Source organism: Streptomyces sp. NPDC111507 (genome assembly GCF_055638955.1).
Window position 1 is genome coordinate 57,672 of sequence record NZ_JBVKBU010000019.1, and the last position, 112,701, is coordinate 170,372.

Sequence of the window (112,701 nt, forward strand, 5' to 3'; positions counted from 1 at the left end):
ACCTGGCGCCGGCAGATGGTGGCGCTCGCGGACGCGGGCTTCCGGGCCGTGGCCATGGATCTGCGTGGCGTCGGCGGCAGCGACCGCACGCCGCGCGGTTACGACCCCGCCAACCTCGCGCTCGACATCACCGGGGTCGTACGGTCCCTGGGTGAGCCCGACGCCGCGCTGGTCGGACACGACCTGGGCGGCTATCTGGCGTGGACGGCGGCCGTGATGCGCCCCAAGCTCGTCCGCCGGCTCGCCGTGTCGTCCATGCCGCACCCGCGGCGCTGGCGCTCGGCCATGCTCTCCGACGTCAAGCAGTCGGCGGCGGGTTCGTACATCTGGGGGTTCCAGCGGCCCTGGATCCCGGAGCGCCAACTCGTCGCCGACGACGGCGCCCTGGTGGGTCGTCTGGTACGGGACTGGTCGGGGCCGCGACAGCCTGACGACGAGGCCGTGGAGACGTACCGCCGCGCCATGTGCATCCCGTCGACGGCGCATTGTTCGATCGAGCCCTATCGGTGGATGGTCCGTTCGATGGCGCGACCGGACGGGATCCAGTTCAACCGGCGCATGAAGCGGCCGGTCCGGGTGCCGACGCTGCATCTGCACGGATCGCTCGATCCGGTGATGCGGACACGGAGTGCGGCGGGTTCCGGGGAGTACGTCGAAGCACCGTACCGTTGGCGGCTGTTCGACGGTCTCGGGCACTTCCCCCACGAAGAGGACCCGGTGGCGTTTTCGACCGAATTGGTCAACTGGCTGAAGGATCCCGAGCCTGACCGGTGACCCGTCGGTGACTGTCCGATTGCGGCCCGTGGCCCGCCCGGTATGCGGACACGAACGCGTGTCCTACGAACAGCCAAATGCCTCGCGCATAGGCCAATTGGGGGGCTCGGGCGAGGTTATCGACCTTGGGGCAGGGGCAGACGTCGAGGTATGGGCTGGACGCACGACTACAGTGACGCACCACGCAACCGCCGCTCGGCGACGGGCCTGAGCTCCCATCAGAGGGGCACCCCGCAGTTGCCGGGCGCGGACCCCCAAGTGGGGATCCCGCGCATTTTGCGCCGCCGGGCCCGCTGGGTTTCGGTACGGCTGCGTCACCCACGAGGCTGAGGCCCCGCACGCCGCCGCCCGTCACCCTTCGCTCCCGGAGCGGCCCCTCACCCTTCGCTCTCAGAGCGCGCAGCTGTCGCTGTCCACCTGCTGATCGGCCGTACGGCCCTTGGTGGCGTCCGGCTGGACCTCGTCCGCGGTGAGCGCGTACCCGGTGTTGGCGTCGTCGAGGGACTTCGCGAAGACCACTCCGTACACCTTGCCGTCGGGCGTGAGCAGCGGGCCGCCCGAGTTGCCCTGGCGCACGGTCGCGTAGAGCGAGTAGACGTCGCGGCGCACGGTTCCGCGGTGGTAGATGTCCGGGCCGTTGGCCGTGATGCGGCCGCGCACGCGCGCGGGCTGGACGTTGTACGCGCCGTTCTGCGGGAAGCCCGCGACGATCGCGTTGTTGCCGCTCGCCGCGTCCTTGGCGGTGAACTGGAGCGCGGGCGCGTTCAGGTTCGGTACGTCGAGTACGGCGATGTCGCGCTCCCAGTCGTACAGGACGACCTTGGCGTCGTACTTCCTGCCCTCGCCGCCGATCTGGACGGTGGGCTCGTCGACCCCGCCGACCACGTGCGCGTTGGTCATCACGCGGCGGTTGCCGAAGACGAAGCCGCTGCCCTCGAGGACCTTGCCGCAGCTCTGCGCGGTGCCCATCACCTTGACGATGGACTTCTGGGCGCGGAGGGCGACGGGGCTGTTCGCGAGCGCCGGGTCGGGGGGCCGGACGTCGGTGATGGGTTCGTTGGCGAACGGGCTGAAGACCTGCGGGAAGCCGTTCTGCGCGAGGACCGAGGAGAAGTCGGCGAACCAGGTGTCGGCCTGGGAGGGCAGGGCACCGGAGACGCCGTGGAGCACCCTGGAGCCGCGGACCTCCTTGCCGAGCGTCGGCAGCGTCGTGCCCGCGAGGGCCGAACCGATCAGCCAGGCGACCAGGAGCATCGCGACGACGTTGACGAGGGCGCCGCCGGTCGCGTCCAGGGCGCGGGCCGGGGACCAGGTGATGTACCGGCGCAGCTTGTTGCCCAGGTGGGTGGTGAGGGCCTGGCCGACGGAGGCGCAGACGATCACGACGATCACCGCGACCACGGCGGCGGTCGTACTCACCTTGGAGTCGTCTGTCAGGGCACCCCAGATGACGGGGAGCAGATAGACGGCGACGAGGCCGCCGCCCAGGAAGCCGATCACCGACAGGATGCCGACGACGAAGCCCTGGCGGTAGCCCACGATCGCGAACCACACGGCGGCGACCAGCAACAGGATGTCCAGCACGTTCACGGGGGCCACCCTGTCATGCGCGCCAGTCGAGCGGGACCTGCTTCTCGCGGTCCCAGGGCAGCTCCCAGCCCGCGTAGTGCAGCAGGCGGTCGATGATCCCCGCGGTGAAGCCCCAGACCAGGGCCGATTCGACCAGAAATGCCGGACCTCGGTGACCGCTGGGGTGCACGGTCGTCGCACGGTGGACGGGGTTCGTGAGATCCGCCACGGGGACCGTGAAGACCCGGGCCGTCTCGGCCGGATCGACCACGCCGACCGGGGTCGGCTCGCGCCACCAGCCCAGGACCGGGGTGACCACGAAGCCGCTCACCGGGATGTAGAGCTTCGGCAGCACGCCGAAGAGCTGGACGCCGCTCGGGTCGAGCCCGGTCTCCTCCTCGGCCTCCCGCAGCGCGGCCCGCAGCGGCCCGTCGGCCTTCGGGTCACCGTCCTGCGGGTCGAGGGCGCCGCCGGGGAACGAGGGCTGCCCCGCGTGCGAGCGCAGGGAGCTGGCACGCTCCATCAGCAGCAGCTCCGGGCCGCGGGCGCCCTCGCCGAAGAGGATGAGCACGGCGGACTGGCGCCCCGCGCCGTTGGCCGGCGGCAGGAAGCGGCTCAGCTGGAGCGGTTCCACGGTCTCCACGGCGTGCACCACCGGGTCGAGCCAGGCGGGCAGACCGTCCTTGGTCACCACGACCCGGCCGTTGTGCGAGGCGGGGCCTTCGTGGGTGCGGTGGTGTGCGCCGGGTCCGTCGTATGTGCGGTGAGAGCCCGTCTCGTTCTGCGTGCCGTGCGTCCCCGTCTCGTTCTGCGTGCGGTGTGTGTCCGGCTCGTCGTGCCTGTTGTGCGTGTTGCTCGCGTGCGTCATCGCCACCCCCGTTCTGCTCTCCCCAACGCCGGGCGGCGCCGTGTTCGTTCCGTCATCCGGCGCCCAGTGGGGGTGCCGGGATGCCGCCTGCGTCCAGGTAGGACTGCGGCGGGTTGAGGCGTTGGCCGGGGAAGCCGCCCTTCTCGTACTTCAGGAGCTTGCGCGCCTTCTCCGGGTCCGTCTCGCCCTCCCCGTAGGCGGGGCAGAGCGGGGCGATGGGGCAGGCGCCGCACGCGGGCTTACGGGCGTGGCAGATGCGGCGGCCGTGGAAGATCACGTGGTGCGAGAGCATCGTCCACTCGCTCTTCGGGAAGAGCGCGCCGACGGCGGCCTCGACCTTGTCCGGGTCGGTCTCGTCGGTCCACTGCCAGCGGCGCACGAGCCGGCCGAAGTGGGTGTCCACGGTGATGCCGGGGCGCCCGAAAGCGTTGCCCAGGACGACGAAGGCGGTCTTGCGGCCTACGCCGGGGAGCTTGACGAGGTCTTCGAGGCGGCCGGGGACCTCGCCCCCGAAGTCCTCCAGCAGGGCCTTGGAGAGGCCTATCACCGACTTGGTCTTGGCCCGGAAGAAACCGGTCGGCCGAAGAATCTCCTCGACCTCCTCCGGATTCGCCGCGGCGAGGTCCTCAGGCGTGGGGTACTTGGCGAAGAGCCCCGGCGTCGTCTGGTTCACCCGCAGGTCGGTCGTCTGGGCCGACAGGACCGTGGCGATCACCAACTGGAAGGGGTTCTCGAAGTCCAGCTCCGGGTGGGCGTACGGGTACACCTCGGCGAGCTCGCGGTTGATGCGGCGGGCGCGGCGCACGAGAGCGGCGTGGGACTCGACGGTCGCCTTCTTGGGGGCGGCTTGGGCCGGGGCAGCCTTCTTGGCCACGCTCTTGGCAGGCGCCGCCTTCTTGGCGGCCGTCTTGGCAAGCGCCGCCTTCTTGGCCGCCGTCTTGGCAAGCGCCGCCTTCTTGGCCGCCGTCTTGGCAGGCGCCGCCTTCTTGGCCGCCGTCTTGGCAGGCGCCGCCTTCTTGGCCGGTGCCTCCTTCTTGGAAGCAGCCGCCGCCTTCGTGATCGTGGCCGTCGCCTTCTTGGTCACGCCTGTCGTCTTCCCGGTCGTGGCTGTCGCCTTTTTGGCAGCCTTCTTCGCGGCCTTCTTCGCGACCGGCTTCACCGGCGTCGATTTTGTCGCTTTTGTCGTTTTCATACTTTCGGCGGAACTCTGTTCGCCCACAGCGGAATCGCGACGTACAACCACCCGCCCAGCCCCCTTGGCCTGTGCTCTCACCGGCGATTTGGACACCCGGCCAGCCTAAAGCCCCCCACCGACATCCGCTCCGGACCCAGAAGATCAGCCCCCAATTGGCCCCCTGCCGCACTGCCCGGCACGCCAGTGCGGCAGACTTGTGACTGATCACACTGTTTGGACCGTCCAGCAAGATGGGGAACACGCTCCCCTGGTATCACGGGGGAGCAAGATCCCCTGAGCAGGTCGACAAGGAGAGAACTCGTGGACGACGTTCTGCGGCGCGCCCCGCTCTTCGCGGCGCTCGATGATGAGCAGGCCGCGGAGCTCCGCGCCTCCATGAGTGAGGTGACCCTCGCACGCGGCGACGCTCTCTTCCACGAGGGCGACCCCGGTGACCGCCTTTACGTGGTCACCGAGGGCAAGGTGAAGCTCCACCGCACCTCACCCGACGGCCGCGAGAACATGCTGGCCGTCCTGGGCCCCGGTGAGCTCATCGGCGAACTGTCGCTGTTCGACCCGGGCCCGCGCACGGCGACCGCCACCGCGCTGACCGAGGTCAAGCTGCTCGGCCTCGGCCACGGCGACCTCCAGCCCTGGCTGAACGCGCGGCCCGAGGTGGCCGCCGCGCTGCTGCGCGCCGTCGCCCGGCGCCTGCGCAAGACCAACGACCAGATGTCCGACCTGGTCTTCTCGGACGTGCCCGGCCGCGTGGCCCGCGCGCTCCTCGACCTCTCCCGCCGCTTCGGCGTGCAGTCGGAGGAGGGCATCCACGTCGTGCACGACCTCACGCAGGAAGAGCTGGCCCAGCTGGTCGGCGCGTCCCGCGAGACGGTCAACAAGGCGCTCGCCGACTTCGCGGGCCGCGGCTGGCTCCGGCTGGAGGCCCGCGCGGTCATCCTGCTGGACGTGGAGCGCCTCGCGAAGCGCTCGCGCTGACCGCACCGCGCGCCGGCTTTCGACGCACCTGAAGGGCCTCGCCGCACAGCGGGGCCCTTCTCGTATCCCTGGTGTCGCACGGGCCCCCACCGGCCGCCCGGACGCTCCCTGGCGCCTAGATGAGGCCGTGTTCCCGGAGGTAGTCCATCTGCGCCCGGACCGACAGCTCCGCCGCCGGCCACAGCGAGCGGTCCACGTCCGCGTACACGTGCGCGACGACCTCGGCCGGCGACCGGTAGCCGCTCTCGACCGCCGTCTCGACCTGGGCCAGGCGGTGAGCGCGGTGGGCGAGGTAGAACTCGACCGCGCCCTGGGCGTCCTCCAGGACGGGCCCGTGCCCCGGCAGCACGGTGTGCACGCCGTCGTCCACAGTCAGGGACCTGAGGCGCCGCAGCGAGTCCAGATAGTCGCCCAGACGGCCGTCGGGGTGGGCCACGACGGTCGTACCGCGGCCGAGGATGGTGTCACCCGTCAGAACCGCCCGATCGGCCGGGAGATGGAAGCACAGCGAGTCGGCGGTGTGGCCCGGGGTCGGTACGACACGCAGTTCGAGCCCGCCCACGGCGATGACGTCCCCGTGCGCCAGCCCCTCGTCCCCGAGCCGCAGCGCCGGATCCAGCGCCCGCACCTTCGTGTCCGTCAGTTCCGCGAACCGCCCGGCGCCCTCGGCGTGATCGGGGTGCCCGTGGGTCAGCAGGGTCAGCGCCACCCGCTTGCCCGCCTTCTCGGCCGTGTCCACGACATTGCGCAGATGTACGTCGTCCAGGGGCCCTGGGTCGATCACCACCGCGAGGTCGGAGTCCGGCTCGGAGACGATCCAGGTGTTGGTGCCGTCCAGGGTCATCGCGGACGCGTTGGGCGCGAGCACGTTGACGGCGCGCGGGGTGGCGGAGCCGGAGAGGACCCCGCCTCGCGGCTGGCCTGGGAGGGCTGCGGCGTCGGTCATGCGGGGGCTCCACCGGTCGGGATGTGCTTGGTGAACTCGTCGTGGCCCGGCCAGGCGAGGACGACTTCGCCGTTCTCCAGGCGGGCCTTGGCCAGGACGGGGGTCAGATCACGGGCGGGCGCGGCGGCGAGGACGTCGGCGGCGCTGTCGTACGGGATGAGCTGGCGCAGGGTCGCGACGGTGGGCGGCATCATCAGGAGCTCGCCCTTGTCGTACCCGTCCGCCGCGTCCGCGGGGCGGATCCAGACCGCGCGGTCGGCCTCCGTGGAGGCGTTGCGGGTGCGCTGGCCCTCCGGGAGGGCTGCCACGAAGAACCAGGTGTCGTAGCGGCGGCTTTCGAACTCCGGGGTGATCCAGCGGGTCCAGACGCCCAGGAGGTCGGACCTGAGCACGAGTCCGCGGCGGTCGAGGAACTCGGCGAAGGAGAGGTCACGGGCGACCAGGGCCGCGCGGTCCGCCTCCCAGTCCTCGCCGGTGGTGTCGCCGACCACGGTGTCCGGGGTGGGCCCGGCCAGCAGGACACCGGCCTCCTCGTACGTCTCGCGGACCGCCGCGCAGACGACGGCCTGGGCGGATGTCTCGTCGGTGCCGAGCCTGTTCGCCCACCACGCGCGCGTGGGGCCCGCCCAGCGGATCTGGTGCTCGTCGTCGCGTGGGTCCACGCCGCCGCCCGGATACGCGTACGCGCCTCCGGCGAAGGCCATGGAGGCGCGTCTGCGCAGCATGTGCACCACGGGGGTGGTGGGGGTGTCCTTGAGCAGCATGACGGTGGCCGCGCGCTTGGGGGGTACCGGGATCAGGGCGCCCTCCGCGAGCGCGCGGATCCGCTCGGGCCACTCCGGTGGATACCACTGCCCATTCGCCATGGCCGGAGGCTATCCCGAGCCGGGCGAATGTTCGAGGGGCTCAGGGGATCCCCGGGCCGGGGGTGGGGGCGGCGGGGGCGAGGAAAACCGCCGCCGGTCCCGACCGCCTACGCCTCCGTCAGCTCCACCTGGATCTCGACCTCGACCGGGGCGTCCAGCGGGAGGACGGCCACGCCGACCGCGCTGCGGGCGTGGACGCCCTTGTCGCCCAGGGCCGCGCCCAGGAGCTCGCTCGCGCCGTTCAGGACACCCGGCTGGCCGGTGAAGTCCGAGGCCGAGGCCACGAAGCCGACGACCTTCACGACACGCGCGATGCGGTCGAGGTCGCCCGCGACGGACTTGACCGCGGCCAGCGCGTTCAGCGCGCAGATGCGGGCCAGGTCCTTGGCCTCCTCGGCCGTGACCTCCGCACCCACCTTGCCGGTGAGCGGAAGCTTGCCGTCCACCATCGGCAGCTGCCCCGCGGTGAAGACGTACACGCCGGACTGCACGGCGGGCTGATAGGCGGCCAGCGGCGGAACGACGCCCGGCAGCGTCAGACCGAGCTCCGCGAGCTTCGCCTCGACGGCGCCGCTCATGCCGACTTCTCGCGCTTCAGGTAGGCCACCAGCTGCTCGGGGTTGTTCGGCCCGGGCACGACCTGGACGAGCTCCCAGCCGTCCTCGCCCCAGGTGTCCAGAATCTGCTTCGTGGCATGGACGAGCAGCGGCACGGTTGCGTATTCCCACTTGGTCATGTCGCCGACTGTAGTCGTTGCCGCGGGGGGCCTCGCGCGCACGTTGTCCACAGCCTCCTGCGTAGTACGGCGGCGGACTGGTTAGGCTCGAAGACGTGAGCAGGCTCCAGGTCGTCAGCGGCAAGGGCGGTACCGGCAAGACCACGGTAGCCGCGGCCCTCGCGCTCGCCCTCGCGACCGAGGGCAAGCGCACCCTCCTCGTCGAGGTCGAGGGCAGACAGGGCATCGCGCAGCTCTTCGAAACAGAAGCGCTGCCCTACGAGGAGCGGAAGATCGCCGTCGCTCCGGGGGGCGGGGAGGTGTACGCCCTCGCCATCGACCCCGAACTGGCCCTTCTGGACTACCTCCAGATGTTCTACAAACTGGGCGGCGCCGGCCGGGCCCTGAAGAAGCTCGGCGCCATCGACTTCGCGACCACCATCGCGCCCGGTCTCAGGGACGTGCTCCTCACGGGGAAGGCGTGCGAGGCCGTCCGCAGGAAGGACAAGAGCGGGCGGTTCGCGTACGACTACGTCGTCATGGACGCGCCACCCACAGGCCGCATCACCCGCTTCCTGAACGTCAACGACGAGGTCGCGGGGCTCGCCAAGATCGGGCCGATACACAATCAGGCGCAGGCCGTGATGCGCGTCCTGAAGTCGCCGGAGACCGCGGTGCACATGGTGACGCTGCTGGAGGAGATGCCCGTCCAGGAGACCGCGGACGGCATCGCCGAGCTGCGGGCCGCGAAGCTGCCGGTGGGACGGATCATCGTGAACATGGTGCGGCCCGCGCTCCTGGACGACGTCGACCTGGAGCTCACGGGCGCCGTCGCGCGCAGCGCCGTCGCCAAGTCGCTCTCGGCGGCGGGGCTCGGCGGCGCCCGCCGCGGCGGGAACGCCGAGCGGCTCGTCGGGCCCCTCCTGGAGCAGGCCGAGGAGTACGCCGAACGGCACACCCTGGAGCACGAGCAGCGGGCCGTCCTGACCGAGCAGGACCTCCCGCTGCACGAACTCCCCCTGCTCGCCGAGGGAATGGACCTGGCGGGCCTGTACGAGCTCGCTACGGAACTGCGCACTCAAGGGATCTCATGAGTCTGGACCCGGCCCGCGTACTCGACCTCGACCCACTGCTCGACGACCCCGACACCCGCATCGTGGTGTGCTGCGGCTCGGGCGGTGTCGGCAAGACGACCACGGCGGCGGCCCTGGGGCTGCGCGCCGCCGAGCGGGGCCGCAAGGTGGTCGTTCTCACCATCGACCCGGCGCGCCGCCTCGCCCAGTCGATGGGCATCGACTCTCTCGACAACGTCCCACGCCGGGTGAAGGGCATCGACGACTCCGCGGGCGGCGAGCTGCACGCCATGATGCTCGACATGAAGCGCACGTTCGACGAGATCGTCGAGGCGCACGCGGACGGCGAGCGGGCGGCCGTGATCCTGAACAACCCGTTCTACCAGTCGCTTTCGGCGGGCTTCGCGGGCACGCAGGAGTACATGGCGATGGAGAAACTGGGGCAGCTGCGGGCCCGGGACGAGTGGGACCTGATCGTCGTCGACACGCCACCGTCCCGCTCGGCGCTCGACTTCCTGGACGCGCCCAAGCGGCTCGGGTCGTTCCTCGACGGACGGCTGATCCGGCTCCTGACGGCGCCGGCGAAGCTGGGCGGGCGTGCGGGGATGAAGTTCCTGAACGTCGGGATGTCGATGATGACCGGCACCCTGGGGAAGCTGCTGGGGGGACAACTCCTGAAGGACGTGCAGACGTTCGTGGCGGCGATGGACACGACGTTCGGGGGCTTTCGCACGCGCGCGGACGCCACGTACAAGCTGCTCCAGGCGCCCGGGACGGCGTTCCTGGTGGTGGCGGCCCCGGAGCGGGACGCGCTGCGCGAGGCCGCGTACTTCGTGGAGCGGCTGGCGGCCGAGGACATGCCGTTCGCCGGTCTCGTACTCAACCGGGTGCACGGCAGCGGTGCCGCCCACCTCTCCGCCGAGCGGGCGCTGGCCGCCGCCGAGAACCTCGATGCCGAGGCTGCGGAAGATCTTGAATCCACAGCTGTAGAAAATCTTGACGACGCCCGCATTGTGGATCAGGAGGGCGGGAAAGCTGGACTTCGTAACTCTCCCGACACGTACGGCAGTTCAGAATCTCCCGCTTCCGAGACATCAGCTCCCGACGGCTCCGAAGGTCCAGCCGGCTCCGACGGTTCCGATGAAGGCTCCCCCGCCGCCACGGACAGCACAGACGCCACGGACAGGACCGACGCACCGATCGACACGCCGCCGCACGCGCACCGGACCGTCGAACAATTCACCGCAGGCCTGCTGAGGCTGCACGCCGAGCGCATGCAGCTGCTCTCCCGCGAGCAGCGCACGCGTGACCGCTTCGCCGCGCTCCACCCGGAGGTGGCGGTTGCCGAAGTGGCCGCGCTGCCCGGCGACGTACACGATCTCGCGGGACTGCGGGACATCGGAGACCGGCTCGCGGCCAACCGGCCGGAGCTGCCTGAAACCGACGCCTGAGTGGCGCCGTCCACGGACCCGGGGCCAGGTTTGAGCAGAGCTCGTGGTCATGAGTTCATGTCATGAGCTCGTGACCGACCCGAGGTGGCCTGAGGCGGCAAGCCCGAGATGGCCTGACGCAAGTTGGGTCCGAGGCGGTGAGTGGGTCTGAGGCGGCGGGTGGGTCCGGCGCGGGCCGAGGTGGCCCCGCGGGACGCCCTCCGTGGCGCCCTCAGCCCACCGCCGCGTAGCGCTCGTACACCTCTTCCTCGTCGAGGGGCAGCAGGCCCGCGCCGCGCTCGTACTCCGTACGCGCGGTCTCCAGCAGGCGACGCCACGAGGTGACGGTGGGACGCCTGCGCAGCAATGCGCGACGCTCCCGCTCCGTCATGCCACCCCACACGCCGAATTCGACGCGGTTGTCGAGCGCATCGGCGAGGCACTCCGTGCGTACCGGACATCCGGTGCACACTGCCTTCGCCCTGTTCTGCGCTGCTCCTTGAACGAACAGTTCATCCGGATCGGTAGTGCGGCAGGCCGCCTGCGCACTCCAGTCGGTTACCCAGCCCATACCGGCGCCGTCCTCTCCCGAATCGAGGCTCCCCCACGGCGGCAGCGGCATATTCACCGCCGCCAGTTGAGGACGTTACGGAAGGCAGGCACAGCGCAACACCCCCTGCGGGCCCAATCTTGAATGGCCCGAACGGACTATGCGTAAGCGGCAGATCACCCGGGGGAGTGAGCGGCGGACATACGTGAGTATCCCGGCAAAGCGGGACAGTTCAGTTGAGTCACAACGGACGCCAGGTGACGCATGAGGCTGATTCGGACACGACCTCCCCAAAAAAGTTGGGGAACCTCCGGAACGATTCGGGGTCGCCGGACGTATTGATACGTGGCCATACTGCTGTGACAGTTGAGAGCAGCTTAGGCCAAGGCATATACGCGTGTCCGGCGAATGAGAACGTAGGCTGCCCCTATGCCAAAGAAGCGCTCGGGCGGTGGTCTGTCGCCAACGCAGCAGGCCGCCAAGTTCCTCGGTGTCAGCGTGCTCGCTGGAGCAGTCATGGCCGGAATCGCGCTGCCCGCAGCGGGCGCGCTCGGTCTCGCGGCCAAGGGTTCCGTCCAGGGGTTCGACGAGATTCCCGACAACCTGAAGAGTCCCGCGCTGAGTCAGCGCACCACCATCCTGGACAGCAAGGGCGGTCAGATCGCGACGGTCTACTCGCGCGACCGCACGGTGGTCGACCTCAAGGACATCTCGCCGTACATGCAGAAGGCGATCGTCGCGATCGAGGACTCCCGCTTCTACCAGCACGGCGCGATCGACCTGAAGGGCGTCCTGCGCGCCCTGAACCAGAACGCGCAGAACGGCGGGGTCGCCCAGGGCGCTTCCACGCTCACCCAGCAGCTGGTGAAGAACTACTTCGTGGAGGAGGCCGGCGACGACCCGACGAAGGTCGCCCAGGCCACCCAGCAGACCCTCGGCCGCAAGGTCCGCGAGCTCAAGTACGCGATCCAGCTGGAAGAGAAGCTCGGCAAGAAGAAGATCCTCGAGAACTACCTGAACATCACGTTCTTCGGCGAGCAGGCCTACGGCATCGAGGCCGCCGCCCAGCGTTACTTCTCCAAGCCCGCCAAGGACCTGAACCTCCAGGAGTCCGCGCTGCTCGCGGGCATCGTCCAGTCGCCCAGCCGGTACGACCCGGTGAACGACGAGGCGGAGGCCACCAAGCGCCGCAACACCGTGCTGCAGCGCATGGCCGAGGTGCACGACATCTCCCAGCAGGAGGCCGACAAGGCCAAGGAGGCGAAGCTCGGCCTGAAGGTCAGCCAGCCGAAGAACGGCTGCATCACGGCGGTCAAGGGCGCGAGCTTCTTCTGCAAGTACGTGGAGAACGTGTTCCTCACCGACCCGGTCTTCGGCAAGACCAAGGAGGCCCGGGCGAAGCTCTGGAACCAGGGCGGCCTGACCATCCGTACGACGCTCGACCCGCAGGCGCAGCAGTCGGTGCAGTCCTCGATCAAGTCCCACGTCAACAAGTCGGACTCGGTCGCCACGGCGGCCACCCTGGTCGAGCCGGGCACCGGGAAGATCGTCGGCATGGGCCAGTCGAGGCCGTACGGCTACGGGAAGAACGAGACGGAGTACAACTACTCGGTCGACCGTGACATGGGCGGTTCGAACTACGGCTTCCCGACCGGTTCGACCTTCAAGCCGTTCGTGGCCGCGGCCGCGCTGGAGGAGGGCCGGCCGGCGACCCAGCAGTACCCGTCGCCGTACGAGATGGCCTACCCCAGCCCCGTACAGACGTGCAGCAGCAAGCCCTGGACCAACCTGACCGGCGAGAAGCTGTCGAACGAGAGCACCGAGGAGAAGGGCCCGTACGCACTGAAGACGGCGATGGCCAAGTCGGTCAACACCTACTTCGTGCAGATGATCTCGGACATCGGCATCTGCCCCGTGGTGAAGCTGACCGACAAGCTGCACGTCGTGCAGGGCAACGGCGACAAGCTGCCCGAGGTGCCCGCCATCACCCTCGGCTCCAAGGGCATCTCCCCGCTGACCATGGCGAGCGCCTACGCCACCTTCGCCTCTCGGGGCATGTACTGCACGCCGATCGCCATCGAGTCGATCACCCAGAAGGCCGACGGCAGGGAGAAGTCGCTCGAGGTCCCGAAGTCGACCTGCTCGCGGGCCATGTCCGAGAAGACCGCGGACACCGTCAACACGCTGCTCCAGGGCGTGATCGACTCCGGTACGGGTCAGCAGGCCGGCCTCTCCGACCGCGACAACGCCGGTAAGACGGGTACGACGGACGAGCGCAAGAACGCCTGGTTCGTCGGGTACACGCCGAACCTGTCGGGCGCGGTCTGGGTCGGCAGCCCCAAGCAGAACGTCAAGATGACGGGCATCCGCATCGGAGGCGTCTACCACGAACTCGTCTACGGCGGTCAGGTGCCGGGCCCCATCTGGAAGGACGCCATGACCGGCGCCCTCTCGGGCAAGGACTCCCCGTCCTTCAACCTCGTCGACATTCCCGACGAGAAGCCCAAGGACGACGGCCATGGCCCGACCGACGGGAACAACGGCAGCAATAACGGCAACAACGGCAACAACAACGGTGGGAACACCATCAACGGGAACACCATCAGCGGCAACACCATCAGTGGTGCCAACGGCAGCACAGGTGACACGAACGGTGGCGGGTTCCCGACGCCCACGTTCTCGATCCCCTCGGGCTTCATTCAGGGTCAGAACGGCAACGGGGGTCGTCACGGGTAACCCACCCCGTCACGGCCGCTGACAGAGAACGGCACCAGCACAGCCGTCGGCCTCGGCGCTCCCCCTATCGGGAGCGCCGAGGCCGACGGCTTTTGGTGAGCGGGGTGGTGTGGGTGCGAGTGCGAGTGCGGGTGCCCGTGCGGGTGCAGGTACTCGTACAGGTACAGGTCCCGTCGTACAGGTACGGGTCCCGGTTCTACGTCCGCTACTGGTTCCGGTCCCTCTCGGACTCAGCCCGCGAGCAGCTTCTTGACCACGGCGGCGACACGACCGCCCTCGGCCTGCCCCGCGACCTTCGGGTTCACGATCTTCATGACCTGGCCCATGGCGCGCGGCCCCTCGGCACCCGCCGCCCTGGCCTCCTCGACGGCCTGCCCGACGATCTGCTGGAGCTCCTCGTCGGACAGCTGCTTGGGCAGGTACGCGGCGAGGACCTCCCCCTCCGCCTTCTCCCGCTCGGCCGACTCGGGACGCCCGCCCTGCGCGAAGGCGTCCGCGGCCTCGCGGCGCTTCTTCGCCTCGCGGGTGATCACCTTCTGTACTTCGTCGTCGGAGAGCTCGCGCTTCGTCTTGCCCGCGACCTCCTCCTTGGTGATCGCGGTGAGGGTCAGCCGGAGCGTCGCGGAGCGGAGCTCGTCGCGCTCCTTGATGGCGGCGTTGAGGTCTTCCTGCAGCTTCGACTTGAGCGTGGTCATGCCGTTGATTGTCGCAGGTGTGGTGCGGCGGTCGCCTGCTGATTTCAGTGCCGTGCCCCGGGACGCGCCGTCGATGGGCGCGAGGCTGTCCACAGATTCGGGGTTGTCCACAGGGCGGCAAGCGGGGCTGTCGGGGTCTGACACGATGGACGTATGCGCGCGCGATACGGAGTACCCCTGGGAATCACGGCGGTGGGCGCCGCCGGAGTGTTGTATGCGGCGGGTTTCGAGGCCCGCTCGTTCCGCCTCCGACGGGTGACGGTCCCGGTCCTGCCACCAGGCATGCGGCCGCTCCGCGTCCTCCAGGTCTCCGACATCCACATGGTGAGCGGTCAGCGTAAGAAGCAGCGCTGGCTGCGCTCCCTGGCCGGGCTGCGCCCCGACTTCGTCATCAACACCGGGGACAACCTCTCCGACCAGGAGGGCGTCCCCGAAGTCCTGGACGCCCTCGGCCCGTTGATGGAGTTCCCGGGTGCGTACGTCTTCGGTTCGAACGACTACTACGGCCCCAGACTCCGCAACCCCGCTTTGTACTTGCTGGAGAAGTCCCAGGGCCGGCACGGTCTGAACGGCAACAAGCCGGCCGTGGGCGTCATCCACAACCCGTGGGAGGACCTGCGCGACGGCTTCGACTCGGCGGGCTGGCTGAACCTGACGAACACCCGGGGGACGCTCAAGATAGAAGGCGCCGAGATCGAGCTGACCGGCCTCGACGACCCGCACATCAAGCGGGACCGGTACGCGCGCGTCGCCGGCGGCCCGTCGGAGTCGGCCGACTTCTCGATGGGCGTGGTCCACGCCCCGTACCTGCGTACGCTCGACGCGTTCACGGCGGACGGCTACCCCCTGATCCTGGCCGGTCACACCCACGGCGGTCAGCTGTGCCTCCCCTTCTACGGCGCCTTCGTCACCAACTGCGACCTGGACGCGGACCGCGTGAAGGGCCTGTCCAGGCACACGGCGGAGGGGCAGACGTCGTACATGCACGTCTCGGCGGGCTGCGGTACCAACCGCTACACGCCGGTACGGTTCGCGTGCCCGCCGGAGGCGTCACTGCTGACGCTGGTCGCTCGGGAGTAGGTCACTCGGCAGCAGGTCGGACGGCGGTGGACCGGACGGATGCGGTCGGCCGGAGTGTGGTGGTCGAGCGAGGGCGCGAGCGGAAGCGGCGCCCGGGGCGACGGCGCCGTACAGGTCGATCGGGTCGTTGGTGTCGTCGGGGTCGTCTGGGTCGCCGGGGGGCGTTGGGGCCGATCGCGCCGGGCAGGTCGATCGGGTCGATCAGAGCGTTGCTGTCGATGTTGATGTCGATGCTGGTGGGGAGCGGGTCCGCGTTCGGCCGTCACCCACCCGGGTGACCCATATCGCCCGATTCGCCCCACACGCTTAGCGTGAGGGCATGATCGCCCCGATCCCCAGGGACATACCCGACCTGCCCGCGATACCGGGCATCCCCCCGCCGAACCCCTTCATCGTCCCGGCGACGGCAGTGGTGGCCCCCGTGCGCCGCCCCGTGGTGGCCGTCTTCCGTCTCCTGGTCGCCCTCGTCGCGACCGTGGGCGTGGCCATCGAGATGCGCCTGGGCAGTCCGCTCCACGTGCTCAGCTACTTCACCATCCAGGCCAACCTGCTGGTGGCGGTGGTCTTCGTCGCCTCGGCCCGGCGGGCACGGGCGGCGCGTCGCCCGCTGCCCGCGGTCCTCATGGGCGGCACGCTGCTCTACATCTCGATCACGGGCCTGGTCTACCACCTGATCCTGGCGGACCCGTCCAGCGGCTTCTCCATGATCGGGGGTATCGCCCGGCACGCAGGCTTGCAGGCGATGTCGAACCAGATCCTGCACACGGTGATCCCCATCGCCGCGGTGATCGACTGGCTCCTGCTGACCCGCCCGGCCCCGTTCGCTGTCCGGCATGCGACGACGTGGCTTGTCTACCCTCTCGCCTACCTGGCCTTTTCCCTCGTCCGCGGAGAGATGCTGCCGCCGGGCACCCCGGCGCGCTACCTCTACCCCTTCGTGGACGTCGACCGGCACGGCTACGTGGGCATCCTCGGCAACACCGCGATCCTTGGCGTCGCCTTCTACGCCCTCGCTCTCCTCGTCATCGCCCTGGACCACGTCCGCCCCGACCCGTTCCGCCGCCGCGGCCGACGCCCCAGAAACCGGATTTCGTCTCCGGCCACCGGTGGGCTAAAGTAAACGACGTCGCCGCGAGAGCAGTGACAATCGGGGTGTAGCGCAGCTTGGCAGCGCGCTTCGTTCGGGACGAAGAGGTCGTGGGTTCAAATCCCGCCACCCCGACATCTGAAACACCAGGTCAGGGCCGGTCTTCCTTCACGGGAGGCCGGCCCTGATTCGTTCCTTGGGGCCTCTGGGGAGTGAACGGGGAGTGGATCAAGGAAATCCACTCCCCGAGTAAGCAGCTCGGACGATGCGAGAGGGCCCGTACCAAGGTGCGGGCCCTCTCGCAGTGCTCTTGAGAACCGACGCTGCACGAGCGGCAGAACCTTCCCTACTTCCATCAAGCACCCGTCGTTGCTTCGCTCCTCCGGGCGGGCGCACGTTCCACACTCTCTTGCTGTTACCAGCCCTTATGGCGCACTCGGGCGCTGAACTGCGTCAACGGCCGGAGCGCCGCCCCGTCGGGTTCTGCTGCTTTCGTCGCTGTTGTACCAGCCGCGACCGATCGCTCACCTGGGGTCGTTCCCGGCGCGGTGACAGTGTTTGTTGCGTTTGACGGTGGTGGAGTTGGTGGCGGTGTGGGTGGTGGTGTCACCGCCTCCCGTGACGGTGGCCTTGTTCTTGATCTTGTGGTGTGTGTCGCAGCCGCAGGGGACGTTGACCTTGAGGGTGATGGGTGGGTAGCTGCTGCCTGGTGTCAGGACGTCGCTGCGGGTGCAGGTGAGGGTGGTCCGGTGGCAGTTCCATCCGGTGCCGGTGATGCTGCGGGCGGTGAGTCCTCGCGGAAGGGTGTCGTGCACGGTGACTGTGCTGCCGTCGGTGACGCCCGGCCCGCTGTTGCCGACCTTGATGGTGTAGGTCCCCTGCTTGCCCTGGACGAACTTCCCGGTGTGGGTCTTGGTGATGGTCAAGGAAGGGGTGACCACCGTGTAGGAGATGATCACCTGACCGCTCTTGTTCGCCGTCCCGATCGCCGAGGCCGTATAGGCCGTCCCGGTGCCCGTCGGAGTGGCGAAGCTGCTGCCTCCGCCGCCACCGCCACCACCCGCGCGGCCGAGACCGCTGGTTCCGGGGGTGGCGGCGCCGCCACCCCCGCCGGCGAAGTATCCTCCGCCTCCGCCTCCGCCGGCCCCGGCGGCCACGCAGTTGCCGCCGGTGTTGTTGCCGCCGGTGCCGCCGGTGCCGACCGTGGTGCCGGTGAAGCTGCTTCCTGGGTCGCCTGCGGTCGGCGTACAGCCTCCAGTGGGGGAGGCCGGCGCACCGCCGGTGCCGCCGGTCATGGTGCTGGTGCTGCCGCCTTGCCCGCCGGATCCCGGCGAACCACCGCTATCGGATGCTCCGGTGGTGCCGGCGGTGGCGTCCGGTGTGCCGCCGTTGCCCCCGTTGCCCCCCGCGACTGTGCCGGCGAAGGGGGCGCCGCCGTCGGCACCGCCGCCGCCGGCGACGACGAGGAGGCTGGTGCCGGTGCTGACGCTGGACGCCCCGCCTCCTCCGGAACCTCTCCGGAACTGGCCCGTGGGGTTGCTCGAGGTGCCGCCCGGGGCGCCGCCGTTGTAGCCGCCGGCGCCGCTCGCGTTGCAGCCGGCGCCGCCGGTGCCGCCGACGTTGACGGTGTAGGTCGTCGGAGCGGTGGTCACCGGCAGCGTGGTGACGACGCGTGCCCCCGTCCCCCCGGACCCGGTGAACCCGCAGACGGTGCCGGTGTTGTCGGCGCCGCCGGCGCCGTCCGCGGTGATGGTGACGACCGCGTTCGCGGGGACGGCGAAGGTCTGCGGAGCCCCGGTGAAGCTGAAGGTGGACGACGGGTCGGTTCCTCGTACCGTCGCTGGGGTGGTGGCCGGCCCGGCGACGGCCGGTGCGGCGGTCGCGGGCGTCAGCGCGGTGCCGGCCAATGCCGCGCACAGTCCCGCCACGGCTCCTGCCCGCCGCCACTGCTCACGAGTACCGATGCCGGCGCGGGCTCGGCTTCGCTCTGCCTCCACTCCGGTGAGGGGGTGTTGTGGAGCGTGATGACTGGTCACTGATGTCTCCCGACGTGCTGGCTTGGGGTGAGGCGGCCTTCCGCCAGTGGGGCAGGTCACCTCACCATCAATCACTTATTGTGATTACCTATGCGCGAAAAGTGATGGAAGGGGGGTTCGGGCCTGGTGACGTGTCATCGGGGTCTGGCGTTCGAGCTGCGCTCGGGCTCCGCCGAACGGTTGACGCCAGGTCGGGGCAGCCCCGGTGGCCCCGAAAACCAGGTGCCCCGGCCGCCGCCCCTCCTTACGCGCTGCCGCGTCTGTACGGCGGCAGGATCGCCGAGGAGAACCGCTTGCGCTCGCCGGTCGCCTCGTCGATGCGCTTGTCGTTCACCCCCGGGGCCTTCACCTCGACCACCCCGGCCACGGTCGTGACATCCCTCGGCTGGTGATAGCCGTTGAGGACCACCAGGCGGCGCCCGCGCTCGTCGCGCTCATCGGCCAACTCGGCTATGTAGGCGTTGACTTCAGCTTCCAAGGCGGCGGCCGGCATCCGCCTCGCACCATCGCGGATGATGCCGTCGATCACGGAGCCGGTCTCGGTCGTTCCATCAGCATTCACTACGCTCAGCACGTCGCTGACTGTGCTGCTCAACGGCCTTGTGGTGGTAGCCCTGTCGTGGGTCAGATGAGCTGTCACCTCTGACAGTCCAGGGGGCCAAACGGGGGGCCAAACGTCGCAGCGCGCCCCGGATGACCGTGGACAGCCACGTACGGAACCAGGGGCGTCGGAACAAGTCATTCGCCGCCCTCACCAGGTCAACAACCCCCGAAATCGCGTTCGGGACGAAGAGGTCGTGGGTTCAAATCCCGCCACCCCGACAGCTAAATAGCAGTTCAGAGGGCCTTTACCGGATCGGTAAGGGCCCTCTGGCGTTGCTGCGGGTCTCTCTTGGATCTCTTCCAGCGGACGCCGCGGTCGGAGAGCAGGGACACGAAGCTGTGCCCGAGCTCCCGAAGCGTCCGCTCGTCGGCGCTGATCCCGTCGACATCCTTGAGCGCCTGATGGACGGCACGAAGGAGGTTGGTCGCGTCGAGCGGCTTGCCCACGGCCGAGGACTTGCCCACGGCCGAGGAGAAGACGCGCCCGTGTTCGTCCCACTTATCGCCAGGGGTGAGCCGTTCCCCGCCCTGATCTTGCTCATTCCCGCTCCGCCTGCGTGTGGGTCGACGGCGGACGGGATGGGAGGTTGGGTGAGTGGTGGGAGAACCGGGCCGGTGACGGGGGCAGGGCCGCGAGGGGGATGATCCGCTCATGCGCATACGACGAGAGGTCCGCTGGGTCTTGTGGGGGCTGTGGCTTGCGTGTCTGGTGTTCTGCATCTGGTTCTTCGCGGAGGTGATCACGCTGTTCCTGCAGGCCGAGTCCTGGTGACGCGGGCGGGGTGGTAGACGGTTCGGGCGCGGCCGGTGTCAGGATCAGACTCGCAGCTCAGCGTCTTGTCAGGTCAGATCCAGCGCGGTGACGCGATCTTCCGAACTGGTGCCGTGTCCCGCCCACGGCAGGGACGCGGTCACAGTCCGGCGTGCCAGTCCCGCTCCAGATCGCCCGTGTCGCATACGCTGCGCAGACGTCCAGCCTGGCGTCCCCGACAACACGTACGCACAAGGGAATGCCGTCCGGTGGCGGCTCTTCACGTCGGTTCGGATGGCGCGGCTGCCGGATTGCGGAAGGGGTGTGGCATGAGGTCCCCAGGTGTGCACCTACGGGAGATCACCGACGCAAACCGGGATGCAGTACGCGCCCTCCGGGTCCGACGTGACCAAAAGCAGTTCGTCGCCTCCGTGTCCAAGTCGCTCAAGGACGCGGCAAGGAAACCGGAGGCCAATCCCTGGTATCGCGCCGTGTACCGAGGCGACGAGCCGGTCGGCTTCGTGATGCTGTCGTGGAAGCCGCCGTCCGGTCTTTTCGAAGGGCGGCACTTCCTCTGGCGCCTCCTCGTCGACAAGCGGTACCAGCGACGAGGGATCGGCCGAGAGGCACTCACGGAGATCGCCGCCCTCGTTCGCGCGGACGGCGCCACCGAGCTGCTGACCAGCTACGAGCCCGGCGACGGCGAACCGTGGCCCTTCTACCAGAAGTTCGGGTTCGAGCCCACCGGGGAGATGGACGACGGTGAGATCGTTCTGCGGCTCGCCTTCCCCGCTCAGTGAGCTCACACGGGAAACCGCGGAAAGGCACCCATTTCCGAGAGCCGGCCTCGGTCTCGTCGGGTCCGGCTCCCCGCGGCTCTCTGCTCGGTCGGCTCAGGCGTTGGGACGCTTGCCGTGATTGGCCTTCTTCTTCTTGCGGGCGCGTCGCTTGTTCCCTCGCTTAGCCATGGTTCATATCTCCCTAATCCAGTACTTTCTACGCCCTTGCCAGTCTAGATTTGGACCGGGATGTCCGCATCAGCGGTGCCGCGGGCAGCGAACCCCCAGGTCAGAGCCCTCGACCATACGGGTTTCCGTCCGGAGCCAGCCGTCGGGCAAGAGGGGCACTCCAACCGCGTGACAACGGCGACGCACAGCGGCGGACAACCACGGATACCTGCGGACCGTCCCCGTCCCTTCGTGGGCTTTCGGCCGACGCGGCAATCCAAAAGGGCGCCGTCAACGTACTGATAAGAGAGCCGCAGCCCGGGGATACGCCCCGGTCGGCTGGTTCCCGTGCAGAGGGGATCTTGGCTGCAAGACGTGCTCCCGTCAGTACGAGGCGACGTCTGCGACCGTGCCGCTCCTCCCTTTCGGCTGCGGCTGTCCATCTCGTGCCGCTGAGAGCTGCGCGAGACGATGGAGGAAGGTGCATCCCTCATGCGAGTACGACGTGCGAGGCGTCTCGCCGCGGTGTCCGCGGTCGGCATTCTGATGGCCGGCGGCGCTGCGATCGGCACAGCAGGCACGGCCGCGGCAGCAGCCCCTGCCGTGCACACTCAGGTGACCACCAACTGGTGCGGGGGCCAGGATGACTGGGGCGGGCGCTGCTTCGACCACCGCTTCGGCGACCACGGGTTCCGCTTCGACAACCGCTTCGACAACCACCACCGCTTCTTCAACGACGGAGGGTTCGTGATCATCCTGCCCTGACACTCCCTTGTCGCTTCAGTACCTGCTCAATGCTCAATTTCGCCCAGCCCGGGTGAAGATCACGCCAACAACCGCCGCTGTCCATTCCCGTCGTACGACTGGCCTGACATGCTCTCTGCGCTGCTGGAGCGAGTCGCAGAGCCGGCGTGGTGAGGGATGGGTTTTCGGACATGGACACCTTTGAATGGGCAGCGGCGATCCTGGCCCTGACGATCTGCTTCGGCCCCGGCCTGGCTGCCGTGACAACGGCCTGGCTGTTCCCCTGGCTCAGAGGCTCGATTGCACGGCCACGCCTCTGGGGCTGGGGCCAGCTGATGCTCGGCCTCTTCTTCGCCATGCAGCTCATGGACCAAACGATCATTTTCACCCCGCACAGCGGCGACGTGCTCTTCTACGGAGGATTGGCATTCGGCATCGGCGGCCTGTATCTGATGATGCTCGCCCGCAGTCCGGGCACGGCTCCTGAGGTGCCGGTGCAGCCGTACGGCAGCGAAGCGCGGCTACCTCCCAGACCGTAGCCCGCGTCCAGCGTCCAACCAACCCCGGACCCACCTCTGCGGCAGGAAGCTTCAGTCGGGCTCAGGAGCAGAGCTTCACGTGACGGACGGCCAGGACGTGGCCCGCCGCGTCGATGAGGCGGCTGCGGGAGAGGTGCCCGCTGCTCACCGCATTGGTGATCGCCGTGGCGATCGAGGACGTCTGGGAGCTGACGTTGCCCCCCAGGTCGAACATGACCATGTCGGCGCCCGAGCGCAGGGCCTGGACGGCGGCGGCGGGGACGCTGAAGCCGGCGGCGGAGATCGCCTTGGCGCTGAGCGAGTCGGTGACCACCAGCCCCTTGAATCCCATCTTGCCGCGCAGCTCGGAGCTGATGGCCGTGGGTGACAGGCTCGCAGGATTGGTGCCCAGGCCCGGCACGATGTTGTTGGAGACCATGATGGCCGGGGCACCGGCCTTGATGGCCGCTGTGAACGGCGGGATGCCCACCTTCTGCAGAGTGGACCACGGCAGGGTGCGGGCGGGGCCGAAGTCGGAGTTGTAAGTGGAGCCGCCGAGGCCCGGGAAGTGCTTGACGACGGGTATCACGCCTCCGGCGCGCAACCCGTTCATGTACGCGACACCGGCCTTGGAGACCACCGAGGTGTTGCCGCTGAAGGACCGCCACCCGTCGGGATTGGTCTTGCTGGGGGCCACGTTCCTGCCGTCGACGTCGACCACCGGCGCGAGGTCCATGTTCACCTGGGCGGCCGCCATCTTTTTGGCGACCTTAGTGACGTTCTGCTGGATCTGGGCCGGGGTCCAGTGCGCGCCCATGTACGCGGGCCAGGGCAGGGACCCGACGAGGTTCGACATGCGCTGGATACCGCCGCCCTCCTCGTCGGTCATCACCAACAGGCCCAGATGGCCGGGCACATGAGACTTCAGAGTGGTCAGCCGGGAGCCGAGGTCGGACGGCGCCTTGCTGCCGAACAGCAGCACACCGCCCACACCGGCGCTCACCTCGGACGTGACGCCGGACACCGAGGTCTCCGACACCGGGACGGCGATGGTCAGCATGGCCAGCCGACGGTTCGACCACCCGGCCAGCTTCGTGGTGTTGGTACACGCGGTGGCGGCGGAGGTGAGGCCCGGAGCGAAGGTCGAAGAGGAGGCGGAACGCGCGGCGGACGGGGCGAGAGACACGCCGGGACCACTGGAGTGCGGGGACGCCTTGGGGGTGCCCGAGTCACAGCCCACCAGGAGCATCGCCGCCACGGCGGCGGCAGCGCTCAGTCGTCGTGTGTTCCTGGCCCGGCCGGGGAGCCGCGGCGGTGCTGTCGCTCTTCTGTGGTCACGGTACGGCGGGAGATTCATCGCCCGGCCTCCTTCGGGAAGGCGCGACGCTACCCGCCGCGCTGAGGGCCGTATGACCATGAAGTGGGCTTTTACGACGCGTGAGAGGCGCACCAGCCCGCCTTTGTTCGCTGGTCCACGGTCGGAGTACCAGGATCTCGCGCCTCGGAGCCGGACGAAAGTCCAGCGGCCGTGAGTCAGGGCTTGTCTGGGAAATCCGGCTTCTGAGGGGATCGGGAGACAGTGGCGCATACGTGGAGACAGTGGCGTCCTGCGGCTCGTGTCCCAGCGCGGTCAGGGTGTCCGGCAGCGCGTCACTGTTGCTGACGGCGACGTCCGAGTCGCTCCGCGCGACACCGAGCCCGGCGTCGATCAGAAGGCACCGGCAGAGTGGATCAGTGGTGCGCGGTCGGCGCTGGCAGGTTGCCTCCTGGCCATCGACGAAGCCCGACCGTCGGTTGGGTCCCGGACGGATCTCCGGGCCGCCCCCAGACAGGCCGGGGATGCAACCATTCCCTTCAGAGCTGGAACCCCCGGAAGCCGACCGCGCGTGAGAGACCATAACCGCGGGCACTGACAACGGACCTCGCGACGGATCGTCAACTATCGTCTGCGGCTGTAGACGTACGTTCGACAAGGAGAGCCGATCCGTTGAACCGAGCCTCGGCCGGCAGGTCTCGTACGGTGGCGATCGGTGCCGCCGCGTCGCGGCCCTGCACGCTGGTCGTCTGCCGTGGGTGTTGTTGCGGCGATCCGCGGAAGTATCCCGACGACGATCACACCTGGCAGCTGGAGCGGTTGCGGGCCGGGGCCGAGGCGTCCGGGGGGCGGTTCGTGGTGCGGACCGTGGACTGTCTCGGACCCTGCGACCAGGCCAATGTCGTGGTCGTGCAGCCTTCGGGGGACGCGCGGCGCCGGGGTGCTCGGGCAACCTGGATCGGGTTCGCGATGGGGGACGACTGCACCGAGGAGCTGATGAGTTGGGCGTCGGCCGGAGGGCCGGGGGTCGCCGAACCTCCGGTCGCGCTGGAGTTGCAGTTCGTTCGGCCGCCGCGCGAGGCACGGGCCCGTACGCGTCGCTGAGGCGAGCCGGTTCGACGGCCGCCCTCTGGAACCACACCTCCCAGTGCGGCACTCTTCTCCCTCGTGGGGACCCTTCCGTATCAAAGCCCGTCGACCGACACGACCGCGCACATGGTGGTGGCCGGTGACGACGCCCTGGCACACCGGCTGGCCGCCGAGCTGCGGGGTGTCTACGGCGAACGGGTGACCCTCGTCGTGCCGCCCACCCAGCGCAGTGTGCGGCCGCCGGTGGTCGGGCGGGCGCGGGCCTCGACTCTGTTCGACCGGATGTCCGCGGCGGTGAACCGGGCCGCGGGCAACGGGGAGGGGCCGCCCCACCGGACGGCCGAACCCGCCGGTTCAGAGCGGGTGTTGGAGGCCACCGAACTCACCGAGTCCGTACTCGCCGAGGCGGGTGTCGAACGGGCCGCCGCCCTCGCGCTCGTCCATGACGACGACGAGACCAACATCCGGGCCGCACTCACCGCGCGCCGCCTCAATCCCCGGCTGCGGCTCGTCATACGGCTCTACAACCGGCGCCTCGGGCAGCACATCGAGGAACTCCTCGATCAGGCTTCGGCGTTGGCCATGGCCGTGGCCGATGGTGAAGGAGACGGTGGCGGCGGGAGCGGGGGGCTCGGGTTCGATGCCTCCACCACCGTGTTGTCCGATGCCGACACCGCCGCGCCCGCGCTCGCCGCGACCGCCGTCGCCGGGACCAGCAAGGTCGTCCAGACCGATGGGTTGATGCTGCGGGCGGTGGAGCGGCCGCCGCCGGGGCCCGGCGAGGTCGCCGATCCCGGGCTGTGCACGCTCGCGTTGCTGTCCGCGACCACCAACGACCCTGCCGGGGCCGACGGTTCGGAGAGCAGCGGGTCGCACGGGCCTCGGCTGCTGCCCGACGAGCGGGCCGTGGCGGCGGCCACCGGGCGCGGGACCGTCGTCCTGGAGACGGTGTCGTACGCCGCGTCCGCGCCGTCCGCCGGGCGCAGTGTCGTGCCCTTCGGCTCGCTGCTGTCGCGGCGGCTGCGCTGGTCGTTCGCCGGGCTGGTGGGGTGTGTGGTCGGGCTGGCGGTCGCGTCGATGGTCGTCACCGGGGAGCCCCCGCTGCAGGCGACCTATCTGACGCTGCTCGATCTCTTCGCCATCAACAATCCCGCCATCGGTGAGCCCATCGGGCGGCAGATTCTTCAGCTCTTCTCCGGGCTCGTCGGGCTGTTGCTGCTGCCCGTGCTGCTCGCCGCCGTGCTGGAGGCGCTCGGTACGTTCCGCGGCGGGTCCGCGTTGCGCAAGCCGCCGCGGGGGCTGTCCGGGCATGTGGTGCTGCTCGGGGTCGGGAAGATCGGGACGCGGGTGCTGACGCGGCTGCGGGAGCTGAACATTCCGGTGGTGTGCGTCGAGGCCGATCCGGAGGCGCGGGGGCTGGCGCTGGCGCGGCGGTTGCGGGTGCCGGTGGTGTTGGGGGATGTGACTCAGGAGGGTGTGCTCGAAGCCGCGAAGATTCATCGGGCGCATGCGCTGCTCGCGTTGACCAGTGCGGACACGACGAATCTGGAGGCCGCGTTGTACGCCCGTAGCCTGCGGCCCGATCTTCGGGTCGTGCTGCGGTTGTACGACGACGACTTCGCCACCGCCGTGTACCGGACCCTGCGGGCCGCGCATCCGCAGGCGCTGACCCGGAGTCGTAGCGTGTCGCATCTGGCGGCGCCCGCGTTCGCCGGGGCCATGATGGGGCGGCAGATCCTCGGGGCGATTCCGGTGGAGCGGCGGGTGTTGCTGTTCGCGGCCATCGTGGTGGGTGGGCATCCGCAGTTGGAGGGGCGGACTGTGGGGGAGGCGTTTCGGGCGGGGGCGTGGCGGGTGCTTGCGTTGGATACGGCTGCGTCGGGGGGACGGCGGGGTGGTGAACTGGTGTCCGCCGCGGGGAGTGGTGGGGGCGAGCGGGGCGGTTCCGGGCTGGTCTGGGATCTTCCCTCTACGTATGTACTTCGGGCGGAGGATCGGGTGGTGTTGGCTGCGACTCGGAGGGGGCTGGCGGAGTTGTTGGGGCGGCGGCGACGGGAATCGGCGGGTACGTAGTTTTTGTCTCGGGGGTGTCTGGTGCCGGTGCCGGTGCCGGTGCCGGCGGTCGTGCTGGTGCCGGTTCTGGTTCGGGCGCGGGAAGTGGGGTGGAGGGAGGAGGGAGGGGGTTTTCTTCGCCCCCGCCGCCCCTACCCGTCCCATCCCTGGGGCTCCGCCCCAGACCCCGCCGGTGGCTCCGCCCGACATACTCGCGGGGCTCCGCCCCTGCACCCCGATAAAAGACGCCGCCCCAGAACCCGCCGAAGGACGCCCCTCGGACTCCCTCGGGGCTGCGCCCCAGCCCTCGCCGAACGACACCGCCTCCGGACCCCCTCAAGGTTCCGCCCCGGACACCCCCGCGGGGCTCCGCCGCTGGGACCCGTCAAACGATGTCGTCCTCAGAGCTCCTCGGTGTTGTGCCCCAGAGACCGCGTACGCCCCCGTGGGGCTCCGTCCCTGGAGGCCGTCGAAGGGGGCAGCCCCCGGAGCTCCGCGGGCTGCGTCCGTGCCTCCCCTGCCCCCCGGGGGCTTTGCCTCTGTCGCTGTCGGGGGCGGGTTACTGGGGGAGGTGTCTGGTGGCGAAGTCGAGTTCGAGCTTTACCTGTTTGATGCGTTCGTCGACGACCAGGGAGCCGTGGCCCGCGTCGTAGCGGTAGACCTCGTGGATGGCGCTGCGGGCGGTGAGGCGGGCTACGTAGTTGTCGATCTGGCGGATGGGGCAGCGGGGGTCGTTGACACCGGCCGAGATGTAGACGGGGGCCTTGACCGCGTCGACGTAGGTGAGGGGGGAGGACGCCTCGAAACGTTCGGGGACGTCCTCGGGGGTGCCGCCGAGGAGGGTGCGGTCCATCGCCTTCAGGGCTTCCATCTCGTCGTGGTACGCCGTCACATAGTCGGCGACGGGGACGGCGGCGATGCCGAGGGTCCACGCGTCCGGCTGCGTACCGAGGCCCAGGAGGGTGAGGTAGCCGCCCCAGGAGCCGCCGGTGAGGATCAGGCGGGCGGGGTCGGCCAGGCCCGACGTCACCGCCCATTCCCGGACCGCCGCGATGTCTTCGAGTTCGATCAGGCCGACTCGGTGCTTGAGGGCGTCCGTCCACTCGCGGCCGTAGCCCGTGGAGCCTCGGTAGTTGATCCGGACCACCGCGTACCCGTGGTCCACCCAAGCCGCCGGGCCCGCCGCGAAGGAGTCGCTGTCGTGCCAGGTCGGGCCGCCGTGGATGTCGAAGACGGTGGGCAGGGGGCCCGTCGTGCCCGCCGGCTTCTGGATGAGCGCGTGGACACGGCCGCCGGGGCCCTCCACCCACACGTCCTCCACGGGGACCGAGCCCGGGGACTTCAGGCCGGGGGGATCGAGGACGATCTCGCCCGTCGTCGAGCGGACCACGGACGGCTCGGCCGCCGAGGACCACAGGTACTCCACGGTTCCGTCGGGGCGGGCCGTCGCCCCGGAGACGGTGCCCTGCGGGGTGGGCACCTGGACCAGCTCGCGGGACGCCAGGTCGTAGCGCCACAGGTCGCTGCGGGCCTCGAAGCTGTGGGCGATGAGAAGAGCCGAACCATCGGGGTACCACTCCGCCGCCACGTCGCCCGGGAGGTCCAGGGCCAGGTCCGTCTCCTCCCCCGTCGCCACGTCCCACACCAGCGGCTCCCAACGGCCGCGCCGCTGATGGCCGATGAGGAGGCGGGTGTCGCCATCGACGGGAGCGAAGCCGAGCACTTCCAGGCCCAGCTCGACCGTGCCGCCCTTGGTGTCGTCCAGCTCGGTGACCGTCGAGCCGTCCGGGCGCAGCACCCGAAGCGCCGAGTGCATCGCGTCGCCGTGCTCGGTGTGCTCGACGGCGATCAGGGAGCCGTCGTGCGAGAGGTCGCCGACGCCCGCCGACTCCCGGTGGCGGTAGATCTCCACCGGCTCCTCGCCGAGGCGGACCACGTGGATCGTCGAGCCGTCCTCGTCCGTCGAGCGGCCCACGACCGACGTCCGGCCGTCCCTGCCGATGGCCAGGCCCCCCGGGTAGGAGGGCTCCAGGCCCGGAGCGGCGGGGGCGTCGGCCTCAGCAACACCGTCACCGGCACCGGCACCGGCACCGGCACCGGCATCGGGGCCGCCTTCGCCGTCGACGGTGTCCGTGCCCTTGGGAGCGGTGAAGCGTTGGCGGCGCCAGATGCCGAACTCGTCCCCGTCCTTGTCGTCGAACCACCAGATCCACTCGCCGTCCGGGGAGAGCACCCCGTCCGTCGTGCCGTTCGCCCGGTTCGTGACCTGGCGCTGCTCCCCGGTCCCGCGGTCCCACGCGTACAGCTCGTACGTCCCCGTCGCGTTGGAGACGAACAGCGCGCGATGCGGGGCGTCCTCCGCCCAGTCGGGCAGCGACACCCGCGGCGCCCGGAAGCGCTTCTCCCAATCGGGCATGGCTGCCTGCTGCTGCTCGATGGACCCGTTGCTCTCAGTCATGGCCCCATAGTGCCTGGCCCGACCGACCCCGCGCTGGCGAGGTCCCCAGCCTGTGGATAAGTTCGCCGATCGCGTCGAACGAACTTCGAAAGAGCACCGGCAGGAGGGGCCCCGAAGCCTCGGCGTCGTGCGCGGCACCGTACCTTTGAGGTCGTGTACCGGTTCCTGCTGACGCCCCGCTGGTGGGGGATCAACGTCTTCGTGCTGTTGGCCATCCCCTTCTGCATCTTCATGGGTTCGTGGCAGTTGAGCCGGTTCGAGGCTCGGGTACAGGATCACCGCGCGGCCGGTGAGCAGGCCGCCGCGGCCAAGACGGAGGCGGCCCGTCCGCTCGCCCGGCTGCTGCCCGTGAGCACGGAGACCTCCGGGAAGCAGGCCACCGCGACCGGCCGGTACGGCAAGCAGCTCCTCGTGCCGGGGCGCGAGCTCGACGGCGAGCGCGGGGTCTACGTGCTGACGCTGCTGCGCGTCGACGGCGGCAAGGCCCTGCCCGTCGTGCGGGGCTGGCTGCCCGGAACCGCCGACCCGGCGAAGGCACCCGCCGCCCCGACCGGTGAGGTCACCGTCACGGGTGCGCTCCAGGCCTCCGAGAGCCCGGGGGCGAACGGCGTCACCGCCGCCGGGGGGCTGCCCGTGGGACAGACCGGCGCGATCAGCTCGGCGTCACTGGTGAACCTGGTGCCGTACGAGGTGTACGACGCCTGGATCACCCTCGCGAAGGCCGACAGCGGGATGCGTGCGGTGCCCGCGACCGAGCCTCAGGGCACCGGCCTGGATCTGAAGGCGTTCCAGAACCTCGGTTACACCGGTGAGTGGTTCGTCTTCGCGGGCTTCGTGGTCTTCATGTGGTTCCGGCTGCTGCGCCGCGAAGCGGAGTTCGCCCGGGACGCGGAGCTGGGGCTCGTCCCGGACCATGACGAAGAAGACGCCACGGTCACCGAAGCCACCGCCCGAGCCGAAGCCACCGCCCGAGCCGATGCCGCCGACGCCCCTCAGGACGCCGACAACATCCCCGTCCGGTAGATCGTCCCGGCGCACGCGTTGGGCACGGTCGTCGTGGCCGTCGCCGCGCCCGTCTCCGCCGTGTACGACACGGTGACGCTGCCGTCGGCCAGTCCGCCGTCCTCCGTCACCAGCTGGGTCGAGGTGCCGGTGCCACCGGTGTCCGTGGCGGTGCCGCCCGTGCTGGTGGCGCCGTCCGTGGTGGTGGTCGGGGTCGGCGAGGGCTGACCGCCGCCGGTGGTCGGACAGGTCTCCGAGGGCACCCAGGCGAACTTCACGACGTACGAGGCGCTCGGCTTCAGCACCACCGAGGCGACCTCCGTGGTGGGGTCGGGCAGCCCGGTGGCCGCGTCGCCCGCCACATGCGTCACCACACTGATCTTGGCCGAGTCCGCGGCGCCCTGCGCGAGGGTGCCGAGCGTGCCCGCGCCGCTGACGGTGCAACTGGTGGCGGAGACGTTCGAGAGGGTGAAGGAGCCGTAGACCGCGCCGGTGGCGTCCGGAGTGCCGACGGTACTGGTGGCTCCGCCGAGCTGCGCCGGTGTGCACGCGGGTGAGATCGCGGCCGAGGTCGAGGGATCGGGGCCGCCCGTGGCCGACCCGGTGTTCGTCCCCTTGCCCTTGTCGGGCGTGCCGGTCTGGCTGCCGCCCTTGCCCTTGTCCTTGGAGGTGCCTGAGCTGCCGCCCACGGAGCTCTCGCCGCCGTCGGGGCCCTTGCCCTGGCTGGTGCCGCCCTGGGCCTGTGAGCTGTTGCCCGCTATGGACGGATCGGCGTTCGACCCGGAGGCGTTCGAGACGTGCACGAGGGCGGGGACGGCGGTGCCGATGAAGAGCGCGGCGGCGGCCACGCCGACGATGGCCTGACGCTTGCGGGCCCGTCGTGCGGGGACCGCGCGGCGCAGGTGCTCCAGCGTGCCGTCCGTGGGTTCGATCTCCTGGACGGCCTGGTGCAGCAGCCGGCGCAGCGCCAGCTCGTCCGAACCGAACCCGTCGGGGCCCAGCTCGTCCGAACCGGACCCGTCCGGGCCCTGTGTGTCGGGGCCCGGTGCGTGCGGGCCCTGTGCGTCCAGGCCCTGCGGGTGGGGGCCGTTTGCGTCGGGGCCGTGGTTCACAGTTCCGTTCCCAGCTTGCTGCTCGTGCTCGTGCTCGTCTTCGGCGGGCGTGGTCCGGTGTGTCGGCTCATGCCACTCGTAGGGCTCGTGTCGATCGTGGTTGTCGCGTCGCTGGCTCATGCCGGGGCCTCCATGGCGACACGGAGCGCCGCGATGCCGCGCGAGCCGTACGCCTTGACCGACCCGAGCGATATCCCGAGGGTCTCGGCGACCTGGGCCTCGGTCATGTCCGCGAAGTAGCGCAGGACGAGGACCTCGCGCTGACGGCGCTGCAGGCCCTTCATCGCCTTGATCAGGGCGTCGCGCTCCAGCTGGTCGTACGCACCCTCCTCCGCGCTCGCCATGTCGGGCATCGGCTTCGAGAGGAGCTTGAGGCCGAGGATGCGCCGACGCAGCGCGGAGCGCGAGAGGTTGACGACGGTCTGACGCAGATACGCGAGCGTCTTCTCTGGGTCACGGACGCGTTTGCGCGCCGAGTGCACCCGGATGAAGGCCTCCTGGACGACGTCCTCGCAGGAGGCGGTGTCGTCGAGCAGGAGTGCCGCGAGGCCCAGCAGCGACCGGTAGTGGGCGCGGTAGGTCTCGGTGAGATGGTCGACCGTGGTGCCGGCGGCCATGCTGTCTTCAGCGCCGTCGCGCTGACTCGGTATGCGGGCGGGCCGCGCTGCGGGCATGGGCGCGATCACCGGCATGCCGCCGGGCACGCCGGGGCTACGGAGTCGGCGGGGTGGACGCAGGGGCGTGCCCCTGGTCTGTACCGCGGTGAATTCGAGAACCTCTGCCACGCCAGTTGGACACGCTCACCCCCGTCAGGGTTGTACGCGACAGGCATCACATTCGCTCCAGGGTTCACACCGGCCGAAGGGACCGCTCCCACGCGCCCCACGACACCCGTCCCCACGCACCGCACAACGCCCGCCCCCACGCGCTCCACAAGACCCGCCCCCACGCACCTCGCAACGCCCGCCGGACCATGTGCCGGAACGTCCGCCGACGCGACCCGTAGCGCACCTGGCAGTGCATTGAATGCCCTCATGCGTACTAGCTCATCCCCTATGCCCCGTTATGCCGTGCCGCCCCCGGACACCCGTTCAGGGCGACCGCAAAGACGCTCCCCGCCCTCCGCGCGGTTGCGGAGAACGGGGAGGGAAATCTTCGAACGCCAAGCGGGTCCTGGACAAGTGGTCCGGACCATTATTCCGGCCACACAACTGACACAGATCCTACAAACGAATCCGGACATGGCCAGCGAGATTTTGCCCCCTGGACGCCCTGAGCAGGGAAACCCGCGCACGCCGCGCCCTGACGCGGCTGTCTAGAACAGCTCCGCCGCCACCAGTTCCGCGATCTGGGCCGTGTTGAGGGCGGCGCCCTTGCGGAGGTTGTCGCCGCAGACGAAGAGTTCGAGGGCGGTCGGGTCGTCGAGGGCCCGGCGGACACGGCCCACCCAGGTCGGGTCGGTGCCGACGACGTCCGCGGGGGTGGGGAACTCGCCGGCGGCCGGGTTGTCGAACAGGACCACTCCGGGCGCGGTGGCCAGGATCTCGCGGGCCTTGGTCACGGTGACCTTGCCCTCGAAGCGGGCGTGCACGGTGAGGGAGTGCGTGGTCACGACCGGGACGCGGACGCAGGTCACGGCCACGGGCAGGTCCGGCAGCCCGAGGATCTTGCGGGACTCGTCCCGCACCTTCATCTCCTCCGAGGACCAGCCGTCCTCGCGCAGCGACCCGGCCCACGGGACGACGTTCAGCGCCACCGGCTCCGGGAAGGGGCCCGTGTTGTCGCCCACGGCCCGGCGTACGTCACCGGGGTTGGTCCCCAGTTCCGTACCGGCGACGAGGGACAGCTGCTGGCGCAGGGTGTCGACGCCCGCGCGCCCGGCGCCGCTCACCGCCTGGTACGAGGAGACCACCAGCTCGCGCAGGCCGAACTCGGCGTGCAGCGCGCCGAGCGCCACGATCATGGAGAGGGTGGTGCAGTTCGGGTTGGCGATGATCCCGCGCGGGCGCACGCGCGCGGCGTGCGGATTCACCTCGGGGACGACCAGAGGCACGTCGGGGTCCATCCGGAACGCGCCCGAGTTGTCGACCACGATGACGCCCTTGGCCGCGGCGATCGGCGCCCACTGCGCGGCCACCTCGTCCGGTACGTCGAACATCGCGACGTCGACCCCGTCGAAGGCGGCCTCACTGAGCGCCACCACCTCGACCTCCTCGCCGCGCACGGCCAGCTTGCGGCCGGCCGAGCGCGGGGAGGCGAGCAGACGGATCTCGCCCCAGATGTCCGCGTGCTGGGACAGGATCTGGAGCATGACCGTGCCGACGGCCCCGGTCGCGCCCACGACCGCCAGCGTCGGTCCTGCCGGCCTGGTCATCAGCGGCGACCAGCGCCGCCGTACGAGAGGACGGTCATCGTCCGGTGCCTCCGTAGACGACGGCCTCGTCGCTGTCGGAGTCGAGTCCGAAGGCGGTGTGCACCGCGCGGACGGCCTCGGGGACGTCGTCGGCACGCGTGACCACCGAGATGCGGATCTCGGAGGTGGAGATCAGCTCGATGTTCACCCCCGCGTCGGACAGTGCCTCGAAGAAGCCGGCCGTGACACCCGGGTTCGTCTTCATGCCCGCGCCGACGAGCGAGATCTTCCCGATCTGGTCGTCGTAGCGCAGCGAGTCGAAGCCGATCACGTTCTTCGCCTTCTCCAGGGCGTCGATGGCCTTGCGGCCCTCGGTCTTGGGGAGGGTGAAGGAGATGTCCGTCAGGCCGGTGGAGGCGGCGGACACGTTCTGCACGACCATGTCGATGTTGATCTCGGCATCGGCGATGGCGCGGAAGATCGAGGCGGCCTCGCCCGGCTTGTCCGGGACACCGACGACCGTGACCTTGGCCTCGGAGGTGTCGTGAGCGACACCGGAAATGATGGCCTGCTCCACCTTCTGGTCCCCTTGCTTGATCGGTGCACTGCTGACCCAGGTGCCCTGGAGCCCGCTGAAGGACGAGCGCACGTGGATCGGGATGTTGTAACGGCGGGCGTACTCCACACAGCGGTGGAGCAGCACCTTGGAGCCGGAGGCGGCGAGCTCCAGCATGTCCTCGAAGGCGATCCAGTCGATCTTCTTCGCCTTCTTCACCACCCGCGGGTCGGCGGTGAACACGCCGTCCACGTCGGTGTAGATCTCGCAGACCTCGGCATCCAGCGCCGCGGCGAGCGCGACGGCCGTGGTGTCGGACCCGCCGCGCCCGAGCGTGGTGATGTCCTTCTTGTCCTGCGAGACGCCCTGGAAGCCGGCGACGATGGCGATGTTGCCCTCGTCGAGCGCCGTCCGGATACGGCCCGGCGTGACGTCGATGATCCGCGCTTTGTTGTGGACCGAGTCGGTGATGACGCCTGCCTGGCTGCCGGTGAAGCTCTGGGCGCTGTGGCCCAGGTTTTTGATCGCCATCGCCAGCAGGGCCATGGAGATCCGCTCTCCGGCGGTCAGCAGCATGTCGAACTCTCGTCCGCTGGGCATCGGAGATACCTGCTCGGCGAGATCGATCAGCTCGTCCGTCGTGTCGCCCATCGCGGAAACGACCACGACCACCTGGTGGCCGTTCTTCTTCGCTTCCACGATTCGCTTGGCGACGCGCTTGATGCCCTCGGCATCGGCTACGGAGGAGCCTCCGTACTTCTGCACGACAAGGCCCACGTGCGCTCCTCGCTCAATCCGTCTCTGTACCGCACAACTGCGGTCGGCTCAGTCTAACGAGCGGCCGGATTTCCCTTCCGGAGTGTCGAATCGTGAGATGTCCCGCCCACGACGTGATCACTCCGGACCGTCAAGGTCCACCGGGAGTCCACCGGAGTCGTCAGATCCACCGGTTTCGGCAGGGTCCCTCCGGCCGCTCCGAGCGGCACCTGCCCGCCCGCACGCCCCGCCACTCCGGAAAGTGCCCCGTGTCACACGACACCGCCATGTCTTAACTCTCAAGCACTAAGGTTCGGCTGTGCGCGTACTCCTGGTGGAAGACGATGAGCCGGTCGCCGAGTCACTGCGTCGGGGACTGCTGCGCTACGGCTTCGAGGTCGAGTGGGTGACGACCGGCCACGCGGCGCTGGCCCACCAGGGCCCGTACGACGTCGTCCTTCTCGATCTCGGCCTGCCCGACACCGACGGCCTCGACGTCTGCAAGGCGCTGCGGACCCGCGGTGACGTGCCGATCATCGTGATCAGCGCGCGCAGCGACGAGACCGACCGGGTGGTGGGCCTGGAGATAGGCGCCGACGACTACGTCTCCAAGCCCTTCGGCGTACGGGAGGTCATCGCGCGGATCAGGGCGGTGATGCGGCGCGTCCGGCCCCGTACGGAGATGTCGGCGGGCCCCGACCGGTACGGGTCCCGGCTCACCGTCGACCGCAAGGCCGCCCGGGTCCGCCTCGACGGCGTCGAGGTGGCGCTCGCGCCCAAGGAGTACGACCTGCTCGCGTTCCTCACCGAGGAGCCCGGCGCGCTGATGTCACGCGAACAGATCATGGAAGCGGTCTGGGACGCGAACTGGTTCGGCCCGACGAAGACGCTCGACGTCCATGTCGCCGCACTGCGGCGCAAGCTCGCGGGGGCGATCACCATCGAGGCGGTACGGGGGGTCGGATTCCGTCTGGAGGTCGCACGGGATCCCGTGCCGGACTTGAAAACGGCCTCGCCCTCGAAGACGGCCTCGACGACGGCCTCGACCTCTGACTCGGCCCCCGCTCCGGAGCAGGGCGCGCCCGGCTCATGATCCGGCAGCTCATCGTCAGTTACGTCCTGCTGGTCGCCGTCGCGCTGACCGCGTTCACCGTGCCGGTGGCCTTCACGCTGACCTCGCAGCTGCGCGGCGACACCGAGGCCTCGGTGCGCCGGGAAGCCAACACGATGGCGCTGATGCTGGCGCAGGGCGACCCCGCCTCACGGGCCGCGCTGAACCGGCTGGCGACCGCGTACGCCGACCGGACGCCCGGCCACGTGGACGTGCTCCCGGCCTCCGGCACGGACGGGACGGACACCGCACGCTGGGGCGACGGCGCGCTGCGGGTGACGGTTCCGGCGATCAGGGACCATCACGTCGTGGGCGCGGTGCGCGTCACGTACCCCACCTCCGATCTGACCGCCCGGCTGTGGCGGATCTGGGGCTTCCGGGCGATCCTCGCCGTCGGTGTGCTGGCGGTGGCCGCCGGGCTCGGCGCGCTGGTGGCACGTCGGCTGACCCGGCCGCTGCGGCAGCTCAACGAGATGGCGAGCAGGTTCGGCGACGGGGATCTGACCGCGCGCTCGCCGGTGACCGGACCGCCGGAGACCCAGCGCCTGGCCCGCACCCTCAACTCGGGCGCGGAACGCCTGGACACCCTCATCGACTCCCAGCGGATCTTCGTCGCCGACGCCTCCCACCAGCTCCGTACCCCGCTCACGGCGCTGCGCCTGTCCCTCGACAACATCGCGGACGGGGTCGAGGACGCGTTCGTGCGCGAGGACGTGGACCAGGCCACCGCCGAGGTCGTCCGGATGAGCCGACTGGTGAACGGACTGCTCGTGCTCGCCCGCGCCGAGGCGAAGGTCTCGGCGGCCGAGGCGCTGCCGCTGCGGGAGTTGGTGGAGAACCGGCTCGCGGTGTGGCGGCCGGCCGCCGAGGAGCGCGGGGTGACCATCGCGCAGGAGGGGGAACTCGGCGGCCGGTCGCTCGTGCTGGCCAGTCCCGGGCACCTCGACCAGGTGCTGGACAACATCCTGTCGAACGCCCTGGAGGTCTCCCCGGACGCTTCGGTGATCACCGTGAAGGTGGCGGTCCGCCCCGACGAGGTGGTGCTCTCGGTGCTGGACCAGGGCCCCGGCATGTCCGACGCGGAGAAGGCCCGCGCCTTCGACCGCTTCTGGCGCGGCCAGGGCCTGACCGGGCGCTCCGGCTCCGGGCTCGGCCTCGCCATCGTCAAACAGCTGGTGGCGGACGACGGCGGGACCGTGGCCCTGCGCGACGCGCCCGGCGGCGGGCTGTGGGTGGCCGTCAGCCTTCGGGCATCACCGAGGAGTGGTGGTTGACGATCAGCCACTTGCCGCCGCGCTTCTCGTACTCGTACGTGTAGCGGGCCTCGACGGTGCGCTTGGCGCCGGTGTCCGGGTCGGTGAGCGTGAACTCGTACAGGCCGGTGTCGATGGCGGAGTTCTCGTCGAGGACGTTGACGATCGTCTCGGTCTTCTTGCCGACCGGCTTGTTCTCGAGGAAGTGCTCGAAGTAGTCGACGATCTCGGCGTGCGTGTCGCGGATCTTGTTGGAGACGGTGGGCAGCAGGACGGCGTCGGAGGCGTAGCGGTCGGCCACCTTCTCCGGGTCGCCGGTCTTCAGCGCGGCGTTCCAGCCGTCGAACAGCGCGGCGATCTGGGCCTTGGTGGGCGGCTTCTGCGGGGCCGCGCCGGCCGATGTGCTGATGCCGAGGCCCACGGCGGTCGCGGCGGCGAGGGTGGAGGCGGTGATGACGGCGGCGCGCTTGCGTATCCGACGCTTCATGGGAACTCCAGTGCGGTGGGGGTGCTCCGCTTGCTGCGGGAGCGACTCCAGCCTCTCTTCGCGCTGGTTAGGAGCCGTCCAGCGGACGTGCAGGACTGATCCAACTCCCGGCCAACTCACGCTGTGCGAGGGGATGGTGACGGGGGTGCAGGGGTGCCGGGCGGGGTAAGGGGCGTGGATGACGGGCGAGTTGATGCTGGGCGGGATCGTGCTGCTGGGGTCCTGTGTGCAGTGGCTGACCGGGATGGGCTTCGCGCTCGTCGCCGTGCCGGCGCTGGTGCTGCTGCTCGGGCCGGCCCAGGGTGTCGTCCTCGCGAACTGCGTCGCCGGGGCGATCTGCGTCGTGGGGCTGGCCGGTGGGTGGCGGCGGGTGCGGCCGCGCGCGATGGTGCCGTTGTGTCTGGCGGCGGCGCTCACCGTGCCGGTGGGCAGCTGGGTCGCACGGCGGCTGCCGCCCGCCGAGCTGCTGGTTTTCATGGGCGCGCTGGTGACGGTGGCCGTGGTCGTGGTCATGCGGGGCGCCCGGCTGCCCGCGCTGCGGGGCACGCGGGGTGCGGTGGCCGCGGGGGCGGCGGGCGGGTTCATGAACTCCGCGGCGGGGGTGGGGGGTCCGCCGGTCTCTCTGTACGCCCTCAACGCGGGGTGGACGGTTCGGGAGTTCGTGCCGAACGCGCTGTTCTACGGGGTGGTGGTGAACGCCTTCTCGGTGGCCTCGAACGGCGTTCCGCATCTTGGGTCGGCGCGGTGGGGGGTCGTGGTGACGGGGATGGTGGTGGGGGCCTCGATCGGGAGGGTGCTTGCCGAACGGGTGCCGGAGCAGCGGGCGCGGATGCTGGTGCTGTTGCTGGCGTTGATCGGTGGGCTCACCACGTTGGGGAAGGGGGTGTGGGGGCTGGGGTGACCTGTGGTGGGTGCGCTCGGTGCCTGTGGCGGGTGCGCTCGGCGCCTGTGGCGGGGCGCGCCTAGTGCCGGCCTGGTGCCTGTCGTGGGCGCGCCTGGTGCCGGTGGTGGGTGCGCCCTGGTGCCGGTGGTGGGTCGGGGCCGTGGCGGTACGTCGAGCCCGTCGCCGCTGGATCAGACGTGGGCCGGGCAAGGGAGCCGCTGCTCGATCCGGACGTAAGCGACGGGCTTGCGACGTACCGCCACGGCCCCTCGCGTCGCAGGGCGACCTCGCGTCGCGGGGTGGCCATGCATCGCGGGGCGGCCTCGGGTGGGTGGTGGCCTCGTGTGGGTGGTGGCTGTGGGGGTCAGTGTGTTGGGGGCTTGCGGCGGGGGGTTGCCGAGCGGGGTGGGGTCGTGCGCATGTGGGTGCGGACCCGGCCCAGTACGTCGCTGAGCGTGGTGATGTCGGAGCGGTTCAGGGGTGTGACGAGAAGCCTGTGTACGACCGCCACGTGGCCCGGCATCACTCGGCCGAGGAGCTCCTGGCCCTGCGGGGTGGCGGTGACGTTGACGCTGCGTTCGTCGTCCGCCGAGGGTGCCCTGGTGACCAGTCCCGCCTTGGCCAACTGGGCCACCTGGTAGGTCAGCCCGCTGCGGCTGTGGACCAGGCGGTCGGCGATGTCGGTCATCCGCAGCTGCCCCTCGGGGGCCTGCCCGAGCACGGCGAGGATCTGGAACTGGGTGTAGCTGAGGCCGCCCTCGTCGCGCAGCTGCTGGTCGACGGCGTGCTGGAGCAGGCTGCTGACCTCCATCAGGGCGAAGTAGGCGGCCAGTTGCTCGGGATCCAGTCGCTCGGGATCGGGGGGCGGGGTGTGCGGCATGACCAAGAGTTTACTTGCTGCGAATTCGAAGCAGTCGTAAGGTCGCCATGTGCTTCGAATTCGTAGCATTAGCGAAGAGGAGACTGGTCATGAGCATGGCTTATCTCGCGCAGGCCGATCAGCAGCAGAAGCTCGAGTGGCTCGACGGCGGTGTCTTCGCCGTGTTGCTGGACAGCGCGGCCACCGACGGGCAGCTGACCGTCGGGCGGTTCAGCGTCAGCAAGGGCGAGGCGCCGCCGTACCACATGCACACCCGTGAGGACGAGGTCTTCATGCTGATCAAGGGGACCGCGCTGGTCTGGTCCGACGATCAGGAGATGGAGCTGTCCGAGGGCGGCATCGTCTATCTGCCCAAGAACGTCCCGCACGGCTACCGGATCACCTCCGACACCGCCGACCTGCTGATGATCTGCACCCCGGGCGGCATCGAGGGCATGTTCCGGCACGCCGGACGCGATCTGGCCACCCCTCGGCCCGAGGGCTTCCGGATCGATCCGGAGCTGCTCGCCGAGGCCGCCGACAAGTACGGACAGATCGTTCTGGGACCGCCCCGCTGACCGACGCCCGCCCCGCTCACCGATGAGAGGTCCTTCATGACTCAGCAGCAACGTCAGGCTCTTGATGAGCTCCTGCGGCACGCCCCGTTCGACATCGGCGGTGAACTCGGCGAACAGCGCGCCCTCTTCCACGAGATGATCGCGTCCGTGCCGCTGCCCGAAGACGTCACGGCCACCCCGGGGCGGCTCGGTGGCATACCGGTCGTCACCGTGAAGACTCCGGGCGAGGATTCTTCGGCCGTGGTGCTCTACTTCCACGGCGGCGCCTACGCACTCGGCTCGGCCGGCGACTCCGTGGGCCTGGCCGCCGACGTGGCCCGGCGGGTCGGGGTCCGTGCCGTGTCGGTGGACTACCGGCTGGCCCCGGAGCATCCGTTCCCCACGGCCGTCGACGACGCCGTGGCCGCCTATCGCGCCCTGCTCGCGGACGGGACACCCAGCTCCGAGGTCGCGTTCGTCGGTGAGTCCGCGGGCGGCGGGCTGGTGATGGCCACGCTCGTCGCGCTCAAGGAGGCGGGGCTGCCGCAGCCGTCGTCGGCCGTGGTCTTCTCCCCCTGGGCCGATCTGACCCTGTCCGGGGACAGCCTGACCGGCAAGGCCGACGTCGATCCCGCGCTGACCGCCAAGGGGCTGCAGATCCGCGCCCGCGACTACCTGGGCGAGACCGACCCCGCCACGCCCCTGGCCAGCCCGGTCTTCGCCGACCTGACGGGGCTCGCGCCCCTGCTCATCCAGGTCGGTTCGCACGAGATCCTGCTGGACGACGCCGTACGACTGGCCGCCCGCGCCGCCGAGCACGACGTGGCGGTCGAGCTGCAGGTCTGGCCCCAGGTCCCGCACGTCTTCCAGGGGTTCGCCGCGCTGCTCGACGACGCCGACGCCGCGCTGACCTCCGCCGCCGCCTTCACCCGGGCGCACTGGGCCGCCGTTTGACCCCGGGCCGGGACTACTTGGACGACCTGATGCCGAGCGGTCCGCCGATCTCCTCGGCCATGACCCGGCCCGCCTCCTCCGCGAGGACCTCCTCGCCGAGGTCCTGGTCGGTGTCGAGACCGTTGAGGTCGTCCAGGGGCTGGTTCAGGCGGACGTGGGCCACCAGGGACTGGAGGGCGCGCAGAGCCGCCGAGGTGGTGGACCCCCAGTTGGAGAAGTAGGAGAACTGCCACCACCACAGGGCCTCGGTGGTGCGGCCCGCGCGGTAGTGGGCCATGCCGTGGCGCAGATCGGTGATGACGTCCGCGAGGTCGTCCGAGATGCGGCAGGCCACCGGGGCCTTGCGCGGTTCGTACGGGTCGAACACCTCGGAGTAGACGTCGATCGGGTCCAGCATGACCGCGAGGCGCTCACGCAGGTCGTCGACGTCCGGCTCCGGACCGAGGTCCGGCTCGTAGCGCTCGTCGGGGACGATGTCCTCGTGCGCGCCGAGACGGCCGCCGGCCAGCAGCAGCTGGGACACCTCCAGGAGGAGGAAGGGCACGGCGGAGTCCGGCTCGTCGCCCTTCGCCACTTCGGTGACGGCGACGATGAAGCTCTCGACCTGGTCCGCGATCTGGACCACGAAGTCGTCGGGGTCCTGGCTGGTCGCGTGCAGCGTGGCGTCAGACATCTAGGAGTCGTCTCCCCTCGAAGGCGCGGCCGAGTGTGACCTCGTCCGCGTATTCCAGGTCGCCACCCACCGGGAGGCCGCTGGCCAGGCGGGTGACCCTGAGGCCCATGGGCTTGATCATGCGGGCGAGGTACGTGGCCGTCGCCTCGCCCTCCAGGTTCGGGTCCGTGGCGAGGATGAGCTCCGTGACCGCGCCGTCGGCGAGACGGGCGAGGAGTTCCCTTATCCGGAGGTCGTCGGGGCCCACACCCTCGATCGGGCTGATCGCGCCGCCCAGCACGTGGTACTTGCCCCGGAACTCGCGCGTGCGCTCGATCGCGACGACGTCCTTGGGCTCCTCGACCACGCAGATGACGGTCAGATCCCGACGCGGGTCGCGGCAGATGTTGCACAGTTCCTCCTGCGCCACATTGCCGCAGGTCGCGCAGAAGCGGACCTTCGCCTTGACCTCCATGAGGCACTGCGCGAGCCGGCGGACGTCCGTCGGCTCGGCCTGCAGGATGTGGAAGGCGATCCGCTGCGCGCTCTTGGGACCGACGCCGGGCAGCCGCCCCAACTCGTCGATGAGGTCCTGGACCACGCCTTCGTACACGGACTGCCGCCCTTCCTGGAATCTTTCAGTACGTACGGTAGTTGGCCGCCGCCGGTCTTAGAAAGGCAGGCCGGGGATGCCACTGCCGCCGAGGCCCTGGGCGAGCGGGCCGAGCTTCTGCTGCTGGAGCGCCTGGGCGTTCTCGTTGGCCGCCTGGACCGCCGCGACGACGAGGTCGGCGAGGGTCTCGGTGTCCTCGGGGTCCACGGCCTTCGGGTCGATGACCAGGGCGCGCAGCTCACCCGAGCCCGTCACCGTCGCCGTCACCAGACCGCCACCCGCCTGGCCTTCGACCTCGGTGCGCGCGAGTTCCTCCTGCGCGTCGGCGAGGTCCTGCTGCATCTTCTGGGCCTGCTGGAACAGCTGCTGCATATTGGGCTGGCCACCACCGGGAATCACGATCAGCTCCTGGTTTCGTACGGCTGTCTGGACGGGGTTTTCCCGTTCAGCATGAGCCTACGTGGTTGGCGGGGCCGTCGCCCAAGCACTCTTTCGAGTGAGATGATCTCGAAGCCTATACCTGATCAAGACCCTCTTCCGGGCGGAAAAGCGGCGAAACCCGGGCCATCGCCACCCATTGGGCGGTAGGAAGGGAGCGGCGCTTCGGCACCACGCGTCACTTGACATCACACAACGTCACCAGACACAACGTCACCAGCGACATCCAACATCACCAGCTTCGTCCTTCGTCGTCCTTCGCCAGTAGGGAGTGCCGGGTGAGCCAGCCGGAGATGCAGCCCGAGGGGCCGCCCCAGGACGGGCGGGACGACGGGGCCGCCGGGACCCGGCCGGGTGATCTGACCGGCCGCGCGTTTCCGCTCGGGGACTGGGGGGAGCCTGCCGAGCGGCTCCATGAGCTGTACCGGTGGGTGGAGCGGGGGGCGCTCGACACGGCGTCCTGGTATCTCGCGGACCGGGTGTGGAAGCGGCGGGGGGCGCGGGTGCTGCGGGGTGGGGCGGCGGCGGGGGCGGTGGCCGGGGCCGCGCTTCCCCTGCTGGATCTCACCGGAGTGGTCGGCGGGGTCGCCCCCTGGGGGTATCTCGCGCTGCTGCTCGGGGTCGCGTGTGTGGCCGGGGACCGGTTCTTCGGGGTGACCTCCGGATGGATAAGGGACGTGGCGACCGCGCAGGCCGTGCAGCGGCGGTTGCAGGTGTTGCAGTTCGACTGGGCGTCGGAGAGTGTGCGGGAGGTTTTGGGGCCGACGGAGGGGACCGCCAGCGAGGCGGCCGATCGGTGTCTGGGGGTGTTGCGCCGGTTTTCGGAGGACATGACGGAGTTGGTGCGGGTGGAGACGACGGACTGGATGGTGGAGTTCCGGACCGGGCCCGCGCCGCTGGGGATCCAGTCGTCGTTGGCCGGGGTTCCCCGGGCGGAGGGTGCGTCGGCTGGGCGGCTGCCGTTGCCTCCGGGCACCCGCCCGAACATGCCTCGCCAGCGACCCCCGGAGCCGCGCTAGCGTTCCCTCGGTTCCCTCGCCCCCGCCGCCCCTACCCGTCCCATCCCAGGGGCTCCGCCCCTTCAACCCCGAACCCCCGCGGGCCTGCCGCCCCCGAACCCCCAGCGGCGCTCCGCCCCCAAACCCGGCCAGGGACACGCCCCCAAACCCCCAGCAGGGCTGCCGCCCCCGCACCCCACCGGGGGCACGCCCCCGAACGCCCGCGGGGCTCCGCCCCCCTGGACCCCCATGGGGCTCCGCCCCCCTGGACCGTGGGGCTTCGCCCCCCGCATCGGCCTGAACGGCCTCGTCATCGAACGCCGGGCAGGCTGGAGGTTTTTGGGGGCGCGGGGAACTGCGCGGTCGGCCCCCACCGGGCCCGCAGCCGAACGAATCGGGCGGACAGGGGGTGTAGGTCGAAGGATCAGTTGGTGCCGCAGATTTTCAGGCCCACCGGGGTCCCGCACGGGAGGTGGCCGTGGGTGCGGATGATGTCCTGGCCGTTGCCGCGGCTGATGTAGGTGAGGAAGCTGGAGGCGAGGGAGTCGGCGGGCGGCTGGCCGTAGGTGTAGGCGTACTCGATCTCCCGGTACGGGTAGGAGGACGTGCCGTGTTCCAGGTCCTCCACGGACGCGGTGTGTCCGTCGAGGGTGAGCTGGTGCAGGCCCTTGTATCCGGTGGCGAGGTTCAGTTCGCTGTAGCCGATCGCCCCGGGCAACCCGGCCACGGTGCTCAGCACCTGCCCGGTGGAGTCGAGCTCGCACCGCACCACAGGCGCCGTCGCGTCGTCCTTGTGGACGCAGTCCAGGGAGGAGTTGGCGATTTCGCCCCGGCTCAGGACCCGGCGCTGAAAGACCTGGCGGGTACCGGAGTTGGCGTCCCGGCTGACGAGGAGCACGGGGCGGTCGGGACCGCCGAGCTGCTTCCAGTTCTTGATCTCGCCGAGGTAGAGGCGGCGTACGTCGGCGAGGGACAGGTTCCGCACGGGCAGGTCGTCGTTCACGACCAGGACGAAGACCGAGACCGCGACCCGGTTCTCACGCAGTTGCGGGAACCCGCTCGGCTTCGGCCCGTCCGAGAGGGCGATGACGGGCGGCGCGCCCTTCGAGGACTTGGCGCCGGCATCGCCGAGTTCACGCACCCCCGCCGTGCTCCCGTGCGCGTCGACCACGATGTCGGCGCCCTCGCAGTCCTGCTCGTACTTCTTCGCCAGCTCGCTCATCACGGGCGCGAAGGCGGTCGAGCCGGTGACGGTGAGCGTGCCCTTCTCGCAGCCCATCGGCGACGGTGAGTCGTCCCGCAGCACGACGATCAGCGCGAGCGTGACGACACACACGGTCAGCAACACGGTGATCAGCCGGGCCGCACGGCTGAAGAGGGGCGGCTGGTCGTCCGGTGTCGTACTGCGGTTGGGGCTGACCTCGCCGTCCCGCAGCCCGCCGATCAGCCGTATCTCGCGCCCCACGTCCCCGCCCGACAGCAGCACGAGGAGCTTGAAGTGCTCGCCCCGGTTGAGCGGGACGCGCGGGATGCGCAGGACGCCGTCCTCGTAACTGAGCCCCGCGGCGGGGGTGAAGTGGTCCATGAGGTGGTCGGTGCCGGGCGGCTGGGTGACGGACACACCGCGGATGGTGCGGTCGGTGAACACCGCTGTCAGACCGTGACGTTCACGGCTCGTGTAGTCGTCACCGGCGATGCTCTGCGAACCGTCGTTCTCGATCCGCAGCAGCACGAGGGTGGCGTCCGTCATGCCCGGCGTCTCGTCGAACAACCCGAGCCGTACGTTGGCGCGCCCCGAACGCACGTCGTCGCCTATCGGGTTGTCCATCTGCACCCGGTAGCCGATCCGCTTGCGCCGCGGCACCCGGCGCTCGTACCAGACCATCACCGCGGAGGCGACGACACCGATCACGGCGGTCCCCACGGCCACAATGTTCTCTGCGCTCAGCCACTCCATCGCGAGCCACTCCCCCGACCCCAAGGTGCGGTCACCGTACGGCTCGAGGCGGGAACATCCGGCGTACGCCGGGTGAAGTTCAGCGGCCGTTCAAACGAACTGACACTTCGTCAGCCGCTCTTCGTGTAAGTCAGCGACTCGCCCGAGCCCGTGTTCACCCGGCGCAGCCGGCCGTCGGACAGAAGGGTGATCTCGGAGGCGGCGCCCGGGGAGCAGGAGGAGACCGGTGCGCCACCGGTGACTTCGGAGGGGCCGACCACCAGGGGGCCGCCGGCGCCGGGGGCGGCGGTCAGTTCGGCCTGGAAGACGCAGTGGTAGGTGCTGCCGCCGGACGGACCGTCCGCGACGAGCGAGAGGACCTTGTCCCCCACCGCGCCCTGCTGGATGGTCAGTCGGCGGGTGTTGTGGCCCGTCGCGTTGTCGATGGAGGCGTCCCAGGTGCCGAGGAACCCCTCCGGGATCGTGCCGCCCTGGGATACCTGGGGCGAGGGGGGATCGGAAGGGGAGGAGGAGGGAGTGGAGGGGGAGGGCGGGGGCGAGTCGGAGGAGGTCGGGCTCGTGGACGCGGCCGAGGACGCCTTCGCGTCGTCGGTGCTGTTGGCCGACCCGCCCTGCATCAGCGCGTAGACGGAACCGCCCGCGCCGAGCGCGACGACCAGCGCCACGACGATCAGGGCGGCGGTGGAGCGGCCGCTTCTGCGCGGCGGCTCGGGCTCGGGGACGCCCGCGGGGCCGTACGGCGTGGTGGGCATGCCCGGTCCGTACGACGGCGTGGGGCCGTACGAGCCGGGCGCGCCCCAGCTGCCCTGCGGATGGCCGTACGCGGGCGGGCCCGTGGGACTGGGGTGCTGCTGGGGATGGCCGTACGCCGGGTGCGCGGCGGGCGGCGCGGCCGGCGGGGGCGTCTGGTCATCGCCCGCGATCAGCGTCGGGAGGTGGTCCGTCGAGGCCGGTCCTCCCGGCGGGGGCGGGGTGGCGGCGTGCTCCGGGGCGACCTCGGGAGCGGGGGTGGCGGTGGGTGCGGCCGAGGGCTTGGACAGGTCCAGGGGCGCCGGGGCGGATCCCGGGGCCGGTTCCTGAGCGGGGGCGGTGGCCTGACGCGTGGGCGGCGCCGGAGTCGGTGCGGGGCGCTCGTCCGGGTTCTCCGTGTCCAGCAACCGCACGGCGTGCCGCCCGAGTTGGGCCACCAGCGCACTGGGCAGCCACGGGTCGCGGGAACGTCCTTCCACGACGGTGTCCTCCGCGCCGATGCGCTCCAGGATCTCGTCGAGGCCGGGGCGGGCGGCGGGGTCCTTGCGCAGACAGTGCCGTACGAGGTCGGCGAGACCCTCCGGTACGCCGTCCAGGTCGGGATCCTCCTGCGCGATGCGGAACATCGTCGCGTGCACCCCGCTGTTCGCCGCCCCGAAGGGCAGGGCGCCGGTGGCGGCGTACGAGAGGACCGAGCCCAGGCAGAAGATGTCGCACGCGGGCGTGACGCGGTCGCCGCGGACCTGCTCGGGCGCCATGAACCCGGGCGAGCCGACGAGGGCACCGGTGCTGGTGAGGCCGCCGTCGGTGACGGTCTCCAGGGCGCGCGCGATCCCGAAGTCGATGACGCGCGGGCCGTCGATGGTCACGAGGACGTTGGAGGGCTTGAGGTCGCGGTGGATGAGTCCGGCGGCGTGGATGTCCTTGAGGGCGTGGGCGAGTCCGGCCGCGAGGATGCGGACGGAACGTTCCGGTAGCGCTCCGTGGTCGCGGCCCACGACCGTCTGGAGGGAGGGTCCGGCGACATATCCGGTCGCGACCCACGGAACGGCGGCCTCGGTGTCCGCGTCGAGGACGGGGGCGGTCCAGAGGCCGCCGACCCGGCGCGCGGCCTGCACCTCCTGGCGGAAGCGGGCCCGGAACTCCTCCTGTGCGGCGAGTTCCTCGCGCACCAGCTTCACGGCGACGGTACGGCCCCGGTCGGAGCGGGCCAGATAGACGCGTCCCATGCCACCGGCACCGAGCCGCGCGAGCAGTCGGTAGGCCCCGATCTGCCGCGGTTCCCCCGCCCCCAGCTTCTCCATCGTCGTGCCGCCCTCCCCCGCGCCTGTGCAACCGCCCGAGGCCGAGGATAGTGCGGCCCTACCGGGAGGTGGGTGGGGCGGTGTCTACGGTTCAGTAACAGCACCTGGCGTTTTCGTGACGTCCGTCGCGGCCCCGTCGATCTCGTCGAGAACCGCCGACAGTCGCTCCAGGATCCGTACGGTCTCGGCGAAGCCGTCCTCCCCGAGCGCCCGCGCCAGCCGGTCGGCGAGGCTCGCGTGGCCGGGGCCGATCGCGGCGACGGCGGCGCGGCCTGCGGCGGTCGGGGACAGCAGTTTGGCGCGGCGGTGGGCGGGGTTGGGCAGGTACTCGGCGAGGCCCTTGCCGACCAGCAGATCGGCGACGCGCTGCACGCTCTGCCGGGTGATGCCCATGACGCGGGCGATCCCGGCGACGGGGAGCGGCTCGGGGAGCACCGCGCCCAGCACCTGCCACCAGGCGGCGGTCAGCCCCGCGGGGCGGGCCAGTTCGTCCGCCACGGAGAGGAACTGGCCGTTGAGCCGGAAGACACCGAGGGCGGCGCGGCTGAGGAGGTTCTGCCGTTCCCGGCTCATCGGGCGGCCTCCTCGGCGGCCCTTGAGGCCTCCTCCAGTACGGCGTACGCGGACGCGTCGGAGTCGTGGAACAGGCGGTACCAGGCGTCCAGGACCTCCCCCTCGTACACCCCGAGAAGCCGCAGGACCTCCCGGGCGAAGGCGACGGGCTCGGTCGGTCCGGCGGTGACGAGGTTGCCGTCGGTGACGGCGTCGGTGTCGACGTACCGCCCGCCGCCCCGGTAGCCGGTGGCGGCGAGGTAGAAGGACACGGCACTGGTGTGGTCCCGGTCGTCGAGGAGCCCTTCGCGGGCGAGCCCGGCCGTCGCCCCGCAGATCGCGGCCACCGGCACGCCCGCGTCGAGGAAGGCGCGGGCCTTGCGGGCGAAGGGGGCGAGGCCGTCGCACGTGTCCCAGAAGTCGGCGCCGGTGAGGATCAGCAGGGAACTGTCCTCGGGGCGGAGTTCGTCGAGCGCGAGGTCGGGCTGGATGCGGAGACCGCCGATCGTCGTCACGGGCTCCCGGGTGGGGCCGACGGTCCGGATCTCGCGGCCGGCGCGGGCGAGATACGCGGTGGTGTGACCGGTCTCCCAGTCGGCGTAGGTGTCGTAGACGGCGAGGTGGACGGGACTGCCGTGGTCGTTCGTCGCGTTCATCGCTCTCTCCTCGCACGGGTCATGAGGGCGGCTGTGCGGTGGTGACGGTGGTGCACCATGTCAGCATGCTGTCATTTCGACAGGATCCTGTCAATGAGCTGTTGTCGGCGGCCAAGCCCGACAGACTGTCGTGGAAAGCCCCCGGTCACAGACAGGACGCCGATGTCGCACCCCCTCCGGGGACATTTACGCTTCGGCGCATGACCCCTCAGCCCAACCCCCAGGTCGGCGCCGCCGTGAAGGCCGCGGACCGCGCGCACGTGTTCCACTCCTGGTCCGCTCAGGAGCTCATCGACCCGCTCGCCGTCGCCGGCGCGGAGGGGTCGTACTTCTGGGACTACGAAGGCAAGCGGTATCTGGACTTCACCAGCGGGCTCGTCTTCACCAACATCGGCTACCAGCACCCGAAGGTCGTCGCCGCGATCCAGGAACAGGCCGCGACCCTGTCCACGTTCGCGCCCGCCTTCGCCGTGGAGGCCCGTTCGGAGGCGGCCCGGCTGATCGCCGAGCGGACCCCGGGCGACCTGGACAAGATCTTCTTCACCAACGGTGGTGCGGAGGCCGTCGAGAACGCCACGCGGATGGCCCGGCTGCACACCGGCCGTCCGAAGGTGCTCTCCGCGTACCGCTCGTACCACGGGGCCACCTCCACCGCGATCAACCTCACCGGTGACCCGCGGCGTTGGCCGAACGACAGCGGCGCGGCGGGCGTCGTCCACTTCTGGGCGCCGTTCCTCTACCGCTCCCCCTTCCACTCCGACAGTGAGCAGCAGGAGTGCGAGCGGGCGCTTCAGCACCTGGAGGACACGATCGTCTTCGAGGGGCCGGGGACCGTCGCGGCCATCATCCTCGAGACGATTCCGGGGACCGCGGGAATCATGACGCCGCCTCCGGGCTATCTCGCCGGGGTGCGGGCGCTCTGCGACCAGTACGGGATCGTCTTCATCCTGGACGAGGTCATGGCGGGGTTCGGGCGTACCGGGAAGTGGTTCGCGGCGGACCACTACGACGTGACGCCGGACCTCATGACCTTCGCGAAGGGAGTGAACTCGGGCTACGTTCCGCTCGGCGGTGTCACGATCTCCTCGGCGATCGCGGAGACCTTCGCCCGGCGGCCCTACCCCGGGGGGCTCACGTACTCCGGGCATCCGCTGGCCTGTGCCGCCGCCGTCGCCACCATCAACGTGATGGAGGAGGAGGGCATCGTCGAGCAGGCCGCGCGGATCGGGGAGACGGTGCTCGAGCCCGGGCTGCGGGAGCTGGCCGCGCGGCATCCCAGTGTGGGTGAGGTGCGCGGTACGGGGGTGTTCTGGGCGCTGGAGCTGGTCAAGGACCGCGAGACCCGGGAGCCGCTGGTGCCGTACAACGCCGCCGGTGAGGCCAATGGGCCGATGGCCGCGTTCGGGGCCGCGGCGAAGGCGCGGGGGCTGTGGCCGTTCATCAACATGAACCGGACTCATGTGGTGCCGCCGTGCAATGTCTCCGAGGGAGAAGCGAAGGAGGGGCTCGCGGTGCTGGACGAGGCGTTGTCGGTGGCGGACGAATACACCGTGTGACGCGCGGGGCGGCGTGTGGGTCGGCTGCGGGTGAGTGGGGGCTGGGCGCGCAGTTCCCCGCGCCCCTGAGAGCGTGGCTGGGGGCGGGGCCGGGACCCGCCTCCTGCAGCCCCTGAGCGGCTCGCGTCCGCGTAAGGTGACCGTGCTTGCAGACAAGCGCAGGCACGTGCACCCGTACGCGACGAGGGAGCGAGAGACCATGCCCGGCATCGGCGGCAACGGCGCCGTAACCCGTAGCACCCTGCGGCAGCAGATCGCGGACGCGCTCCGCGACGAGGTGCTGGCAGGCCGGCTCCGGCCCGGGCAGGCGTTCACGGTGAAGGAGATCGCCGAGCAGTACGGCGTCTCCGCGACCCCCGTCCGCGAGGCCCTCGTCGATCTGTCGGCCCAGGGCCTCCTGGAGGCGGACCAGCACCGCGGCTTCCGCGTGCACGAGTACTCACTGGACGACTACCGCGGCATGATCGAGGCCCGGAGTCTCGTCACCGACGGGATGTTCAAGAGTCTCCTCGTCTCAGGCATGGCGCAGGCCGACGATCCGCGCGCCCTCGCCGCCCTCACCGGGGTCCGCCGCCGCGGCGAGGAGGCCCAGCGCGCCGCGACCGCCGGCGACCTGAACATCCTCATCGGCTACGACCTGCGCTTCTGGCGCGAACTGAGCGCCCTGTTCGGCAACGCCTACCTCGCCGACTTCCTGCACCGGCTGCGCGTCCAGTCCTGGGTGTGCACGGTGCAGCATCTGCGCCGGGTGGAGGATCTGAAGGGCCACCTGTGGGCGGGTCACACGGAGCTCGTGGACGCGCTGGCCCGCCGCGACCCGGGCGCGGCGCACGCGATCGTCGCCGCGTACAACGAGCACTCCCTCGCCCTCATCGAGCGACTGGCCGACGGATGAGCGCGACGTGAGGTCGTGGCGGGAGGCGTGTGCGCCGGTGCGACAGGTGGGCGCTCGGGGTGTGGGTACGGGATCCGCACGAGGGGGACTGAGGACGGGTCCCACCCATTACGCTTCCCTGACCACCGTGCTTCCCAAGGAGCTAGAGGAGCCGTCTGTTGGCATGTGACCTGTGGCTGGTCCCGCTCGTCGACGTGTTGTGCCACACCCCTGACAATCCCTTCGCCGAGGAGCTTGCGCTCTACGACAAAGCGCTGGGCGAGGCCGGACTTCCGCCGGTCCCGGTGTACGCGTACATGCCGGGGCTTTCCGGCGACGTGGCCCCGGTCGCCGGTTTCGACTACGACGCGCTGCACTTCCTGCGCCGGGCGTATCTGCTCCAGATGTGCGGCCTCGCGGTGACCCCGGTGGACGAACTGGGCGGCGACTACGAGCAGTTGCTGGAGATGTTCGAGACGAACGCCCAGCAGTCGCACCTCGTGTGGCACTACGACCACGCGGGCGCGTACGTCCCGGTCGACTTCCCGCACCCGCTCGCCAATGACGAACTCCTCGCCGGGGGCGGCCCCCTGGGCTCCTCCCAGTCGCTGCTGCGCGAGCTGGAGTTCGTGGCCCCGTCGATCGGAATCGACCCGGCGAACCCGCCGGCCGCCCCGCAGCCGCCCATGGCTCCCACGGAGCTGGAGGAACCAGCCGCACCCGCCCCGTACGACGCGAGTCCGTTCGCGCGCGAGCGGCATGTGTGGCTCGGCCTGCACGCGGCGGCGACCCGCAGCCTCGCCCAAGGGTCGATGATCATCTTCAGTTGAGGCACTCGCGGCCCGAAGGAAGGCCCAGGCCCCACCGGAGTCGGTGGGACCTGGGCCGTCTTCATGTGCCGGTCGCCGGGCGACGACCGCCGGGTACCCGCTACCAGGCCGTGGGGGCTCTCATGGCCTCGTACGCGTAGCGGACCGGGGCGTGACGGTCGCGGACCGGCACCCAGGTTCTGCCGTTGTCGTCGGAGAACTTGTAGGACCAGAGTCCGTTGCCGCCGGCGTTCTTGATGGTGCTGTGTTCGAGCCCCTGGCCGCTGTTGTAGACGACCTTGTGCTTGGCCTTCATGCCGGTGGCGGAGCCGGACGTGACGGCGTCGTCGTCACCGGCGCCGATGAGGGTCCAGTCCGTCTTCATCTTGGACTGCGGGTTCTGTCCGGCCCAGGAGAGGAAGCCGCTGCCCGGCCGCAGGTCGCTGCACTGCTTGTAGGTGTAGGCGGCCGTGCACGCCGTCGCCCAGTTGGAGCCCGTGAACGGGCTGCTGAAGGTCACCGCGTCCTCGACGTAGAGGTAGTCCGGCCACTGCGACGACGTCCGGCCGTACTTGTTCACGCCGGTGATCGCCGCTCGGATGACCTGACCGCCCATGGAGTGGCCGACCACGTCGACCTTCTTGCCGTGCTTGGAGTAGTTGTTGTAGATGTCCCAGGCGAGCAGCCGGCCGAGTTCCTGGATCCGGGTCTGCAGGTTGCCGTTGACCTTGCGGGTGCAGTTGACGTCGTTCTTGTAGTAGCCCCAGGTGACGAACTTGCCCGTCCAGCCCTTCGTCCGAAGGTCGGACATGGCCTTGCCCCAGACCGACTTGCAGTCCTGCTTGGCGTGGTACGGGCTCCCGTGCTTCCAGTCGATGCCGTGGACGAAGTACACGGCATTGCTCACACCCGCCTGCCGGGGCGGGGTGGCGGCGCCGGCCGGCCCCGCCGCCAGCGCCACCATGACTCCCGCGGTCGCCATGGCGACCAGAGCCCGAACGATCCGGTTCTTCAACAAGACTCCTCGTGGAGTGACCGCCGCGGCGCGACGGCCGACCGAAGGCCGGACCTGCCGGGGGTGCGAGCTACAGGTCCGGCGCGCCGTTCTGACGCAGGATCATCTTGTTGAACAGGCCATGACAGTGACATCAGTCGCTCTACTCGTCACCGTTGAGTACACGTACTCATGCACATCGTGACACCCATGACCGGATTTCCGCATTCAACTTTTCACTCAACCAGCCCTGAACCAAAGCCTTTTGACTGACTGTCAGCTAGCCGTGAACACCGGCGCCCCGTCCTGTGTCAGCTTCCAGTTGGTGACCGCGAAGTCGGCCGGGTCGAGGGTGCCCTTGGACGTGACGTAGTCGATCATCAGCTGGCGGATCTCGTTGGTGGAGCTGTACGCGATGTCGGCGGCCGCGATGTGCGGGTAGCCGCTGCCGCCGTTGGCGCGGTAGTTGTTGACGGCGACGACGAAGACCTGGTCGTCGGCGACCGCCACGCCCTTGTAGGTGAGGTTCTTGATGCGGGAGCCCTCGGCCTGCGCGATGTCGATGTCGTACTCGACCCCGGCGGCGGTGTCGTACATGTAGTCCCAGAAGCTGTTGGCGTTGGTGAGGGTGGCCGTGTCCACCTTCGTGCCGGACGGAACCTTGTAGTAGTACTTCGCCGCGTACTCGAGGTAGTCCTTGAGCTGGGCGCCCGTGAGCTTCTTGCCGTACAGGGTGTTGTCGTAGATGTAGAGCCCGGCCACGTCGCGGATGGTGACATTGCCCGCCGGAATGTCGGCGGTGCGGCTGAAGGGCGCCGCGACGGAGATCAGGGGGAGGGCGGCGTCGGCGGTGGACAGGCCGGAGGCCACCGTCGCCATCTGGACCTGGTGGATGAAGTCCATCACCGGGACGTCCTTCCAGCAGGCCTCGGCCGCGGAGAGGTCCGCGGTGCAGGTGCCCACCGGAGTGTTGACGTACTTCACGACCAGGTCGTGGTCGGCCTTGAGGAGCCTGGTGATCTCCGGGTCCTCCTCGACGGTGTTGCTGTTGAGGGTCTGCGCCTTGGTGCTCGTCACCTTCCACTGGCCGTGGTGGAGTTCGAGCTCGAAGTCGAAGACGGTCAGGCGCATGCCCCAGCAGTACGGCTCGGAGAGGACGACGTCCTTGCCGGTCTCCTCGTTCTTCACCGTGTACGACGAGACCTCGACGTGCGTGTGACCGACGAGGATCGCGTCGATGCCGGGGACCTGCTGGGCGACGAGGTTCGAGGCGTTCTCGATGTACGGCAGCTCACTGCCGTACGACGAACTGCCGTCCAGGCCCGAGTGGTCGGTGAGGAACACGACGTCGCAGCCGAGGGCACGCATCCGCGGGACGTACTTCTTCGCCTGCTCGACGAGCCCGGTGAACGCCATCTTCCCGGAGACGTTGTCCTTGTCCCACAGGGCGATACCCGGGTTGGTGAGGCCGAGGATGCCGACCTTGATGTCCGGGGCGCCGGGGACACAGATGCGCTTCACGGTGTACGGCTGGAAGGCCGGGCGCAGGGTCTTGGCGTCCAGCGCGTTGGCGCCGAGCAGCGGGAAGTGACACTGCTTCTCGAACTTGCGCAGGGTCTCGATGCCGTAGTTGAACTCGTGGTTGCCGAGGGCGGCGGCGTCGTAGCGCATGTGGTTCATGGCGACGGCCATGGGGTGCACGGGGGCGCGCTTGCCCTTGGCGGCGACGATGGGGTCCACGCGGGCGTAGTAGTACGCCAGCGAGGTGCCCTGGATGATGTCGCCGGCGTCGACGAGCAGGACGTGCTTCTCGCCCTTGGCGGCGCGCTGCTGCTTGATGAGGGTGGCGACGCGGGCGACGCCCACGGAGTTGCCCTTGCTGTCCTTGTACGCCGCGTCCGTGTAGTAGTCCCAGTCGAAGACGTGACTGTGCAGGTCGGTGGTGCCCAGGATGGAGAAGGACCAGGTACGGGGCGCCTGTTCGGGCTTGTGGTCCGCGGTCTGGGCCTGGGCCGGGGTCGCGGCGACAGCTCCCGCGACCGTGACGGCCGCCCCGGTGACGGCCGACTTCTTCACGAACTCCCGGCGGTTCATGGGATTGACGGGCATACGTGTCTCCTGGGACTGGCTGGGACTTGGCTGACGGGAGCAACTGCGCGAGTCGTGCGGGGACTTCGGGCACTGTGGATGCGCTGGGTGCGTTACGCGCGCTGCGCGCACTCAGTGCACTACACGCGTAGATCGTCGTCGGGTCCCGGTCGGTCGGGAACCAGGAACAGACCATGTCCAGGTCAATTAACGGTCAGCTCGCCCTGCCTGACGGTCACTCCGTGCCATGACGGCGCCCCCGGTTCGGCCGAAGCCGCGCCGGGGGCGCCCTCGTCGGGGGACCGCGTACTAATCGACGGCGACAATCCGGGTGGCCCGGTATTGATAACCGTCCTGCTCGCCCTCTTCCCACTCCATGGTGACTTTCCGACCCGGTGTGAGAGAGCGGAAGCCGGGCATCTCGATCACGGAGAAGTGCGCCCAGCAACCGCCGGGCGTCTCATCGGAATCGAGGACTCCCCAGCCCTCTTCGTCGTCCCATTCACGAACCGTCGCCAGCGTCATGCGGAGATCCTACTTCCGCTATACGAGGGTGACGATGAACGGGAAGTCGAGGTCGACCGTCCGCGTTCCGCGCGCAATGGGGAAGGTCTCGTGAATCTTCAGATCCCAATTGCAGGACGTCATGCGGCTGCCCAGCGCCGCGGAGGCATGGACGAAGTACCGTGGAGAGACGCCGGGGTGGCTGTCGTGAGCGACCCCGCGGCCGTTGCAGGTGAGGTCGGCGGTCTCGCTCATGAGACCGGTGGCGGGTGCCGCGGTGGCGGCGCTGAGCTGCCACCCCCACTGGAGCTTGCCGTTGCTGTACTTTATTTGAGCGCTGAAATTCCCCCGGGGGTCATTTCCGTTGTAGGACGGGTGCTGCGGAGTGAAAACGTGCTCCCCCGCGGCGGACGACGGCGCGGAGCCGAGCCCCACGGCGAGTGCCGACGTAGCGGCCAGAATCGCCGCCCGCTTCGCAAAGCGCGAAAACATGGTGAACCTCTTTCAGGTCAGTGGGTTCGCCTGCGAAGCTAATCGGTCAAGAACGGCGCTCACAACGGACCTCGGGCAAAGAACACACCAACTGACACAGTGTGATGTGACACGGGTCGGCGACACATTCCCCGGTGAACGCGAAGGCCGCCGCCCCCGGTTGGGGACGACGGCCTCTCACTGCATCCGAGCGATCCGAACGGTCTGAACGATCCGGACGGATCAGATGAACGAGTTGATCTCGATCGTCTCGTCGCGGCCCGGGCCGACTCCGATCGCGGAGATCCGGGCGCCGGACATGTCCTCCAGCGCCTTGACGTACGCCTGGGCGTTCTTCGGGAGGTCGGAGAAGGACTTCGCCTTGGTGATGTCCTCGGACCAGCCCGGGAGGTTCTCGTAGATCGGCTTCGCGTGGTGGAAGTCGGTCTGGGAGTACGGGAGTTCCTCGACGCGCTTGCCGTCGATCTCGTACGCCACGCAGACCGGGATCTCCTCCCAGCCGGTCAGGACGTCGAGCTTGGTGAGGAAGAAGTCGGTCAGACCGTTCACCCGGGTCGCGTAGCGGGCGATGACCGCGTCGAACCAGCCGCAGCGGCGGTCACGGCCGGTGGTGACACCGCGCTCGCCACCGATGCGGCGCAGCGCCTCGCCGTCCTCGTCGAGGAGCTCGGTCGGGAACGGGCCCGAGCCGACACGGGTCGTGTACGCCTTGAGGATGCCGATGACCCGGCTGATCTTCGTCGGGCCGACGCCCGAACCGGTGCAGGCACCGCCGGCCGTCGGGTTCGACGACGTCACGAAGGGGTACGTGCCGTGGTCGATGTCGAGGAGCGTGCCCTGGCCGCCCTCGAAGAGCACGACCTTGTCCTGCTCCAGCGCCTGGTTCAGGATCAGGACCGTGTCCGCGACGTACGGCTTGAGCCGGTCCGCGTAGCCCAGCAGCTCCTCGACGACCTGCCCGGCCTCGATGGCACGGCGGTTGTAGAGCTTGGTCAGCAGCTGGTTCTTGACCTCGAGGGCCGCCTCGACCTTCTGGGTCAGGATCGACTCGTCGTAGAGGTCCTGGATACGGATGCCGACGCGGTTGATCTTGTCCGCGTAGGTGGGCCCGATGCCACGCCCGGTCGTACCGATCTTCCGCTTCCCGAGGAAGCGTTCCGTCACCTTGTCGACGGTGACGTTGTACGGCGTGATGATGTGAGCGTTTCCGCTGATCAGAAGCTTGGAGGTGTCGACACCGCGCTCGTTCAGTCCGTTCAGCTCGGAGAACAGGACCGACGGGTCGACGACGACTCCGTTTCCGATCACCGGAGTGCACTCAGGCGTGAGGATTCCGGAAGGGAGGAGGTGGAGGGCGTACTTCTGATCGCCCACGACTACCGTGTGGCCGGCGTTGTTGCCGCCCTGGTAGCGCACCACATAGTCCACGGATCCACCGAGCAGGTCGGTGGCCTTTCCCTTGCCTTCGTCACCCCACTGAGCACCGAGCAGCACAAGTGCGGGCACAGGCGTACACCCCTTCCGGGCGGGGCATGTCCAAGGTCGGGGACGTACGCGGCTGGTTTTCGATACGGCTGCGTACGCCGGCGACCTCCTTTGGCCGCGACCGTCGGACCGGATGCCCCGGAATAGACGAAGCCCCTGGCGCAATAGCGCAAGGGGCTCTTGCACAAAGATGCTACCCGAGGAAGCGAGGCATGACCGAGGTGGCGGCTTCCGACCAGCTCTTGGTGGTCATCGACCCGGTCGCCCGTCGGACGGACGGCGAGTCTGTACGGATCGCAAAAGACGTGCTCAGCGCGGGTGCGGCGACGAAAGTATGCCTGCCGGAAGGGCCCGAGGAATTTGCCCGGGCGCTGGCCCGGAGAGGTTCCCGGCGGCCGGTCGTGGTGGGCGACGACCGTGCCCTCTTGCGCGCTGTGTCCCTTTTGCACCGACAGCGGGAGCTGGCCGGATGTGGGGTGTCGTTGGTGCCGGTGGGGGGTGTACTGGCGCTGGCCCGGGCGCTCGGGGTGCCCGTCGGGGCCGTCGCGGCGGCCCGGGCCGTGCTCGAAGGGGTCGAGCGGCGGCTCGATCTGCTGGTCGACGACAGTGACGGGGTGGTGTTGGGGGCGTTGCGGATTCCACCGGTGGGGGCGGGTGGGGGGATGAGGGATGCCGAGGAGGTCGACATGGGGGGTGTCGGCGGCTTCGGGGAATCTGGGAGTTCCGGGACTTTCGGGGGTTCCGGGGGTTTCGGGAGTGGTGCTTCCGGGCTTGGAGGGCATGCGTGGCTGCGGACCTGTCAGTCACTGGTCCGTACGCTCGCGGCGCGGCCCACGCGCGTGGCGTCCGTGCCGGGACCAGGGCCTTCGCGGCTGCGGGTCGAGGTCGACGGGGTCACCCTGGTCGATCTGGATCAGCCGGTCGAGGCGGTGTCCGTGACGCCCGGCGTTGCCGGGGGTGCGGAGGTGGAGGTTCGGCCGGCTTCCGTGGGGGCGGAGGCTTCGCCGTTGCGGTTGGTGGGGCGGCGGGTGACGGTGTCCGGGGCGGACTTCCGGTACCGGGCGGATTCTCTGGTGTCCGGGCCTGTGCGGACGCGGACGTGGACGGTTCGGGAAGGGGGGTGGGCGCTTACGCTGCCGAGCTGAGCCCCCAGGGGCTCCGCCCCTTCGCCCCCCACGCCGCTTGACCCCACTCCTTCGGCGAGGGCTCTCAGCCCTCGCCGAAGTGCTGCTCCCGGTGGACCCGCCAGCGGTCCATCATCGACTCCAGCTCGCCCTCCATGAACTCGAAGAAGGCAAGGGTCTCCGCGAGTCGACCGCCCGCCGGGGTGTCCGCGCCCAGGCTGGCGACGCCTTCGCGCAGCGCGTCCTCCCAGCGCTTGATGATCGCCTCACGATTGGTGAGCGCCTCGTACCACTGGTCGCTGTGCACGCGGTACCGCTCCCGGCGCGAACCGGGTTCCCGCTCGCGCGACACCATGTGCACCTGCGCCAGATAGCGCACCGCACCGGAAACCGCCGCGGGACTGATCCGCAGTTGCTCACCCAGTTCGACCGAGGTCAGAGCGCCGGTGTCCGAGGCGAGCAGCGCCCCGAAGACCCGGGACGGCATCCGGGGCATCCCGGCCTCCACGAGTTGCGCCGCGAAGTGCTCGACGAACCGCGAGACCGCCTCCGCGTCCCGACCCACCGCGCCTACCGCTCCCACCGCCTCCGGCTCCGCCATCCCCCGATTGTATCCGAGCGTTTATACAATTCGTTAACTTCACAAATTTCTGAAAGAAGCGTACGTTCTGAAGCATGACGAAGGGCAGGGCCAAGGGAATGACGAAGGCCACGACGAAGGCGATCACCGTCTCCGGGCTGCACAAGTCGTTCGGCGGGACACACGCGCTGGACGGTCTCGACCTGGACGTCGAGGCCGGCGAGGTGCACGGCTTCCTCGGTCCGAACGGCTCCGGGAAGTCCACCACGATCCGGGTCCTGCTGGGCCTGCTGCGCGCCGACGCGGGCGCGGCGCGGCTGCTCGGCCGGGACCCCTGGGCGGACGCGGTGGAGCTGCACCGCCGGGTCGCCTACGTTCCCGGTGACGTCACCCTGTGGCGCAACCTCTCCGGCGGTGAGGTCATCGACCTGTACGGGCGGCTGCGCGGGGGGCTCGACCCGGCGCGCCGGGCGGAACTGATCGAACGCTTCGAACTCGACCCCACCAAGAAGGGACGCACCTACTCCAAGGGCAACCGTCAGAAGGTCGCCCTCGTCGCCGCCTTCGCCTCGGACGTCGACCTGCTGATCCTCGACGAGCCCACGTCGGGCCTCGACCCGCTGATGGAGGAGGTCTTCCAGCGGTGCGTCGAGGAGGAACGCGACCGCGGCCGGACCGTCCTGCTCTCCTCGCACATCCTCAGCGAGGTGGAGGAGCTGTGCGACCGCGTCAGCATCATCCGCAAGGGCCGCACCGTCGAGAGCGGCACCCTCGCCGACCTGCGCCATCTGACCCGTACCAGCGTCACCGCCGAACTCGCGGGACCGCCCAACGGGCTGGCGCACCTGCCCGGCGTGCACGACCTGGACATCCAGGGCCACCGGGTCAGGCTCCAGGTCGAGACGGACAAGCTCGACGCCGTACTGCGCTCGCTCACCGGCTCGGGCGTACGGTCGCTGACCTCGACGCCGCCGACCCTGGAGGAACTGTTCCTGCGGCACTACCAGGACGACGTCCGGGTGAACGGCGAAGGGACGATGGCGCGATGACCACCGCGACCGCTGCCGTACGGGGTGCGGTACGGGCCCGGAGTTCCCGCCAACTCGCCGGGACGGGCACGCTGTTGAGGTTCTCCCTGCGCCGCGACCGGCTGATGATGCCGCTGTGGGTCGGCGTGATCGGCCTGCTGGTGCTGTCCATGCCGAACTCCCTGAAGTCCGTCTACGGCACCGCCGCCGAACGCGCCGAGCTCGCCCGCCAGATGCTCACCAACAGCTCCCTGCGCGCCACGTACGGGCCGGTGTTCGACGACTCGCTCGGCGGACTCACCGCCTGGCGCATCGGCGGCTATGCCGGTCTGTTCGCCGGGATCATGAGCCTGCTCGTCGTTGTACGGCACACCCGCGAGGAGGAGGAGAGCGGGCGCCAGGAACTCCTCTCGTCGGCGATGGTGGGGCGCCGGGCCCCGCTGACGGCGGCGCTGCTGGCCGCCCTCGTCGCCAACGGCGTGCTCGCGCTGCTCATCGCGGGCGGGCTGGCCGGGCAGGGCGGTGCCGGGGCGCTGGCCCTCGGGCTCGGCGTCGGGGGCGTCGGCATGGTCTTCGCCACCATGGCCGCGATCGTCGCCCAGCTCACCGAGAGCGCGCGGCTCGCCAAGGGGCTGACGGGCGGGCTGCTGGGCGCGGCGTTCGTGCTGCGGGCGGCGGGCGACTCGTCGACGAGCGACGGCTCCTCCGTGCTGACCTGGGTGTCGCCGCTGGGGTGGCTGGAGAACGAACGCCCCTTCGCTCACGAGCGGTGGTGGGTGCCGGCGCTGTTCGTCGCCGCCGTGGTGATCCAGGGCGCGGTCGCCTACGAACTCGCCGGGCGGCGCGACGTCGGGATGAGCTTCCTGCCGACCCGGCCGGGGCCCGCGCGGGGGCGGCTCGGGTCGGCCGGGGCGCTGGCCTGGCGGCTGCAGCGGGGTGCCGTGCTGGGGTGGAGCCTCGGGTTCCTCGCCGCGGGGGCCGCGTTCGGCGGGATCACGAAGGGGGCCGCCGATCTCGTCGGGAGCAACGACAAGACCCGGCAGATCATCGAGCGGATGGGCGGGCAGTCCGGGATCACGGACGCGTTCCTCGCGGCCATGGTCGGCATGCTCGGGATGGTGGCCGCGCTGTACATCGTCTCTTCGGTGCTGCGGCTGCACGGTGAGGAGACCTCGCAGCGGGCGGAACCGGTGCTGGCGAACGCGGTGGGGCGGCTGCGGTGGGCCTGCGGCCATCTGGTCGTCGCCTTCGGCGGCGCGGCGCTCATCATGGCGCTGGGCGGGCTCGGCCTCGGACTCGGCTACGGCCATGAGCTCCGGCCCGTGCTCGGCGCCTGCCTCGTCCAGGTCGCGGCGGTCTGGACGCTGGGCGGGCTTGCGGTCCTGCTCTACGGGCTCTCGCCCCAGCTGGCCCCCGGCGCCTGGGGCGCGGCCGGGGTAGCCCTCCTGCTGGGCTGGATCGGCCCCGCCCTGAACGTCCCCCAGGCCGCCATGGACCTCTCCCCCTTCGGCCACCTCCCCAAGCTGCCGGGCGGGGAGATGGCATGGACACCGGTACTGATCCTGACGGCGATCGCGCTGGCCCTGACCGCCACGGGTCTGGCGGCGTTGCGGCGAAGGGACCTGAGCACCTGAGGCCGGGCGCACGCCTGCCTGGTGCGGGGGCCCGGGAACCCCAGGCCCCCGCACCACGTCCATGGGGGGCATGGGGCAGAGGATGCAGGCCGCGGGCGGCTGTCTGATCGCCGTCGTCGGCGCGGGGGCGGGGCTGGCGGTCTGGGCCGCCAACAGCCGCGGCCGGTTCCAGCGGTTCGAGCAGGGGCCCGACTGGAGCGTGCTTTACGCCGAGCTGCCCCTGATGGTCCTCGGCGGGACGGCCGCCGCGCTGGGACTCTGGGCCCTGGGATCGCGGGCCCTCGGCCGACGGGTCAGAGCACGACGCTGAGCCCCTCCAGCCCGCGGATCACGAAGTTCGGCTTGCGCTCCGGCTCGGCGGCGAGGGCGAGCGTCGGCGCCTTCTCCAGGAGAGCGCCCAAGGACGCCGCCAGTTCGAGGCGGGCCAGCGGGGCGCCGATGCAGTAGTGGATGCCGGCGCTGAAGGAGATGTGGGGGTTGTCGGAGCGGGAGAGATCCAGACTCTCCGGGGACGCGAAGACCTCCGGGTCGTGGTTGGCGGAGCCGAACAGCAGGGCGATCTCCGCGCCCCGGGGAACGGTCGTGCCGTCGATCTCGATGTCCTCCAGAACCCACCGTTCGAAGAGCTGGAGCGGGGTGTCATAACGCATCAGCTCCTCCACCGCCGTGGGGATCAGCGAACGGTCACCGCGCAGGGCCGCCAACTGGCCGGGGTTGCGGAACAGCGCCCACCAGCCGTTCACCGTGGCGTTCACCGTCGCCTCGTGGCCCGCGTTGAGCAGCAGGACACAGGTGGAGATCATCTCCTGTTCGGTCAGGCGGTCGCCCTCGTCGTGCGCGGCGATGAGGCCCGAGATCAGGTCGCCGCCCGGCTCCTTGCGGCGCTCGGCGATCAGCTCCCGGAGGTACTCGGTGAACTCCACCGACGCCCGGACCGCCTTCTGCGCCGTCTCCTCGGAAGGGTTCAGCTCGTACATCCCGCAGATGTCCGCCGACCACGGCCTGAGCGGCGCCCGGTCCGACTCCGGGATGCCCAGCATCTCGGCGATCACGGCCACCGGGAGCGGCTCGGCGACATCGGTGAGCAGATCACCGCCACCGGCCGCCACGAGGCCGGCGACCAGCTCGTTCGCCAGCCGGTCCACATACGGCCTGAGCTGCTCGACCGTGCGCGGTGTGAACGCCTTGGAGACCAGCCGTCGGATCCGCGTGTGGTCCGGCGGCTCCAGGTCCAGCATTCCGTGGTCGTTGAGAACGTGGAACGGCTCGTGCTCGGGCGCAGGTGCCGTCCGCCCGAAGTCCTCGTGCGTGTAACGGTGCTGGTAGGTCCGGCCCAGCCGCCGCTCCCGCAGCAGCGCCGACACGTCCGCGTGGTGCGGGACCAGCCACTGGTCGGTGGGCTCGTAGTAGTGCACCCGGCCGCGCTCACGCAGCTCCGCGTACGCGGGGTACGGGTTCGCCACGAACTCCGGGCTCCAAGGATCGAAGGCCGACGGTGTCTGCGGAGACTGCGCGGACTGCGAGGGCTGCGGGGACTGCGGGGTGTGCGAGGCTGCCATGGGCGGACGCTAGCCCGACTCGGCCCCGCTGAACAGGGGTGTCCCGGCGGCCGAGCCGCCGGCGGGGACCCCCGTACCCCGCCCTCGGCCCGGCCGCCGCGCTCCCCCGGTCAGCCGGCCACCCGGGTCACCTGGGTGTGATCAGCCTCGCCTCGTACGCGAACACCGCCGCCTGTGTGCGGTCCCGCAGGCCCAGCTTCACCAGGATCCGGCTCACATGGGTCTTGATCGTGGACTCCGCGACGAACAGCTGCGAGGCGATCTCCGCGTTCGACAGACCCTGGGCGATCAGGACCAGCACTTCCGTCTCCCGCTCGGTCAGCTCGCCGTAGGCCGCCTGGGCCGTGGCCGAGAGCCTCGGAGCGTCCGAGAGCCTGGAGAACTCGGTGATCAGCCGCTTGGTCACGGACGGGGCGAGCAACGCCTCCCCGGCCGCCACCACCCGCACCCCGTCGGCGAGTTGACGCGCCGAGGCGTCCTTGAGCAGAAAGCCCGAGGCTCCCGCGCGCAGCGCCTGATACACGTACTCGTCGAGGTCGAAGGTGGTCAGCACCAGCACCTTCGCGGCGCTGTCCGCGGCGACGATCTCCCGGGTCGCCTCGATGCCGTTCATCTCCGGCATGCGGATGTCCATCAGCACGACGTCCGGCCCGAGCTCACGGACCCGCTCGACCGCGTCCCGGCCGTTGACCGCCTCGCCCACCACCTCGATGTCCGGCATCGCGCCGAGCAGCACCGAGAAGCCCTCGCGGACCATCACCTGGTCGTCGGCTATCAGGACGCGGATGGTGCCGTTCGTCATCCGGATTCCTCCGCCGCCCGCAGCGGCACCGGCAGGAAGACCGTCACCTCGTAGCCCCCGTCGTCCGTCTCGCCCGTCGTCATCTCGCCGTCCAGCATCGTGACCCGCTCGCGCATCCCGGTGATGCCGTGCCCCGCGCCGTGGGTGGACTTCACCAGGGTCGTGGTCTGCGCGGGGCCGTTGACTATGCGCAGGCCGAGCCCGCCGAGAACGTAGCCGATCTCGACGCGGGCCGTCGCGCCCGGCGCGTGCCGCAGGGTGTTGCTCAGCGCCTCCTGGACTATGCGATACGCCGACAGCTCCACGCCCTGCGGGAGTTCGCGCACCGCGCCCGTGACCGTCTTCTCCACGCTCAGACCCGCCTCCCGCACATTGGCGAGGAGCCCGCCGAGGTCGGCGAGGGTGGGCTGCGGGGCGTCCGGAGCCTCGTAGTCCGCGGCCCGTACGACACCGAGGACACGGCGCAGCTCGGTGAGCGCCGCCACCGCGTTCTCCCGGATCGTGACGAAGGCCTGCTCCAGCTCGGGCGGTGGGTTCTCCACCCGGTAGGGCGCGGCCTCCGCCTGGATGGCGACCACCGACATGTGGTGGGCGACCACGTCGTGCAGCTCGCGGGCGATCGTGGTGCGCTCCTCCAGGAGGGTGCGCCTGGAGCGCTCCTGCGCCGTCTCCGACTGGTGGGCGGTGACCTCCTGCTCGGCCGCGCGGCGTACGTGCAGGACGGTGACGACCAGGAGGGCGAGTGCGGAGAGAAACAGCAGCGGAGCCGCGTTGCTCCCCATGTGCCCGGCGCCGAAGAGGGACTCGGACATGAATCCGTACCACGCGGTCACCCCCCACATCCAGGCGGCGGTGCGCGGCCGGGTCCGCAGCGCCACGACCGTCAGCACCACCAGGTGGGTGATGAAGGCACCCGGCGGCCAAGGCCAGTCGCCCCAGCTGCCGCTGAACACGGCCGCGAACGGTGTCGCCGCCATGGAGAACCAGAAGGCTCCGACCGGCCGGACGAGCGTCAGCAGGACCGGGAGCAGCGCGAGGAGGCTGGGCACCAGGCTCTCGATGCCGGGGCCGCCCTGGTTCGTGGTGCTCGCGACGGCCATCGCGAGCAGTCCGCACGCCGTGACCACGGCGTGCGGAGTCCAGGCCGCGCGCTCCCTGACGCGCGCGGGGAGGCGTCGGGCGAGCGGACCGTCCACCCGCATCCGCGGCAGCGGGTGGTAGGCGAAGGCGTCGTGGAACAGGTCCTGCCGCAGCCCGCGCAGGGCGTCCGCGGCCAGCCGGAACTCCGGGCTGCGGGGCTTGGCCCCGCCCGGGGGCTTCATCTGCGTCTGGGTCGTCTCGGTCACGTTCAAAACGGTAGGCCGCCTGCGGGGTCGCGGTCGTCACCAGTGAGAAGGGTCCTGCGGGATCCGTCTCAGGTACTACGGGTATCCCCGGGCTCAGTAGCCGGACGGGCGCACCAGGCCCGACTCGTAGGCGAAGACCGCGGCCTGGGTGCGGTCGCGCAGGCCCAGCTTCACCAGGATGCGGCCCACATGGGTCTTCACGGTCTGCTCGGCGACGACCAGGCGCTCGGCGATCTCCGCGTTCGACAGGCCCTGCGCGATGAGGGCCAGCACCTCCGTCTCCCGCTCGGTCAACTCGCCCACGCGCTGCTTGAGCGGGGCGCGGGGTGTGGAGTCCAGGCGGGAGAACTCGGCGATGAGACGGCGCGTGATCCCGGGGGCGAGCAGCGCGTCGCCCGCCGCCACCACCCGTACCGCCTCGGCCAGCTGGTCGGCGGACGCGTCCTTGAGCAGGAACCCTGAGGCGCCGGCCCGCAGCGCCTCGTACACGTACTCGTCGAGGTCGAAGGTGGTGAGCACCAGCACCTTGATGTGCGGGGTCGCGCCGGTGATGCGTCTGGTCGCGTCGATGCCGCCGAGCTCGGGCATGCGGATGTCCATCAGCACGACGTCCGGGGCGAGTTCGGCGACCTTGACGATCGCGTCCAGGCCGTCGACCGCCTGGCCGACCACCTCGATGTCGGGCTGGGTGTTGAGCAGCACGGTGAAACCCTGGCGGACCATCTGCTGGTCATCGGCGATCAGTACGCGGATGGTGCTGCTCGTCATGGGCTCTCGTCTCCTGTGCGGCCTGAACGATCGACGTCGGTGGAAGGGGAAAGGTCGGTGGAAGGGGCGTTGCCCGTGACCGCGCCGTCGCGGGGCAGGAAGGCCGCCACCACGAATCCGCCGTGCGAGGTCTCGGAGGTCACGAGGGTGCCGCCCAGCATCGCGGCGCGCTCCCGCATGCCGAGCAGCCCGTGCCCCGCGCCCGGGGACGGCGGGGCGGGACGCTCGGGTCTGGAGTTGATCACCCGCACCTGAAGCCCGCGCGGGAAGTGCCACAGCTCGACGCGGACCGCCGAACCGGGCGCGTGCCGCAGGGCGTTGCTCAGCGCCTCCTGGATGATCCGGTACGCCGACAGCTCCACGCCGGGCGGCAGTGGGAGCTGCTCGCCGGTGATCTCCGTGGTGACCTGGAGACCGGCGGCGCGGGTGTTCTCGACGAGGGCGTCGAGGCGGTCGAGCGTGGGCTGCGGGGAGTTGGGGGCGGCACCGGTGCCCGCACCGAGGCCGTACGGGTCCTCGGGGTTCTCGGAGCGCAGCACGCCGAGGACGCGGCGCAGTTCGGTGAGCGCCTCCAGGGCGTTCTGCCGGATGCCCTCGAGGTTCTCCTTCAGCTCGTCGGAGGGGTTCTCGACCAGGTGCGGGGCGACCTGGGCCTGGATGGAGATCACCGACATGTGGTGGGCGACCACGTCGTGCAGCTCGCGCGCGATCCGGCTGCGCTCCTCGAGGAGCGTGCGGCGGGCGCGCTCCTCCTCGGTCTGCGAGGCCTGTGCGACGAGTTGGGTGCGGGCCTCGCGGCGGCCGCGCAGGGCGATGCCCAGGAGGACCACCGCGGCGAAGACGACGACCGCCAGGAACCCCGTCGAGTGGTACAGCTGCCCGCCGATCAGGCCCTGCATGACGTACGTCAGCAGGGCGGTCACGGACAGCGCGCCGATGGCCACTCGTGCGGGCAGCCGCAGTGCCAGCAGGAAGAGCACCAAGGCCTGCGCGATCAGCGCGGGTGAACTCCACGGCCAGTCGGGGCGCGACGCCGAGATGTCCGCCATCATGTGCGACCTGGCCCCGGCGGCGGCCAGGAACGTGGCGCCCAGCGACAGCCACCACGCCGGCACGGGCCGCCGCAGGGCGAGGGCGAGCGCCACGCCCTGTGCGGCCCCGGTCGCCTCACCCAGCGGGACCCCGAGTCGATAGGTTTCGTCGAGCTCGGCCACGCCCTCGAGTGCGAGCACGAGCGCGATCAGGCACAGCATCACGTGCGGCAGCCAGCGCAGCCAACGGGGCCGGGACAGCGGGGGCAGCGGGGCCGCCGACGGTGACGCGAGGTCGGTGAGGACCTCGCGCAGGAGGACGCGGATCGGCTCGCTGTCCGGGGGCCTCGGCTCGGCGCTGGTCACGTGATCACCCTAGGCACGGCGGGCCGTTCGCGACCCCGCCGGACCACCACGACGGTGGACGCGGACGACCCGGGAGGGACGGCCGGACCGGCGGCGCGGGCCCTGCTCGTAGGAGCGAAAGGCGACCCAGCAGACGCCGAGGGCGAAGGCGAAGACCGGAAGCCAGGCGAGGCGGGCCACCACCCAGCCCAGACCGTCGGGAACCATGTGCAGACCGGGCAGCCTTCCCACCAGCAGGCCCACGGCGGTGACCGCCATCATGGACGTCTGGTGCCAGAGGAATATCGTCATCGCCGACAGATTGACCAGGGCCACCGCAGCCCACGCCAGGGGGCGCCGCAACCACCGGCGCAGCGGCTCGCGCAGCAGAAGAGCGAGGCCGCACTGGGCCATGCCGAAGGTGACCGCGGCCAGCGTCGGCGGGTTCAGGTTCGAGACCGCCGCACCCGGGACGCCGACCATCGACGCCGGGTAGCCGGCCCACGTCACCAGCACCGCGGTCGCCGCCGCGCCGCACAGGAGCAGCACCCAGCCCGCACGCCGGCGGTCCAACTCGCCGCGCGTCCAGGCCGCGCCCAGCGTGTACGGGACCATCCAGCCCGCCGCCACGTTCACCCAGCCGAGCCAGGACGGGCCGCCCAGTCCGAAGCGCATCAGGTCCACGTGGAGAACGACGGCCAGCGGCCACAGCGGGTTGAGCCGGGTGAGCAGGGGCGTCGCGGCGGTCAGTCCCGCGAAGACCAGGAGGAACCACAGCGGGGACAGGGCGAGTTTGACGAGGGTGTGGACCGTGCCGACTCCCGTGCCCGACGCGAGGAGGCCGACGGCGGCCACCGTCCAGAGGGTCAGTACCGCGGCCACGGGTTTGAAGAGCCGCGTGAGGCGGGCGCGCAGCCACTGTCCGTACGTCGTGCCGCGCGCCCGCGCCGACGCGTAGCTCTTCGTCGCCACATGGCCGCCGACCAGGAAGAACACCGCGAGCGTCTGGAAGACCCAGGAGATGGGGGCCAGCCACGGCATGTGCTGCAACGGGCTCGCCGTGTGCAGCGCGCCGCCGTCCGCGACCAGGGCCGTCACCAGCCAGTGGCCCAGGACCACGCCGAGGATCGCGAAGGCGCGCAGGGCGTCAACCGCACGGTCCCGCTCCGCGGGGGTGGCGGCGTCGATACGGCGGGCGCCGTCTCCGATGGCGTGGGTGGCGGTGCGCAGGGCGGCGGCCGTGTGCGTGGGGGTGGAGGGGTGTATGGGGGTGGAGGGGGGTGGGCGTCGCTTCAGTGCGCTCTGTGGGGGCGCCTCTGGATGGGTCGTTCGGCGGGTGGCTGCCTCTTCACGAACCGTCGACTTACGCACGGGTTACCTCCGAGGTGTCTCCGAGGACGATCCGGGCGAGGTTGTCCAAGGACACGGAGCCCGGTTTGAAGTAGTCGCTGTGGCCGCCGGTGCCCGCCGCGAAGACGCGGGCGCCGAAGGCCGGGGACACCGGGTCGGCGCCGAAGCCGACAGTGGTGCCGAAGAGATCGGCGTGGACGTGCGGCACGTTCACGATCCAGTCGTCGGCGCCTCGGGCTGCCCAGATCCGGGCGGAGGTGCGCAGTGCCGACACGGAGTCCGCGCCGGTGCCCGGGCTGCCGATGAGGGCGATGTCGTCCACGTCCAGCCCGCGTGCCGCGCGGCCGCAGACGACCGTGCCGTACGAGTGGCACAGCAGGGAGACGTGCGCCTTCTCGCCGACGACGCCCCGCAGTTCGCGTATGAACCGCTTCAGCGGCGGGGCCGCGTCGTCGGCGCGGCCGGTCGTCAGGACCGTGGTGCTGACCGTGCCCGGTGTCTCGTAGCCGAGCCAGGCGATGACTGCCGTATGCGGACGTGAGGTGGATCCGTGGGTTCCGAGGGCTCCGTGGGTTTCGTGGCGACCCTCGAGGCTGTTGAGGCGGTCTTGGAGGGCTGCCGCTCCTGCTCGGAAGCGGCCGTAGGTCTCCAAGGTCGTGTCGGAACCCGGGACCAGGACCGCGACGCGGTCGGCGTGGGCGAGGTCGCCGAGGACCTCGACGGCCAGTCCCTGGCCACGGCCGTCGAAGGTGAGGAAGCGGCGGGAGGGGGCGGCCAGGGCGTGGTCCGCGGCGGCGCGGGTGTGGTCGCCGTGGGCGGCGGCCATGCGGGACGCCTCCGCGGCGTTCGCCCGGTTCGCCGTGTATGCCTTGTCCAGCGTCGCTGTCGTCGGCGGGGCGAGGGCGGCGGGGGCCGGGGCGGGGATCCGGGGGCGGGCCGCTGCGGAGACGGGGACGACCACGGCGGCCGTGACCAGGGCGGCGAGCAGGGTGCGGCTCAGGCGTCGGAGGAATGGGGCGCGAGGGGTGGGGGGCGGGGGCTCTCCCGGTTGAGCCGACTGGGCCGAGTGCGCCGACGCGGTCGAAGGGGTCGAAGGGGCCGACTCGAGTGGCCTGGGTGGCTTGGATGGCTGAGGGGGGCCGGGCCGCTCAAGCGCCGGATCAGGTGGTGTTGTTCGGGTGGCTTGCGCCCTTCCCGCCGCGGTCGGCTTCCCCCGGAGCTCCATGGCGTCCTTCCCATCCGGTCCGCCCGCTCATCGGGCGCCTCTGGATGGGAAGTTACGGATCATGACGTGTCGTTCGCGTCCCGCCAGGGAGCTCATCTTGGAGGTAGCTCTCAGGTACTACGGGTATGACCGGGGCACGCTACCAAGCCAGTTGGGCGATCTCCTCGGCCACCACCGCGCACGCGTCCGCCGCCGGGTCGATCAGCGGGAAGTGGCCCACTTCCTCCAGGAGCGTCAGACCGACCACCTCGCCCGCCCTCGCCGCCGCGTCCGCGTACGACTCGGCGACCGCCTCCGGAACGATGACGTCGGTGCGACCCTGCACGAGGGTCGTGGCGATGCCGGTGGGGAGCAGGAACGCCGGGTCGGCGTACGGCAGCCGCTCCGCGAACCTGGCCTCGCCGCCGAGGAGTTGGCGGGAGGCGCCGGAGCAGACGTTCAGTTTCTCGGCGACCGTGAAGTCCGCGATCGGAGCGAGGGCCACGACACCGCGCAGCGGGGCGGGGCGGTCGGTGCGCCAAGGAGCGTCGGCGGGCAGGACGTGACGCGCGGCGGCCCACAGGGCGAGGTGGCCGCCGGCCGAGTGGCCGGTGATCACCGTGCGGCGGAGGTCCGCCCCCGGCAGGTGCTCGCGGGCGAGCGCCGGCAGCGCGTCGAGTGCGGCCGCGATGTCGTCGAAGGTGTCCGGCCAGCGGCCCGCGACCGGGCCCTCGCCGCCCTGCGCGGGGATCGCGGTGCCCCGGCGGTACTCCACGTTGGCCACGGCGAAGCCCCGGCGGGCCAGGAAGTCCGCGAACGGGGTGATGTGGCGGCGGTCGTACGGGGCGCGCCAGGCGCCGCCGTGCAGGACGATCACCAGCGGGGCGGGAACCTCGGGGTCGGGTTCGCGCGGGGTGTAGAAGTCGATCACCTGGTCGGGATGGTCGCCGTACGCGGCGGTGACGTCGGGGTCGACCGGCGGGTGGGAGAAGGCCGAGGCCTCCTCGGCGGCGTCCCGTGCTGCGGCGTCGTCCGGCATGCTCCAACCTCTCAGCGGTGAAACGGATTTGGCGGACCAGGAGTGAATTCGGCCGTTGGCGGGGACGGTATCAGGCCCGTGACGTGCGTCTACACCCGGATATCACGCTCGGTGAGGGGTAAACGGATCTGTTGTTTCGTTACGCTGGGTGGGTTACCTGAACGGCATTGCTGAGGAGTCCGTCATGTCCGCCGAGTCCGGCACCGTGGGTCCTGGCGAGTCCGGCACCGTGAGGTCTGGTGTACCCGGCACCGTACGTCCTGGCGGGCGTACCGCCCGGGTTCGTGCGGCCGTGTTGCGTGCCGCAGGGGACGTACTCGCCGAGGAGGGGTTCGCGCATCTCGATCTCGCCGATGTGGCGCGGCGGGCGGAGGTCGGGAAGACGACGGTGTACCGGCGGTGGGGGTCGGTGACGGGGCTCGTCGCCGATCTGCTGAGTGACATGGCGGAGCAGTCGTCGCCGCGTACGGAGACCGGGTCCGTACGCGGTGATCTGCGGGCCAACGCCGCGTTGGTGCGGCGGACGCTGGCCGATCCTCGGCAGGGGGCGTTGTTTCGGGCCGTGATCGCCGCGGCGACGTGCGATGTGCGTACGGCGGAGGCGTTGCGGCGGTTCTATGACGTGCGGGTGAGTGAGTGGGTGCCGTGTGTCGAGGAGGGGGTGGCTCGCGGGGAGTTGCCCGTGGGGACCGATGCGGCGATGGTCGTACGGGCGGTGTCGGCGCCGTTGTATTACTCGTTGCTGACTGTCGGGGTGGTGCCGGACGAGGGGGCTGCTGAGCGGGCGGCGGAGGGGGCGTTCGCTGCGGCGGTGGCGGGGGTGTACGTCGTTGGGGGGTGAACCGGCGTGGGGGTCGGCCGGGGGTTGATCGCCCCCGCCGCCCCCACCCGCCCGCACCCGAACAACTGCAACCGCGCGAGGATCCGGGGCGCAGCCCCGGACCCAGGGGCGCGGGGAGCCGCTCGTCGTCAGGTCACCGTTTCCCCCAGTACCCGTGCCGCCCGTTCCACGTCCCCGAAGCCCACGTACAGGGGGGTGAAGCCGAAGCGGAGGACGTCGGGGTGGCGGAAGTCGCCCACGACTCCCCGTTCGATCAGGCGCTTCATCACCTCGCCCGCGTCCGCGCAGCGCAGGGCGACCTGGCTGCCGCGTTCGGCGTGGTGGGAGGGGGTCAGGGACTCGACGCGCCCCCGGGGGACGTACGCCTCGACGCATTCCAGGAAGAAGTCGGTCAGGGCGAGGGACTTGGCGCGGACGGAGTCGATCGAGACGCCCTCCCACACCTCCAGCGCGGCCTCCAGGGCCAGCATGGAGAGGATGTCCGGAGTGCCGACGCGGCCCCGCAGGGCGCCCGGGGCCGGTTCGTAGGCGGGGCTCATGCCGAAGGGGTCGGCGTGGGAGTTCCAGCCGGGCAGCGGAGAGTCGAAACGGGGCTGGAGGTCGGCGCGGACGTAGAGGTACGCCGGTGAGCCCGGGCCTCCGTTCAGGTACTTGTATGTGCAGCCGACGGCCAGGTCGACCCCGTGGGTGTCGAGGTCCACCGGCAGTGCCCCGGCACTGTGGCACAGGTCCCAGACCGCCAGGGCGCCCGCGTCGTGGATCGCAGATGTGAGGGCCGGGAGGTCGTGCAGACGGCCGGTGCGGTAGTCGACGTGGTTCAGGAGGACCGCCGCCGTGCGGGGGCCCAGTCCGGAGGGGACGTCCGCCGGATCCAGGGGGCGCAGTTCGCAGCCTGTCAGGCGGGCCGCGGACGCCGCGATGTAGCCGTCCGTCGGGAACGTCGTCGCGTCGACGATGATCTCGTCACGCCCGTCGGAGGTCAGGGCGGCCAGGCGGACCGCTCCCACCAGGGCCTTGAAGACGTTCACGCTCGTGGAGTCGCCCACCACGATCTGGCCGGGGGCCGCTCCGACCAGCGGCGCGATGCGGTCGCCGATCCGTTCCGGTGCCGTCCACCAGCCGCTCTCCTCCCAGGAGCGGATGCGCATTTCGCCCCACTGGCGGCGTACGACGTCGTCGACCCGGCCGGGGACCGACGCCGGGAGCGCGCCGAGCGAGTTCCCGTCGAGGTACACCACGTCGTCCAGGACGAACTGTGCGCGCACTTTGGCGAGTTCGTCGGAGGCGTCCAGTTCAGCGGCCCTGACACCCAGATCGGGCCGCTCGGAGACACCCAGTTCAGACCGCAGTTCAGACCACGTTTCAGACCGCTCAGACATGAGACCTCGCCGTCCACAGCTCGGGGAACACGTTCTTCTGCGCCCGCTTCTCCAGCCACGCCACCCCGGCGGAGCCACCCGTGCCCGTCTTCGCGCCCATCGCACGGCGCGTCGCGACGAGATGGTCGTTGCGCCATCGCCACACCAGTTCGGCGACGTCCGTCAACGCCTCACCGAGGCGGGCGAGTTCGTCGTGCTCGTCGCCCGCGTACAGGGCCGTCCACACCGCCTCCACCTCCGCCGAGGACTCGTAACGCCGGGACACGTCCCGGACGAGCACGGACTGGGGGACCGCGTGCCCGCGGCGCGCCAGCAGCCTCAGGACCTCGTCGTAGAGGCTCGGTTCGTGCAGTGCCTTCTCCAGTTCCGCATGCACGCGCGGCGCGCCCCGGTGCGGGACCAGCATGGACGCGGACTTCTCGCCGAGCAGGAACTCCATCCGGCGGTACATCGCGGACTGGAAGCCGGATCCCTCGCCGAGGGCCGAGCGGTACGAGTTGAACTGGGCGGGGGTGAGCTGGGCGAGGGGCCGCCAGGAGGCGTTCAGCGCCTCCAGCTCCCGTACGGACCGCTTCAGCGCGGCCACCGCGACCGGCACCCGGTCCTCGCGGAGCGCGTTCGCCGCGGTCTCCCACTCGTGGACGATGACCGTGAACCACAGCTCCATGACCTGGGTGGTGACCAGGAAGACCATCTCTCCGGGGTCGTCGGAGAGGGTGTGCTGGAGGTGGGTGAGAACGTCCGCCTGGACGTAGTCCTCGTACGGGGTCGTTCCTTGGAAGTCGAGATGCGGGGTCTCGGGCTCCTGAGCCTCGACGGGCTGAGCCTGCTGGGACGACATCGCTGTCTCCTGATGCGTACTCCGGGTAGCGGTCCGCCCCTGCCGTTTTCGACACGGGGGCCCCGGTCCCCACCGGGCATCCTCCACAATCGTCACCCGAAACCGCAAGGTCCGCCCGGTCACATCGACCGGGCGGACCCATACGACCTGCGCGTACACCCTGACGGGTACACCCGGGGAGGACTCGACCACACCCTGAGAGGATTCAGCCCAGCGTCTGCGCCGCCGTCGGCGAGGAGTCCTTCAGGAACTGGCTGCAGCGCTCGTACTCCTCCTGCTCGCCGATCGTCTGCGCGGCGCGGGCGAGGGCGTGCAGGGCACGCAGGAAGCCGCGGTTCGGCTCGTGCTCCCAGGGCACCGGCCCGTGGCCCTTCCAGCCGCCCCGGCGCAGGGAGTCCAGGCCGCGGTGGTAGCCCGTACGGGCGTATGCGTACGACTCGACGACACTGCCTCGCTCGAACGCGTCGTCGGCCAGCTGGGCCCAGGCGAGCGAGGAGGTGGGGTACTTGGCGGCGACGTCCGCGGGCGCCGTGCCGTTCGCGAGGAGCTCGCGCGGCTGCGGGTCGTCGGGGAGGTGGGTCGGGGGCGGGCCCCCGAGGAGGTTCTCGTGAATCGTCATACGTTCCAGTCTGCGGCACCCTCCGGGGGTTGTGCCGTACGGGGTACCCGGTGCCCGAGCAGCCACCCCGGAGCCACGGCGGGCGGCCCCGCCTCCCGGTCTCACTCGGGCTGGGGAGGGCGCGGGCGCGAAGGCTCCAGTGGCGGGGACGTCACACAGCCGTGCGTACGGCACTGGGGGCGCCGGCAGTCGGGGGCAGGGCGGCGCACGGTCGTGAAGGCCAGCACCGCCCCGACGACCAGCACCCCGGCGCACAGGGGCATCGCACGTCGGAAGGCGGCGTTGAAGGCGTCCGCCGAGCGGTACGCCTCCGGGCCCATCCCGGCCAGCAGGGGCAGCGCGGCCACCGCGATCAGCCCGGCCGCGCGGGCCGCCGCGTTGTTGATCCCGCTGGCCAGGCCCGCCCGCCCGGCGTCCACGGAGGCGAGGACGGTCGCGGTCAGGGGCGCGACCAGGGTCACCATGCCCGCGCCCATCACCACCAGCGCGGGAAGCACATCGCCGAGGTACGAGGCGTGCGGGCCCACCCGCAGCATGAGCAGCATGCCCGTCGCACACAGCAGCGGGCCGACGGTGAGCGGGATGCGCGGGCCGATGCGCTGGGCGAGCTCCCCGGAGCGGGCGGAGAAGAGCAGCATCAGGACGGTCGTCGGCAGCATGGCCGTACCGGCCCCCAGGGCCGAGTAGCCCGCCACGACCTGGAGCTGGAGCGCGGTCAGGAAGAAGAAGCCGCCGAAGGCCGCGTACACGCACAGCGTGACGAGGTTGACGGCCGTGAACTGCCGCGACGAGAAGATGTCCGGCGGCATCATCGGGTCGGGGCGGTGCCGCTCGACGTACACGAAGGCCACACCGGCCGCCACGCCCCCGACCGCCGACACCCAGACCAGTACGGAACCGCTCGTGGCCTCGATCAGGGCGTACGTCACCAGGGCGAGCGCCAGGGCGCCGAGGAGGGCGCCGAGGACGTCGAAGCCCCGGCCGTGCGCACGGCCGTCGGACGACTCGGGGACGTGGCGCACGGCGATGGGGGCGCAGATCAGCGCCACCGGAACGTTGAGCAGGAAGACCCAGCGCCAGCCGGGACCGTCCACCAGCCAGCCGCCCAGGAACGGGCCGACCGCCGCGCCGACGCCACCGAAGCCCGACCACAGGCCGACGGCCCTGGCGCGGTCGTCCGGGTGGAAGGACGCCTGGATGATCGCGAGCGAACCGGGGGTGAGCAGGGCTCCGCCGATGCCCTGCAGGGCGCGGGCCGCGATCAGTACGCCGCCGGTGGGCGCGAGGCCGCACAGCAGCGAGGCGGAGGCGAACCACACCACGCCGAGCACGAAGATCTTGCGCCGTCCGAAGCGGTCGCCGAGTGACCCGCCGAGCAGGATCAGGCCCGCGAGGGTCAGCATGTACGCGTTCACGGTCCACTGGAGTGCCGCGAGGCCCGTGCCCAGGTCACGGCCGATCGTGGGCAGCGCGACGTTGACGACCGTCGAGTCCAGCATGGCCATGCTGGAGCCGAGGACGGTGGTCAGCAGGATCCACTTGCCGGTGGGACTGGAGATCCGCACGTCGGGACCCGGCCCCGCTCCCTCGCCCGATGTTTTCCGCAGAGGCACAGCCATACTTCGGAGCATACGGAAGGGCCCGGCACCGTGGGGGCGCCGAGCCCTTACTCGTACGGTCCTGACCGGGGGAACCCGGGTGGCGACCGGGGGAACCCGGGTGACTACTTGAGCTTGTTGCCCGCGGAGCGCAGCATCTCGCACGCCTCGGTGACCCGCCCGGCCATGCCCGCCTCGGCGAGCTTGCCCCAGGTGCGCGGGTCGTAGGTCTTCTTGGAGCCGACCTCGCCGTCGACCTTCAGGACACCGTCGTAGTTCTTGAACATGTGGTCCGCGACGGGGCGCGTGAAGGCGTACTGGGTGTCGGTGTCGAGGTTCATCTTCACGACGCCGTTCTCCAGCGCGGTGGCGATCTCCTCGGCCGTGGAGCCGGAGCCGCCGTGGAAGACGAAGTCGAACGGGGACGGCTTGCCGTACTTGGCGGCGACGCCGTCGTTCAGCTCCTTCAGGAGGTCGGGGCGCAGGACGACGTTGCCCGGCTTGTAGACGCCGTGCACGTTGCCGAAGGACGCGGCCAGCAGGTAGCGGCCCTTCTCGCCCAGGCCGAGCGCCTCGGCGGTGCGCAGCGCGTCGTCGACGGTGGTGTAGAGGGAGTCGTTGATCTCGTGGCTGACGCCGTCCTCTTCACCGCCGGTCGGGGTGATCTCGACCTCGAGGATGATCTTCGCGGCGGCGGCCTTGGCGAGCAGCTCCTGGGCGATGGCCAGGTTGTCGGCGAGGGTCTCGGCGGAGCCGTCCCACATGTGCGACTGGAACAGCGGGTTCTCGCCCTTGGCGACGCGCTCGGCGGAGATGTCGAGCAGCGGACGGACGTACGTGTCCAGCTTGTCCTTGGGGCAGTGGTCCGTGTGCAGCGCGACGGTGATGTCGTACTTGGCGGCGACGATGTGCGCGAACTCGGCGAGCGCGACGGCGCCGGTCACCATGTCCTTCTTGTGCTGGCCGCCGAGGAACTCCGCACCACCGGTGGACATCTGGATGATGCCGTCGCTCTCCGCCTCCGCGAAGCCGCGCAGTGCAGCGTGCAGCGTCTGGGAGGAGGTCACGTTGATGGCCGGGTAGGCGAACTTGCCTGCCTTCGCCCGGTCGAGCATCTCGTTGTAGACCTCGGGGGTTGCGATGGGCATCTGTCCGCTCCTTGTATGTGCGGGTCTGCGTACCGCTGCTGCGGCACGACGGGACTGGTGCTTACGGCCCTGACCTAGGGGGGCGACGTCATCGTCGGCCCCATCTTTCCAGACGTGGCCGGATGCTCCAGACACCCTGTCCGGGATACGGGACCCCGAGTTCCGCGGGGTCCCGTGCCGGGCCCTAGTCCAGGCCGAGATCCGTCTTGGAGTAGGCGAAGAGGTACGGCACTCCGGCCTTCTCGGCGACCGCCTCGGCGGCACCGGTGTCCCGGTCCACGATCGTTGCCACGGCGACGACCTCGGCACCGGCTTCGCGCAGCGCCTCCACCGCGGTCAGCACCGAGCCACCGGTGGTGGAGGTGTCCTCGACCGCCAGGACACGGCGTCCTTCGACCTCGGCGCCCTCGATGCGACGCTGGAGGCCGTGGGCCTTGCCGACCTTGCGCACGACGAAGGCGTCCAGCGTCTTCCCGCGCGCGGCGGAGGCGTGCAGCATCGAGGCCGCGACCGGGTCCGCTCCGAGGGTCAGACCGCCGACGGCCTCGTAGTCGAGTTCGTCGGTCAGGTCGAGCATGACCTGACCGACCAGCGGCGCGGCCACACCGTCGAGCGTGATCCGGCGAAGGTCGATGTAGTAGTCGGCTTCCTTGCCCGACGAAAGGGTCACCTTGCCGTGCACCACGGCCTTGTCCTTGATCTGCTGCAGCAGCGCGCCGCGTACGTCACTCATGTCCGCCAGCTTAGAGGCGCCGCCAGCTCCAGGTCATGGTCGCCTCGAGCGGGTCGATGGGGGTGACCAGGCGCGGGTGGGTGTTCAGCCCGTTGGGCGGGCCGGTCTGCGGTTCGACGCAGACGGCGGCCTCCTGCTCGTCGTACACCACCACCCACTCCTCCCTGCTGGCGACCTTCAGCTCCAGCTGCCCCGGCCAGGTGAGCGTGACGTCGACGCCGCCGGGCATGCCGAAGCAGTCGTCCCAGGGGCTGGGCTTCGGCTCGATGCGGTGGCCGGTCGGCAGGTGGTCCTCGCCGCGCTCCTCCTGCCAGGCCGGGGTGAAGTCGACCTGGACGTCTTCTTGGCCGAGGTTCCTGTTGAACCACGGGTGCCAGCCGACCTGGGCGGGGAACGAGTCCTCGTACGTCTCCACGGACATGGTGACCGTGAAGGCGTCCTCGGTCAGGGTGAAGAGCTGGGTGACGCGGCCGGGGTGGGGCCAGGGGGCCACGAGGTCGTACGTGATCACGGCCTCGGACTTGCCGGTGCGGGCGGTGCGCCAGGCGCTGTCCCGGGCGGTGCCGTGGATGGCGTGCGGTGGGGCGTTGAGCGGCATCTGCTGGATGGTGGCGCCGTCCAGGAAGCGGCCGTCGCGGATTCTTCCGCACCACGGGACCATCGGGAAGCAGCCGAACTTCTGGCCCTGCCGCAGTAGTTCGGCGTCGCCGATTCGTAGACTGCCGATCCGTCCGCCGTTGCCGGGTGTGACGGTCACTTCCGCGTCGCCCGCGGTCAGCGTGATGTCTTCGTTACTCACGGAGTTGACCCTACTGGGCCGGATTCTCTGTTCGCCCCCGCCGCCCCTGCCCGTCCCCTCCCGAACCCCGGGCTCCGCACCCGGGTCGCCCCCAGGAGTGGAGGCTCAGCGGCGTTTGCGCAGGGCTCGGGTGATGGCGATGGCCGAGGCCAGGGCGACGGCCGCGGCGGGGGCCGCCCAGCGGAGCGTGGCGCGGGCGTCGGCGGTCTCCGGCGCCGGGACGGGGGCGTAGCGGCCACGCGGCGGGGCGTGGTCCACCTCCTCCGCGCTGCGGCCGATCATCGTCCGCCGCGCATGCGCCGCCTCGGCCACGGCATCCTCCCTGTTCGCACGGCTCGGGGCGGGCGGGGCCGGTTCCTCTTCCTCGAAGAGGTGGGCGGAGGGCTCGGCCTCCGGGGCGGGCTCGACCTCCGCTTCCGGTTCAGCCTCGGCCTGCGGCTCCGGCTCAGCCTCCGGTTCCCGTCCCTGCTCCCGTTCCGGCTCGGGTTCCGCCGCGCCCTGTGGCGTCTCCGTCACCTCCGCCAAGTTTTCGACGAACCGGTTCAGCAGGCGGCCCGTGGTCGCGGAGACCGCGTCCGGGGGAAGATCCGCCACGCGGCCGTCCGCGGTGGTGGTCCCGGTGATGGTGACGGTCGTGCCGCCGTCGGAGGGGGCGAGGGTGAGGGTGAGGGCGAGTTTCACGGTGCCGGGGCCGCGCGCCTCGGCGGCGTCGCCCTCGACGGCGTACGAACCGTCGTCCCTGGCGGTGACCCGGACGGCCCCCCGGTAGGTGATGGTGTGGCCGCCGACGCGGACTTTCAGGCGCCCGGAGACGGGCGGCGTCCCGGCGTCCTGCTGGAGTCCGGGGACCGCCCGGGCCACCCGTACGGGATCGGCCAGCGCCTCCCTCAGCCGTTCGGCCTGAACCGGAACGAACACCTCATGCTCCATGTCGGCCGAGCCTACCCAGGACAGCCCGCGCCGCACCTTCGTATCCGGGGATTTCGTCGGTCCGCCGTCTCAGTCGGCGTAGCGCGGATGGACCAGTGTGGAGGGCGCCAGGCCGGGTACGCGGGTACGCCAAGCGGCGTAAGCGTCGGCGGTGAGGGACGGCTGTGTGAGCGTGCGCAGGCGTGGGCCGTGCGGGTCGAGGCGCAGGGGCGTGCCCGTGACGGAGGCCAGGATGAAGCCCCAGTCGCGGGGTGCGCTCGACGCGCCCGCCGTGCGGTCGGGGCCAGCCGCGAAGCTGGAGTCCCGGCCGCCGACGCGGTAGGGGGCGGTGCGCAGGCCGGCCGCCCGGAGTGTGGACTCGACCGTCCAGAAGACGCGGGGGCGGGAGGAGACGGGACCGGCGTGGACGGCCAGTCGGCCACCGGGGGCGAGGACGCGGCGCGCCAGGCCGTAGAACTCCTGCGAGTACAGCTTGGTGCTCGCCGTGATCCCGGGGTCGGGCAGATCCGAGATGACCACGTCGTACGTCGACACGGCCCCGCGCAGCCAGCCGAAGGCGTCGGCGGTGAACACGTGCACGCGCCGGTCGCCGAACGCGTGCGCGTTGAGCGCCGACAGGGCGGGGTCGGTGCGCGCCAGCCTCACCACCCCCGGGTCGAGTTCGACCACGTCGACGCGGCGCACGCCCGGGTCGCGCAGTACCTCGCGGGTGGCGAGTCCGTCGCCGCCGCCGAGGACGAGCACGCGCGCGTGGGGGCCGTTCATCGCGGGGTGGACCAGCGCCTCGTGGTAGCGGTGCTCGTCGCGGCCGCTGACCCGCAGGCGTCCGTCGAGGAAGAGGTCGAGCGGGCGGCCGTGCGTGCCGCCGGTGAGCACGACCTCCTGGACGCCGGTCTGCAGGGCGACCCGTACGTCCTTGCCGTAGACGGCGCGCCGGGCCGCGCGTTCGAAGTCGTCGACATGGGCGGCGGCCGCGGCGAGCAGCGCGAGGACCAGGACGTTGGCGAGGAACAGGAACCAGCGTCCGCGCCGGCTCAAGTCCCCGCGGAACAGGCCCAGTACGAGGGCTCCACCGGCCAGCGCGTTCACGGTTCCGGTGAGCAGCGCGCCCTCCAGTTGCCCGAGGAGGGGGAGCAGGAGGAAGGGGAAGGCGAGGCCGCCGACGAGGGCGCCGACGTAGTCCGCCGCGAAGAGGTCCGCCACCGCACCGCCCGGGTCCTGGCGGCGGATGCGCTGTATCAGCTCCATGAGGAGGGGGACTTCGGCGCCGATGAGGAGGCCGATGGCGAGGGAGAAGGCCGCCAGGAGACAGCGCGAGCCGCTCGTCCACACTCCGCCCCAGTCGCCGGTCCAGGCGAAGACCGCGTACAGGGCCATCGCGCTGCAGCCGCCGACCAGGGCGAGTGCCGCCTCGACGGCGCCGAAGCCGGCCGCGGCGCGGGGGCGCAGACGTTTCGCGGCCAGCGAGCCGATGCCCATGGCGAAGACCATCACGGACAGGACCACGGAGGCCTGGGTGACCGAGTCGCCGATCAGGTACGAGGCGAGGGCGACGAGTTCGAGTTCGTACACGAGTCCACAGGCCGCGCAGACGAACACGCCCGCGAGGACCAGGAACCGTCCGATGCCCGGGCGGACGGGCAGCCGCGCCTGGCCCTGGACGCGCCAGGGCGGCGGCGCGCCGGGGGGAGCAGGCGCGTGCGGTTCGATCACGCGTGGAACGCTACGTCACGCCACCACGACGCTTCGTCACCCACACGTGTGGAAGTGTCGTCCCGATGTGTGGCGTCCGGCGCCGATGGCGAGTTCGTCGGCAGCCGAAACGGCAGGCCGAACAGCAGGCGGGACGGCGGCTGAAGCATCACCCCCTCACAGCACCCCCGCCGTCATCCGTACCCCCACCCTCGTGCGGGTCGCCACCAGTTGGCCGTCCTGCGGGTAGGCGTGCCACGTGCGCCAGTGGACCTGCCCCTCGTGGCGCTGGGCGAGCAGCGCGGTGAAGGCGTGCGGGCTGCCGGGGAAGACGCCGGCGAGTCCGTTGGGGTGGTCGGAGACGAGGGCCAGTAACTCCTGCGCCCGCCCCGCGAAGGACCCGCAGGAGAGTGTCTCGACGCGCGCGGCGAACTCGTACTCCCAGTCGTCGACCCGCTTGGCCACCCCGAGCGGAAGCGGCGTGCTGCTGCCGGCGATGCACGCGACGGTTTCCGAACAGCTGCCCCGCTCCTCCTCCAAGAGGACCTGGTGGGACGCGCCCAGGAGCCGCAACTGCAGTCTCGCCCCGTCGAGTTCGAGGTCGAGGGTGGCGAGCGCGGGGAGCGGCTCGCGCCCCAGCGCCCAAGCCAGGTCGGCCGCACGCGTGTTGGTGTACGAAGTGTTCAGGGTCGTGAGCATGGGTCGGCTCCGCTAGCACGCAAAAAGGGAGGTGGGGATCCGGCGCACCCGGTCGGTACCTCAGTACCGGGGATCGGCCCGGTCAGCCCGGTCTGCCCTGTGGGGAAGGGACGATCCGAGGGCTGCTTTGGTGGTTTAGAGGGAATCATGAACTGTGGCGCCGTCACAGCGTTTTTACCCAACTTCGTGGGGTTTCCATCCCCCCGAGGGCTCCACAGTTCAACTGTTCAACCACAGCGTGCGCCCGGCGCGCGCCGCAGGGGCGCGGGACGGTGACATCCACGGCTCCGCCGCGCGGGCGCGACCAGCCCCACCGGCCCGCAGCGGAAGCCCCTCCCCTCGCCCCGCACCCCACACCCCCGGCGAGGCTCAGCTGCCTCCGCCGCACCCCCCGCCGCACGACGACCCGCCTCCGCAGGACGAGCCGCCCCCGCACGACGAGTGCCCGCCGCACGAGTGACCCCCGTGGTGCCCGCCGGACGAACCGCTGCCGCAAGACGACACGGCTCCCCCGGCCCCGCCGGCCCACCAGCTGCCGGAGCTGCCCGAGGACCCGCCCCGCGAGCGGCGGCCCCGCACCGAACCCGACGGGCTCTTCGAGAGCCCGACCTTCTTCCGGCCGCGGGCGGCGGCACGCAACGACACGACGAACAGGATGAAGACGACCGCCAGGATGAAGCCGATGAACATGCGTCACCCTCCTTTCGTTCCCCCGAGGCGACCCCCCGTGGGCGCCTCGCTTCTTGCGTGCCTGGGGGATGCCCTCGCGTCTCACCGGCCAAAGCAGAGTTGAGGAACTCCAGAGCTTCGGCGCAGGATGACCGGCATGACCTCCAACGGCCGCCGCCCCCTCCTCAACCGCCGACTCGCCGAGTTCGGCACGACGATCTTCGCCGAGATGTCGGCCCTGGCCCTGAGCACCGGTTCGATCAACCTGGGCCAGGGCTTCCCCGACACGGACGGGCCCGAGGAGATCAGGGAGGCGGCCGTACGGGCGCTGCGCGACGGACGCGGCAACCAGTACCCGCCGGGCCCCGGCGTGCCCGAGCTGCGTACGGCGATCGCCGCGCACCAGAAGCACCGGTACGGACTGGCGTACGACCCGGACCGCGAGGTGCTCGTCACGGCCGGTGCCACGGAGGCCATCGCGGCGTCGCTGCTCGCGCTGGTCGAGCCCGGTGACGAGGTCGTCGCCCTGGAGCCGTACTACGACTCGTACGCGGCCAGCATCGCGATGGCGGGCGGGACCAGGATCCCGGTCACGCTGCGCCCGCACGAGGAGACCCGCGACGGAGTCACCCACCGGCGCTTCCGGCTCGACCTCGACGAGCTGCGCGACGCGGTCACCGACAACACCCGGCTGCTGCTCGTCAACACCCCGCACAACCCGACCGGCACCGTCCTGACCCGCGAGGAGCTCGGGGAGATCGCGAAGCTCGCCGTCGAGCGGGATCTCCTCGTCATCACGGACGAGGTGTACGAGCACCTGGTGTTCGACGAGGCCGAGCACCTGCCGCTGGCGTCCTTCCCGGGGATGCGGGAGCGGACGGTCACCATCGGCAGCGCGGGGAAGACCTTCTCCTTCACGGGGTGGAAGGTGGGCTGGGTGACGGGCACGCCGGACCTCGTCACCGCCGTACGGTCGGCCAAGCAGTTCCTGACGTACGTGGCGTCGGGGCCGTTCCAGTACGCCGTGGCCGAGGCGCTGGCGCTGCCGGACACGTACTTCGCGGCGTTCCGCGCGGACATGCGGGCCAAGCGGGACGTGCTGGCGGCCGGGCTCTCGGAGGCGGGGTTCAAGGTCTTCCAGCCGGCGGGCACGTACTTCATCACCACCGACATCCGGCCGCTCGGCGAGTCCGACGGCTTCGCCTTCTGCCGCGCGCTCCCGGAGCGCGCCGGGGTCGTCGCCATCCCGAACGCGGTCTTCTACGACCACCGGGAGGCGGGCGCGCCCTTCGTGCGGTTCGCGTTCTGCAAGCGGACCGAGGTGCTGGAGGAGGCGGCGAAGCGGCTCAAGGCGGCCTGGTAGCACGAGGCGCGGGACGGTGGGGAAGGCGCGCCGAAGTGGGGGAAACCGTACCCGGCCAGGCGTGTAAAGCTCGCACATACCCCGTAAGGGACGCACAGTTCGGGTGTGACCCACGCCAGTACCCTTCCGGCCCCCGCCGCCCCGAAGCCCGATGACGGGGGGCACGGCCGTCCGGCGCGCCCCGCGCACGGCCTGGCCCCTCTCGCGCAGGCGCTGGCGCTGTTCGCGACGGCGCGACTCGTCGGCGTTCTCGTGCTCGCCGGAACCGCCTGGGCGGGCGGCAAGCGCCCCCTCGCCCTGCTCGGGCGGTCCTGGGACTCGCTCTGGTATCTGGGGATCGCGGCGCACGGCTACGGACGCACCCAGTACTTCAGGCACACCGTCGTCCACAGCGACCTGGCCTTCTTCCCGCTGTATCCGGGGCTGATCCGCGCCGTCACCACACTGACCGCGCTGAGCGGCGGCGCGGCGGGGCTGCTGGTCGCCTGGACCGCCGCCGCGGTCGCCGCCTGCGGGATCTACGCGATCGGGGCCCGGCTGCACGGCCGCGCCGTCGCCACCGTGCTGGTCCTGCTGTGGGGCCTGCTCCCGCACTCGGTCGTGCTGTCCCTGGCGTACACCGAGCCCGTCCTCACCGCCTTCGCCGCCTGGTCGCTGTACGCGGTGCTCACCGAGCGCTGGCTGTGGGCGGGCACGCTGGCCGCGCTCGCGGGCATGTCGCGGCCGAACGGGCTCGCGGTGGCCGCGGCGGTGCTGGCCGCGGCGGCGTGCGAGGTCTGGCGGCGGCGCGGACGGGTTTCCCACAGGCTGTGGACGGGCGCCGCGCTCGCGCCGGTCGGCTGGGGCGGCTATGTGCTGTGGGTGGGCCGGCGCGAGGGAGATCCGCTCGGCGGCTATTTCGAGGTGCAGCGGTTGTGGGGCTCGCGCTTCGACTTCGGCGCCGGTTCGCTTCGCTTCGTCCAGCATCTGCTGACGCACGGCGACCGTTTCGTGTTTCCGATGACGATGGTGGTCGTGGCGGCGGCCGTGCTGCTGTACGGACTGCTGATCGCGGACCGTGCCCCGCTGCCCCTGCTCGTGCACAGCGGGGTACTGCTGCTGATCGCGCTCGGCGGCTCCGGGTTCTTCGAGTGCAAGCCGCGCTTCCTGCTGCCCGCGTTCCCGCTGCTGCTGCCGCTCGCCCGGGCGCTGGTCCGCACGGCAAGAGCCCGGCCCTGGCACGCCGTCCTGGTGGTCGGCGCCCTGGCCGGGCTCTCGTTCGCCTACGGCGCGTACCTGGTCGTCATCGCGCACACGCCGCTGTAAAACCTGGTGGGAGGACTACTCCGCGTCGTCGTCGCCGTCGTCCTCGGGCTTCTCCGCCTCGTTGACTTCCTGCTCGAGGCCGAGCTGCTCGACGAGCCACTTGTCGAACTCGATGGCGGCCCGCACCCAGCTGACCGTCGACGACACGAAGTGCTCGAGGGCGACGCCGGTGCCGATCAGCATCTGTGCCTCGCCGATCAGGCGGACAGTGCCGTCGTCGTGCGTGTGGCTGTAGACCTTCGGCCACAGCGTGCGGCGGTTCCAGTCGTCGATGGACTCCAGCAGAGTCGGCTTCTCGTCGATCTGGTGCGGCCGGTCGTAGAACGTCCGCACCGAGAAGACCTGCTGGTCCCCCTCGCCGCGGAACATGAAGTACGTACGGAACTCCTCCCACGGCGCCGCGAGGTCACCCTCGTCGTCGACGACGTACTTCAGCTCCATCTGGTCGAGGAGCTGCTTCACGAGGTCCTGATCCGGGACGACGGGGCCCGCCGGTCCGCCGGGCTGCGGCTCGGGCTGGCCCCCGAAATTCGGAATCGAGGACGGGTCGATGCTCACCGTGTATTTCCCTTCGTACGGATGCTGCCATCCTCCCCCATCACGGGCGGTCAGTGGCAACCCCCACAGGCAAAGGCACGGACACCACCACCACGAGTGTGTATCCGCTGCGGCCAGTGACGACGGCGCCGCCGGGACCGGCGCCGTCGACCGCTGAGAATCAGCCCGTCCGGGCTACTGCGCGGCCCCCACGATCAGGCCGTCCCCGAAGGCGTCCACCCGGACCGTGTCGCCGTCCTTGACCTCGCCCGCCAGGATCTCCTTGGCGAGCCGGTCGCCGATCGCGGTCTGGACGAGGCGGCGCAACGGCCGGGCCCCGTAGGCCGGATCGTTGCCCTCGTCCGCGAGCCAGGCCAGCGCCGCGTCGGTGACCTCCAGGGCGATCCGGCGCTCGGCCAGCCGCTTGGCGAGGCGGCCGATCTGGAGCCCGGCGATGCGCTCCAGCTCCTCCTTGTTCAGCGCCGAGAAGACCACGAGGTCGTCGAGCCGGTTGAGGAACTCCGGCTTGAAAGAGGCCCTCACGACTTCCAGGACCTGCTGCTTCTTCTCCTCCTCGGAGGTCAGCGGCTCGACAAGGAACTGGCTGCCCAGGTTCGAGGTCAGGACGAGGATGGTGTTGCGGAAGTCGACCGTGCGGCCCTGTCCGTCGGTGAGCCGTCCGTCGTCCAGCACCTGGAGGAGGATGTCGAAGACCTCCGGGTGCGCCTTCTCGACCTCGTCCAGCAGGACGACGCTGTACGGGCGCCGGCGCACGGCCTCCGTGAGCTGGCCGCCCTCCTCGTAGCCGATGTACCCGGGAGGGGCGCCGACCAGCCGGGCGACGCTGTGCTTCTCGCCGTACTCGCTCATGTCGATGCGGATCATGGCCCGCTCGTCGTCGAAGAGGAAGTCCGCGAGGGCCTTGGCCAGTTCGGTCTTGCCGACGCCGGTCGGGCCGAGGAAGAGGAAGGATCCGGTGGGCCGGTCCGGGTCGGCGATGCCGGCGCGGGTACGGCGTACGGCGTCGGACACGGCCCGGACGGCCTCGCTCTGGCCGATGAGACGGCGGCCCAGCTCCTCCTCCATGCGCAGGAGCTTCTGGGTCTCGCCCTCCAGGAGGCGCCCGGCCGGGATGCCCGTCCAGGAGCCGACCACGTCCGCGATGTCGTCGGGGCCGACCTCCTCCTTGACCATGGTGTCCCTGGCGGCTTCCTCCTCCGCCTCGGAGGCCTCCTCCAGGTCCCGCTCCAGGGTGGGGATCTCGCCGTAGAGCAGCTTGGAGGCGGTGTCGAAGTCGCCGTCGCGCTGGGCGCGCTCGGCCTGGCCGCGCAGCTCGTCGAGCTTCTCCTTCAGCTCGCCGACGCGGTTGAGGGACTGCTTCTCCTTCTCCCAGCGGGCGGTCAGGCCCCGCAGCTCCTCCTCCTTGTCGGCAAGGTCGCGGCGCAGCTTCTCCAGACGCTGCCGGGAGGCGGGGTCGGTCTCCTTGTCGAGGGCCAGTTCCTCCATGCGCAGCCGGTCCACCGCGCGCTGGAGTTCGTCGATCTCGACGGGGGACGAGTCGATCTCCATGCGCAGCCGGGAGGCTGCCTCGTCGACGAGGTCGATGGCCTTGTCGGGCAGGAAGCGGGAGGTGATGTACCGGTCGGAGAGGGTGGCCGCGGCGACCAGCGCGCTGTCCGCGATCACCACCTTGTGGTGGGCCTCGTAGCGGCCCTTGAGTCCGCGCAGGATCGCGATGGTGTCCTCGACGGACGGCTCGGCGACCAGGACCTGCTGGAAGCGGCGCTCCAGGGCGGGGTCCTTCTCGATCCGCTCGCGGTACTCGTCGAGGGTGGTGGCACCGACCATCCGCAGCTCACCGCGGGCGAGCATCGGCTTGAGCATGTTGCCGGCGTCCATAGCGGAGTCGCCGCCCGCGCCCGCGCCGACGACCGTGTGCAGCTCGTCGATGAAGGTGATGATCTGCCCGTCGGAGTCCTTGATCTCGGCGAGGACCGTCTTCAGCCGCTCCTCGAACTCACCCCGGTACTTCGCCCCGGCCACCATGGCCCCGAGGTCGAGCGAGACGAGCCGCTTGTTCTTGAGGGACTCGGGTACGTCGCCCTTCACGATCCGCTGGGCGAGCCCCTCCACGACGGCGGTCTTGCCGACGCCGGGCTCACCGATGAGGACGGGGTTGTTCTTGGTGCGCCGGGACAGCACCTGCACGACCCGGCGGATCTCCTGGTCCCGGCCGATGACCGGGTCGAGCTTCCCGTCGCGCGCGGCGGCGGTGAAGTCCGTACCGAACTTTTCGAGCGCCTTGTACTGGCCCTCGGGATCCGGGGTCGTCACCCGGCGGCCTCCCCTGCTCTTCTGGAACGCCTCAAGCAGCTTCTTCGCACTGGCGCCCTGCTGGGAGAGTACGTCGCCGCTCGGGCCGCCCTTCGCGGCGATCCCGATGAGGAGGTGCTCGGTGGAGAGGTACTCGTCCCCGAGCTCCTTGGCCTTGTCGGCCGCCTCGGCGATGACGGCGAGCAGTTCGCGGTTGGGCTGCGGGGGCGCGACGGTGGATCCGGTCACGCTGGGCAGGCCGGCGAGGACGCGCTCGGCCGCGGCCCGTACGGCGGCCTGGTCGGCGTCGACCGCGGCCAGCAGGTCGGTGATGTTCTCGTTCTCCTGGCCACCGAGCAGCGCGAGCAGCAGGTGGGCAGGGGTGAGGTCGGGGTGCCCCTCGGACACGGCCCGGCTGGTGGCCGCGTTGATCGCGTCCCGGCTCCTGTTGGTCAGCTCGGCGTCCACGTTCGCGTTCTCCTCCTCAATACGACCCTGATGTACGGACTGACTCACCCAACGTACACAAAGTTGAGTCTATTCCACTCAAGGTCGGCCGGGGAAGCCATGGCGCTCCCGGGTGGGGATACATTTCCGACCATGAGCGCATACCCGGTGGACCCCCACGATCCCGACCCCGCGTACCTCACCTTCTGGCGGGAACGCCATCTGTGCACCCTCACCACCCTCCGGGCGGACGGCAGCCCGCACGTCGTGCCCGTCGGGGTTACATACGACCCCGAGGCGGGCCTGGCTCGAGTGATCACCAACAAGTCCAGCACGAAGGTCGGGCACGTACTGGCCGCGGGGGCGCAGGGGGCGCGCGTCTCGGTCTGCCAGGTGGACGGGCGCCGGTGGGCGACGCTGGAGGGGCGCGCGAGGATCGCCACGGACCCCGCGCGTGTCGCGGAGGCGGAGCGGCGGTACGCGGAGCGGTACGGGAGGGTGCCCTCACCGAACCCCGACCGGGTGGCGATCGAGATCACACTGACCTCAGCGATGGGACACGGCTGACGACGCCGGGCACGGCCGGCCGACCCCGACACGGGACACGACTCACGGCCCCCGGCACGGGAACGCGGCCGACCGGCCCCGGCACAGGGCACGACTCACCCCTCCCCGGCACGGGACACGACCGACGGACCCGAGCACGGCCGGCCGACCCCGACACGGGACACGACTCACCGCTCCCCGGCGCGAGACACGGCTGACGGACCCGAGCACGGCCGATCGACCCCGGCACAGGACACGACCCACCGGCCCCGGCGCGGGACACGGCTGATCGGCCCCAGCGCCGGAACGCGGCCGACCGGCCCTGGCGTGGGACATGGCCGACCGACCCCGACCACAGGACGCGACCGGCCAACCCCGGGCACGGAGCACGGCCGGTCGGCCCGGCGATGGCTCGCGGCCTACCGGTCCCGGGCACGGAACGCGACCGGTCGGCCGACCCTGGCCACAGAACGCGACCGGTCGGCCCCGGCGGCGGGACGCCGCCGATCGGCCCCCGCCACGAAACCCGGCCGGGCCTGCGGCGCGGTTGACCGGCCCGGCCCAAGGGACATGGCCGACCGCTCCCGGCCGTGCGGAACGGCCGATTTCAGCCGTTGTGGAGATGGCATGGAGATGGGTGGATACCTGGATCTTTCGCCCAAAACTGCAGCGGGGTCACCGTGTTCAGGTCACGGTGACGCCGCTGCGGGGGGAAGTACCTGCGCGATCTACTACGACGGGGGAATCGCGTCAGGCACTGCGGGGGGTGGCAGAGATGGTCCTTACGTCCGGGACTTCCGGCTCGGCCAGCTGGTGGTCACGCTGGTCGAGGTTCACAAAGATCATTCCGTATCGAATGGCACATCGCACGGGCTGCGGCGCGCCGCGCGGGCGCCGCAGACACCGGTACGCCCGGACGTCCTCGTCGTCATCCCGGGTGACGACGACCGGCTCTCCGAACACCGTCACCATCAACGAGTCGCCACTGTGGGGAATGGCGGTGGCCAGGTCGATGAAGTGCCAGCCGGAGCGGTACGCGGTGGCCATTTCTCGGCGGAAGGATCGGTCGTCGGGGGGTGTCGTCACGTCAGCTCCCGGAGCCGTCGTCCGCCGTAGTCACTGTCTGGATGTTCTGGATGTCCGCTGCTGCCGCCGGCCAGTGACTGTCCGCCTGGACATCACCCTTTGCGCCGGAGAGGCCGCCCAGAGCTCCGAATGCCACCACGGCGGAGAAGGCGGCGACAAGCACCGAGCGAAGCATTTTGTTACGCATAGTCGGCTTCGTCCTCACTTGAAAGTCCCGTCTTCCCCCGTCGGATAAGACGATGGCTCATTCGGGCACGTCGTGGCCACATAATCGATGCATCATGTTCCTGCACGTTCAGGACCCTGGGGGGTGGAGTTTTGGCAACAAACCAGACTAATGCGACACATCCCCACGGGGTGACCGAGCTGTGCGAGGAAGGTGGACGCCTCTACGCGAACGCCCTGCGCACCGGACGAATCGCACGCGCGGACGTGACGCACGCCCCCTGCTTGATGGAACTGGCGCTCCTTCACCCCGATCCCGACGACGCGAGCTGGCTCCGTCCGGTGCCCCCGTTCGTCGCCCTGGCGCAGCGACTCAACCCCATCGAGCGCGAGATCGCCGACCGCAGACGGCTGTCGGTCGAACTGAGCGATGCTTTTGAGCCGTTCATGGCCCTCAGCGCACAAGAGGCGACGCCCACGCACTCCATCACGGTGCTGGAGGGCGGGGACCGGATCAACGCCGCGCTCAACCTGGCCACGGCCCAGTGCCAGACCGAGATGCTCACCATCCAGCCGAGCGACCGCGGCTCCGAGCGCAGCCTTCTTCTCGGCCTGGAGCGCGACCGGCCCCTGATCGAACGTGGTGTGCGCATCCGGACGTTGTATCAACACACGGCCCGCCACAGTCCGGAGAAGTTGGCGTACGTGGCCCAGCTCTCGGACGGCAAGGTCGAATACCGCACCATCGACGAGCTGGTGGAGCGTCTCATCGTCTGCGACGAGAGCGTCGCCTTCATCCCCACCCGCGACGACCAGCAGGTCGCCCTGGAGCTTCGCCACCCGGGCCTGGTCCGCTACCTGATCAAGGTCTTCGAGTTCATGTGGGACCGCGCCGTCCCGCTCAGCGCCGGCGCCCCCTACGAACCCGCCCTGGGCGGCATCACCAACATCCAGTACTCCATCGCCAAACTCCTCGTGGAGGGCCACGTCGACGAGGCCATCGCCCGTCGCCTGGGCATGAACGTACGAACCTGCCGGGCCCACATAGCCAAGCTGGCCACCGCTCTCGGCAGCGGCAGCCGCGCCCAACTCGGCTATCTCATAGCGGAATCGGGAATCCTCAAGCAAGAGGGAGCGGCTGGGTGACCGACGCGCCGCACCTGGCCCACGGCGTGGAAGAACTGTGTGCGGCGGGATCGGAGCTGTACGAACGGGCCCTGCGCGAAGGGCGTGTACGCAGCGGGGACGCCGCCGAAGCGCCCTGCCTCGTCGACTTCGGACTGATGCACCCGGCCATCGAGGATCTGAGCTGGCTGGAGCCCGTCGCCCCGGCCGTCGTCCTCCACCGGTTGCTACGGACCTCCGAGGAACGCGTCGCGGAAGAACGACGGCGCGAGGCCGGACTGACCGCGCTGTTCGAGCCGCTGATGCGGATCGACGGCCGGCGCACAGCAGCCACGGACACCCCGACGATCAGGGTCCTCAGCGGTACGGAGCGGATCAACCTGGCCATCACCGAGGCCATGGCCGCCGCGTCCCAAGAAATCCTGTGCATCCAGCCGCACAACGGTCTCGCTGGTCACCGTGGCGTCGCGGCCGAGGACCTCGCCCTGGACCGCGACCAGGCCCTGCTGGACCGGGGCGCCCGCATCCGCACCCTGTACCAGCACACGCTCCGCCACTCCCCCATGACTCTCGCCCGCTACGAACAGCTGAACGGCGATGTCGAGGCCCGGAGCCTGGACGAGATCACCGACCGGCTCATCGCCGTCGACCGCACCGTGGCCTTCATCCCCGCCGACAAAGACGGCTTCCTCGCCCTGGAAGTCCGCCACCCGGCCCTGGTCTCCTACTTCGTGACCACCTTCGACCGGCTCTGGCGCCTGGCCACCCCCATGTACCCCGAAGCCGTCCAGCGCCCGTCCCACAACGGCATCACCCCCCGCCAACGCGCCATAGCCGCCTTGCTCGTCGAAGGTCACACGGACACCGTGATCGCCGACCGCCTCGGCATGAACGTCCGCACCGCCCGCGTCCACATCGCCAAACTCGCCGTCACCCTCGGCAGCGAGAGCCGGGCCCAGCTCGGCTACCTCATCGGGCGGTCGGGGATTCTCGACCAGGATCACTGAGCGGCAGCAGTTCCGCGGCGCGCGGCGGTCCGTCCAGGCCCGCCTGGGCGATCCGCACCCCCAACTGGGTGCGGCTCGCGGCGCCCAGGGTCTCCGAAAGGCGCGCGATGTGCGCCCGGCAGGTACGGACGCTGATCCCCAGCCGCTCCGCGACCACCGCGTCCTGGTGTCCCTCGGCGAGCAGCGCCGCGATGGACCGTTCGCGGTGGGTGATGCCGTCGATGCCGGTGTCGGGGAGCGGCGCGGCGAGCGGGATCGCGAGGCGCCACAGCCGCTCGAAGACCGTGACCAGGTAGTCGACCAGTGCCGGGTGCCGCAGCTCGAGCGCGATCGTGCGGTCGGAGTTGGCCGGGATGAACGCCACCTTGCGGTCGAAGAGGATGAGCCGCTCCACGACCTCGTCGAGGGTACGGGCCTCCGCGGCTCCCCCCATCAGCTCCATGTAGTTGTGCAGGCCCTGGCCGTGCCGGGCCACGTGCGTGTACAGGTCACGCATCCGCACACCCCGTCGGCGCATCTCCAGCGCCCGGTGCAGCCCCTCGGAGAGTTCGTCCTCGCGCCGGATCCCGCCGGGCTGCACGGTCAGCACCTCGGTCGTACAGGCCTCGGTCGCCTCGTCCATCGCGGCACGGATCCGGGGCAGCCCGTCCAGGACCCGGATCGCCACGCCCTCGCCCGGTCCCTGGACGCGCCCACCGAGCCCGGCGTACCACTCGAACGCCGCCACCGCGTCGCCCACGCGCGCCTGGCCGGCGCTGATTTCCTCGTACACGCCCCGCAGCAGCCGTGTCATGACCTCCTGCGGCGAGGTCGGCACCAGCCACCCCATGTCGTCGGGGTCGGGGTGGAGCAGCGCCAACTCCAGGAGGCAGGGCACCGCTTCCGCGTCCCCGCGCGGCACGCGTCCGCGCCGCACGGCCCGGGAGTACACCCGGTCCCCGGCCTCGCACAGTCGGTCAGCGCCGTGCGGATGCCTGTCCGTCCCGTGCCCGGCCATCTCCCACCCCTGGCTCCCGCCCACCGGCTCCGGCATCCTCCGCGGTACGACGCCTCACACCCTCGGCACTGCGACGCAACGCCGCGCGCCCTTCCCTGGCGCAACGCTTCACCGTGCGGCACGAGCACGCTCCGCGCCGTCCGCAGCGCAACTATGCGCGGCCCCGACCGCCATCGCAACACGGCTGCGCTCCTCGCACGCCCCCTATCACTCCTATACGTACGGAAATATCCCCACCTCCGCACGGCACTCTGCAACAAGATGACGGTGGTGGGGGTGCGGGCCCCGGTGCCATCGTGGACCCGCTTCCCCAGGGCGACACGGCGTCCTGGTCCGCCCTGGCCGGACACTCCTCGTCCGGCCAGGGCTCTCCCGGCCCTTGTCCGGATCGTGCGGGCTGCCGGAAATCGTCGAGTGACCGGTACGTCACGTACCGCACCTACCGGCGGGCCATGGTGGCGTGGCCGGGACCCACCGGAGGTGACGGTGGAGTTCACGCGGGTGGCATCGCCCGGATCCGGCCGGCCGACCTCTACACGCTTTAGGGGAAAGCCGAGATGTCCGAACTCGACTGGCGGAAGTCGTCCTTCAGCGGAGGTCCCGAAGGGAACTGCGTGAACGTCGCCACCGCCCCCGACGGAACCATTCGCCTACGCGAGAGCGACGAACCCCGCACCGTACTCGCCACCACCCCGGAGGGGCTCGCCGCCCTCCTCCACCACCTCAGGCCGCGGCCCAGCTCGTGAGCAGGGCCTCGCGCGCGGCCCGCCAGGGCGTCACGCCGTCCCCCTCGACACTCCCCCACTCCAGCAACCGCGCCACGTCCGCCGTACCGTCCACGAACCGGTTCAGCAGCGCCACCGACAGCTCGTACTCGGACTGGACGTAGCCGCCGACGGCCGCGGTGTACGCCGTCAGCTCGGCCTTCTCCTCGTCCGTCCGTACGTGGAGTTCGAACGCGGGCGGTGCCTCACCGCCGCCCGTCGCCATGTCGAGGACCGTGTCCATCACGTTGTTCACCAGCCACCGGGTACTGGAGCGCACCTGCACGTCGTGAACGGCGACCGCACGGACGTCCGCCCAGGACCAGAACCCCTCCTGGCCCGTGCCCACGGCCTGAAGCCCCTCGGGGGTGAGCCGCACCCCGCGCCCGTACCCCTCGGGCTCGGCGCCCACGTACACGCTCTCCTTGGTGATCCAGAACAGGCCGATCATGGCCACGGACGCCTCCAGCGCAACGAGCGCATCAAACACAACAAGCACGGTCCCCCTCTGAGACACCCGCAGCCCCGAAACGGTTCACCCGGCGATCGCGCTGTCGCCGACCCGGTTCAGTCCGGGTCGGTGTCCGGCGGCGTGTCCCGGCCGTTCCCGTCCTCCGGTAACCGCCGTGAGCGCGGCCGGTGCGGCATCAGGTCGCCTATGCGGGACTCGCCCGCGCCCACCACGGGCAGCCGTAACTCTTCGGTCTGCCGCTCGGGGAAGCGGAGCAGTCGCGCCGGCGGCACGGGGAAGTCCTCGCTGTCCGCGTGCTGGCCGGGGCCGTTGGAGGGCCCGGGGCCGTCGGGCCGGTCGGGGGGACGACCCTGCCCATACGGCTGCACATCTCGGACGCCGTACGGGACATCACCGACGGAGTGGTCGAACTGGAGGAGGCCGTACGGGAACGGCCCGGGCTGCGGGCCGTGCCGCCCACCCCCGTCCCGGTGCGGCTGCGCCGGATCGCTGGCCTGCTGGAGCGCGTCGCCGCGGACTCCGTCCTCGCCGCACGTGTGAAGGACGAGACCAGGCGCATGGCCGCCCGTTGCGCACGGGCGCTCGGCGACCCCGAACAACTGGTACGGCTGCCGGGCCGCTGCCCCACCTGCGACTCGGTCTCCCTGCGGGCCTTCCCGGAACGCGCCGAGGTGCGCTGCGTCAATCCCGTGTGCGGACAAGTACTCGAACCGGAGGCTCCGAGAGCGACAACTGGCGCACCCACAACCGCAACAGCCGAGGCGCCTGGGGCCCGGTCCACGGCGTCATGCTCCACCACACGGCAGGCACCGACAGCCTCCGCCTGTGCCGCGAGGGCACCGCGGACCTGCCGGGCCCGCTCTGCATCGGCCTGATCACCAAGGACGGCACCGTCCACCTGGTCGGCTACGGCCGCACCAACCAGGCCGGTTCGGGCTCGACCGCGGTCCTGGAGGCCGTACGGGCCGAACGGGCCGCACTGCCCGCCCCCGGGCCCGACGCCGTGGACGGCAACGCCCGCTTCTACGGCTTCGAGATCGAGAACCTGGGCAACGGGCGGGACCCCTACCCGGCCGCCCAGCTCGCCGCCGTGGAACGGCTTTCCGCCGCGATCTGCCGCACCCATGGCTGGTCCGCGGCCAGCGTGATCGCGCACAAGGAGTGGACGCGCCGCAAGATCGACCCGTCGTTCTCGATGTCCGGGATGCGGCAACGGGTGGCGGCCCGGCTCGGCTCCCGACCGGTCTCGTACGAACCCTTCCCCGGCGCCGCGTTCTTCGCGCTCGGCCGCCGCAGTCCGCTGATCACAGCCGTCGGCGAACGGCTGGTCGCGGAGGGGTGCGGCTGCGTCCACACCGGCCCAGGACCGGTGTGGACGCAGGCCGACGTCCTGTCGTACGCGACCTGGCAGCGTGGGCTCGGCTATGTCGGCAAGGACGCCGACGGCACCCCGGGCCGCACCAGCTGGGACAAGCTGCGCGTCCCGCGCGCCCAGGGGGCCGGACCTACCCGAGAAGCACTGGAGCACCCGAAAGGAGCCCGCAGATGAGCGACGCCGGCCGCAGAACCCTGCGTACGACACTCCAGACCCTGTTCGCCCTGATCACCGTCCTGCCGCTGGTCGCCCAGGACCCGCTGGTCCGGGACGTACCCGCGCTCACGGCCGTGGTGGGCGGCGCCGCGCTGCTCAGCCGGGTGATGTCGATGCCCGCGGTGGACCGGCTGCTGCCGGGGTGGCTGCGCGGGCCCTCCCGCGGAGAAACCGCCGATGCCGACGACTGAGGCCGAGAGTGTCGCCCTGGAACTGGAGCGGCTGCGCCGCTCGGTCGACGTCGGGTTCGCCACCACCCGCGGCGACCTCGCCCTCCTCCTGCAACGCGCGGACCAGACCGACAAGACCCTCGACGAACACGAGTCCCGCCTCGACGACCTGGAACGCGCCCGCTGGCCCCTGCCCTCCCTGGCGGCCGCCACCTCGTGCACGGCGCTGGCGCTGACGATCTGGCAGTCGACGGGGCGCTGAACCCCGGTCCGCCGAAGGCGCGGGAGCCCCTCGCCCAGGGCTCCCGCGCGTTCGTCTACTTGAGGCCGATCGCCGTGCAGTCCGCCTTGGTCGAGGCCGTGCAGATCTGCTTGACGGTGTAGATGCTGTCCTGGATCACCGTCTCCTTGATGTTCGCCTTGGTCAGGGCGACCACGGGCATCAGCTGGGCGGGGATCTTCTTGTTCGTGGGGCTGTCGACCTTGTCGCGGGTGAGCGCGTCGAACTCGATGCCACGCCCCTGGACCTTCGCCACGGCCATCTCGGCCGCCGCGGAGGCCTCATCGGGGTAGGACTTGTAGACGCTCATGTACTGCTCGCCCCGGACGATCCGCTGCACCGCGTCCAGCTCGGCGTCCTGGCCGGTGACCGGCGGCACCTTGCTGACGCCCATGGTCTTCAGGGCGTCGATGGCGGCGCCCGCGAGACCGTCGTTGGCGGAGTAGACACCGGCGATGTTGTTGAGGCCGATGGCCGAGATGGCCTTCTCCATGTTGGCCTTGCCGACGACCGGGTCCCAGTCCTTGGTGTCGTACGACTTGGAGATGACGACCTTGCCGTTGAGCTCGCCCAGGGCGCCCGACTTGAACTGCGCCGCGTTCGGGTCGGTGGGCGAGCCGTTCATCATGACGATCTTCTTCGTGGAGGCGTTGGTACCCAGCGCCTCCAGGAGCGCCTTGCCCTGCACCTGGCCCACGAGCTCGTTGTCGAAGGAGATGTACGCGTCGATGGGGCCCTGCGCCAGACGGTCGTAGGCGATGACGGGGATGCCCGCGTCCTTGGCCTTCTGCACATCGCTCGCGATGGCCTTGGAGTCCACCGCGTCGACGAGGATCACATCGACCTTGTCGTCCACCATCTGCTGGAACTGCTGGCTCTGCTTGGAGGCGTCCTGCCCCGCGTTGGCGTAGTCGACCTTGCCCTTGTTGTTGGTGAGCTTGGCGACCTGCTGCTCGATGATCGGGTAGTCGAACTTCTCGTAACGGGTGTTGGCCTTCTCCGGGAGGAGCAGGCCAACCGTGATGTCGTCACCCTTGGTCGGGCTCGCCTTGGTGTTGCTGCCGCCGATCCCGTCCACGACACCGCAGGCGGCGAGGGAAACGGTCATCGCGGAGCAGGCCAGGGCTATGGCGGTACGACGAAGCCGGGTGTTACGAGTGTTCACATCAGGTGCCTTCCGGGCGAGGTAGCTGCTTTGCGACCCAGGTGGCTGAAAGCCAACGCGGCGATCACCTCAGCGTCAAGGAGTAACCACTTAACGAGATGGCAACAGCATTCTGTGTTCCCCAAGTGAACACGATGGGAAGGGGGTGCGCCGTCACTTCCACAGAACCCCTCTGATTGACTTGCGTCACGCGCTCCCCGGCGGCATACAACCCTCCCCCACGTCCGGGAGTCTCGACGGTGGCCGCACACCTCGCAGCATGAAACAGGGGAAGCATGAGACCAGTTGGGCGGAGTGGACCGGCGCTCGCCGCGACGCTGACGATCGCCACCGCCGGGGGCCTGCTCGCCGTCTCGGGTGCCCCCGCCTCCGCCGCGAGCAGCTGCGCATCACCGGTGTACAAGCGGCAGTTCTACGCGAACACCACCTTCTCCGGCACACCGAAGAAAACGGACTGCGACGCCACGGTCAGCGAGAACTGGGGCACGAAGACCCCCGCCTCCGGCCTCCCCAAGGACAACTTCGGCGTCCGCTGGACCGTGACGAGGGACTTCGGTTCGGGAGGCCCCTTCACCCTTCCCGTCGCCGCCCAGGACGGCCTGCGCGTCTACCTCGACAACACCCGCAAGGTCGACCTCTGGAAGAACGTCTCCTCGACCGTCAAAAAAACCGTCAACGTCACGATTCCTTCCGGCAAACACACCCTCCGCGTCGACTACGCCAACTGGACCGGCGCCGCCAACGTCTCCTTCACCTACAGTCCGCGCACCTCGGCCTCCGTCGACAAGGTCAGGCCCCTCACCCCGACGGGCACCTCCGTGGCGTACGACAAAGCCACCGCCAAGGCCAAGCTGACCTGGGCGAAGAACAAGGAACTCGACCTCTCGGGCTACCGCGTCTACCGCCGTCTCCAAGGCAGCACGACCTGGTCGAAACCGGCCACGACGACCGCCACCTCGTACACCGACACGACCGTGCCCGCGACCGGCGACACCTACTACTACGAAGTCCGGGCCTACGACAAGGCAAGCAACGAGTCGACGGGCACCGCCGACCAGGCCGTGACCACCGTCGACCGGACCCCGACCGCCGCGCCCGCCGAGCTGGCCGCCAAGGTGAGCACCGGCTCCGTGGCCCTCGGCTGGAACAAGGTCTCCGGTGCCGCCGCCTACCGCGTCTACCGGGCGAGCGCCCCGCAGGGCCCCTTCCAGCAGCTCGTGTCCTCCGTGTCGGACGTCTCCTACCGGGACACCTCGGCCGACATCCATCAGCGCCTGTACTACCGGGTCGCGACCCTGGACCCGGTCGGCAACGAGTCCGCCCCCTCCGCGACCGCCGACACCGGCGCCCCGGACACCCTCGCGCCCGGCCAGGTCACGGGTCTGACGGCGGAGGGCACCACGGCGGGCAACGCGCTGCGCTGGAACGCCCCGTCGGACGATGTCGAGCACTACGAGCTGTGGGCCGCGCCCGAGGGGCAGTCGGACCCGGACGGGCCGGACCTGGTCCTCGGCACCTCGTTCGACGACTTCCGGGCCACCGCGGGCACCGCCGTCACGTACACGGTCCAGGCCGTCGACGCGTACGGGAACATCTCCCCGGTGTCCGAGGCGGTCACCGCGACCCGGCCCGCCCCCGGCGACGCGGCGGCGCCCACCGGCGTGACGGTCACCCCCCGCGACAGCGGCACCGAACTCACCTGGGCCTTCTCGGCGGACGGGGCGGTGTACGGCACCCGGGTCTACCGCCGCACCGACGCCTCCGCCTCCTGGAACCGGGTCGGCTCGCCCACCGCGAGCCGCTTCTCGGACTCCGAGGCTCCGGTAGGGCGCGCGTACTACTACGTGGTGGTGCTCGACGCGCAGGGCAGGGAGTCGGCGCCCTCCGACGTCGTCTCCTTGGACCGCGTCACCCCGGCGACGTCCACGGCGCCGCTGCCTCCGCTGCTCGCGCTCTCGGCGCCGTACACCGAGTGCACGGCCAACGACTGTGCGGGGCACGGCGGAATCGGCCAGGCACTCACGGTGACGATGACCCGTCCCGCGGGCGACGACCGCATCATCGGCGGATACCGGTGGCTCGTCCACGGCGGAAGCGGCACGGGGGCCACCATGACCACGAGCGCGAGCTTCAGCTGGAAGCCGACCGAAATCGGAACCCACATCGTCGAGGTGGCCACGGTGGACGCGTACGGCCGCGTCGGCCCGTCCACCCAGCTGATCTTCAAGGTCGCCTGACCTTCAAAGAGCGGCAAAGATCCGTGCAACCAACCCCCTTCCTTGTCGGTCCTGATCGTCAACGGCTTTGCCCGCCGTTGACGATCAGGACCGAAGGAACACATGAACCCAGCCAGACGCACGACGGCCGCGACCGCCGCCGCCCTCGTGCTCACCACCGCAGGCGGTCTCCTCACCGCCACCTCCGCCGCCGCGGCCACCACCTGCACCTCGCCGGTCTACAAGCGGCAGTTCTACGCGAACACCACCTTCTCCGGCACACCGAAGAAAACGGACTGCGACGCCACGGTCAGCGAGAACTGGGGCACGAAGACTCCCGCCTCCGGCCTCCCGAAGGACAACTTCGGCGTCCGCTGGACCGTGACGAGGGACTTCGGTTCGGGAGGCCCCTTCGCCCTTCCCGTCGCCGCCCAGGACGGCCTGCGCGTCTACCTCGACGGCACCCGCAAGGTCGACCTCTGGAAGAACGGGTCGTCAACGGTGAAGAAGACCGTCAACGTCACGATTCCTTCCGGCAAACACACCCTCCGCGTCGACTACGCCAACTGGACCGGCGCCGCCAACGTCAGCTTCGCCTACACCCCCCGCACCACCGCCACCGTCGACAAGGTCAAACCGCTCGCTCCGACCGGCGCCCGGTTCGACGAGTTCCCCGACGCGGAGAACCGCCCCCTCGTCCAGGTCACCTGGGCCGCGAACAAGGAGATGGACCTCGCCGGCTACCGCGTCTATCGGCGGGTGAAGGGCACCAGCACCTGGACGAAGGTGGCCACGACCACCAGCCGGGGCCACACGGACGCCCCGCCGACCACGGGCCAGTCGTACTACTACGAGGTCCGCGCCTACGACAAGGCGGGCAACGAGTCGGCCGGCGGCGCCGACCAGGGGCCGGTCACCACGGACGACCACACCGCGCCCACCGCTCCGGTCCTTACCGCCACCGCCACGGAGGCGTCCAACACCCTCTCCTGGACGGCTTCCGCGGACGCGGCCACCTACCGGATCCTTCGCAAGCGGGACACCTCGACCTCGTACACCGAGCTCGCCGAGACCACGGCCACCGCGTACACCGACACCACGGCGTCGTACGGCAAGGCGTACGACTACAAGGTCAGCGCCGTCGACGCGGCCGGGAACGCCGCGACCTCCGCCGTCGTGCGCAGCGCGCGCACCATCACTGCGCCCACGAACGTGGTCGCGACCACGCCCAGTTGGGGCGCGGTCTTCACCTGGACGGAACCCTTGGGCGGCGACACCGCCGACTACGAGGTGTTCCGCTCGGAGACCTCACCGGTGAACATCTCGAGCGCCTACCCCGTCGACTGCCGCAGCCGTAAGACCCGCACCGACGCGGCGGGCAACACGATCCGCAGCTGCACCGACTACGACGGCGACCAGGGCCGCACCTACCACTACGTGATGATCCGGAAGAACACCTCGGGTCTGTGGTCCACCGGGTCCGCGGAGCTGACCGTCACCCGGCCCGGCGACGAGATCCCGCCGCCGAACGTGACCGGCCTGACCGCCGAGCCGCTGGAGTACGGCGTCAAGCTCGACTGGGACGACAGCACGGCGACGGACCTGGACCACTACGAGGTCTACGAGTACCGGTCGTGCTGCGCGCCGGACTTCCTGGGCGAGGTGCCGGCCGGCACCTCGGAGTTCGTCGTCGGCCCGGAGCCGGCGGACGGCGAGGAGAAGACCTACGCCGTCATCCCGGCCGACATCTACGGCAACTACGCCGAGTGGACGGGAGCGTACTGGGACCGTCCCGTCTCCACCGTCACCGTCACCGAACTCGACCTCAGGCCGACAACCGTCCCCGAGGACACCGCGCCCTGCTCCGTGCTCACCTATACGACCCTCGGCGACGCCGGCGGCATGTACATCGAGTGCGCCGACTCGGTGGCCACGGAGGCCGCCGGCATCAACGTGTACCGCTGGGATCGCGCGACGAGCACCTACGTCCGCGTGACGGACGTTCCTCTGGCGCCCACCGCCACCAACTACACGGACACCACCATGCCCGCCGGCACGACCATCTACTACCTGCTCTCGGTCGTCGCTCCCGACGGCTCGGAGACCTTCAGCAACGTGGACTCCAGCGTGTCCCTGCCGAGCGGAGCCTGACCTCCCGATGAAGACCACCCTGCGGGCCGCGGCCATGGTGCTGGCCACCACGGCCGGTGTCCTCACCACCGTGGCCGCCCCCACCGCCTCGGCCGCCACGAGCTGCGCCTCCCCCGTCTACAAGCGGCAGTTCTACGCGAACACCACCTTCTCCGGCACACCGAAGAAAACGGACTGCGATGCCGCAGTCGGCGAGAACTGGGGCACGAAGACCCCCGCCTCCGGCCTCCCGAAGGACAACTTCGGCGTCCGCTGGACCGTGACGAGGGACTTCGGTTCGGGAGGCCCCTTCGCCCTTCCCGTCGCCGCCCAGGACGGCCTGCGCATCTACCTCGACGGCACCCGCAAGGTCGACCTCTGGAAGAACGTCTCCTCGACCGTCAAAAAGACCGTCAACGTCACGATTCCTTCCGGCAAACACACCCTCCGCGTCGACTACGCCAACTGGACCGGCGCCGCCAACGTCAGCTTCGGCTACACCCCCCGCACCACCGCCACCGTCGACAAGGTCAGGCCCCTCACCCCGAGCGGGACTTCCGTCTCGTACGACACGGCGGGTAGCGACGCCAAGCTGAGCTGGGCGAAGAACAAGGAGATGGACCTCGCGGGGTATCGCACCTACCGCCGCCTGAAGGGCAGCGCCACCTGGACGAGAGTGGGTACGACGACCGCCACTTCGTACACCGACACGACCGTGCCCGCGACCGGCGACACCTACTACTACGAGGTCCGCGCCTACGACAAGGCAGGCAACGAGTCGGCGGGCACCGCCGACCAGGCCGTGACCACCGTCGACCGGACCCCGACCGCCGCGCCCGCCGGGCTGATCGCCACCTCGGTGTCCCGCGGGCTGCAGCTCGACTGGAACGGGGTCACGGGAGCGGTGTCCTACCGCGTCTACCGGGCGACCAGCGAGAACGGGGTGTACGCCCGGGTGGGCAGTACGGACAAGCTCTCGTACCTGGACACCTCGGCCGTCGAGAGCGTCGCCTACTACTACCGGGTGACCGTTCTCGACGCGGCGGGCAACGAGTCCGCGCGTTCCGTGGCCGCCGCCGGCGAGCGCGAGGACCTCACCCCGCCGCCCGCCGTCACCGGGCTGACGGTCACCCCGACCGAGTACGGCTTCGAGCTGGAGTGGGACAAGAACCCGGCCACCGACCTCGGGCGGTACACCGTCTACTGGGGCGAGCTCTGGGGCGACGAGGGCGAGGAGCAGGTGTGCTCCGGAACGCTGACGGAGTATCTGCCGGCCGACGCCACCTCGTACGCGTACACCACCCGCCCGGACGGCGACCGCGTCTGCTTCTTCGTCGACGCCATCGACACGTCCGGGAACTCCTCCTTCAAGTGGACCCGGACGGCCGAGGCCGTGGCCGCGACCGAGCTCGACACCACGCCGCGCGTGCCGACGCCCGAGGGCTCGCCGCTCCGTCTGGAGGCGACTGGGGCGGAGGGCGACGAGGGCAACCACCTGACCTGGTCCGGGCTCGGAGCGGGCCAAGAGCAGTCCGCCGAACCAGCGCAGGGCTTTCGCATCTACCGGTGGAACCCCGCCACCGCCGCGTACGAGAAGATCCACGAGGCCTCGGCCGGAGCGTTCGAGTACCTCGACACCGGCGCGAAGCGCGGCACCACGTCCTACTACTGGGTGACCGGTGTGAGGGCCGACGGTACCGAGACCCTGCCCGCCGGCGACTGGACGGTCACCGAACCGGCGCGGTGAGCCGAAAAACGCCGCAGGGGGTGGGGAGGTCGACGACCTCCCCACCCCCTTCGGTACGTGGAACTAGTCCGACTGCCTCTTCGGACGCCAGACCACCAGCGCGCTCGTCTGCTGGACCTCCTGGTACGGGACCAGGTCGCGGCGGTACGAGGCGTGCACCGCGGCCTCGCGCTGCTGCATCGCTGCAGCGGCGCCGTCCAGGGCCGATTCCAGTTCCGCGACGCGGGACTGGAGGGCGGCCACCTGGTTCTCCAGCTCGATGATGCGCTTGATGCCGGCCAGGTTGATGCCCTCGTCCTGGGAGAGCGCCTGCACCGTGCGGAGCAGTTCGATGTCGCGGGCCGAGTAGCGCCGGCCCCGGCCCGCGGTGCGGTCCGGGGAGACCAGGCCGAGGCGGTCGTACTGGCGCAGGGTCTGCGGGTGCAGGCCGGAGAGCTGGGCCGCCACCGAGATGACGTAGACCGGGGTCTCCTCGGTCAGTTCATAGGGGTTTCGACGACGGCCGTCCATCTGCTCATGCTCCCTTCGCGGCCTGGAACAGCTCGGCCCGTGGGTCCTCGCCCGCGGTTGCCTCGCGATACGCCTCCAGGGCGTCGCGAGCCTTGCCCGACACGTCCGTGGGGACCGCGACCTCGACGGTGACGAGGAGGTCGCCACGCGTACCGTCCTTGCGGACGGCGCCCTTGCCGCGGGCCCGCATCGTACGGCCGTTGGGCGTGCCCGGGGGCAGCTTCAGGGTGACCGGGGGGCCGCCCAGGGTCGGTACGCGCACCTCGCCGCCGAGTGCCGCCTCCGCGAAGGTGACGGGCACGGTGACGGTGAGGTTGTCGCCCTTGCGGCCGAAGACCGGGTGGGCGTCCACGTGGACCGTGACGTACAGATCGCCTGCCGGGCCGCCCCGTTCGCCGGGTGCGCCCTTGCCGCGGAGGCGGATGCGCTGGCTGTCGCTCACCCCCGCCGGGATGCGGACCTGCATCGTGCGCGAGGACTTGGCGCGACCGCTGCCGTGGCAGATCTCGCAGGGGTTCTCCGCGATGAGACCGCGGCCCTTGCAGTCCGGGCAGGGGTCCGTGAGCGAGAAGCCGCCGCCGGAGCCGCGCGCGACCTGGCCGGTGCCGACGCACGTCGGGCACACGCGCGGTGTGCCGTTCGCGTCGCCGGTGCCCGAACAGGCCTTGCAGGGCGCCTGGGACGTCATCCGCAGCGGGACCGTCGCACCGTCCACCGCCTCGGTGAAGCTGAGCGTCACCTCGGTGTCGATGTCCTGGCCGCGCCGGGGCTGGGTCCGCGTACCCGTGCCCGCGCCGCCGCGGTTGAACAGGCCCCCGAAGACGTCACCGATGCCGCCGCCGAAGCCACCGGCACCCCCCGCTCCGCCCTGGGCGCCGCCTCCGAAGAGGTCGCCCAGGTCGAAGTTGAAGTTGCCGCCGCCCGCGCCGGGACCCGGACGGAAGCCGCCGTTGCCGAAGAGGGCACGTGCCTCGTCGTACTCCTTGCGCTTCTTGGGGTCTCCGAGCACGTCGTTCGCCTCGGAGATCTCCTTGAAGCGCTCCTCGGCCTTGGCATTGCCCTTGTTGGCGTCCGGGTGGAACTCGCGGGCGAGCTTCCGGTACGCCTTCTTGATCTCTGCCTCGGTGGCGTCCTTGGGGACGCCGAGGACCTTGTAGAAGTCCTTCTCGATGAAGTCCTTGGTGCTCATCCTCGACGCCCCTCCTCTCTCATGCGTTCAACGTCAGCCCTCGTCCGGGCCACCGCTCTCCTTGTCGTCGGCCGCCTCGGCGGAATCCTGGGAGTCCGCCTTGCCGGTCTGCGCCCCCGGCTGGGGTTCGGCGACCGCCACCCGCGCGGGGCGGATGGTGCGCTCGCCGATGCGATACCCCGGCTGCAGAATCGCCACGCACGTCGTCTCCGTGACGTCCGGCGCGTACGAGTGCATCAGGGCCTCGTGGATCATCGGGTCGAAGGGCTCGCCCTCCTTGCCGAACTGCTGGAGGCCCATCTTCGCCGCGACGGTCTCCAGCGACTCGGCCACCGACTTGAAGCCGCCGACCAGTTCGCCGTGGTCCCGCGCGCGGGCGATGTTGTCGAGCACGGGCAGGAGTTCGGTCAGGAGGTTCGCGATGGCGATCTCCTTGACCGCGATCCGGTCGCGCTCGACCCGACGGCGGTAGTTCTGGTACTCGGCCTGGAGCCGCTGGAGGTCCATCGTGCGCTCGCCGAGCGCCGTACGGACCTGGTCCAACTGTGCGGTCAGACCGGCCATCTGTGCTGCTGATGCGTCCCCGGCCGGGGCCGCCGCCTCCTCCGTGGAGGGGGTGGCGGCCTGCGGCTCGGCGTCGTCAGGGGTGGCGCCGGAGGGGACGTCAGGCTTCTCTTCGAAGCCCGGGGTCTCCTCCGTCACGCGGCACCGTCCTTACGGTCCTCGTCGACGATCTCGGCGTCGACGACGTCGTCATCGGCCTTGGCCTGCTCGGCGCCGGGGGCACCTTCGGCGCCACCGGCGGCCTGCGCGGCCTGGGCGTCGGCGTACATGGCCTGGCCGAGCTTCTGGGAGACCGCGGCGACCTTCTCCGTGGCGGTGCGGATCTCGGCGGTGTCCTCGCCCTTGAGCTTCTCCTTCAGCTCGGCGATGGAGGCCTCGACCTCGGTCTTGACGTCACCCGGGACCTTGTCCTCGTTGTCCTTGAGGAACTTCTCGGTCTGGTAGACGAGCTGCTCGCCCTGGTTGCGGGTCTCGGCGGCCTCGCGGCGCTTGTGGTCCTCGTCCGCGTACTGCTCGGCCTCCTGGCGCATCCGGTCGACCTCGTCCTTCGGCAGCGAGGAGCCGCCGGTGACGGTCATCTTCTGCTCCTTGCCCGTGCCCAGGTCCTTCGCGGTCACGTGCATGATGCCGTTGGCGTCGATGTCGAAGGCGACCTCGATCTGCGGGACACCGCGCGGGGCCGGCGGCAGACCGGTCAGCTCGAACATCCCGAGCTTCTTGTTGTACGCCGCGATCTCGCGCTCGCCCTGGTAGACCTGGATCTGGACGGACGGCTGGTTGTCCTCGGCGGTGGTGAAGATCTCGGACCGCTTGGTCGGGATCGTCGTGTTCCGCTCGATGAGCTTCGTCATGATGCCGCCCTTGGTCTCGATGCCGAGGGACAGCGGGGTGACGTCGAGGAGCAGGACGTCCTTGACCTCGCCCTTGAGAACACCGGCCTGCAGGGCGGCGCCGATGGCGACGACCTCGTCCGGGTTGACGCCCTTGTTGGCGTCCTGGCCGCCGGTCAGCTCCTTGACGAGCTCGGCGACGGCGGGCATGCGGGTGGAGCCACCGACGAGAACGACGTGGTCGATCTCGGAGAGGTTGATGCCCGCGTCCTTGATGACGTTGTGGAACGGCGTCTTGCAGCGCTCCAGAAGGTCCGCGGTGAGCTGCTGGAACTGAGCGCGCGTGAGCTTCTCGTCCAGGTGCAGCGGGCCCTCGGCGGAGGCCGTGATGTAGGGCAGGTTGATCGAGGTCTCGGTGGACGAGGACAGCTCGATCTTCGCCTTCTCGGCGGCTTCGCGCAGACGCTGGAGCGCCATCTTGTCCTTGGCGAGGTCCACGCCGTGACCGGAGCGGAACTGCTGCACCAGGTAGTCGACGACACGCTGGTCCCAGTCGTCACCACCGAGGTGGTTGTCACCGTTGGTGGCCTTCACCTCGACGACGCCGTCGCCGATCTCCAAGAGGGACACGTCGAAGGTGCCGCCACCGAGGTCGAAGACGAGGATCGTCTGGTCGTCCTTGTCCAGGCCGTACGCGAGGGCGGCGGCCGTGGGCTCGTTCACGATGCGCAGGACGTTCAGGCCCGCGATCTCGCCGGCCTCCTTCGTCGCCTGGCGCTCGGAGTCGTTGAAGTAGGCCGGGACGGTGATGACCGCGTCCGTGACCTTCTCGCCCAGGTAGGCCTCGGCGTCGCGCTTCAGCTTCTGCAGGATGAAGGCGCTCATCTGCTGCGGGTTGAAGTTCTTCCCGTCGAGCTCGATCTTCCAGTCCGTGCCCATGTGACGCTTCACGGAGCGGATGGTCCGGTCCACGTTCGTGACCGCCTGGCGCTTGGCCACCTCGCCGACGAGCACCTCACCGTTCTTGGCGAAGGCGACGACGGACGGCGTGGTCCTGGCGCCCTCTGCGTTGGTGATGACGGTGGGCTCGCCGCCTTCAAGAACGCTGACGACGGAGTTAGTCGTGCCCAGGTCGATGCCGACCGCACGTGCCATTTCAATTCCTCCAGCAATGACTTGAGTGGAACGGGCTCAAGTGTGCACCACTCTCATTGCTGGGTCAACAGACATGAGTCGTGGGGGCTCAAGTCTTATCTCTTGCTTACACGCAGGTGTGCTTGTACACGTGGTTCGACCTGCGGCTTCTCGGTCAACCGACTCCCGGACGCAGGGACATGCCGTCCCCCGTAGGTGGGGATCCGAAGCAGCGCGAGGACGCCGACACCGGCGCCGCCCGCCACCCACAACGCCGCCGTCGCGCTCACCCATCCCATGTCGATCAGCATCCCGACGAGTGCACCCGCGAAGCCGGTGACCCCCACGACGATCGCGGCGCCCCGAGGCGTGACACCGAGGCGTCGCAGCCGGTGGACCAGATGATCGGGGGCGCCGCGCAGCAGCGGACGCCCGGCCCGCTGCCGCGACACCAGCACCAGTACGGCGTCGGCGGTCGCCACGGCCGTCAGCGCGAACGCGGCGCCCACGCTCGACCCCGCCGCCCGCCCGGCGTGGACCAGTACCGCCGCCGAGGTCAGCACGAACCCGACGAACAGCGCGCCGCAGCGCCCGGGCACGATCCGGGCCGGGGGCCAGTTGTGCATCAGGAACCCGGTCAGCGCGGCGGCCAGCACGCTCAGCAGCGCCGCGAGCCCGTCCATGACCTCGGCAGCCGCGCAGCCGCTCAGCGCGAAGGCGGTCGCCACCGCGACCGTCCCCATCACTCCGTCGGCGTGATCGAGCGAGGTGAAGGCATGGGTGGCGAGGGCGATCCAGCCGACGGCCACCACCCCGACCACCGGGCCGAGCTCGCCGTAGGGCACGGTCAGCGCGGCGGCGCCGGTCACGACGGCCGCCTGGAGCGGAACCCGCACAAGAGCCGGCGGGGGCCACAGGTCGGCGACGAGCCCGAGGGCACCGACCCCGATCCCGGCGACCAGCAGCCTCGCGGCCGCCGGCCCCAGTGGCGCCACGTCAGTCCAGTCCCCGACCCCGGCGACGAACGCCGTGACCGCCACCACCGCGACCCCGCCGAGCAACGGCACCGCGCGCGCCCGCCGCCGTTCGACCACGCCGAGGCGCAGGGCGAGGAGCCGCAGCAGGGCGGCGAGTACGGCGGCGAGGAGCAGGGCGCAGATGGCGGCGACGATTCCGTACAGCACGCCGCCAATTTAGTGTTAAATGTCGCAAATACACCGCAGATCACACGATCGGGTTTACGTGTCGGCCGGAGACCTCGTCAGTTGTCGGCCGGTGACGTGCGCAACTGCCGGTCGGTGACTTCGGCGACTCAGGTGGACCTCAGCGACGCAGATCACCGCACCGCTGGCTACAGTGCGGCGGAAGATATGGGTAGTCTCAGACGGACTCCATAAGTTACCGCTTAGTAATCGGCTGAAGGTCGGCCTTCAGCTCCCTCCCTCGCAGGCCCGAGGAGCCCCCGAATGCAACTCGCCGCGATCATTGTGTCGCTGGTACTCGCCGTGGTCGGCGTGGCGCTGTTCTCCCGCGCCATCGCGCAGATCTACCGGTTCGTACGGCTCGGCCAGGACGTCCCCGCGGGCACCCGCACCGACGACTGGACCGCGCGCACCGTCACGGTGGTCAGGGAGTTCCTCGGCCACACCCGGATGAACCGGTGGGGGGTGGTCGGCGTCGCGCACTGGTTCGTGGCGGTCGGCTTCTTCTCCCTCGTCGCCACGCTGGTGAACGCCTTCGGGCAGCTCTTCCAGGCCGACTGGGCGTTGCCCATCATCGGGCACTGGCTGCCGTACGAGATCTTCGTCGAGTTCATCGGCCTGATGACGACCCTCGGCATCCTCACGCTCATCGTGATCCGCCAGCTGTCCCGGCCCGACCGGCCGGGCCGCAAGTCCCGCTTCGCCGGGTCCAACGTCGGCCAGGCCTACTTCGTCGAGTCGGTCATCCTCATCATCGGCCTCGCGATCATGACCCTGCGCGGCCTGGAGGGTGCCCTCGCCGACGTGCACGGCTACGAGGCCGCGTACTTCGCCTCGTACCCGATCGTCGCCGCCTTCAAGGGGACGAGCGTCGGCACGCTCCAGAACCTGATCTACCTCACCGCGATGATCAAGATCGGGACGTCCTTCATCTGGATGATCACGGTCTCCCTCAAGACGGACATGGGTGTCGCCTGGCACCGCTTCCTCGCCTTCCCGAACATCTGGTTCAAGCGGAACGCGAAGGGCGAGACCGCCCTCGGCGCGCTGCTGCCGATGACGAGTGACGGCAAGGCCATCGACTTCACCGACCCCGGCGAGGACGACGTCTTCGGTGTCAGCCAGGTCGAGCAGTTCTCCTGGAAGGGCCTGCTGGACTTCTCCACGTGCACCGAGTGCGGGCGCTGCCAGTCGCAGTGCCCCGCCTGGAACACGGGCAAGCCGCTCTCCCCCAAGCTCCTCATCATGTCGCTGCGCGACCACGCGCACGCCAAGGCGCCCTACCTGCTCGCGGGTGGCGGCAAGAACATGGAGGGCGAGGAGAAGGCGTCGGCGGAGCAGCTGGCCGACGTGCCCGCCGCCGCGCTCGCCGAGGCCGAGCGGCCCCTGATCGGCACGTTCGAGGAGAACGGCGTCATCGACCCCGACGTGCTGTGGTCCTGCACCACGTGCGGCGCGTGCGTCGAGCAGTGCCCCGTCGACATCGAGCACATCGACCACATCGTCGACATGCGCCGCTACCAGGTGATGATCGAGAGCGCGTTCCCGTCCGAGGCGGGCACGATGCTCAAGAACCTGGAGAAGAAGGGCAACCCCTGGGGTCTGGCGAAGAAGCAGCGCCTCGAGTGGACGAAGGAAGTCGACTTCGAGATCCCGGTCGTCGGACGCGACATCGAGGACCTGTCCGAGGTCGAGTACCTGTACTGGGTCGGCTGCGCCGGCGCCCTGGAGGACCGCGCCAAGAAGACCACGAAGGCCTTCGCGGAGCTCCTGCACATGGCGGGCGTCAAGTTCGCCATCATGGGCGGCGACGAGAAGTGCACGGGCGACTCGGCACGGAGGCTGGGCAACGAGCCCCTCTTCCAGGAGCTCGGCATGGAGAACGTCGCCGCGCTGAACATGGCCTTCGGTGAGGATGACGAGGACGAGTCGACGAAGAAGCCGAAGTCGGCGAAGAAGATCGTCGCGACCTGCCCGCACTGCCTCAACACGATCGGCAACGAGTACCCGCAGCTCGGCGGCGACTACGAGGTCATCCACCACACCCAGCTGCTCCAGCACCTCATCGACGAGGGCAAGCTGCTGCCGGTCACCCCGGTGGACGGCCTCATCACCTACCACGACCCCTGCTACCTGGGCCGCCACAACAAGATCTACACGCCGCCGCGCGAGATCATGTCGGCCGTCCCGGGCCTGCGTCAGCAGGAGATGCACCGCCACAAGGAACGCGGCTTCTGCTGCGGTGCCGGTGGTGCGCGGATGTGGATGGAGGAGCGGATCGGCAAGCGCATCAACAACGAGCGCGTCGACGAGGCTCTTTCGCTGAACCCGGACATCGTGTCCACGGCCTGCCCGTTCTGCCTCGTGATGCTGACCGACTCGGTCAACGGCAAGAAGAACGACGGCCAGGC

The 112,701-nt window shown here is 70.4% G+C and carries 104 protein-coding genes, 1 tRNA gene and 1 pseudogene (2 of these 106 running past the window's edge); 42 read left to right on the top strand and 64 right to left on the bottom strand.

Annotated elements, in window-relative coordinates; genetic code table 11:
* Positions 1-774, top strand: partial view of an alpha/beta fold hydrolase gene (locus ACZ7M2_RS44190; RefSeq protein ID WP_471600113.1) — the 3' portion only. It extends 177 nt beyond the left edge of the window; the window shows 774 of its 951 coding nt (coding positions 178-951); its start codon lies beyond the left edge, outside the window; its stop codon occupies positions 772-774.
* Positions 775-924: 150 nt separating this feature from the next.
* The gene (locus ACZ7M2_RS44195) at positions 925-1,104 is read left to right on the top strand and encodes a hypothetical protein (protein WP_075033566.1); all 180 of its coding nucleotides are present in this window, start codon (positions 925-927) and stop codon (positions 1,102-1,104) included.
* A 60-nt stretch (positions 1,105-1,164) separates the two neighbouring features.
* Here ACZ7M2_RS44195 and ACZ7M2_RS44200 read toward each other — a convergent pair whose 3' ends face one another.
* From ACZ7M2_RS44200 to nth, 3 genes are all read right to left on the bottom strand, one after another.
* Positions 1,165-2,364, bottom strand: coding sequence for a MarP family serine protease (locus tag ACZ7M2_RS44200; protein ID WP_471600114.1), 1,200 nt, complete (start codon positions 2,362-2,364; stop codon positions 1,165-1,167).
* Between the two features lie 13 nt (positions 2,365-2,377).
* Positions 2,378-3,037 (bottom strand): NUDIX hydrolase, encoded by a 660-nt coding sequence (locus ACZ7M2_RS44205; protein ID WP_471600203.1) that lies wholly within the window; start codon positions 3,035-3,037, stop codon positions 2,378-2,380.
* A 226-nt stretch (positions 3,038-3,263) separates the two neighbouring features.
* Positions 3,264-4,403, bottom strand: a complete 1,140-nt coding sequence (nth, locus tag ACZ7M2_RS44210) for an endonuclease III (protein WP_471600115.1) — start codon at positions 4,401-4,403, stop codon at positions 3,264-3,266.
* Positions 4,404-4,706: 303 nt separating this feature from the next.
* On the opposite strand from nth, the gene ACZ7M2_RS44215 reads away from it, so the two are divergent.
* Positions 4,707-5,381, top strand: coding sequence for a Crp/Fnr family transcriptional regulator (locus ACZ7M2_RS44215; protein ID WP_006382668.1), 675 nt, complete (start codon positions 4,707-4,709; stop codon positions 5,379-5,381).
* A 115-nt stretch (positions 5,382-5,496) separates the two neighbouring features.
* On the opposite strand, the gene ACZ7M2_RS44220 is transcribed toward ACZ7M2_RS44215, so the two are convergent.
* The 4 genes from ACZ7M2_RS44220 to ACZ7M2_RS44235 all read right to left on the bottom strand — a co-directional run bounded on the left by ACZ7M2_RS44220 (position 5,497) and on the right by ACZ7M2_RS44235 (position 7,929).
* A complete protein-coding gene (locus ACZ7M2_RS44220) occupies positions 5,497-6,327 on the bottom strand; it encodes an MBL fold metallo-hydrolase (RefSeq protein ID WP_352051317.1) in 831 nt (276 codons plus the stop codon).
* A complete protein-coding gene (locus ACZ7M2_RS44225; RefSeq protein WP_471600116.1) occupies positions 6,324-7,193 on the bottom strand; it encodes an NUDIX hydrolase in 870 nt (289 codons plus the stop codon). Before ACZ7M2_RS44225 ends, ACZ7M2_RS44220 begins: the two co-directional genes overlap by 4 nt.
* A gap of 107 nt (positions 7,194-7,300) precedes the next feature.
* Positions 7,301-7,771, bottom strand: a complete 471-nt coding sequence (locus ACZ7M2_RS44230; protein WP_054237401.1) for a RidA family protein — start codon at positions 7,769-7,771, stop codon at positions 7,301-7,303.
* A complete protein-coding gene (locus tag ACZ7M2_RS44235) occupies positions 7,768-7,929 on the bottom strand; it encodes a DUF4177 domain-containing protein (RefSeq protein ID WP_075033571.1) in 162 nt (53 codons plus the stop codon). Before ACZ7M2_RS44235 ends, ACZ7M2_RS44230 begins: the two co-directional genes overlap by 4 nt.
* A 95-nt stretch (positions 7,930-8,024) precedes the next feature.
* On the opposite strand from ACZ7M2_RS44235, the gene bagA reads away from it, so the two are divergent.
* Together bagA and bagB are read left to right on the top strand one after the other, a co-directional pair.
* A complete protein-coding gene (bagA, locus tag ACZ7M2_RS44240; RefSeq protein WP_471600117.1) occupies positions 8,025-9,002 on the top strand; it encodes an ATPase BagA in 978 nt (325 codons plus the stop codon).
* On the top strand, positions 8,999-10,432 hold the full coding sequence (gene bagB, locus ACZ7M2_RS44245; RefSeq protein WP_471600118.1) for an ATPase BagB: 1,434 nt from the start codon (positions 8,999-9,001) through the stop codon (positions 10,430-10,432). The genes bagA and bagB overlap by 4 nt, the downstream gene beginning before the upstream one ends.
* Before the next feature lie 211 nt (positions 10,433-10,643).
* On the opposite strand, the gene wblA is transcribed toward bagB, so the two are convergent.
* Positions 10,644-10,982, bottom strand: coding sequence for a transcriptional regulator WblA (gene wblA, locus ACZ7M2_RS44250; protein WP_028799159.1), 339 nt, complete (start codon positions 10,980-10,982; stop codon positions 10,644-10,646).
* A 408-nt stretch (positions 10,983-11,390) separates the two neighbouring features.
* On the opposite strand from wblA, the gene ACZ7M2_RS44255 reads away from it, so the two are divergent.
* Positions 11,391-13,697, top strand: coding sequence for a transglycosylase domain-containing protein (locus ACZ7M2_RS44255; protein WP_471600119.1), 2,307 nt, complete (start codon positions 11,391-11,393; stop codon positions 13,695-13,697).
* Positions 13,698-13,927: 230 nt separating this feature from the next.
* On the opposite strand, the gene ACZ7M2_RS44260 is transcribed toward ACZ7M2_RS44255, so the two are convergent.
* Entirely contained in the window at positions 13,928-14,392 is a 465-nt protein-coding gene (locus ACZ7M2_RS44260; protein WP_067374383.1) for a GatB/YqeY domain-containing protein, read from the bottom strand.
* A 153-nt stretch (positions 14,393-14,545) separates the two neighbouring features.
* Between ACZ7M2_RS44260 and ACZ7M2_RS44265 the strand changes: the two genes are divergently transcribed.
* The 3 genes from ACZ7M2_RS44265 (at position 14,546) to ACZ7M2_RS44275 (ending at position 16,694) form a co-directional block, all read left to right on the top strand.
* Positions 14,546-15,472, top strand: coding sequence for a metallophosphoesterase (locus ACZ7M2_RS44265; RefSeq protein ID WP_471600120.1), 927 nt, complete (start codon positions 14,546-14,548; stop codon positions 15,470-15,472).
* 319 nt (positions 15,473-15,791) lie between these two features.
* Positions 15,792-16,592: a Pr6Pr family membrane protein gene (locus tag ACZ7M2_RS44270; protein ID WP_471600121.1), complete on the top strand. Its 801-nt coding sequence runs from the start codon at positions 15,792-15,794 to the stop codon at positions 16,590-16,592.
* Between the two features lie 28 nt (positions 16,593-16,620).
* A tRNA-Pro gene (locus ACZ7M2_RS44275) sits at positions 16,621-16,694 on the top strand.
* Positions 16,695-17,083: 389 nt separating this feature from the next.
* Here the strand turns inward: ACZ7M2_RS44275 and ACZ7M2_RS44280 are convergent.
* From ACZ7M2_RS44280 to ACZ7M2_RS44290, 3 genes and pseudogenes are all read right to left on the bottom strand, one after another.
* Positions 17,084-18,487 carry a hypothetical protein gene (locus ACZ7M2_RS44280; protein WP_471600122.1) on the bottom strand — a complete coding sequence of 468 codons (1,404 nt, stop codon included), beginning with the start codon at positions 18,485-18,487 and terminating at the stop codon, positions 17,084-17,086.
* Positions 18,488-18,845: 358 nt separating this feature from the next.
* Positions 18,846-19,169, bottom strand: a pseudogene (locus tag ACZ7M2_RS44285) (IS256 family transposase); the annotation flags it as partial.
* 263 nt (positions 19,170-19,432) lie between these two features.
* Positions 19,433-19,663 (bottom strand): hypothetical protein, encoded by a 231-nt coding sequence (locus ACZ7M2_RS44290; RefSeq protein WP_471600123.1) that lies wholly within the window; start codon positions 19,661-19,663, stop codon positions 19,433-19,435.
* Positions 19,664-20,278: 615 nt separating this feature from the next.
* Here ACZ7M2_RS44290 and ACZ7M2_RS44295 point away from each other — a divergent pair.
* A complete protein-coding gene (locus ACZ7M2_RS44295; RefSeq protein ID WP_471600124.1) occupies positions 20,279-20,749 on the top strand; it encodes a GNAT family N-acetyltransferase in 471 nt (156 codons plus the stop codon).
* A gap of 93 nt (positions 20,750-20,842) precedes the next feature.
* Here the strand turns inward: ACZ7M2_RS44295 and ACZ7M2_RS44300 are convergent, their stop codons facing one another.
* Positions 20,843-20,917 (bottom strand): 50S ribosomal protein bL37, encoded by a 75-nt coding sequence (locus ACZ7M2_RS44300; protein ID WP_100661309.1) that lies wholly within the window; start codon positions 20,915-20,917, stop codon positions 20,843-20,845.
* Between the two features lie 471 nt (positions 20,918-21,388).
* On the opposite strand from ACZ7M2_RS44300, the gene ACZ7M2_RS44305 reads away from it, so the two are divergent.
* Together ACZ7M2_RS44305 and ACZ7M2_RS44310 are read left to right on the top strand one after the other, a co-directional pair.
* Positions 21,389-21,661, top strand: coding sequence for a hypothetical protein (locus ACZ7M2_RS44305; RefSeq protein WP_471600125.1), 273 nt, complete (start codon positions 21,389-21,391; stop codon positions 21,659-21,661).
* A 170-nt stretch (positions 21,662-21,831) separates the two neighbouring features.
* Entirely contained in the window at positions 21,832-22,179 is a 348-nt protein-coding gene (locus tag ACZ7M2_RS44310) for a hypothetical protein (RefSeq protein ID WP_471600126.1), read from the top strand.
* 61 nt (positions 22,180-22,240) lie between these two features.
* Here the strand turns inward: ACZ7M2_RS44310 and ACZ7M2_RS44315 are convergent, their stop codons facing one another.
* Positions 22,241-23,515, bottom strand: a complete 1,275-nt coding sequence (locus ACZ7M2_RS44315) for a glycoside hydrolase family 3 N-terminal domain-containing protein (RefSeq protein ID WP_471600127.1) — start codon at positions 23,513-23,515, stop codon at positions 22,241-22,243.
* Between the two features lie 630 nt (positions 23,516-24,145).
* Between ACZ7M2_RS44315 and ACZ7M2_RS44320 the strand changes: the two genes are divergently transcribed.
* Both ACZ7M2_RS44320 and ACZ7M2_RS44325 read left to right on the top strand, forming a co-directional pair.
* Positions 24,146-24,577 (top strand): (2Fe-2S) ferredoxin domain-containing protein, encoded by a 432-nt coding sequence (locus ACZ7M2_RS44320; protein ID WP_471600128.1) that lies wholly within the window; start codon positions 24,146-24,148, stop codon positions 24,575-24,577.
* 111 nt (positions 24,578-24,688) lie between these two features.
* Positions 24,689-26,635 carry an NAD-binding protein gene (locus ACZ7M2_RS44325; protein WP_471600204.1) on the top strand — a complete coding sequence of 649 codons (1,947 nt, stop codon included), beginning with the start codon at positions 24,689-24,691 and terminating at the stop codon, positions 26,633-26,635.
* Positions 26,636-27,173: 538 nt separating this feature from the next.
* Here the strand turns inward: ACZ7M2_RS44325 and ACZ7M2_RS44330 are convergent.
* Complete coding sequence (locus ACZ7M2_RS44330; protein WP_471600129.1) at positions 27,174-29,072, bottom strand: S9 family peptidase; 1,899 nt, start codon at positions 29,070-29,072, stop codon at positions 27,174-27,176.
* Between the two features lie 153 nt (positions 29,073-29,225).
* Between ACZ7M2_RS44330 and ACZ7M2_RS44335 the strand changes: the two genes are divergently transcribed.
* Positions 29,226-30,095 (top strand): SURF1 family protein, encoded by an 870-nt coding sequence (locus ACZ7M2_RS44335; protein WP_471600130.1) that lies wholly within the window; start codon positions 29,226-29,228, stop codon positions 30,093-30,095.
* On the opposite strand, the gene ACZ7M2_RS44340 is transcribed toward ACZ7M2_RS44335, so the two are convergent.
* The 4 genes from ACZ7M2_RS44340 to ACZ7M2_RS44355 all read right to left on the bottom strand — a co-directional run bounded on the left by ACZ7M2_RS44340 (position 30,065) and on the right by ACZ7M2_RS44355 (position 34,872).
* The gene (locus ACZ7M2_RS44340; protein ID WP_471600131.1) at positions 30,065-31,306 is read right to left on the bottom strand and encodes a hypothetical protein; all 1,242 of its coding nucleotides are present in this window, start codon (positions 31,304-31,306) and stop codon (positions 30,065-30,067) included. The genes ACZ7M2_RS44335 and ACZ7M2_RS44340 overlap by 31 nt on opposite strands.
* Positions 31,303-31,971 (bottom strand): SigE family RNA polymerase sigma factor, encoded by a 669-nt coding sequence (locus ACZ7M2_RS44345; protein ID WP_079065272.1) that lies wholly within the window; start codon positions 31,969-31,971, stop codon positions 31,303-31,305. The genes ACZ7M2_RS44340 and ACZ7M2_RS44345 overlap by 4 nt, the downstream gene beginning before the upstream one ends.
* 530 nt (positions 31,972-32,501) lie before the next feature.
* The gene (locus tag ACZ7M2_RS44350; RefSeq protein WP_471600132.1) at positions 32,502-33,560 is read right to left on the bottom strand and encodes an aspartate-semialdehyde dehydrogenase; all 1,059 of its coding nucleotides are present in this window, start codon (positions 33,558-33,560) and stop codon (positions 32,502-32,504) included.
* Positions 33,561-33,594: 34 nt separating this feature from the next.
* Positions 33,595-34,872, bottom strand: a complete 1,278-nt coding sequence (locus tag ACZ7M2_RS44355) for an aspartate kinase (protein ID WP_101399547.1) — start codon at positions 34,870-34,872, stop codon at positions 33,595-33,597.
* A 298-nt stretch (positions 34,873-35,170) separates the two neighbouring features.
* On the opposite strand from ACZ7M2_RS44355, the gene ACZ7M2_RS44360 reads away from it, so the two are divergent.
* A complete protein-coding gene (locus ACZ7M2_RS44360) occupies positions 35,171-35,944 on the top strand; it encodes a response regulator transcription factor (protein WP_471600133.1) in 774 nt (257 codons plus the stop codon).
* Positions 35,941-37,236, top strand: a complete 1,296-nt coding sequence (locus ACZ7M2_RS44365; protein WP_471600134.1) for a sensor histidine kinase — start codon at positions 35,941-35,943, stop codon at positions 37,234-37,236. The genes ACZ7M2_RS44360 and ACZ7M2_RS44365 overlap by 4 nt, the downstream gene beginning before the upstream one ends.
* Here ACZ7M2_RS44365 and ACZ7M2_RS44370 read toward each other — a convergent pair.
* The gene (locus tag ACZ7M2_RS44370; protein ID WP_471600135.1) at positions 37,202-37,702 is read right to left on the bottom strand and encodes an SgcJ/EcaC family oxidoreductase; all 501 of its coding nucleotides are present in this window, start codon (positions 37,700-37,702) and stop codon (positions 37,202-37,204) included. The genes ACZ7M2_RS44365 and ACZ7M2_RS44370 overlap by 35 nt on opposite strands.
* Positions 37,703-37,880: 178 nt before the next feature.
* Here ACZ7M2_RS44370 and ACZ7M2_RS44375 point away from each other — a divergent pair, with 178 nt between their 5' ends.
* The gene (locus ACZ7M2_RS44375; RefSeq protein WP_471600136.1) at positions 37,881-38,603 is read left to right on the top strand and encodes a TSUP family transporter; all 723 of its coding nucleotides are present in this window, start codon (positions 37,881-37,883) and stop codon (positions 38,601-38,603) included.
* A 346-nt stretch (positions 38,604-38,949) separates the two neighbouring features.
* Here the strand turns inward: ACZ7M2_RS44375 and ACZ7M2_RS44380 are convergent, their stop codons facing one another.
* Positions 38,950-39,465: a MarR family winged helix-turn-helix transcriptional regulator gene (locus tag ACZ7M2_RS44380; protein WP_352051401.1), complete on the bottom strand. Its 516-nt coding sequence runs from the start codon at positions 39,463-39,465 to the stop codon at positions 38,950-38,952.
* 89 nt (positions 39,466-39,554) lie between these two features.
* On the opposite strand from ACZ7M2_RS44380, the gene ACZ7M2_RS44385 reads away from it, so the two are divergent.
* Positions 39,555-40,022, top strand: a complete 468-nt coding sequence (locus ACZ7M2_RS44385; RefSeq protein WP_352051402.1) for a cupin domain-containing protein — start codon at positions 39,555-39,557, stop codon at positions 40,020-40,022.
* A gap of 36 nt (positions 40,023-40,058) precedes the next feature.
* Positions 40,059-40,955 carry an alpha/beta hydrolase gene (locus tag ACZ7M2_RS44390; RefSeq protein ID WP_471600137.1) on the top strand — a complete coding sequence of 299 codons (897 nt, stop codon included), beginning with the start codon at positions 40,059-40,061 and terminating at the stop codon, positions 40,953-40,955.
* Between the two features lie 13 nt (positions 40,956-40,968).
* Here the strand turns inward: ACZ7M2_RS44390 and ACZ7M2_RS44395 are convergent, their stop codons facing one another.
* From ACZ7M2_RS44395 to ACZ7M2_RS44405, 3 genes are read right to left on the bottom strand one after another with little or no spacing between them, the layout of a single operon-like run.
* A complete protein-coding gene (locus tag ACZ7M2_RS44395; protein ID WP_060899733.1) occupies positions 40,969-41,628 on the bottom strand; it encodes a DUF5063 domain-containing protein in 660 nt (219 codons plus the stop codon).
* Entirely contained in the window at positions 41,621-42,220 is a 600-nt protein-coding gene (gene recR / locus ACZ7M2_RS44400; RefSeq protein ID WP_266432022.1) for a recombination mediator RecR, read from the bottom strand. The genes ACZ7M2_RS44395 and recR overlap by 8 nt, the downstream gene beginning before the upstream one ends.
* Positions 42,221-42,277: 57 nt before the next feature.
* Positions 42,278-42,619: a YbaB/EbfC family nucleoid-associated protein gene (locus ACZ7M2_RS44405; RefSeq protein ID WP_352051404.1), complete on the bottom strand. Its 342-nt coding sequence runs from the start codon at positions 42,617-42,619 to the stop codon at positions 42,278-42,280.
* Between the two features lie 317 nt (positions 42,620-42,936).
* Here ACZ7M2_RS44405 and ACZ7M2_RS44410 point away from each other — a divergent pair, with 317 nt between their 5' ends.
* Entirely contained in the window at positions 42,937-43,677 is a 741-nt protein-coding gene (locus tag ACZ7M2_RS44410) for an SLATT domain-containing protein (protein ID WP_352051405.1), read from the top strand.
* A gap of 403 nt (positions 43,678-44,080) precedes the next feature.
* Here ACZ7M2_RS44410 and ACZ7M2_RS44415 read toward each other — a convergent pair whose 3' ends face one another.
* From ACZ7M2_RS44415 to ACZ7M2_RS44430, 4 genes are all read right to left on the bottom strand, one after another.
* Positions 44,081-45,613: a substrate-binding domain-containing protein gene (locus ACZ7M2_RS44415; protein ID WP_471600138.1), complete on the bottom strand. Its 1,533-nt coding sequence runs from the start codon at positions 45,611-45,613 to the stop codon at positions 44,081-44,083.
* A gap of 110 nt (positions 45,614-45,723) precedes the next feature.
* On the bottom strand, positions 45,724-47,667 hold the full coding sequence (locus ACZ7M2_RS44420) for a serine/threonine-protein kinase (protein ID WP_471600139.1): 1,944 nt from the start codon (positions 47,665-47,667) through the stop codon (positions 45,724-45,726).
* Positions 47,668-47,751: 84 nt separating this feature from the next.
* Complete coding sequence (locus ACZ7M2_RS44425; RefSeq protein WP_352051407.1) at positions 47,752-48,240, bottom strand: MarR family winged helix-turn-helix transcriptional regulator; 489 nt, start codon at positions 48,238-48,240, stop codon at positions 47,752-47,754.
* Complete coding sequence (locus ACZ7M2_RS44430; protein WP_471600140.1) at positions 48,237-48,875, bottom strand: type 1 glutamine amidotransferase family protein; 639 nt, start codon at positions 48,873-48,875, stop codon at positions 48,237-48,239. Before ACZ7M2_RS44430 ends, ACZ7M2_RS44425 begins: the two co-directional genes overlap by 4 nt.
* A 200-nt stretch (positions 48,876-49,075) precedes the next feature.
* Here ACZ7M2_RS44430 and ACZ7M2_RS44435 point away from each other — a divergent pair, with 200 nt between their 5' ends.
* From ACZ7M2_RS44435 to ACZ7M2_RS44445, 3 genes are all read left to right on the top strand, one after another.
* A complete protein-coding gene (locus ACZ7M2_RS44435; RefSeq protein ID WP_471600141.1) occupies positions 49,076-50,431 on the top strand; it encodes an aminotransferase class III-fold pyridoxal phosphate-dependent enzyme in 1,356 nt (451 codons plus the stop codon).
* 199 nt (positions 50,432-50,630) lie between these two features.
* The gene (locus ACZ7M2_RS44440; protein WP_471600205.1) at positions 50,631-51,326 is read left to right on the top strand and encodes a GntR family transcriptional regulator; all 696 of its coding nucleotides are present in this window, start codon (positions 50,631-50,633) and stop codon (positions 51,324-51,326) included.
* A gap of 158 nt (positions 51,327-51,484) precedes the next feature.
* Positions 51,485-52,135, top strand: coding sequence for a hypothetical protein (locus ACZ7M2_RS44445; RefSeq protein WP_067374063.1), 651 nt, complete (start codon positions 51,485-51,487; stop codon positions 52,133-52,135).
* A gap of 100 nt (positions 52,136-52,235) precedes the next feature.
* Here the strand turns inward: ACZ7M2_RS44445 and ACZ7M2_RS44450 are convergent, their stop codons facing one another.
* From ACZ7M2_RS44450 to ACZ7M2_RS44470, 5 genes are all read right to left on the bottom strand, one after another.
* Positions 52,236-53,129, bottom strand: coding sequence for an esterase/lipase family protein (locus ACZ7M2_RS44450; RefSeq protein WP_471600142.1), 894 nt, complete (start codon positions 53,127-53,129; stop codon positions 52,236-52,238).
* Between the two features lie 255 nt (positions 53,130-53,384).
* A complete protein-coding gene (locus ACZ7M2_RS44455; RefSeq protein WP_471600143.1) occupies positions 53,385-55,217 on the bottom strand; it encodes a bifunctional metallophosphatase/5'-nucleotidase in 1,833 nt (610 codons plus the stop codon).
* Positions 55,218-55,505: 288 nt separating this feature from the next.
* A complete protein-coding gene (locus tag ACZ7M2_RS44460; RefSeq protein ID WP_471600144.1) occupies positions 55,506-55,721 on the bottom strand; it encodes a cold-shock protein in 216 nt (71 codons plus the stop codon).
* Between the two features lie 18 nt (positions 55,722-55,739).
* The gene (locus ACZ7M2_RS44465; protein ID WP_471600145.1) at positions 55,740-56,192 is read right to left on the bottom strand and encodes a hypothetical protein; all 453 of its coding nucleotides are present in this window, start codon (positions 56,190-56,192) and stop codon (positions 55,740-55,742) included.
* Between the two features lie 222 nt (positions 56,193-56,414).
* The gene (locus ACZ7M2_RS44470; RefSeq protein ID WP_095853442.1) at positions 56,415-57,698 is read right to left on the bottom strand and encodes an adenylosuccinate synthase; all 1,284 of its coding nucleotides are present in this window, start codon (positions 57,696-57,698) and stop codon (positions 56,415-56,417) included.
* Positions 57,699-57,889: 191 nt separating this feature from the next.
* Between ACZ7M2_RS44470 and ACZ7M2_RS44475 the strand changes: the two genes are divergently transcribed.
* Positions 57,890-58,822 carry a diacylglycerol kinase gene (locus tag ACZ7M2_RS44475; RefSeq protein WP_471600146.1) on the top strand — a complete coding sequence of 311 codons (933 nt, stop codon included), beginning with the start codon at positions 57,890-57,892 and terminating at the stop codon, positions 58,820-58,822.
* Between the two features lie 64 nt (positions 58,823-58,886).
* On the opposite strand, the gene ACZ7M2_RS44480 is transcribed toward ACZ7M2_RS44475, so the two are convergent.
* Entirely contained in the window at positions 58,887-59,402 is a 516-nt protein-coding gene (locus tag ACZ7M2_RS44480; protein WP_352051420.1) for a GbsR/MarR family transcriptional regulator, read from the bottom strand.
* A 98-nt stretch (positions 59,403-59,500) separates the two neighbouring features.
* On the opposite strand from ACZ7M2_RS44480, the gene ACZ7M2_RS44485 reads away from it, so the two are divergent.
* The 3 genes from ACZ7M2_RS44485 (at position 59,501) to ACZ7M2_RS44495 (ending at position 62,353) form a co-directional block, all read left to right on the top strand.
* Positions 59,501-60,430, top strand: coding sequence for an ABC transporter ATP-binding protein (locus tag ACZ7M2_RS44485; protein ID WP_471600206.1), 930 nt, complete (start codon positions 59,501-59,503; stop codon positions 60,428-60,430).
* Entirely contained in the window at positions 60,427-62,043 is a 1,617-nt protein-coding gene (locus ACZ7M2_RS44490) for an ABC transporter permease (RefSeq protein WP_471600147.1), read from the top strand. Before ACZ7M2_RS44485 ends, ACZ7M2_RS44490 begins: the two co-directional genes overlap by 4 nt.
* Positions 62,044-62,113: 70 nt before the next feature.
* Positions 62,114-62,353 carry a hypothetical protein gene (locus ACZ7M2_RS44495; protein WP_471600148.1) on the top strand — a complete coding sequence of 80 codons (240 nt, stop codon included), beginning with the start codon at positions 62,114-62,116 and terminating at the stop codon, positions 62,351-62,353.
* On the opposite strand, the gene ACZ7M2_RS44500 is transcribed toward ACZ7M2_RS44495, so the two are convergent.
* The 8 genes from ACZ7M2_RS44500 to ACZ7M2_RS44535 all read right to left on the bottom strand — a co-directional run bounded on the left by ACZ7M2_RS44500 (position 62,337) and on the right by ACZ7M2_RS44535 (position 71,487).
* Entirely contained in the window at positions 62,337-63,602 is a 1,266-nt protein-coding gene (locus ACZ7M2_RS44500; protein WP_471600149.1) for a cytochrome P450, read from the bottom strand. The genes ACZ7M2_RS44495 and ACZ7M2_RS44500 overlap by 17 nt on opposite strands.
* Before the next feature lie 127 nt (positions 63,603-63,729).
* On the bottom strand, positions 63,730-64,404 hold the full coding sequence (locus ACZ7M2_RS44505) for a response regulator transcription factor (protein WP_352051425.1): 675 nt from the start codon (positions 64,402-64,404) through the stop codon (positions 63,730-63,732).
* Positions 64,401-65,750, bottom strand: coding sequence for a sensor histidine kinase (locus tag ACZ7M2_RS44510; protein ID WP_471600150.1), 1,350 nt, complete (start codon positions 65,748-65,750; stop codon positions 64,401-64,403). Before ACZ7M2_RS44510 ends, ACZ7M2_RS44505 begins: the two co-directional genes overlap by 4 nt.
* Before the next feature lie 93 nt (positions 65,751-65,843).
* The gene (locus ACZ7M2_RS44515) at positions 65,844-66,518 is read right to left on the bottom strand and encodes a response regulator (protein WP_471600151.1); all 675 of its coding nucleotides are present in this window, start codon (positions 66,516-66,518) and stop codon (positions 65,844-65,846) included.
* Positions 66,515-67,915 carry a sensor histidine kinase gene (locus ACZ7M2_RS44520; RefSeq protein ID WP_471600152.1) on the bottom strand — a complete coding sequence of 467 codons (1,401 nt, stop codon included), beginning with the start codon at positions 67,913-67,915 and terminating at the stop codon, positions 66,515-66,517. The genes ACZ7M2_RS44515 and ACZ7M2_RS44520 overlap by 4 nt, the downstream gene beginning before the upstream one ends.
* 9 nt (positions 67,916-67,924) lie before the next feature.
* Positions 67,925-69,103, bottom strand: coding sequence for an acyltransferase family protein (locus ACZ7M2_RS44525; protein ID WP_471600207.1), 1,179 nt, complete (start codon positions 69,101-69,103; stop codon positions 67,925-67,927).
* Between the two features lie 154 nt (positions 69,104-69,257).
* Positions 69,258-70,244, bottom strand: coding sequence for an alpha/beta hydrolase (locus ACZ7M2_RS44530; protein WP_471600208.1), 987 nt, complete (start codon positions 70,242-70,244; stop codon positions 69,258-69,260).
* Positions 70,245-70,608: 364 nt separating this feature from the next.
* Positions 70,609-71,487 carry an alpha/beta hydrolase gene (locus tag ACZ7M2_RS44535; RefSeq protein WP_471600153.1) on the bottom strand — a complete coding sequence of 293 codons (879 nt, stop codon included), beginning with the start codon at positions 71,485-71,487 and terminating at the stop codon, positions 70,609-70,611.
* Between the two features lie 184 nt (positions 71,488-71,671).
* Here ACZ7M2_RS44535 and ACZ7M2_RS44540 point away from each other — a divergent pair, with 184 nt between their 5' ends.
* On the top strand, positions 71,672-72,328 hold the full coding sequence (locus ACZ7M2_RS44540) for a TetR/AcrR family transcriptional regulator (protein WP_471600154.1): 657 nt from the start codon (positions 71,672-71,674) through the stop codon (positions 72,326-72,328).
* A gap of 128 nt (positions 72,329-72,456) precedes the next feature.
* Here ACZ7M2_RS44540 and kynU read toward each other — a convergent pair whose 3' ends face one another.
* The 10 genes from kynU to ACZ7M2_RS44590 all read right to left on the bottom strand — a co-directional run bounded on the left by kynU (position 72,457) and on the right by ACZ7M2_RS44590 (position 82,766).
* Entirely contained in the window at positions 72,457-73,707 is a 1,251-nt protein-coding gene (gene kynU, locus ACZ7M2_RS44545) for a kynureninase (RefSeq protein ID WP_471600155.1), read from the bottom strand.
* A complete protein-coding gene (locus ACZ7M2_RS44550) occupies positions 73,700-74,548 on the bottom strand; it encodes a tryptophan 2,3-dioxygenase family protein (protein ID WP_352051431.1) in 849 nt (282 codons plus the stop codon). Before ACZ7M2_RS44550 ends, kynU begins: the two co-directional genes overlap by 8 nt.
* Before the next feature lie 205 nt (positions 74,549-74,753).
* Positions 74,754-75,167 carry a DUF3151 domain-containing protein gene (locus ACZ7M2_RS44555; protein WP_352051432.1) on the bottom strand — a complete coding sequence of 138 codons (414 nt, stop codon included), beginning with the start codon at positions 75,165-75,167 and terminating at the stop codon, positions 74,754-74,756.
* A 101-nt stretch (positions 75,168-75,268) separates the two neighbouring features.
* Positions 75,269-76,786 carry an MFS transporter gene (locus tag ACZ7M2_RS44560; RefSeq protein WP_471600156.1) on the bottom strand — a complete coding sequence of 506 codons (1,518 nt, stop codon included), beginning with the start codon at positions 76,784-76,786 and terminating at the stop codon, positions 75,269-75,271.
* A 104-nt stretch (positions 76,787-76,890) separates the two neighbouring features.
* Positions 76,891-77,913, bottom strand: coding sequence for a class II fructose-bisphosphate aldolase (gene fbaA, locus ACZ7M2_RS44565; protein ID WP_060901612.1), 1,023 nt, complete (start codon positions 77,911-77,913; stop codon positions 76,891-76,893).
* Positions 77,914-78,097: 184 nt separating this feature from the next.
* Positions 78,098-78,646 (bottom strand): orotate phosphoribosyltransferase, encoded by a 549-nt coding sequence (gene pyrE, locus ACZ7M2_RS44570; protein WP_471600157.1) that lies wholly within the window; start codon positions 78,644-78,646, stop codon positions 78,098-78,100.
* 10 nt (positions 78,647-78,656) lie between these two features.
* The gene (locus ACZ7M2_RS44575) at positions 78,657-79,445 is read right to left on the bottom strand and encodes an aldose epimerase family protein (RefSeq protein WP_471600158.1); all 789 of its coding nucleotides are present in this window, start codon (positions 79,443-79,445) and stop codon (positions 78,657-78,659) included.
* Between the two features lie 105 nt (positions 79,446-79,550).
* Positions 79,551-80,375 (bottom strand): SRPBCC family protein, encoded by an 825-nt coding sequence (locus tag ACZ7M2_RS44580; RefSeq protein ID WP_471600159.1) that lies wholly within the window; start codon positions 80,373-80,375, stop codon positions 79,551-79,553.
* Between the two features lie 69 nt (positions 80,376-80,444).
* Positions 80,445-82,088 (bottom strand): polyamine aminopropyltransferase, encoded by a 1,644-nt coding sequence (locus tag ACZ7M2_RS44585; protein WP_471600160.1) that lies wholly within the window; start codon positions 82,086-82,088, stop codon positions 80,445-80,447.
* Between the two features lie 156 nt (positions 82,089-82,244).
* Positions 82,245-82,766 (bottom strand): DUF2617 family protein, encoded by a 522-nt coding sequence (locus ACZ7M2_RS44590; RefSeq protein WP_352051438.1) that lies wholly within the window; start codon positions 82,764-82,766, stop codon positions 82,245-82,247.
* A gap of 817 nt (positions 82,767-83,583) precedes the next feature.
* Between ACZ7M2_RS44590 and ACZ7M2_RS44595 the strand changes: the two genes are divergently transcribed.
* Both ACZ7M2_RS44595 and ACZ7M2_RS44600 read left to right on the top strand, forming a co-directional pair.
* A complete protein-coding gene (locus tag ACZ7M2_RS44595; protein WP_471600161.1) occupies positions 83,584-84,798 on the top strand; it encodes a pyridoxal phosphate-dependent aminotransferase in 1,215 nt (404 codons plus the stop codon).
* A 192-nt stretch (positions 84,799-84,990) separates the two neighbouring features.
* Positions 84,991-86,103 carry a glycosyltransferase family 39 protein gene (locus ACZ7M2_RS44600; RefSeq protein WP_471600209.1) on the top strand — a complete coding sequence of 371 codons (1,113 nt, stop codon included), beginning with the start codon at positions 84,991-84,993 and terminating at the stop codon, positions 86,101-86,103.
* A 15-nt stretch (positions 86,104-86,118) separates the two neighbouring features.
* Here ACZ7M2_RS44600 and ACZ7M2_RS44605 read toward each other — a convergent pair whose 3' ends face one another.
* Positions 86,119-86,661 (bottom strand): YbjN domain-containing protein, encoded by a 543-nt coding sequence (locus ACZ7M2_RS44605; RefSeq protein WP_471600162.1) that lies wholly within the window; start codon positions 86,659-86,661, stop codon positions 86,119-86,121.
* Between the two features lie 174 nt (positions 86,662-86,835).
* Positions 86,836-89,421, bottom strand: a complete 2,586-nt coding sequence (clpB, locus tag ACZ7M2_RS44610; RefSeq protein ID WP_471600163.1) for an ATP-dependent chaperone ClpB — start codon at positions 89,419-89,421, stop codon at positions 86,836-86,838.
* A gap of 132 nt (positions 89,422-89,553) precedes the next feature.
* Here clpB and ACZ7M2_RS44615 point away from each other — a divergent pair, with 132 nt between their 5' ends.
* The gene (locus ACZ7M2_RS44615) at positions 89,554-89,967 is read left to right on the top strand and encodes a pyridoxamine 5'-phosphate oxidase family protein (RefSeq protein WP_471600164.1); all 414 of its coding nucleotides are present in this window, start codon (positions 89,554-89,556) and stop codon (positions 89,965-89,967) included.
* 729 nt (positions 89,968-90,696) lie between these two features.
* Here the strand turns inward: ACZ7M2_RS44615 and ACZ7M2_RS44620 are convergent.
* Entirely contained in the window at positions 90,697-90,993 is a 297-nt protein-coding gene (locus ACZ7M2_RS44620) for a Rieske (2Fe-2S) protein (RefSeq protein ID WP_075033054.1), read from the bottom strand.
* 357 nt (positions 90,994-91,350) lie between these two features.
* On the opposite strand from ACZ7M2_RS44620, the gene ACZ7M2_RS44625 reads away from it, so the two are divergent.
* Positions 91,351-92,343, top strand: coding sequence for a helix-turn-helix transcriptional regulator (locus ACZ7M2_RS44625; protein WP_352051442.1), 993 nt, complete (start codon positions 91,351-91,353; stop codon positions 92,341-92,343).
* On the top strand, positions 92,340-93,329 hold the full coding sequence (locus ACZ7M2_RS44630) for a helix-turn-helix transcriptional regulator (protein ID WP_471600165.1): 990 nt from the start codon (positions 92,340-92,342) through the stop codon (positions 93,327-93,329). Before ACZ7M2_RS44625 ends, ACZ7M2_RS44630 begins: the two co-directional genes overlap by 4 nt.
* Here ACZ7M2_RS44630 and ACZ7M2_RS44635 read toward each other — a convergent pair.
* Positions 93,292-94,326, bottom strand: a complete 1,035-nt coding sequence (locus ACZ7M2_RS44635; protein ID WP_352051444.1) for a helix-turn-helix transcriptional regulator — start codon at positions 94,324-94,326, stop codon at positions 93,292-93,294. The genes ACZ7M2_RS44630 and ACZ7M2_RS44635 overlap by 38 nt on opposite strands.
* Before the next feature lie 557 nt (positions 94,327-94,883).
* Here ACZ7M2_RS44635 and ACZ7M2_RS44640 point away from each other — a divergent pair.
* Positions 94,884-95,072, top strand: a complete 189-nt coding sequence (locus ACZ7M2_RS44640; protein WP_471600166.1) for a DUF397 domain-containing protein — start codon at positions 94,884-94,886, stop codon at positions 95,070-95,072.
* Here ACZ7M2_RS44640 and ACZ7M2_RS44645 read toward each other — a convergent pair.
* Positions 95,050-95,580 carry a hypothetical protein gene (locus tag ACZ7M2_RS44645; RefSeq protein WP_471600167.1) on the bottom strand — a complete coding sequence of 177 codons (531 nt, stop codon included), beginning with the start codon at positions 95,578-95,580 and terminating at the stop codon, positions 95,050-95,052. The genes ACZ7M2_RS44640 and ACZ7M2_RS44645 overlap by 23 nt on opposite strands.
* A gap of 77 nt (positions 95,581-95,657) precedes the next feature.
* Positions 95,658-96,263, bottom strand: coding sequence for a hypothetical protein (locus ACZ7M2_RS44650; protein ID WP_471600168.1), 606 nt, complete (start codon positions 96,261-96,263; stop codon positions 95,658-95,660).
* On the opposite strand from ACZ7M2_RS44650, the gene ACZ7M2_RS44655 reads away from it, so the two are divergent.
* Genes ACZ7M2_RS44655 through ACZ7M2_RS44665 form a run of 3 tightly spaced genes read left to right on the top strand, consistent with a single transcriptional unit; the run spans position 96,254 to position 97,585 of the window.
* Positions 96,254-97,111, top strand: a complete 858-nt coding sequence (locus ACZ7M2_RS44655; RefSeq protein ID WP_471600169.1) for a peptidoglycan-binding protein — start codon at positions 96,254-96,256, stop codon at positions 97,109-97,111. The two genes, ACZ7M2_RS44650 and ACZ7M2_RS44655, sit on opposite strands and share 10 nt — an antisense overlap.
* A complete protein-coding gene (locus ACZ7M2_RS44660) occupies positions 97,108-97,344 on the top strand; it encodes a hypothetical protein (protein WP_471600170.1) in 237 nt (78 codons plus the stop codon). The genes ACZ7M2_RS44655 and ACZ7M2_RS44660 overlap by 4 nt, the downstream gene beginning before the upstream one ends.
* A complete protein-coding gene (locus ACZ7M2_RS44665; RefSeq protein ID WP_471600171.1) occupies positions 97,331-97,585 on the top strand; it encodes a hypothetical protein in 255 nt (84 codons plus the stop codon). Before ACZ7M2_RS44660 ends, ACZ7M2_RS44665 begins: the two co-directional genes overlap by 14 nt.
* 55 nt (positions 97,586-97,640) lie before the next feature.
* Here the strand turns inward: ACZ7M2_RS44665 and ACZ7M2_RS44670 are convergent, their stop codons facing one another.
* On the bottom strand, positions 97,641-98,768 hold the full coding sequence (locus ACZ7M2_RS44670; RefSeq protein WP_471600172.1) for a sugar ABC transporter substrate-binding protein: 1,128 nt from the start codon (positions 98,766-98,768) through the stop codon (positions 97,641-97,643).
* Positions 98,769-99,043: 275 nt separating this feature from the next.
* Between ACZ7M2_RS44670 and ACZ7M2_RS44675 the strand changes: the two genes are divergently transcribed.
* The 3 genes from ACZ7M2_RS44675 to ACZ7M2_RS44685 all read left to right on the top strand — a co-directional run bounded on the left by ACZ7M2_RS44675 (position 99,044) and on the right by ACZ7M2_RS44685 (position 104,861).
* The gene (locus ACZ7M2_RS44675) at positions 99,044-101,005 is read left to right on the top strand and encodes a fibronectin type III domain-containing protein (RefSeq protein WP_471600173.1); all 1,962 of its coding nucleotides are present in this window, start codon (positions 99,044-99,046) and stop codon (positions 101,003-101,005) included.
* Between the two features lie 102 nt (positions 101,006-101,107).
* Positions 101,108-103,135 carry a fibronectin type III domain-containing protein gene (locus ACZ7M2_RS44680; RefSeq protein ID WP_471600174.1) on the top strand — a complete coding sequence of 676 codons (2,028 nt, stop codon included), beginning with the start codon at positions 101,108-101,110 and terminating at the stop codon, positions 103,133-103,135.
* 7 nt (positions 103,136-103,142) lie between these two features.
* Entirely contained in the window at positions 103,143-104,861 is a 1,719-nt protein-coding gene (locus ACZ7M2_RS44685; protein ID WP_471600175.1) for a fibronectin type III domain-containing protein, read from the top strand.
* Positions 104,862-104,924: 63 nt separating this feature from the next.
* On the opposite strand, the gene ACZ7M2_RS44690 is transcribed toward ACZ7M2_RS44685, so the two are convergent.
* The 5 genes from ACZ7M2_RS44690 to ACZ7M2_RS44710 all read right to left on the bottom strand — a co-directional run bounded on the left by ACZ7M2_RS44690 (position 104,925) and on the right by ACZ7M2_RS44710 (position 110,272).
* Positions 104,925-105,371 (bottom strand): heat shock protein transcriptional repressor HspR, encoded by a 447-nt coding sequence (locus ACZ7M2_RS44690; RefSeq protein WP_054231331.1) that lies wholly within the window; start codon positions 105,369-105,371, stop codon positions 104,925-104,927.
* 4 nt (positions 105,372-105,375) lie between these two features.
* Entirely contained in the window at positions 105,376-106,560 is a 1,185-nt protein-coding gene (gene dnaJ, locus ACZ7M2_RS44695) for a molecular chaperone DnaJ (protein WP_054231330.1), read from the bottom strand.
* Positions 106,561-106,593: 33 nt separating this feature from the next.
* Positions 106,594-107,262, bottom strand: a complete 669-nt coding sequence (gene grpE, locus ACZ7M2_RS44700) for a nucleotide exchange factor GrpE (protein ID WP_352051750.1) — start codon at positions 107,260-107,262, stop codon at positions 106,594-106,596.
* A complete protein-coding gene (gene dnaK, locus ACZ7M2_RS44705; protein ID WP_067374231.1) occupies positions 107,259-109,109 on the bottom strand; it encodes a molecular chaperone DnaK in 1,851 nt (616 codons plus the stop codon). The genes grpE and dnaK overlap by 4 nt, the downstream gene beginning before the upstream one ends.
* Positions 109,110-109,204: 95 nt before the next feature.
* Positions 109,205-110,272, bottom strand: a complete 1,068-nt coding sequence (locus tag ACZ7M2_RS44710) for an MraY family glycosyltransferase (RefSeq protein ID WP_471600176.1) — start codon at positions 110,270-110,272, stop codon at positions 109,205-109,207.
* 282 nt (positions 110,273-110,554) lie between these two features.
* On the opposite strand from ACZ7M2_RS44710, the gene ACZ7M2_RS44715 reads away from it, so the two are divergent.
* Positions 110,555-112,701 carry the 5' portion of a (Fe-S)-binding protein gene (locus ACZ7M2_RS44715; RefSeq protein WP_471600177.1) on the top strand. Its footprint extends 121 nt past the window's final position, so 2,147 of the gene's 2,268 nt are visible here — the first part of the coding sequence; it begins with the start codon at positions 110,555-110,557; the stop codon falls past the right edge of the window.

Excerpts from the sequence above, each read along its gene's own strand:
- ACZ7M2_RS44195 (WP_075033566.1), top strand. The coding sequence starts at position 925 with ATGGGCTGGACGCACGACTACAGTGACGCACCACGCAACCGCCGCTCG.
- nth (WP_471600115.1), bottom strand. The coding sequence starts at position 4,403 with ATGAAAACGACAAAAGCGACAAAATCGACGCCGGTGAAGCCGGTCGCG.
- ACZ7M2_RS44220 (WP_352051317.1), bottom strand. The coding sequence starts at position 6,327 with ATGACCGACGCCGCAGCCCTCCCAGGCCAGCCGCGAGGCGGGGTCCTC.
- ACZ7M2_RS44225 (WP_471600116.1), bottom strand. The coding sequence starts at position 7,193 with ATGGCGAATGGGCAGTGGTATCCACCGGAGTGGCCCGAGCGGATCCGC.
- ACZ7M2_RS44230 (WP_054237401.1), bottom strand. The coding sequence starts at position 7,771 with ATGAGCGGCGCCGTCGAGGCGAAGCTCGCGGAGCTCGGTCTGACGCTG.
- ACZ7M2_RS44235 (WP_075033571.1), bottom strand. The coding sequence starts at position 7,929 with ATGACCAAGTGGGAATACGCAACCGTGCCGCTGCTCGTCCATGCCACG.
- bagB (WP_471600118.1), top strand. The coding sequence starts at position 8,999 with ATGAGTCTGGACCCGGCCCGCGTACTCGACCTCGACCCACTGCTCGAC.
- wblA (WP_028799159.1), bottom strand. The coding sequence starts at position 10,982 with ATGGGCTGGGTAACCGACTGGAGTGCGCAGGCGGCCTGCCGCACTACC.
- ACZ7M2_RS44255 (WP_471600119.1), top strand. The coding sequence starts at position 11,391 with ATGCCAAAGAAGCGCTCGGGCGGTGGTCTGTCGCCAACGCAGCAGGCC.
- ACZ7M2_RS44260 (WP_067374383.1), bottom strand. The coding sequence starts at position 14,392 with ATGACCACGCTCAAGTCGAAGCTGCAGGAAGACCTCAACGCCGCCATC.
- ACZ7M2_RS44265 (WP_471600120.1), top strand. The coding sequence starts at position 14,546 with ATGCGCGCGCGATACGGAGTACCCCTGGGAATCACGGCGGTGGGCGCC.
- ACZ7M2_RS44270 (WP_471600121.1), top strand. The coding sequence starts at position 15,792 with ATGATCGCCCCGATCCCCAGGGACATACCCGACCTGCCCGCGATACCG.
- ACZ7M2_RS44295 (WP_471600124.1), top strand. The coding sequence starts at position 20,279 with ATGAGGTCCCCAGGTGTGCACCTACGGGAGATCACCGACGCAAACCGG.
- ACZ7M2_RS44305 (WP_471600125.1), top strand. The coding sequence starts at position 21,389 with ATGCGAGTACGACGTGCGAGGCGTCTCGCCGCGGTGTCCGCGGTCGGC.
- ACZ7M2_RS44310 (WP_471600126.1), top strand. The coding sequence starts at position 21,832 with ATGGACACCTTTGAATGGGCAGCGGCGATCCTGGCCCTGACGATCTGC.
- ACZ7M2_RS44315 (WP_471600127.1), bottom strand. The coding sequence starts at position 23,515 with ATGAATCTCCCGCCGTACCGTGACCACAGAAGAGCGACAGCACCGCCG.
- ACZ7M2_RS44325 (WP_471600204.1), top strand. The coding sequence starts at position 24,689 with ATGGTGGTGGCCGGTGACGACGCCCTGGCACACCGGCTGGCCGCCGAG.
- ACZ7M2_RS44330 (WP_471600129.1), bottom strand. The coding sequence starts at position 29,072 with ATGACTGAGAGCAACGGGTCCATCGAGCAGCAGCAGGCAGCCATGCCC.
- ACZ7M2_RS44340 (WP_471600131.1), bottom strand. The coding sequence starts at position 31,306 with ATGAGCCAGCGACGCGACAACCACGATCGACACGAGCCCTACGAGTGG.
- ACZ7M2_RS44350 (WP_471600132.1), bottom strand. The coding sequence starts at position 33,560 with ATGACCAGGCCGGCAGGACCGACGCTGGCGGTCGTGGGCGCGACCGGG.
- ACZ7M2_RS44365 (WP_471600134.1), top strand. The coding sequence starts at position 35,941 with ATGATCCGGCAGCTCATCGTCAGTTACGTCCTGCTGGTCGCCGTCGCG.
- ACZ7M2_RS44370 (WP_471600135.1), bottom strand. The coding sequence starts at position 37,702 with ATGAAGCGTCGGATACGCAAGCGCGCCGCCGTCATCACCGCCTCCACC.
- ACZ7M2_RS44375 (WP_471600136.1), top strand. The coding sequence starts at position 37,881 with ATGACGGGCGAGTTGATGCTGGGCGGGATCGTGCTGCTGGGGTCCTGT.
- ACZ7M2_RS44380 (WP_352051401.1), bottom strand. The coding sequence starts at position 39,465 with ATGCCGCACACCCCGCCCCCCGATCCCGAGCGACTGGATCCCGAGCAA.
- ACZ7M2_RS44385 (WP_352051402.1), top strand. The coding sequence starts at position 39,555 with ATGAGCATGGCTTATCTCGCGCAGGCCGATCAGCAGCAGAAGCTCGAG.
- ACZ7M2_RS44390 (WP_471600137.1), top strand. The coding sequence starts at position 40,059 with ATGACTCAGCAGCAACGTCAGGCTCTTGATGAGCTCCTGCGGCACGCC.
- ACZ7M2_RS44395 (WP_060899733.1), bottom strand. The coding sequence starts at position 41,628 with ATGTCTGACGCCACGCTGCACGCGACCAGCCAGGACCCCGACGACTTC.
- ACZ7M2_RS44415 (WP_471600138.1), bottom strand. The coding sequence starts at position 45,613 with ATGGAGTGGCTGAGCGCAGAGAACATTGTGGCCGTGGGGACCGCCGTG.
- ACZ7M2_RS44420 (WP_471600139.1), bottom strand. The coding sequence starts at position 47,667 with ATGGAGAAGCTGGGGGCGGGGGAACCGCGGCAGATCGGGGCCTACCGA.
- ACZ7M2_RS44425 (WP_352051407.1), bottom strand. The coding sequence starts at position 48,240 with ATGAGCCGGGAACGGCAGAACCTCCTCAGCCGCGCCGCCCTCGGTGTC.
- ACZ7M2_RS44430 (WP_471600140.1), bottom strand. The coding sequence starts at position 48,875 with ATGAACGCGACGAACGACCACGGCAGTCCCGTCCACCTCGCCGTCTAC.
- ACZ7M2_RS44435 (WP_471600141.1), top strand. The coding sequence starts at position 49,076 with ATGACCCCTCAGCCCAACCCCCAGGTCGGCGCCGCCGTGAAGGCCGCG.
- ACZ7M2_RS44440 (WP_471600205.1), top strand. The coding sequence starts at position 50,631 with ATGCCCGGCATCGGCGGCAACGGCGCCGTAACCCGTAGCACCCTGCGG.
- ACZ7M2_RS44455 (WP_471600143.1), bottom strand. The coding sequence starts at position 55,217 with ATGCCCGTCAATCCCATGAACCGCCGGGAGTTCGTGAAGAAGTCGGCC.
- ACZ7M2_RS44460 (WP_471600144.1), bottom strand. The coding sequence starts at position 55,721 with ATGACGCTGGCGACGGTTCGTGAATGGGACGACGAAGAGGGCTGGGGA.
- ACZ7M2_RS44465 (WP_471600145.1), bottom strand. The coding sequence starts at position 56,192 with ATGTTTTCGCGCTTTGCGAAGCGGGCGGCGATTCTGGCCGCTACGTCG.
- ACZ7M2_RS44475 (WP_471600146.1), top strand. The coding sequence starts at position 57,890 with ATGACCGAGGTGGCGGCTTCCGACCAGCTCTTGGTGGTCATCGACCCG.
- ACZ7M2_RS44480 (WP_352051420.1), bottom strand. The coding sequence starts at position 59,402 with ATGGCGGAGCCGGAGGCGGTGGGAGCGGTAGGCGCGGTGGGTCGGGAC.
- ACZ7M2_RS44485 (WP_471600206.1), top strand. The coding sequence starts at position 59,501 with ATGACGAAGGCCACGACGAAGGCGATCACCGTCTCCGGGCTGCACAAG.
- ACZ7M2_RS44490 (WP_471600147.1), top strand. The coding sequence starts at position 60,427 with ATGACCACCGCGACCGCTGCCGTACGGGGTGCGGTACGGGCCCGGAGT.
- ACZ7M2_RS44495 (WP_471600148.1), top strand. The coding sequence starts at position 62,114 with ATGGGGCAGAGGATGCAGGCCGCGGGCGGCTGTCTGATCGCCGTCGTC.
- ACZ7M2_RS44500 (WP_471600149.1), bottom strand. The coding sequence starts at position 63,602 with ATGGCAGCCTCGCACACCCCGCAGTCCCCGCAGCCCTCGCAGTCCGCG.
- ACZ7M2_RS44505 (WP_352051425.1), bottom strand. The coding sequence starts at position 64,404 with ATGACGAACGGCACCATCCGCGTCCTGATAGCCGACGACCAGGTGATG.
- ACZ7M2_RS44515 (WP_471600151.1), bottom strand. The coding sequence starts at position 66,518 with ATGACGAGCAGCACCATCCGCGTACTGATCGCCGATGACCAGCAGATG.
- ACZ7M2_RS44535 (WP_471600153.1), bottom strand. The coding sequence starts at position 71,487 with ATGCCGGACGACGCCGCAGCACGGGACGCCGCCGAGGAGGCCTCGGCC.
- ACZ7M2_RS44540 (WP_471600154.1), top strand. The coding sequence starts at position 71,672 with ATGTCCGCCGAGTCCGGCACCGTGGGTCCTGGCGAGTCCGGCACCGTG.
- kynU (WP_471600155.1), bottom strand. The coding sequence starts at position 73,707 with ATGTCTGAGCGGTCTGAAACGTGGTCTGAACTGCGGTCTGAACTGGGT.
- ACZ7M2_RS44550 (WP_352051431.1), bottom strand. The coding sequence starts at position 74,548 with ATGTCGTCCCAGCAGGCTCAGCCCGTCGAGGCTCAGGAGCCCGAGACC.
- ACZ7M2_RS44555 (WP_352051432.1), bottom strand. The coding sequence starts at position 75,167 with ATGACGATTCACGAGAACCTCCTCGGGGGCCCGCCCCCGACCCACCTC.
- ACZ7M2_RS44560 (WP_471600156.1), bottom strand. The coding sequence starts at position 76,786 with ATGGCTGTGCCTCTGCGGAAAACATCGGGCGAGGGAGCGGGGCCGGGT.
- fbaA (WP_060901612.1), bottom strand. The coding sequence starts at position 77,913 with ATGCCCATCGCAACCCCCGAGGTCTACAACGAGATGCTCGACCGGGCG.
- pyrE (WP_471600157.1), bottom strand. The coding sequence starts at position 78,646 with ATGAGTGACGTACGCGGCGCGCTGCTGCAGCAGATCAAGGACAAGGCC.
- ACZ7M2_RS44580 (WP_471600159.1), bottom strand. The coding sequence starts at position 80,375 with ATGGAGCATGAGGTGTTCGTTCCGGTTCAGGCCGAACGGCTGAGGGAG.
- ACZ7M2_RS44590 (WP_352051438.1), bottom strand. The coding sequence starts at position 82,766 with ATGCTCACGACCCTGAACACTTCGTACACCAACACGCGTGCGGCCGAC.
- ACZ7M2_RS44595 (WP_471600161.1), top strand. The coding sequence starts at position 83,584 with ATGACCGGCATGACCTCCAACGGCCGCCGCCCCCTCCTCAACCGCCGA.
- ACZ7M2_RS44615 (WP_471600164.1), top strand. The coding sequence starts at position 89,554 with ATGAGCGCATACCCGGTGGACCCCCACGATCCCGACCCCGCGTACCTC.
- ACZ7M2_RS44620 (WP_075033054.1), bottom strand. The coding sequence starts at position 90,993 with ATGGCCACCGCGTACCGCTCCGGCTGGCACTTCATCGACCTGGCCACC.
- ACZ7M2_RS44635 (WP_352051444.1), bottom strand. The coding sequence starts at position 94,326 with ATGGCCGGGCACGGGACGGACAGGCATCCGCACGGCGCTGACCGACTG.
- ACZ7M2_RS44640 (WP_471600166.1), top strand. The coding sequence starts at position 94,884 with ATGTCCGAACTCGACTGGCGGAAGTCGTCCTTCAGCGGAGGTCCCGAA.
- ACZ7M2_RS44660 (WP_471600170.1), top strand. The coding sequence starts at position 97,108 with ATGAGCGACGCCGGCCGCAGAACCCTGCGTACGACACTCCAGACCCTG.
- ACZ7M2_RS44665 (WP_471600171.1), top strand. The coding sequence starts at position 97,331 with ATGCCGACGACTGAGGCCGAGAGTGTCGCCCTGGAACTGGAGCGGCTG.
- ACZ7M2_RS44675 (WP_471600173.1), top strand. The coding sequence starts at position 99,044 with ATGAGACCAGTTGGGCGGAGTGGACCGGCGCTCGCCGCGACGCTGACG.
- ACZ7M2_RS44680 (WP_471600174.1), top strand. The coding sequence starts at position 101,108 with ATGAACCCAGCCAGACGCACGACGGCCGCGACCGCCGCCGCCCTCGTG.
- ACZ7M2_RS44685 (WP_471600175.1), top strand. The coding sequence starts at position 103,143 with ATGAAGACCACCCTGCGGGCCGCGGCCATGGTGCTGGCCACCACGGCC.
- ACZ7M2_RS44690 (WP_054231331.1), bottom strand. The coding sequence starts at position 105,371 with ATGGACGGCCGTCGTCGAAACCCCTATGAACTGACCGAGGAGACCCCG.
- dnaJ (WP_054231330.1), bottom strand. The coding sequence starts at position 106,560 with ATGAGCACCAAGGACTTCATCGAGAAGGACTTCTACAAGGTCCTCGGC.
- dnaK (WP_067374231.1), bottom strand. The coding sequence starts at position 109,109 with ATGGCACGTGCGGTCGGCATCGACCTGGGCACGACTAACTCCGTCGTC.